Source organism: Microbacterium hominis NBRC 15708 (assembly GCF_001592125.1).
Classification (GTDB): Bacteria; Actinomycetota; Actinomycetes; order Actinomycetales; family Microbacteriaceae; genus Microbacterium; species Microbacterium hominis.
Genome location: NZ_BCWI01000001.1, coordinates 622,391 through 734,352 on the forward strand (window position 1 = coordinate 622,391; position 111,962 = coordinate 734,352).

Consider the following 111,962-nt stretch of genomic DNA (forward strand, 5'->3'; position numbering starts at 1 on the left):
AGCCCTCGTGAGCCGGCTCGCCCGCTTGACCTCAGCGAGCCGCACACGCGGGCTGCTCGGATCGAGTCCGCTGTGTTCCGATCGGCGCCACGAGTAGGCGATCTCAGGTCGCTGCGCCCGCCTCACCGGTCTCACGATCGCGCCCTCCGATCCACGCTTCACCTCGTCGTGCACAGTCGCGGTGCCCCCGACCCTAGACCTCGGTCGCCGATCTCGCGAGGTTGTTCCGCTCTCCGGCACGCATCGAGGTCGACGAGGCTGACGGACGCCGTCGCGGGTGAGTCTCCTAGCCACCTCGACAAGGAATCCCCGACCAGAGCAGCCTCGGATCAACCCGACGAGCCAAGAACCTCACCCCTTCTTAGAACCTCACCCCTTCTTGGGGCGCCAACAGTACCCTCCAATGTGATGCGTCGGCCGGGGCCGTCGCGGGTTCTCGAGAACCATCCGTCCTCCTGTCCCGCAGCGATGCGGCCGGTGGCGCATTGACGCACCGGGTATCCATCTGTGGGCGCGACCTGTTCACCGGGCACTATCGTGTGCTGGGCAGGGCTGACCGGGGTCGACGAGATTGGGAGCGTGACCAGGTTTTCCGGACACCTGAGTTGAGGCGATGATCTTCTCGGAAGGAGTCTGTGAGATGCCTGCTGCTCACCCACCGGAGTTCCGGCGTCGAGCCCCGGATCTGGTCGCCCAGGGAAACCCTGTCGGCCAGACCGCCTGTGATCTGGCAATCAGCGAGTCCTGTCTTCGCAACTGGATGAACCGTGACGCAGTCGACAGTGGCCGCAAGCCCGGTCTGACGACCGATGAGCACAAGGAGCGCTTACGCCGGTGGCCGGTGGCGCAGTAGCTCGGATCGCGGCAGGCGAGCCTTCAGCGCCTTCCTGCCAGGCAGACCGCCACTTCGATGAGCTCTAGCGGAAGCTTCCCAGAGCTATCAGACAATAGACCGCGGTAGATTCCGCTAGACATTCCCAACCCCACGATGATCGGCGGAGGCGACCGTGAGCGAGTATCCGTGGTTCGACTTCGACCAGGTCGACTTCGTGACCGCGGACACCCATTTCAGTCATGCCCGCATCAGCGAACTCGCCGGCCGCCCGTTCACCACCGTCGAGGAGATGAACGAAGAACTGATCCGCCGATGGAACCACACGGTGGCCGCGGAGGACATCGTCCTTCACCTCGGGGACGTCGGGCTCGGCCCGATCGAGGAGTCCCTCGCGCTGACAGCACAGCTAAATGGGCGCCGGTTCCTCGTCCCCGGTAACCACGACCGGGTCTCGTCTGCGACGCAGAGCAAGCGGGCGATCGAACGATTCCGGCCACAGTACGAACAGGCCGGGTGGACCATCCTCCCGGACGTCATCGAGGGCACGCGGCACGGATACCGACTGCTCGCATCCCACTACCCCTACCGTGGCGACACGCAAGACATGGACTGGCAAACAACACATCGGCCGCGGTGGGACGATGGGATCCCCCTGCTACACGGGCACACCCACGCCCGCGACCACGGACCGGACGGGCATCAGTTCCACGTCGGTGTTGACGCGCACGGCTACGCCCCGATCCCATTCACCATCATCGATGCCTGGATCCAAGGGCTGCCGGGCGTCGAGACCTGGCTCGAAACTGCCATCCGCGAGGCGCATCAGCTCGTCACCGACTTCGACAACGCGGAAAGACCGGGCATGGACGCGATGTTCTATGTGCACGGCTACAACGAACTACGCGTCGCGATCGAAGAACTCCTGGGCGCCTTGGGCACACCCAACGATCCAGAGGGAAACGGCTAGGACTCAAGCCGCGGCACCAACGATGTGGCCATCTTGTCGTCGCGACGCGGAGTCGCCTCCCTTCACCAATCTCCGTGACGGATCCACTCCGGAAGGGAACCGGCCCACGCACACCGGGACAGCCGCACGATGAGGTCCCAATGCGCGCGCAGCCAAGTCCGAGGGTCGGCCACGAATGCACTGCAGCAGCGCGGTGGCGCTACGAGCGACCTCCTGAGTCACTGTGGTGTCTCTAGGCACTGTCCAGTCGTACACAAAAGACGACGAGCTGGAATCGGGCCGGGAAGCTCGCCCGGAACCCGGCGCGATGGATCTCGATCGTGCCGGACTCCAAGGGCTGTCGCAGGGCGTCGAGGGCGTGGCCGGCGAACTCGCCCGCCTCGTCGAGGAAGAGCACCCCACCGCTCGCCCGCGCGATCGCGCCGGGGCGCACGGCGCGGCTGCCGCCTCCCACGAGCGCCGCCGCACTGGCGCTGTGATGGGGTGCCTCGAACGGCGGAGTGCGGCAGAGGTCGGTGACCGCCTCCCCCGCGAGCGAGCGCAGGGAGGCGGCGTGGACCGCGTCGTCGTCGTCCAGATCGGGGAGGATGCCGGGAAGGCGGCGCGCCAGCATGGTCTTGCCCGCACCGGGCGGTCCGCTCATCAGCACGTGGTGTGCACCGGCGGCGGCGACGGTGAGTGCGTCCACGGCATCGGCCTGCCCGATCACGTCCGCCAGATCCGGCGGGGGCGAGGCCGAACCGCGCCGCGGAGCCGCCGGATGCGGCACGGGCTCCACCGGGACGTCGTCGACGTCGAGCCCGTGCCAGCGGGCGACGTCGCGCAGGCAGGCCGCGCCCAGCACCTCGACACCGTCCACCAGCGCCGCTTCCTCCCGGTTCGCGTGCGGCACGACCACCCTGCGCACCCCCGCGCGTGCCGCCGCGGCCACGGCGGGCAGCACCCCGGTCACCGGACGCACCCGCCCGTCGAGGCCGAGCTCGCCGATGTGCACCGTGGCGGCGAGGGACGCGGCATCCATCGCGTGCTCGGTCGCGAGCGACGCGATCGCGATGGCGACGTCCAGACCGGACCCCTGCTTCGGGAGGTTCGCCGGTGACAGGTTGACGGTGAGTTTGCGTCGCGGGAGCGGCAGGTCGCTGTTCGCGCAGGCGTTGTGCACGCGCTGATGGGCCTCGCCGATGGCCTTGTCGGCGAGGCCGATGATCGAGAACCCCGGCATCTGATTCGACAGGTCCGCCTCGACCTCGACGAGATCACCCCGCAGGCCCGTCAGCACGACGCCCCAGGTGCGGCCGACCGTCATCGCACGTCCTTCAGGTGCTCCAGCAGGGCGGTGGCCGGATCGTCGCCGGTCACCCCGATCACATCCACACGCGTGCGCCGTCGCCGCGAGAGGTCGGGATGCGCCGACGCCCACGCGTGGGCCAGGCGCCACAGGCGTGCGCGTTTGCGCGCGTCGACGGCGTCGAACGGGTGCCCGAACATCACCGATCGTCGTGTCTTCACCTCCACGACGACGAGGTCGCCGCCGTCGACGGCCACGATGTCGATCTCCCCCACGGCGCACCGCCAGTTGCGATCGAGGACCGTGTATCCGTTCAGCGCGAGGTGTCGCGCGGCGCGATCCTCACCCGCCCGACCGAGCTCGTCCTTGTCTGCCATGGCAGCAGACTGGCGTCATCCGCGGCCGCGCGCGGGCGCGGCGACGGGATCGGTGGACGGTCGATCGGCGTCCGGCGCTGGGGAGGAGCCGACGTCTCGTCCGGGGCGCGGGTGCGCTCAGGAGTCGAGCGAGAGCTCGTCGGGGAGTTGGAAGTCCCGGCGCTGGAGTTCCTCGACGTTGACGTCCTTGAACGTGAGCACGCGGACCGACTTCACGAACCGGTCGGCGCGGTAGATGTCCCACACCCACACGTCGGTCATGGAGATCTCGAAGTAGAAGTCGTGCTCGGTGTCGCGGCGCACGACGTTCACGTCGTTGGCGAGGTAGAACCGGCGCTCCGTCTCGATGACGTAGGCGAACTGGGAGACCACGTCGCGGTACTCCTTGTACAGCGCCAGCTCGAGTTCGCGGTCGTAGTCGTCAAAGCCCTCGTCGTCCATGGTGCTCCCATCCTATGCGGGCGGCGGGGGCGGGCGGATGCCGCCGCATCCGCGTCAGAACAGCGTCGGCGCGTCGGCGATGGCCCACGACGCCCGATGATGCGCGCTCAGCCCGTGCGCGCGGATCGCATCGCGGTGCTCCAGGCTCGCGTATCCCTTGTTGCGCTCCCACCGGTAGACGGGGTGCTCGTCGTGCAGGCGCGTCATGAGGTCGTCGCGGGCGACCTTGGCGAGCACGGAGGCCGCCGCCGCCGACGCGCAGTCGCGGTCCGCCTTCACGATGGGACGCACCCGCAGACCGGACCCTCCCGCCGGGGTGATGTAGTCGTGGTTGCCGTCGAGGATGACGATCGCCTCTTCCGGGACGATGCCCGCGGCCCGGAGATCCGCGATGGCGCGCAGCGCGGCGAGGCCCAGGGCGCGGATGATCCCCACCTCGTCGATCTCCGCGGCGCTCGCCCAGCCCACCGCAGACGCACCGACCCACGCGGCCGCGCGAGCGGCCACGTCCGGGCGGCGGTGCTCGGCGACGAGCTTGGAATCGCGCAGGCCCTCGGGGATACGGCGCCGCGCGCCGGCGGCATCCATCACCGCGGCGCCGACCGCCACCGGGCCGGCCAACGCTCCCCGCCCGACCTCGTCGCACGCGATGACCAGCGCGTGCTCCTTGAGCAGCCGGCGCTCGACGGTCAGACGCGGAGCGACGATGCTCATTCCGCTCCCGGCGCGGGCACCCCCGCGAACACCGCGTGGTGCCCGTCGATCGTGCCGAAGCGGTCGAACGGCCAGGTGATCAGGAACGCGCGTCCGACGACGTTGTCCAGCGGCACGAAGCCCTTGTTGGGCTGATCCATGTTGTAGCGCGAGTCGCGCGAGTGGTCGCGGTTGTCGCCCATGACCCACAGCGAGTTCTCCGGTACGACGACGTCGAACGGGACCGGCTGGGGCGCGCTCTGGCCCGGGGAGAGGTTCAGGTACGGGGTCTCGTCGATCGGGGTGCCGTTGACCGTCACCTGGCCGATCGCGTTGCAGCAGACCACGTGGTCGCCGCCGACGCCGATGATGCGCTTGATCAGGTGCTCGTCACTGTCGGAGGCCGTGATGCCCACGAGGGACAGCAGCCAGTCGGCGGCCTGGGCGAGCGGCGGCTGATCCGGCGTGGCCGGCGCCGCGGGGAGCCAGCCGCCCGGGTCGCGGAAGACCACCACATCACCGCGCTCGTACCCGCCGAAGCGGGGAGTGAGCTCGTCGACGAGGATGCGGTCCTTGATCAGCAGGGTCTGCTCCATCGAGCCCGACGGGATGTAGAACGACCGCACCAGGAACGTCTTGATCACGAACGAGACCACGACGGCGATCAGCACGATCACCAGCACGTCGCGCAGCAGCATCCAGATGCCTCGACGGCGGCGTTGGCGAGGAGGGAGCGCCGTGTCCGGAGCCGTGATGTTGTCCGAAGTCATGCCTGTCTTTCTCGATCTCGGAGCCGCCCGTCGGTACCGCCCCTCAAGGGTCGCACATGCGCGCGCCGTCGGCTCCACACGCCTCGCCGGGACGACGGATGCCCCGGACCGCAGAGGTCCGGGGCATCCGTGAGGAGGAACGCGTCAGCCGCGCTTCTCCTTGATCTTGGCCTTCTTGCCGCGGAGGTTCCGCAGGTAGTAGAGCTTCGCGCGGCGGACGTCACCACGGGTGACGACCTCGATGTGGTCGATCACCGGGCTGTGCACGGGGAACGTGCGCTCCACGCCGACCTGGAAGCTGATCTTGCGGACGGTGAAGGTCTCGCGCACTCCGTCTCCGGAGCGGCCGATGACGACGCCCTGGAAGACCTGGATGCGGGAACGGTTGCCTTCGGTGATGTTCACGTGCACCTTGACGGTGTCACCGGGGGCGAAGGCGGGGATGTCGCTGCGCAGCGATGCCGCGTCGACGGCGTCGAGAATCTGCATGATCGTCACTTCCTGCGACCGCCACAGGTCGATCGCGAGATGGGGATGGTAAGGATTCGTGTGCCCGAGGCGATCGTTGCCGACGCCGTGCTCCCCTGAGGCAGAGCCTGTTCAGGGCACAAACAGCCATTCTGCCATGGATGCCGGGTGCATCCAAACCGCGTCGGTCAGGACGACGGGGGCGTGTTCTCGCGGATGACGATGATCTCCTCCGGCTCGGATGCGCGCGGAGCGTCGTCGCGCGCCGGGGCCACGTACCCCATGCCGGACGGCGTGCGCAGGATCGAGACCCGCGGACCGGCCTCGCGCCACAGCTGCGACAGCGACGACCACATGGCCGCGACGCCCAACGCGACGGTCACCGCGAAGACGGGCCACCACCACCGGCCGTCGAACACGCCGAGAGCGACGACGAGCACGTGCCACGCGCCGATCACCCCGGCATCGCGCCACGAGACGGCACGCTCGGCCCGCACGGTGCCGCGCGCCCGCACGAGCAGCGCGAGGATCAGCTGCCACACGAACACGATCGGCGCCGACAGCAGCACCCACAGCAGCGCCCACGGGCTCGCACCGAACACGATCCAGCCGACGACCAGCCACAAGGGCAGGACGAACGCCGCCGGAACGAGCCACCGGAAGAACGTCTGTCGCAGCCACATACCTTCGATGCTACGCCGGTCGGACAGAATAGATCCTGACGAAAGGATCACGATGATCGAGCTGCGCACCCCCGCCGAGATCGAGGCGATGCGTCCCGCGGGACGATTCGTCGCCGAGACGCTGGCGGCCCTCCGCGAGGACACGAAGGTCGGCACCAACCTGCTGACCATCGATCGGCGGGCGCACGAGCTCATCCGACGCGCCGGCGCGGAGTCGTGCTACATCGACTACCACCCGTCGTTCGGCGCCAGCCCGTTCGGCAAGGTGATCTGCACCTCGGTCAACGACGCCGTCCTGCACGGCCTCCCCCACGACTACGCGCTGCGCGACGGCGACCTCGTGACGCTCGACTTCGCCGTGTCGATCGACGGCTGGGTCGCCGACTCGGCGGTCTCCTTCGTCGTGGGCACGGCGCGCGACGAGGATCTGGCGCTCATCGACACGACGCAGCGCGCCCTCGACGCCGCGATCGGCGCGGCATCCGTCGGGGGGCGGATCGGCGACATCTCGCACGCGATCGCCGAGGTCGCGCGCGCCGACGGTTACGAGATCAACACCGATTTCGGCGGGCACGGAGTCGGACGCACGATGCACGGCGACCCGCACGTGCCCAACGACGGCAAGCCGAATCGCGGCTACCCGCTGCGGGCCGGACTCGTGGTCGCCCTGGAGCCGTGGTTCCTGCAGACGACCGACGAGCTCGTGACCGACCCCGACGGCTGGACCCTCCGCAGCGCCGACGGTTCGCGCGGCGCGCACGCCGAGCACACCGTCGCCATCACCGACGACGGTCCGCTGATCCTCACGGATCGCTCGTTCCTCGGCGTCGACTGAGGGGTGGATCGCGGCGGGTCCGCCCCGCCGCTCAGTCCGCCAGCAGATCCGGCCTGCGCGCGCGGGTCCGTTCGACCTGCTGCGCGCGTCGCCAATCGGCGACGCGGCCGTGGTGGCCGCTGAGCAGCACGTCGGGCACGTCGTAGCCGCGCCAGGCGGCGGGCTTCGTGTACGACGGGTACTCCAGCAGCCCGTCCTCGTGCGACTCCTCCACGAGGCTCTCGGGATTGCCCACGACGCCGGGGACGAGCCGGCCGATGGCTTCGATCATCGCCATGGCGGCGACCTCGCCCCCGTTGAGCACGTAGTCGCCGATGCTCGTCAGGCTGACCTCGCCGAGGGTGGCGGCGTAGGCGAATACGCGTTCGTCGATGCCCTCGTAGCGGCCGCAGCCGAACACCAGATGCGTCTCGGCGGACGCCCAGTCCCGCGCGGTCCGCTGCGTGAACACGGTGCCCGCGGGCGACGGGAACACGAAGCGCAGCGGCCCGTCGGCATCCGCGGCGATCGCGTCGAGCACCTCGCCCCACGGCTCCGGCTTCATGACCATCCCCGCCCCGCCGCCGTAGGGCGTGTCGTCGACGGTGCGGTGACGATCGTGCGCGTAGTCGCGCAGGTCGTGGACCCGCACGTCCAGGATGCCGGCGCCACGGGCTCGGCCGAGGAGCGAGACCTCCAGCACGTCGAAGAACGCCGGGAAGATCGTGACGACGTCGATCCGCACGTCAGTCCTCGTCGGGTGCGGCCTCGGCGTCGGCATCCGCCTCGGGGGTGTCGTCGTCGCCCGGGAGCTCCTCGAAGAGCCCGGCGGGGGGTGTCACGGTGATCGTGCCGGCGGCGATGTCGACGTCGGGGACGATCGCGGCCACGAAGGGCACGAGGATCTCGTCGTCGCCGCTGAGAGGGCGCACGACGAGCAGATCCTGGGCCGGCAGGTGGTCGACGCGGATCACGCGGCCGACGGGCTCGCCGTCCCGCTGAACCGTGAGCCCGACCAGCTGGTGGTCGTACCAGGCGTCGTCCTCGGCCACGGCCGAATCGTCCTGGTCGATCCAGAGGATGGCGCGCACGATGCTCTCGGCGGCCGTCCGGTCCTCGACCTCCTCGAAGAAGGCGACGGGGTGGGAGTTCATCCAGCGGAACTCGCGCACCGTCAGCGTCTTGCCGTGCCACGGGGAGGACTCGGGGACCTGCAGGGTGAAGACGGCGCCCGGGACGAATCGTCCGTCGGGGTCGTCGGTGTACAGCTCGAGCTTGAGGGCGCCCTTCAGGCCATGGGCCTTCACGAGACGCCCGACGCGCAACTGCGTGCGTGCGGGGCCGGCCGTCGCCATGTCAGTCGTCCGCGACGTCGACGCGGACGCGGGCACCGTCGGCGAGAGCGGACACGAGGGTGCGCAGCGCCTTGGCCGTGCGTCCGCCGCGCCCGATCACCCGACCTCGGTCGTCGGGGTGCACGCGCACCTCGAGGACGTCGCCACGCGGCGACGAGGAGGAACGGATGATGACATCCTCAGGGTGATCGACGATCCCCTTGACGATGTGTTCGAGCGCGGCGGAGAGCAACGGTCTTACTCTGCGTCGGTCTGCTCGGCCTCGGCCGGAGCCTCGACCTCGGCGGCGGGCTCTTCGGCCTTCTTCTCCGCCTTCGGCTTGATGACCGACTTCTTGGCGGAGTCGATCTGGAACTCCTCCTTGGCCGCGGCCGTCTTGACGGTCGAGACGGCGTTCGCGTCGCCCTTGAAGCGACCCCAGTCGCCCGTGAGCTTCAGCAGCGCGGCGACCTGCTCGGTCGGCTGCGCGCCGACGGACAGCCAGTACTGCGCACGCTCCGAGTCGACCTCGATGAACGACGGCTCCTCGGTGGGGTGGTACTTGCCGATCTCCTCGATCACACGACCGTCGCGCTTGGTGCGCGAGTCGGCGACGACGATGCGGTAGTAGGGCGCACGGATCTTGCCGAGGCGCTTGAGACGGATCTTGACAGCCACAATTCTCCTGAATGGTGTTGTGAGGTGATGAACGACGCTCGGGCTGTGGGGTGCACACCCGGCGGAAGCTCTAGGGTGGACGCGATCGCCTGATAGAGGGTCGAGCGAGCGGTCCAACGGTCTATTTTGCCAGATCGTGACGGATGCCGCGAACACGCCGTACTCCGCGTGTCAGACTGTGGGCCATGACGGTGCCCTTCGCGACATCCAGCCGGTCCACTGTCGGCATCGAGTGGGAGCTCATGCTCGCCGACGAGCAGACCGGCGACCTCGTCCCCCGGGCGCCGGAGATCCTCGCCGCACTGGGCGATTCCACGTCGTTGGAGCGTCACACGATCACCGGCGAGCTGCTGACGAACACGATCGAGGTCACCAGCGGCGTCGGCGACACGGTCGCGGCGGTCGTCGACGACATCGCCGACGCCATCGCGGCGATCCGCCGGGAGACCGATCCGCGCGGCATCGCGCTCCTGTGCGCCGGAAGCCATCCGTTCGCCCAGTGGTACGAGCAGGAGGTCACCGACAAGACGCGCTACCACAAGCTCATCGAGCGCACCCAGTGGTGGGGCCGCAACATGATGATCTGGGGCATCCACGTGCACGTCGGCGTCGACGACGTCAACAAGGTCTTCCCGATCATCGGTGCCCTCACCGCCTATCTGCCGCATCTGCAGGCGTTGTCGGCATCCAGCCCCTTCTGGGCCGGCGAACGCACGGGATACGCCTCGAACCGCGCCCTCGTCTTCCAGCAGCTGCCCACGGCAGGACTGCCCTGGCCGCTGACCGCGTGGCCGGAGTACGAGTCGTATCTCGACGACATGGTGCGCACGGGGGTCATGGAGGACGCCACCGAGGTCCGTTGGGACATCCGCCCGGCACCGCGCTGGGGGACGATCGAGGTGCGCGCGTGCGACGGGATGTCGACGCTTCCCGAACTGGCCGCCGTCGCGGCGCTGGTCCAGGTGCTGGTGGAGCACTTCTCGCGCGAGCTCGACGCGGGGCGCACCCTGCCCGCACTGCAGCCGTGGTTCGTCCGGGAGAACAAGTGGCGCGCGGCGCGCTACGGCACCGAGGCGCGCGTCATCGTCGATCGCGACGGAACCCAGCGCCCCGTGGCCGAGCACCTGCGCGAGACGCTCGCCGCGCTGGAGGACGTCGCTCGCGACCTGCACTGCGCGCGCGAGTTCGCGGGGGTCGGCCGCATCCTCGACGAGGGCGGCAGCTCCGCTCGTCAGCTGCTCGTCGCGGACGCGGCCGGAGGGGACCTCCGTGCCGTGGTGCACCACCTGATCCGCGAGTTCCGCGCCGGACCCACCCTGCACGAGCACCTCGCCGGCCTGGCCGACTGAGCGGCGTCGGCGCTCTCGGCCCGCGCATCGGATCACCCGGGCGTGTTCACACCGGGCGGAGCCTAGAGTGAAGCGGTGCGCACCCGCAGGCTCGTTCCGGTCGCCGCCGTCTCCGGCGCCGTCATCGCCGTGGCAGCGCTCGCCCTGTCCGGGTGCGCCGCGGCGGTTCCGGACGGCTCCGCCGACGCGCGGCGCCCGGAGGCCGCCCGCGACGCGCCGACCGCCGCCCCGGTGCCCGCCGCACGCGCGGCCGCGCCGAGTGCGACCGGTGGCCTGGTGGTCACCATCGGCGACTCGATCATGGCCGGGCTCGGTCTGGACGAGGACGAGGCCTGGCCCGCGCTGCTGGCGCGCGACACCGGCGCGGACATCGTGAACCTGTCGTGCAGCGGCGCGGGCTTCACGATCGAGGGCGACTGCGGCGATGATCTCGGCGGCCTGGTCGACGAGGCCATCGCGATGGACCCGGCGGTGGTCATCATCCAGTCCTCCGACAACGACCTGGACGCGGCGCAGGACGAGATCGACGACGCCACGCGGGCGGCCGTCGACCGGCTCCGCGCCGGCCTCCCGGATGCGCGACTGATCGGCATCGACACCCTCTGGCACATCGACGACGACGAGCCCGACGCGATCGGCTGGGCCAGCGACGCCCTGCAGAGCGCCCTCGACGCCGACGACGGTGTCTTCGTCTCCATCGGGCAGCCGTTGCGCGGACGACCCGACCTGCTGCAGTGGGACGGCGAACATCCCACCGCCGAGGGACAGGTCGTCCTGGCGGATGCCGTGGAGGCCGCCCTCGACGAGGCCGGCATCACCCTCTGACGGGTCAGCCCTTCCCGAAGAGCTTCTGGATCTCCGCGAGCTCCGCCTCGGTCGGCTGCGGCGCGGAGGCGCCGAGGCCGAAGCCCGACCCGGCGGGACCGCTCGGCGCCGCGGCCGCGAGGCCCGCGTTCTCGGCGGCGCGCTTGGCCGGGTTGCCGGAGCGGGAGCCGCTGCGCGCCTTCTGCTTGCCGCCCCGCTTGCTCGACGCGCCGGGCCTTCCGCCCACCGGCCCCATGCCCGGGATGTTGGGCACTCCGCCCCGTGCGACGGTCTTCATCATCTTGGCAGCCTGCTCGAAGCGCTGCACGAGCTGGTTGACATCGGTGACGGTCATCCCCGAGCCGCGCGCGATCCGCAGGCGACGGGAGCCGTTGAGCACCTTGGGGTTGCGGCGCTCCCCCGGGGTCATGGAGCGGATGATCGCCTCGGTGCGGTCGATCTCGCGGTCGTCGAAGTTCTCCAGCTGCTGCTTCATCTGGCCCATGCCCGGCAGCATGCCGAGCATCTTCTTCATCGACCCCATCTTCTTCATCTGCTGAAGCTGGTCGAGGAAGTCCTCGAGGGTGAACTGCTCGGTCGCGAGCTTCTCGGCGACCTTGCGCGCCTCCTCCTCGTCGAAGGCCTGCTGCGCCTGCTCGATGAGGGTGAGGATGTCGCCGAGGTCGAGGATGCGGCTGGCCATGCGATCGGGGTGGAAGGCCTCGAGGTCCTCGAGGTTCTCGCCCGTCGAGGCGAAGATGATCGGGCGGCCCGTCACGGACGCGACCGAGAGGGCCGCGCCGCCGCGAGAGTCGCCGTCGAGCTTGCTGAGCACCACACCGGTGAAATCGACGCCCTCCTGGAACGCCTTGGCGGTGTTCACGGCATCCTGACCGGTGAGCGCGTCGATCACGAACAGCACTTCGTCGGGATCGGTGGCCGTGCGGATGTCCGCGGCCTGCTTCATGAGCTCGGCATCCACACCCAGGCGACCGGCGGTGTCGATGATGACCACGTCGTGCTGCTGGCGGCGCGCGGTCTCGACGCCGTCGCGGGCGACCCGCACGGGGTCGCCGACGCCGTTGCCCGGCTCCGGCGCGTAGATCGCCGCACCGGCGCGCTCGGCGACGACCTGGAGCTGGTTGACGGCGTTCGGACGCTGGAGGTCGGCGGCCACGAGCAACGGGGTGTGCCCGTCCTTCTCGAGCTGCTTCGCGAGCTTGCCGGCGAAGGTCGTCTTGCCCGATCCCTGGAGACCGGCCAGCATGATGACGGTCGGCGGGTTCTTCGCGAACTGCAGCCGGCGCTGCTGACCGCCGAGGATCGCGACGAGCTCTTCGTTGACGATCTGGACGACCTGCTGCGCGGGGTTGAGTGCCCGGTTCACCTCGTCGCCGAGGGCGCGTTCGCGCACCTTCGCGGTGAACTCCTTGACCACGATCAGCGCGACGTCGGCGTCGAGGAGGGCCCGACGGATCTCGCGGACCGTCCCGTCGACGTCGGCGGGCGTGAGCTTGCCCTTGGTGCGCAGATTGCGGAAGGTCTCTGTCAGCCGATCGCTGAGGGTGCCGAAAGTCGCCATGATGCCCCGATTCTACGGGACCGGCCTCGCCCTCAGCCCTTCGCGAGCGCCAGCGCGTCCTCCCAGAGCGGTGCGAGCGCCGACCGTCCCGGTCCCGCGACCGCCCATGCCCAGACGGCGGCGAGCAGGGCGCCGGCCAGCGCGCCGCCGCGGACGTCCGCGGCGAGACGACCCGCGCCGCGGTCCACGAGCCCGTCGCTGACGGCGCGCGCCAGCCGGGCCGTGCGCAGCGCTCGTTCCGTGGCGAGGTCGGCCTCCATGCCCATCGCGGCCGCGTGCGTGATCGCGAGGGCCAGGCTGTCGGGGGCGAAGCCGTCCACGAGTGCCCGCAGGGCCGACACCGGGTCGGCGCCGGCCGCGAGCGTCGCGCACGCCGTGTCGGCGCGTTCGTCGAATCCGCTCCAGAGGACGTCGGCCTTGGAGGAGAAGTAGTTGAAGAAGGTGGAGCGGCTGACTCCGGCGCGTGTCGTGATGTCGGCGACGGTGGTCTCGGCGTAGCCGCGTTCGAGGAACAGCTCCGAGGCGGCCTCGGCGATCGTCGCCCGAGATGTGGCGCGCGGGCGACCGGAGCTCATCCCCTCACCCTACTGGGGCGTATTGTGGGTTCCCGATCGTGTTTTTAGACGCCGTGCAGAAATGATGCCACCAGCATCCCGTTCTGCCTCCTCACCCACCGACACCGGAGGAGCACACCATGCTCGATGTGCAGACCGTGGGCCTCGCGCCCGATCTCGTCCCCTACACGGACGGCTGGAGCCTGCAGCGGGAGATCCACGCCGGCGTCGTCGCCGGGGAACGCCCCGACACGCTGCTTCTGCTCGAGCACGAGCCCGTCTTCACCGCGGGCGCGCGCACGGCCCGCAACGAGCGTCCCACCGACGGCACGCCCGTCGTCGACGTCGACCGCGGAGGGAACATCACCTGGCACGGCCCGGGGCAGCTCGTCGGCTACCCGATCGTGCGGCTGACCGAGCCGGTCGACGTCGTCGCCCACGTGCGTCGCATCGAGCAGATCCTCATCGAGGTGCTCTCCGGCCTCGGCGTCGAGGGCTACCGCGTCGAGGGGCGCAGCGGCGTGTGGGTGCGTCGCCCCCTTTCTGAGGACAAGATCGCCGCCATCGGGGTGCGCGTGCAGCGCGGTGTCACGATGCACGGGTTCGCCCTCAACTGCGACAACTCCCTCCTGCCCTTCTCCCAGATCGTCCCGTGCGGCATCTCGGATGCCGGAGTCACGACGATCAGCGAGGTGCTCGGGCGCGACGTCTCCCCCGCCGACGTGCAGGATCTCGTGGCCGATGCCTTCCGGGCGTCGTTCGGCGAGGCCGCGGAGGTCGCGGCATGAGCGCGTGCGGCGTGACCCCCAGCGGCGACACCGGTCCGGCCAACGCGCCGGAGGGCCGCAAGCTCCTGCGTCTGGAGGTGCGCAACGCCCAGACGCCGATCGAGCGCAAGCCCGAGTGGATCCGCACGAAGGCGAAGATGGGCCCCGAGTACCAGGCCCTGCAGTCGCTCGTGAAGGACGAGGGACTGCACACCGTCTGCCAAGAAGCGGGCTGCCCCAACATCTACGAGTGCTGGGAGGATCGCGAGGCGACCTTCCTCATCGGCGGATCGCAGTGCACACGGCGCTGCGACTTCTGTCAGATCGACACCGGCAAGCCGGCGGACTACGACACCGATGAGCCCCGGCGCGTCGCGGACAGCGTGCGCAGGATGCAGCTGCGGTATGCCACGGTCACCTGCGTGGCCCGCGACGACCTCCCCGACGGCGGGGCGTGGCTGAACGCCGAGACCATCCGTCAGATCCACGCCGTCAACCCGGGAACCGGTGTGGAGCTGCTCGCAACCGACTTCAACGGCGAGCCACGTCTCCTCGACGAGGTCTTCGCCGCGCGCCCCGAGGTGTTCGCGCACAACGTCGAGACGGTGCCGCGCATCTTCAAGCGCATCCGCCCCGCATTCCGCTACGAGCGCTCGCTCGATGTGCTCACCCAGGCGCGCGCGGCCGGGCTGATCACGAAGTCGAACCTCATCCTCGGCATGGGCGAGGAGCCGGAGGAGGTCGTCCAGGCCCTCCAGGATCTTCACGACGCCGGCACCGACATCATCACGATCACGCAGTACCTCCGCCCGACGCCGCGCCACCTGCCGGTGGCGCGGTGGGTGCGTCCCCAGGAGTTCGTGGAGTTCAAGGAGGAGGCGGAGCGGATCGGGTTCCTGGGCGTCCTCGCCGGTCCGCTCGTGCGCTCGTCCTACCGTGCCGGCCGCCTCTGGGCGCAGTCGATGACGGCGAAGGGCCGTGAGATCCCGGCGCACCTGTCGCACCTCGCCGACGCGCAGCTGGGATTCGCCCAGGCCGTCTGACGCCGCCGCTCTATCCGCGAGCCGCTACTGCGCGTCCGAACCGCCATCGCGCGTGCCGTCCGGGCTGTAGCGGCTCGGCCAGGGCGTAGCGGCTCGCGGGCGGGGGGTCAGTCGGCGCTCGTGACCGACTGGACGTCGCCGTCGCTGGTGAGGTTGACCAGAAGCACCTCGTCGGTGGCGTCCGGGTCGAGCGCGTACTCGAGCACGGCGAAGGGGTCGGAACCGCCGTGCTCGTCGGCGAGGATCGTCATGCTCACCAGCTGCAGCGAGCGGATGATGTCGATGTGCACGTCGCCGGAGATGTCGACGAGCACGTCCTCGAGGTCGTCTCCGAGGGTCTCCTGCTGTTGCAGCAGGTACTCCGTCACCTCGCTCGTGCGGTCGTCCAGCTCCGCCACCATGGCGTTCCGGGCCTGCAGGTCGATCTGCTCGAGCGCGTTGATCATGGCCGCGGCGACGTCGAGCGCGGCCGCGGACACGTCGTCCTGATCGGGCGCCGTGAGGTCCACCGTCACGCGCTGATCCGCGAAGTCGACCACCTCGGACCAGAAGATCGATCCGTCGGGCCCGGACTCCAGCAGTCCGAAGTAGTCGTGCTCGATCGCCATGTCCCTATGCAACCACCCTCGGCGCCCGTGCGCGACCCCGCGGCGTCATCAGTCGACGAGCGCGGCGGCGAAGACGTGCGGCGTGAAGCCGGTGAGGTCTCCGATGCCTTCGCCCTGTCCCAGGAGCTTCACGGGGATGCCGGTGCGCTCCTGCACCGCCAGCACGAACCCGCCCTTCGCGGAGCCGTCGAGCTTGGTGATCACCAGTCCCGTGACGCCGGCGTGCTCGAGGAACGCCTCCGCCTGCATGACGCCGTTCTGTCCCGTCGTGGCGTCGAGGACGAGGAGCACCTCGCTGATGGGGGCCTGCTTCTCGATCACCCGACGGATCTTCGTCAGCTCGTCCATGAGGCCGCCCTTGGTGTGCAGGCGTCCCGCGGTGTCGACGAGCACGATCTCGGTGCCGTGGGCCTTCGCGTAGTCGATCGTCTGGAAGGCCACGGATGCCGGATCCTGCCCCTCCTGCTGCGGGCGGACGATCGTCGCTCCCCCGCGTTCGGCCCACGTCGCCAGCTGGTCGACGGCGGCGGCACGGAAGGTGTCCGCCGCGCCGACGACGACGGAGCGTCCGTAGCGCTGCAGGAACTTCGCGAACTTGCCGATCGTGGTCGTCTTGCCCACGCCGTTGACGCCGACGACGAGCACCACCGCCGGGCGCTCCGTGAGCCGCAGCGTCGTGTCGAACTTCGCGAAGTGCTCTTCGAGGGTCTCCCTCAGCATCCGCTGCAGATCGCGCGGGTCGGTCGTGCGGAAGCGGTCGACCTTCTCGTGCAGTTCGTCGATGATGCGTTCGGTGATGTCAGGGCCGAAGTCCGCGGTCAGCAGTGCCGTCTCCAGGTCGTCCCAGGTGTTCTCGTCGATCGTGGGCTTGACGAACATGCCGCGCAGAGCGCGACCGAGCGACCAGGGATTCTCCGCCATGACTTCAGCCTAGATGCCCGCGCGGCGCACGCCGTCAGGCGCTCTCGCGCTCGCGCACCCGCTGGCCGACGACGGCGGAGACGCCGTCCTGACGCATGGAGACGCCGTAGAGGGCGTCGGCGATCTCCATCGTGCGCTTCTGGTGGGTGATCACGATCAGCTGGCTGGACGCGCGGAGTCGTTCGAACACGCCCAGGAGCCGGCCGAGGTTGGCGTCGTCGAGCGCCGCCTCGACCTCGTCGAGGATGTAGAACGGGCTGGGCCTGGCCATGAAGATCGCCGTCAGGAGCGCCACCGCGGCGAGCGAGCGCTCACCGCCGGAGAGCAGCGACAGGCGTTCGATCTTCTTCCCCACGGGGCGTACGGCGACCTCGATGCCGGTCGTGAGCGGGTTGTCGGGGTCGGTCAGCGAGATGCTCCCGGAGCCTCCGGGGAAGAGGATCGGGAACACCTCGCCGAACGCGACGCGGGTGTCCTCGAACGCCGCGACGAAGATCGTCTGCATCCGCTCGTCGAGCTCGGCGATGATCGTCTGCAGATCGGAGCGCGTCTGCACCAGGTCGGCGAGCTGCTCCGTGAGGAACGCATGGCGCTGCTCGAGCGCCGCATACTCCTCGAGCGCGAGCGGGTTCACCCTGCCCAGCTGCACGAGCTTGCGTTCGGCCTCCTGGAGGCGCTTTCGCTGCGCGGCACGGTCGTACGTCTCCGGCGGTGCGTCATCCCCGGTGGGGATCGGCACGTCGGGACCGTATTCCGCGACGAGAATATTCTCGTCCAGGCTCAGTTCGGAGGCGACCCGCTCGAGCAGGCTCGTCACGTGGAGGCGCTTCTCGTGCATCTGGAGCTCGAGGCCGTGGACGCTCTCGGTGAGACGGCTGAGGCGTTCGCGGACGGTCGCCTCCTCCGCCCGGAGGGTCGTGAGCTCCGCGGTCAACGCGGTGCGCGCCTGCTCGGCGAGCTGCAGCTCCACGCGAGCCTGCGTCACAGACCGGTCGACCGAGTCGAGCACGGGAGGCAGCGCGTCGGCGACGTCGGCGGCGAGCTCCCGCTGCGCACGGCGGATCACGGCGCGACGCGCGGCCTCTGCCGCCGCGGCGCGCTCCCGCTCGCGCTGACGCACCAGCTGATCGACGCGGGCCTCACCCGCCCGTACCCGTTCGCGGAGCGTCTCGACGTCGAGACGGGCACGCATCTCCCGGTCGCGCGCGGCCTCGAGGGCGTCGAGGAGACCGTCGCGCGCGGAGGCGTCGAGCATCGGGCGGGGTGCCTGCTGTGCGCTCTCCAGCGCGTCGTTCGCCGCACGCGCCGCCTTCTCGGCATCCGCGACGGCGGCCGACGCCTGCGCGAGGCCCGCCTCGAGGCGTTCGCACTCCGCGACGGCCGCCTCGTGGCGCACCGTCGCACGATTGACCTGCTCGGTGTGGGCGGCGAGGGCGGCGTCGTGCTCCCTGAGGCTCTGCAGCGCGTCGCGGGTGCGGGTGCGCGCCGCGTTCCACCCGTCCTGCGCCTCGGCCAGGGCTTCGCGCAGCGAGTCGGCGACCACGGTGATCTCCGACAGGCGCTCCGCGGCCGCGTCGCGCTCGGCGGCCAGCTCCAGGCGGGACCGGCCGGCGCCCGACCCGGCCCGCATCGTGTACTCGGTCACCACCTCGCCGAGACGGGTGACGACGGTCACGGGCAGACCGCCGTTCGCCGCCGCCAGAGCGCGTCCGGCGGCGTGCGCGGAGTCGAGGTCCTCGACGATGGCGACCCTCGACAGGATGCCGAGGATGCCGTCGGGGGCGGTGACGACGTCCCGGGCGCTCACCGCCGCGATGCCGGCGACGGCCAGAGCGGATCCGGCGGAGAGATCGGCGACGGCGATGTCGACCCGCCCGAGATCGGCGGCGCCCGCGGCACGCGCGAGCGCGACGGCCGCTTCCACGTCGTCGACGAGCACGCCCTCGGCGAGGGCGCCGAGGGCGGCCGCGATCGCCGCCTCGTAGCCCGGGCGCACCTTCACGTCGTCACCGACGAGGCCGCGGATGCCGGTGCCACCGCGGGCGATGAGCTCGGCCGCGGCGTTGCGCACGTCGAGCGCGCGCCCGAGAGCCGCGGTCTGGGCCGTGAGCGACTCGCGCTCCCGCTCCGACGCGTGCAGGCGCTCGCGCAACGCGGTCACCTCGTTCTCCGCCGTCGTCGCGTCGCGCTGCGCACGCTCGTACGCGGCGGTGTGCTCGGCCGAGGAGCCTTCCGCGGAGAGATCGGGATCCACCCCGGCGAGCACCTCGGCCGCCTCCGATCGCCGCGCGAGCGCCGCATCCAGGGCACGCTGCTGACGCTCGACCGCCGCGCGCACGGCGTCGAGGCGAGACGCGGCGGCATCCGCGGCACCGCGCAGCTTCGTGAGACGCATGTCGTGGGCCGAGACCAGAGCGCTCTGCGCGGCGATGTCGGCGTCCAGCGCGTCGAGCTCGGCGCGGGCGCGCATCACGTCGCGCGCCGCCGCCTCCGCGGCATCCTGAGCACCGCCCAGGCCCGCGGAGATCTCGTCGATCTCGGCGCGCGCCTCATCGATCGCGGACTGGCTGACGGTCGCCACCTCGATGCCGAGTGTGCCGTCGTCCTCCAGGAGCGCCAGCCGCTGGCCGGCCAGGGAGAAGAGTCCGCGCAGGCGCTCCTGCACGCGTTCGAGGCCGAAGGCGACGGCCCGGGCGCCGTCGACGGCCTCGGAACGCTGCTGGGCCTCCAGCGCGTCGATCCGCAGCTTCAGCTGCTCGGACGAGTCCTGGAGCACGAGCCGCTCCGCGCTGCGTTCCTGCTCGTTGCGGGCGTGGTCGGCCAGCTGCGCCCGCAGCCCCACGAGTTCGTCGGCGAACAGGCGCGCCTTCGCGTCACGCACGACCGCGGCGATCGTCGCGGCCTCTCGGGCGATCTCGGCCTGCTTCCCGAGCGGCTTGAGCTGCCGGCGCAGCTCGCCCGCGAGGTCGCTCAACCGCGTCAGGTTCGCTTCCATCGCCTCGAGCTTGCGGAGCGTCTTCTCCTTGCGCCGGCGGTGCTTGAGGATGCCCGCGGCTTCCTCGATGAAGCCGCGCCGGTCCTCCGGACTCGCCTGCAGCACGCTGTCGAGCCGGCCCTGGCCGACGATGACGTGCATCTCGCGTCCGAGCCCCGAGTCGCTGAGCAGCTCCTGCACGTCGAGGAGGCGACAGCCGACCCCGTTGATGGCGTACTCGCTCGTGCCGTTGCGGAAGAGGGTGCGGCTGATGGTCACTTCGCTGTACTCGATCGGCAGCGCGCCGTCGCTGTTGTCGATCGTCAGCTGCACCTCGGCACGGCCGAGGGGTCCGCGGGTGGAGGTCCCGGCGAAGATGACGTCTTCCATCTTGCCGCCGCGGAGGGTCTTCGCCCCCTGCTCGCCCATCACCCAGGCCAGGGCGTCGACGACGTTCGACTTCCCCGACCCGTTGGGGCCGACGATGCAGGTCACACCGGGCTCGAGTGCGAAGGTGGTCGGCTGCGCGAACGACTTGAAGCCCTTGAGCGTCAGGCTCTTCAGGTGCATTCGGGCGTCCTCCAGGGGTGGGTGTGCGAACCACGCTATCGGAACGACACGCGAACGCCGGCTTGACGCGCGACGAGAACAGCCGCTATCGTCACAGATCGCGTCTGAAGTCGAGAAAGGAGGTCCCCGACATGATTCGTTTGAACGCCACCGGCAGCGCCGCATTCGCGATGCGCGCCCTTCCGTTCCGTGAGCCGACGGGGACCGTCTCCTTCGACGCCTTCCGCGGCGTCTGCTGACGCGAACACAGGAGAACTCCGCCCGCCACGCGGGCGAGAGCGACCTCGCGCAGTCCTCCGGCACCGACGTCCACGTTGCGTGTGCCCACCGCCGTAGCCCGGCCAGACACCTGCCCTCGCGCGCATCTGCGCGCACTCACCGAAAGCACCACGATGCATACCTTCATCGCGTCGGTTCTGCACGCCAACGATCCCGAACGCCGCCGCATCCGTCTCGCCGAGCGCGAGCGCGAGCAGCGCGAGCTCGAATGGCAGCGCCGCCGACAGATCCTTCCGTATCTCTGACCCGCGCCCGGGGGCGACGACGACCGTCGCCCCCGGCCCTCACCACCAAGGAGAGAACATGACCACCACCGCCGCGGGGCTCCGCTTCCGCCCCTTGAACGTCCCGACATCGATGAGCGGTGACGACGCTGCCGACTTCCGCGAGTTCACCCGGGTGCGCAACCTCGTCTACCGCGAGATCGCCGGCAACGACGACGACGCGCTGACGCCGGAGGAGCTGCTCCCCCACTACCAGCCGGATCCGGACGAGATCCGCATCGCCTGGATGGCGCTGTCCGACGGCGAGGTCGTCGGCCGTGTCGGCATCGACATCCCGCTCGAGAGCGGGTCGCGCAACGCCTTCTGGCTGGTGGAGCTGCTCGCCGCGCACCACGGGCGCGGCATCGGTTCCGCCGGCTACGCGCTCATCGAAGAGGCGGCGCGCGCACACGGGCGCACCGTCCTGCAGTCGTGGGCACAGCATCCCGACGCCGCGGGCGAGCGCCTGCAGGCGCCGACCGGGTTCGGCTCGATCCCGAAGGACCACGCGGCGCGCTTCTACCTGCGCCACGGCTACGCCCTCGAGCAGATCGAGCGTCAGAGCGAACTCGATCTGCCCGCGAGCGACGCCACGGTGGCCCGGCTCCTCGACGAGGCGGCCTCGGCGTCGGCGGGCTATCGCGTCGTGCAGTGGCAGGCGCCGACACCGGCGGAGTACGCCGAGGGGTTCGCCTGGATGAAGTCGCGCATGTCCACGGACGCCCCCAGCGCCGATCTCGAGTTCGACGAGGAGGTGTGGGATGCCGAGCGTCTCGCGCGTCACGATGCGAAGTACGCCGAGTCGGGTCGCATCAAGCTCGTGACCGCTGCCCAGCACATCGGCACCGGCGCGCTCGTGGCCTTCAACGAGCTCGTGCTCGGCACCGATCCGACCGGGCCCAGCCACCAGGAGGATACCCTCGTGCTCCGTGAGCACCGGGGACACAAGCTCGGTCAGCTGGTCAAGTGCGCCGGTCTGCGGACCTGGCGCAGCGAGATCGCCCCGGCATCCCCGAAGGTCATCACCTACAACGCCGAGGAGAACCGGCCGATGCTGGACATCAACGAGGCCATCGGCTTCGTGCCGGTGGCCTACAACGGGGCGTGGAAGAAGGTGCTCGCGTGAGTCGCCGGGTCGGCGCCGCTCATCGCAGCGGCGCCGACCCGGTGGGGCGCTGGCACCGCGGACAGTAGTGGCTGGACCGGTTCATGAACGAGTCCCGCACGATCGGGCGGCCGCACCGCGGACACGGCAGGCCGTCCCGGCCGTAGGCGTTGAGCGAGTGCGCGAAGTAGCCGGCCTGGCCGTTCACATTGACGTACTGCGCGTCGAAGCTCGTGCCGCCTTCCGCGAGCGCCTTCAGCAGTACCGCGCGCACCTCGGCGAACAGGCGGCGCACCGCGCGGACGCTGAGGGCATCGCCCGGCGTCTCGGGATGGATGCGGGCCGCCCACAGCGCCTCGTCCGCATAGATGTTGCCGATGCCGCTGACCACGGTCTGATCCAGGAGGATCCGCTTGACCGCCGAACGCTTCGCGCGCACCCGGGCGATGACCGCGGCCTCGTCGAAGGCGTCGTCGAGCGGATCGCGGCCGATGTGGACCACCTGCGAGGGGACGAGCGCCTCGTCGCTCCCCCATCCCCCGACGCGCCCGTCGGCCGTGGGCACCAGATCGTCGATCGCCAACGAGCCGAAGGTCCGCTGATCGGCGAACACGACGGCCAGGTCGCCGTGATCCGGGTGATGGACGTCCAGGCGTACCCGCTCGTGCCGTTCCACCAGGGCACCGGATGCCCGGAGAAGCATCTGTCCGCTCATCCCGAGGTGGGCGATGACGGCGCCGCGAGGGGCGTCGTCGGCGGACGCCGGAGCCAGCGGCATCCAGAGGAACTTGCCGCGTCGCGCGACGCCGGTGATCAGGCGGCCGGTCAACGCGCGTTCGAAAGAGCCGGCATCGCCGTCGTGACGCGTCAGCGCGCGGGCATCGCGCGCGTCCACCGCGACGATGCGCGCCCCGACCACCGCCGGTGCGAGACCGGCGCGGACGACCTCGACCTCGGGAAGCTCAGGCACGTTCGCTGAGCGTGCGCCACAGGGTGAGCGCCGCGGCCATCTCGGCCTGCTTCTTGCTCGATCCCGCTCCTCGGCCGGCGGTGTCTCCGACGGACACGGTGGCGGTGAAGACGCGGTTGTGGTCGGGGCCCTCGGCCGCGATCTCGTAGACCGGGGGCGTGAGCCCGAGACGCGCGGCCAGTTCCTGGAGGCTCGTCTTCGGGTCCATCGCCGCGCCGTACCGGTCGGGATCGGCCATCAACGGCTGCACGAGCCGCAGCACGAGCGCGGTGGCCGCGTCCGGACCCGCCGAGAGGTAGGTGGCACCGATGACGGCTTCCATCGTGTCGGCGAGGATGGAGTCCTTGTCGCGTCCGCCGGTCTGGTCCTCGCCGCGGCCCAGGCGGAGATGCCCGCCGAGCCCGATACCGCGCGCGACCTCGGCCAGGGCGACCGTCGAGACGACGCTCGCCCGGCGCTTGGCGAGGGCGCCTTCCTCGAGGTCGGGGTGCGCGACGAACAGATGCACCGTCACGGCCTGACCGAGGATCGAGTCGCCGAGGAATTCGAGCCGCTCGTTGTGCGGCACGCCGCCGTTCTCATACGCGAACGAGCGGTGCGTGAGCGCAACCGACAGAAGCTCGGGGTCGATGTCGACCCCGAGCTTGTCGGTGAGCACACGGTGCTCGATCACGGCATCCGCCATCAGATGGCCGCCGCGATCAGATGTCGGCGACCTTGCGGCCCTTGTACTCGAGGAACAGCTCGGTGCCCTGCGAGTCGGTGACGACCTTCGCCTGGTGCGGGCGGCTGTAGACGACCTTGCCGTTCTCGACGGTCTTGACGAGCGTGGGGGCCTCGGCCTTCCACTGCGCGCGACGCGAACGAGTGTTGGAGCGGGAGACCTTCCGCTTCGGGGGGTTACCTGCCATGGCTAGCTCTTCTCTGTGTCGGTGACGACAGGGCGCGGAGCCTCGTCGTCAGGGTCTGGGGTGAGGGCCTTCAGCGCGGCCCAGCGCTCGTCGATCGGGATCTCCGGCGCGGTTCCTGCGGCCAGCTTCTCGCCCGTGACGGGGTCGAGCCCCGGGCAGTCCGGCTGGCACACCGGCTGGAACGGAAGCGAGAGGACGATCGCATCCCTGACCGGAGTTTCAAGATCCACGTGGTCGTCTTGAACCTCGAAGTCGATCGCTTCCGTGCCAGGATACCCGAAGAGCTCCTGAATCTCGACTTCGACAGGCTGGACGATGTCGGTGAGGCACCGCCCGCAGACGCCGGAGTACGCGGTGTCGATCTCCGCCGTGACGAGGATGCCTTCGTGCACCGACTCCAGACGCACCGCCAGATCGATGGGCTCGCCCTGCGCGATGGAGACGAGTCCTTCGCCCCATTTCGCCGGTGCGGGGACCTCGACGTCGAACTCACGCATCTCTCCCGCGCGATGGGCGATGTCCCGGACGGGGAAGACGAACGGACCGCTCACATGCTTTCTGACCACCACGCAATGCTAGTCGTCCGTGCGCCCGAGAGGGCCGTCAGCGCTCCCCCGCGCCCGTGTCGAGGAAGCGCGCGACCGGCCCGGGCACGAACGGCGACACGTCTCCGCCGAGGGCGGCGACCTGACGCACCAGCGAGCTCGATACCAGCGCGTGCGCGGGATCGGGCAGCAGGAAGACGGTCTCGATGTCCGCGAGGTGACGGTTGACGATGGCCATCGGGGTCTCGTAGGCGACGTCCACCTGCGAGCGGATCCCCTTCACGAGCACGCCGGCGTCCACGTCCTGTGCGTAGTCGACGAGGAGTCCGACACTCCAGGACGCGACGATGACGTCACCCTCTACGCCCTCCTCGGCGATGGACTGCTCGAGCAGGCTCAGCCGCTGCGCGATCGGCAGCATCGCCTCTTTGCCCGGATTGTGCACGACCAGCACGTGCAGCTCGTCGTAGAGGGCCGCGGCGCGGCGGATGACGTCGAGATGACCGAGGGTCGGCGGATCGAAGGAGCCCGGGACCACCGCGATGCGGTTGTTCATGCGGATCAGCCTAGCGGCGGGGCCCGGGGAGCCTCCTGAGGACTCAGCTCTTGGACAGCGCGGCGCGTTCCTGCTGCCCGACCCGGCGTTCGATCGCGGCGACCAGTCCGGGATGCCGGGAGAGCGTCGGATCCTCGGCCAGGACGTCCTCGGCGGCGGAGCGCGCCGAGGCGATGAGATCGGCGTCGGCGACCACCCTCAGCAGCCGCAGCGACGTGCGCGCGCCGGACTGAGCGTCGCCGAGGACATCGCCCTCGCCGCGCAGTTCCACGTCGACCTCGGCGAGCAGGAAGCCGTCGGTCGTGGCGGCCACCGCCTCGACCCGCGAGCGCGCGGGCGTTCCCTCCGGAGCCTCCGTGACCAGCAGACACAGGCCCGGCACCTCGCCGCGGCCCACGCGTCCGCGCAGCTGGTGCAGCTGGGAGACGCCGAACCGATCGGCCTCCAGGATGATCATCGCCGACGCGTTGGGCACGTCCACGCCGACCTCCACGACGGTCGTCGCGATGAGCACGTCGATCTCGCCGCGCGCGAAGGCCTGCATGACGGCATCCTTCTGCTCACCCGGCATCCGTCCGTGGAGGATCTCGACGCGCAGCGCGTCGAACGCGGGGATGCCCGCCAGGAGCGCGGCCACCTGGACGACGCCCCACCGCGTGCGGGGCTGCTCGCCCTCGACAAGCGGCGCGCCGGCGGGAGCCTCGTCCGCGGCATCCCGCGCCTCTTTGCCCGTGGCCTCGGCGTCGATCGCGGCGCACACGACGAACACCTGGTGGCCGGCTGCGACCTCCTCCGCTGCCCGCTCCCACACGCGCCCGAACCAGCCCGGCTTCTCGGCGAGAGGCGCGACGTGGGTCGCGATGCCGGCACGGCCGCTGGGCATCGTGCGGATGGTCGACACGTCGAGGTCGCCGAAGACGGTCATCGCGACGGTACGGGGAATCGGCGTGGCGGTGAGGACGAGCACGTGGGGCGCGGTGCCCTTCGCGCGCAGGGTCTCCCGCTGCTCGACGCCGAAGCGGTGCTGCTCGTCGACGACGACGAGCCCGAGATCGGCGAAGGTCGTCGACGCGCTCAGCAGCGCGTGCGTCCCGACGACGATCCGCGCCTGCCCCGATGCCACGCGCAGGGCCGCCTTGCGCCGCTCCGCGGCGGGCAGCTGACCGGTCAGCAGCGTCGGCATGAGCTCGGGGGCGAGTCGGGGTCCCAGCATCCGTGCGATCGAGCGCACGTGCTGAGCGGCGAGCACCTCTGTGGGCGCGATGAGGGCCGACTGCCCCCCGGACTCCGCGACCTGCAACATCGCCCGAAGCGCCACGAGCGTCTTCCCCGATCCGACCTCGCCCTGCACGAGCCGGTTCATCGGCCAGTCGCCCTCGAGGTCGGCGGCGATGCGGTCGCCGACGGAGAGCTGGTCGGGCGTGCGTGGGAACGGCAGCCGTTCGTCGAACTCGGCGAGCAGCCGCCCGGGGCGCCGTGCCGTCGCCGCCATCCCCCGCACGGCCTCGCGCTGCTGCAGCAGCGCCGTCTGCAGGACGAAGGCCTCGTGCATGCGCAGGGTGCGGCGGGCGTCGTCGATCTGCTCGAAGCTCTCGGGGGCGTGGATGCGGCGCAGCGCCGCATCCGCCTCCAGCAGTCCCTCCCGGCGGCGCAGCGGCTCGGGAAGCGGGTCGGCCACCCCCGCCAGGCTCTGCAGCACGACGCCGACCGCCTTCTGCACCTGCCAGGTGGCCACCGTGCTGGTCGCGGGGTAGATGGGGATGGGCGTGTGCTGCTGTGCCTGGGCGTTCAGACGGGCCGTGTCCACGTCCTCGAAGAGCGTGTAGTCGGGGTGGGCCAGCTGCTGGTGGCCCTGGAACTGTCCGACCTTGCCGGAGAACATCCCCTGGCGACCGACCTGGAGGTCGTTGGCGCGCCACGCCTGGTTGAAGAAGGTGAGCGTCAGCGCTCCCGCCCCGTCGCTGATGACGACTTCCAGGAGCGAGCCGCGGCGCTGACGCATCTGCCGCGACGACACCGAGCGCACCTCCGCGACGATCGTCACCTGCTCCCCCAGCGGCAGCGAGTCGATCGGCGTCAGCTCTCCGCGACGGGCGTACCGGCGCGGGTAGTGGGTGAGCAGATCGGCCACCGTGATCATGCCGAACGCACGCTCGAACAGCTTCGCGGTCGGGGCCCCCAGCGCATCGACCAGAGCGGTGTCGAGCGTGAACGCGGGCATGCACCGAGTCTATTCAGGCCCGCCGACGCCGACCTCGGCCCGCCGCGCTCGGCGGGAGCACAGCCCGCGCCCGTAGAGTCGCGTGGTGCTCCGACGCTTCCTCTCCCGACTCTTCTGGCTGTGCAGCCGGTGGCGCCTGCGATCCACACCCGCCCCCGCGCGGCCGACGGTGCTCATCGGCGCGCCCCACACCTCCAACTGGGACTTCGTCTTCATGCTGGCGATCTCGTGGCGCCTGGGCATGCGCATCCACTGGCTCGGCAAGGACGCGCTGTTCGCCGGCTGGAGGGGGCCGCTCATGCGGGCGCTGGGCGGCATCCCCGTCGATCGCACCGATGCGGGTCGCGTCGTCGAGGAGATCGTCGCCCGCATCCGTGCCGGTGAGGTGTTCGGGCTGGTCGTCACGCCCGACGGGACGCGCGGAGCGAACGCGTATTGGAAGAGCGGCTTCTACCGCATCGCCCGGGAGACGGGCATGCCGCTGACCCTCGGCTACGTCGATCGCACGACGATGACGACCGGGCTCGGTCCGACCGTGGAGCTCACCGGTGACGTCGCGAGCGACATGGACCGCATCCGCGCGTTCTACGCCGACAAGGCGGGATTCCGCCCCGAATGGCGCACCGAACCGCGACTGCGCAGCGAGGACGACGGCGCCGCCGGCGAGCGGGCCGACGCGCCCGCGGCGTGAGGTGCCCGTTAGGGTGAAGCCGTGACGCGCATCATCTCCGGCCGCGCCGGCTCGCTGGCTCTCGCGGTCCCGGATGCCGGGACACGACCCACCAGCGACCGCGTGCGCGAATCGCTGTTCGGCGCGCTCGACGCGGCCGATCTGGTCGCCGGGGCGGCGGTGCTCGACCTGTACGCGGGCTCCGGTGCGCTCGGTCTCGAGGCGATCAGCCGCGGCGCCGCCTCGGCGGATCTCGTCGAGCGCGCGCCCCGCGCCGCCGCGGTCGCCGAGCGCAACGTGCGCGCCGTCGCGAAGGCCGTGCCGGGGGTCTCGGTACGCGTGCACCGTTCGTCGGTCGACGCGTTCCTGCGGGCGAGCACGGCCGCGTTCGATCTCGTCTTCCTCGATCCTCCGTACGATCTTCCCGACGCCGAGCTGAGCGGCGCGCTCGACGCGCTGGCTCCGCGCCTGTCGGCGGATGCCGTGGTGATCGTGGAGCGGGCGACACGGTCGGGAGCGCCGACGCTCCCCGCCTCGCTGGTCCCCGAGCGCGACCGCGCCTACGGCGACACCACGCTCTGGTGGGTGCGACCGGCCTGACCACGGCCCGCTCCCGGGGCCCGATCCCGTGGCACTCGCCCGGGCTATCCCCGTCCGGCGTCCCAGTCGCGGTGGGGATCCCATCCGCCTCTGCCGCCGGGGAGGGCGCCGCCGACCGTGACGACGCCGTCGCCGGCCGTGACGCGGCCGATGCGCCGGAAGCCGTCGGGCAGGTCGGCTCCCGCCCCGAAGCACGCCAGCAGGGCGTGATCCTCACCGCCGCGCAGCGCCATGTCGTCGAGGGTGTCGTCGAGGTCGATGCTCACGCCCGAGGCGTCCGCCATCCGTGACGCGTCCAGCAGCAGACCATCCGACACGTCCATCATGGCGGTGGCGCCGGCACGGGCCGCCACCGGTCCGAGAGCGATCGGCGGCCGCGGACGCCGTTGCGCCTCGACGTCGGCGCGTTCGGCAGGAGTGAGGGCCGCGGCATCCACCGCGATGGGCCGCCCGCGGTCGTCGCGGAAGCGATCGAACAGCAGCGCGAGTCCTCGGCCCGCCGCCCCCAGATCACCCGCGACCGCGACCACGTCGCCGACGCGCGCGCCGGAGCGTCGCACGGGCGCCGCACCGTCCAGCACGCCCAGCACGGTGACCGCGATGCTCAGGGTGTCGGATGCGGCCAGGTCGCCGCCCTCGACGGCGCACCCCGGGGCGAGGTCGTCGCACGCGGCGCGCATTCCGCGCGCGATGTCGGTGACCAGCTCGGCCGTCGTGTCGTCGGGGAGCATGAGCGCGACGAACAGCGCGGTCGGACGGGCGCCCATCGCGGCGATGTCGGAGAGGTTCACGGCGGCCGCCTTCCACCCCAGGTCGAAGCCCGACGACCACGCGAGACGGAAGTCGGGACCGTGGACCAGCGTGTCGGTCGAGACCACGACCCGCCCGTCGTCGACGCGGAGCACCGCGGCGTCGTCTCCGGGGCCCACGACGGCCCGGGACGACCCCTCGAAGACCCCCAGGATGCGTCGCAGGAGCTCGCGTTCGCCGAGGTCGCGCACGGTCTCGGTGGGAGGCGGGGTCATTCCTCCACGGTAGCCTGGAGGGGTGCCTGCTTCGCGTCCGCTCGTCATCTCGGCGACCGCGGTGCTCGCCGTCGCGGTCGCCCTCGGCGTCACCGGGTGCAGCGCCACCGTGTCGATGACCCCGGCCAAGAGCGCCAACGACCCCGCTTGCGCCGCGGTCACGGCGCGCCTTCCCGCGACCGTCGACGGCCAGGAGCGCCGGTGGACCGACGCCCAGGCGACCGGAGCATGGGGCTCCCCCGCGAGCGTCCTGCTCACGTGCGGACTCGCGGCGCCGGGCCCGAGCACCCTGGTCTGCCAGACCGTGGACGGCATCGACTGGCTCGTCGACGACGCGGAGGCGCCGCACTACCGCTTCACCACGTTCGGCCGCACGCCGGCCGCCGAGGTCTATCTCGACTACGACCTCGTGAGCGGCCGCGATGTCCTGAGCGCGCTGTCGTCGGCGGTGCAGCAGCTGCCCACGGACGGCCGATCCTGCACCGACCGCCCGACGTCCTGAGCGTCGATCTCCCGCTGCGGGGCTCGCGCCCGCTCAGTGCACGCGGGCGAGGTCGATCAGCTCGCTGATCAGCTCCGGGTAGCTCATCCCCGACGCGATCCAGCACTTCGGGAACATCGAGATGGGCGTGAAGCCGGGCATCGTGTTCACCTCGTTGACGAAGAACTCCGTCCCGGTGAAGAAGAAGTCCACGCGCGCGAGTCCTTCGCCGCCGACCGCCTCGAACGCGCGCACCGCGATGCGCTGCATCTCGGCGAGCTCGCCCTCTCGAAGGTCGGCGGGGCACACGAGGTCGATGCCGGGGGCATCCAGGTACTTCGCGTCGAAGTCGTAGAACTCACGGCCGCTGATGACGATCTCACCGGCCACGCTGACCCGCGCCGGCTCGCCGTCGCGGCCGGCCAGCACACCGCACTCCACCTCGCGACCCACGACGGCCTGCTCGACCAGGACGGTGTCGTCCTCGGCGAAGGCCGTCGCCAGCGCGGCGTCCAGCTCTGACCAGTCGGAGACCCTCGAGACCCCGACGCTCGAGCCCGCGCGGGCGGGCTTCACGAAGGCGGGCAGGCCGAGCGAGCGGATGCGGCGGTGCCAGAGATCGTGGTCGCGCGCCAAGTCGCGCTCCGTCACCGTGACCCACGGCACGACCGGCACGCCCGCGGCCTTCAGGACGCTCTTGGTCGTGTGCTTGTCCATGCCGATCGCGGACATGAGCAGGCCCGCGCCGACGTACGGCAGATCGAGCAGCTCGAGGAAGCCCTGGATGGTGCCGTCCTCGCCGAAGCGGCCGTGCAGGATCGGGAAGACCACGTCGATCGGACCCAGCGAACGGATGCCGTCGGCATCCTGGACCTTGAGCTCGCGCGAGCGGACGGAATCCGGCCAGACGATGCGCGTGCCGTTGTCGACCACCTCGGGCAGGTGCCCGGGGTCGAGGGCGAACTTGTCGGGGTCGTCGTCTTCGAGGACGAAAGCACCCTCGCGGGTGATGCCGATGGGGATGACCGCGAAGCGGTCACGGTCGATCGCCCGCAGCACTCCCCCCGCCGTGGCGGAACTGATCGAATGCTCGCTGGAACGCCCTCCGAAGAGCACCGCCACTACCGCTTTGTCCATTCTGGGTCCTCTCGCCCGTCGGCTTGTCGTCGTCGGTGGTCAGGTGGGGCGCGATGTCGCGCGGGTTCATCGTGCCGTCCAGGACCATCTTGACCTGCTCCACGATCGGCATGTGCACACCCGACTCCCGCGCGAGCTGCAGCACCGGGGCGACCGACGCGAGTCCCTCGGCGGTCTGGTTCATCTGCTTCACGACGTCCTGGAAGCTGTAGCCCTGGCCCAGCAGCCGGCCCGCGGTGTTGTTGCGGCTCAGCGGCGACTGGCAGGTCGCGATGAGGTCGCCCAGGCCGGCGAGCCCCTGCAGGGTCTCCTGCTGGGCGCCCTGCGCGACCGCGAAGTCGGTCATCTCGACGAGACCCCGCGTGATGATCGAGGCCTTCGTGTTCTCGCCGTAGCCGACGCCGTCGACGATGCCGATCGCGACGGCGATGAGGTTCTTCAGCACGCCGCCGAACTCCGTGCCGATGACATCGGTGTTGACGAAGGTGCGGAAATAGTCGTTGCGGGCGCGTCGGGCCACCGCTTCGGCCGTCTCCCGGCTCGTCGAGGAGATGACGGCCGCGGTCGGCTGCTCGCGCGCGATCTCCAGGGCCAGGTTCGGCCCGGATGCCACGGCGATGCGCGTCGGGTCGCAGTGCAGCTCCTGCTCGATGACCTGGCTCATCCGCAGACCGCTGCGCTTCTCGACGCCCTTCATCAGCGACACGATCGGCGCGTCGGAGTCGGCGACGAGGGGGCGCACCGCTTTGAGGTTCTGGCGGAGGGCCTGGCTGGAGATCGCGAGGTACACCTGCGACGCCCCCTCGAGCGCCTCGGACAGGTGCGTCGTGGCGGACATGGCGCGCGGCAGGTTGATCCCGGGCAGGTACTCGCTGTTGCGGTGGCCTTCCTGGATCTCCTGGGCCAGCTCGGCACGACGAGCCCACATGACGACGTGCGCTCCCCCGTCGGCGAGCACCTTGCCGAACGTCGTGCCCCAGCTGCCCGAGCCGATCACGGCGACCCGGGGCATCGCCGACTCGCCCCTACGACTCAAGGCGACCCGTCTCGTTCTGCCCGTGGGCGGCCGGGTTCCAGCGCTCGGCGGGGGGCTCCTCGCCGCGCAGGGTGCCGAGGAGCGCGGCGACGTCGGCCATCACGGCATCCGTGGCCGCGACGAGGTTCGCCGCACCCATCGCGCCGGCGCCGGTGTAGGCGGAGAGATCGGTGGCGGGACCCAGCGCCAGCCGCACGCGACGCCGCGGTGGCCAGAGGCGGAGCTTGCCGTAGCGCGGGAGGATCTGCTGCACGCCCCAGGTCGCGGCCGGGATCACGGGGATGGGCTCCGCGGCGGCCAGAGCCAGGCGCACGGCCCCGGTCTTGCCGCGCATCGGCCACATGTCCGGGTCGCGGGTGAGCGAGCCTTCCGGGTAGACGATGACGCCGCGGCCGTGGGTCACGAGGTCTTCGGACTGCTGCAGCGTCTGCTTCGCCGCCGCGGACGACGACGACCGGGCGACGGGGACCATGCCGGTCGCCCGCAGGGCGGCGCCCAGGACGGGGACGCGGAACAGGCTCTCCTTCGCCATGAACCGCGGAGCGCGGCCCATGCGCCACGTGCCCACCGCCAGGATCAGCGGGTCGAACTCGCTGTAGTGGTTGGGGGCCAGCACGTACGGCCCCTCGGCGGGCAGGTGCTCGGCACCGGTGATCTCGATCTTCGCGAACCATCCGACGGCCGGCACGATGAGTGCGGCGAGCGGCCAGAAGGCGCTGGGCCGCGTCTTCTCGGCGGAGGCGCGTCGCCGCGCGGGACGGGCCACGCCGGTCATCCGACGACGTCGAAGTCGGCGCCCAGCGCCGTCAGCTTCTCGAGGAACTTCTCGTAGCCGCGGCGGATGATGTCCACCCCCGCGACGCGCGAAGTCCCCTCCGCGGCCAGCGCGGCGATGACGTAGCTGTAGCCGCCGCGCAGGTCGGGAACGACGACGTCGGCGCCGTGCAGCGGCGTCGGGCCGGTGATCACGGCGGCCTGCTCCAGCGCGCGGCGCGGAACGCGGCGGTCGGCGCTGGCGATGCCCTCGGGGTGCACGACGATATCGGCGCCCATCTTGTTGAGGGCCTGCGTGAAGCCGAGACGGTTCTCGTAGACCGTCTCGTGAACGGTCGAGACGCCCTCGGCCTGCGTGAGCGCGACGATGAGGGGCTGCTGCCAGTCGGTCATGAAACCGGGGTGGACATCGGTCTCGACGACGACGGGCTTGAGCGCACCGCCGCGGCGGAAACGGATGCCGTCCTCGTGGATGTCGAAGTCGCCGCCCACCTTGCGGAAGACGTTGAGGAAGGTCAGCATCTCCTGCTGCTTCGCTCCGCCGACGAAGATGTCGCCGTCCGTCGCCAGCGCCGCGCAGGCCCAGGATGCGGCCTCGTTGCGGTCGAAGATGCTCCGGTGGTCGTAGCCGCGCAGCGACTCCACACCCTCGATGAAGATGACGCGGTTGGGCTCGTAGGAGATGATCGCGCCCATCTTCTGCAGGACGGCGATGAGATCCATGATCTCCGGCTCGATGGCCGCGTTGCGAAGCTCGGTGGTGCCCTTTGCGCGCACGGCCGTCAGCAGCACCTGCTCGGTCGCTCCCACGCTCGGGTACGGCAGGGCGATGTTCGCCCCGGAGAGCCCGTTCGGAGCGGAGAGGCGGATGCCGCTGGGCAGCTTGTCCACCGTCGCGCCGAAGGCGCGCAGCGCGTCGAGGTGGAAGTCGATCGGACGGTCGCCGATGCGGCATCCGCCGAGGTCCGGGATGAAGGCCTGGCCGAGCAGGTGCAGCAGCGGTCCGCAGAAGAGGATCGGGATGCGCGACGCGCCCGCGTGGGCGTCGATCTCCTCCATGTGCGCCGAGACCGCTCCGCGCGGATCGAGACGCAGGACGCCGTCGCCGTCGTCGGTCACGGTCACGCCGTGCACCTCCAGGAGCGATCGCACGACCTGGACATCGCTGATGTCGGGTACGTCGCGCAGCACGCTCTCGGTCTCGCCGAGCAGCGCCGCGACCATCGCCTTGGTGGCGAGGTTCTTGGCGCCCTTCACCTCGACGCGTCCGGTCAGCGGCCGCCCGCCCCGGATCTCGAGGACCGAGCCCTCGCCTCCGGCGGGTGTCGACGCCGAAGCGCTCAGGAGGGTGTTCATGGATCGAACCTCACATCGTGTGTCGAGGACGGGAAAGGAGAGGGGCGGGCATGCCCCGATCGGGGGCGGGTCCGTCCTAGCGGACCGGCAGCGTCCGGGGGCGCCACGCCTCGCGGCGCGCCTCGAACTGCGCGATCCTGTCCTCGTTGCGCAGGGTCAGCCCGATGTCGTCGAGGCCTTCGAGGAGTCTCCACCTAGTGTAATCGTCGATCTCGAACGAGACCCGGAGCTCGCCGATCGTCGCGGTGCGCTCGACGAGGTCGACGGTGATCTCGGCGCCCGGACGCGCGTCGATCTCGGCCCAGATCGCCTCGAGGTCGGCCTCGGAGATCACGCCCGTGACCAGGCCCTGCTTGCCTGCGTTGCCCCGGAAGATGTCGGCGAACTTCGGGCTCAGCACCACCTGGAAGCCGTAGTCGCGCAGCGCCCACACGGCGTGTTCGCGGCTCGACCCGGTTCCGAAGTCGGGACCCGCGACGAGCACCGAGGCGTGCGAGAACGTCGGCTGGTTCAGGACGAACTCGGGGTCCTGTCGCCAGTTGGCGAACAGTGCGTCCTCGAAACCGGTCTTGGTCACCCGCTTGAGGTACACCGCGGGGATGATCTGGTCGGTGTCGACCGCCGAACGCTTCAGCGCGGCGGCGACGCCGGTGTGGGTCGTGAACTTCTCCACGTCAGGCTCCAATCCCGGTCGTCGCGCGCTCCGCAGGTGAGTCGATACGGGGCAGATCGGACGGACTCGCGAGGCGGCCCAGCACCGCGGTGGCGGCGGCCACGAGCGGCGACACGAGGTGCGTGCGCCCGCCCTTGCCCTGACGGCCCTCGAAGTTGCGGTTGCTGGTGGAGGCGCAGCGCTCGCCCGGGGCGAGCTGGTCGGGGTTCATGCCCAGACACATCGAGCACCCCGCGAACCGCCACTCGGCGCCGAACGCGGTGAAGACCTTGTCGAGGCCCTCCGCCTCGGCTTCCAGGCGCACGCGCGCCGAGCCGGGGACGACCATCACCCGCACGTGCTCCGCCTTCTGACGCCCCTCGATGACCGACGCGAAGGCGCGCAGGTCCTCGATGCGGCTGTTCGTGCAGGAGCCCATGAACACGGCATCCACCGCGACGTCCTTCAGCGGCGTGCCGGCGGCGAGATCCATGTACTCCAGCGCACGCTCCGCGGCCGCGCGCTCGTTCGCGTCGGCGAAGGATGCCGGGTCGGGAACGACGTCCGACAGCGAGACGCCCTGCCCGGGATTGGTGCCCCAGGTGACGAAGGGCTCGAGCTCGTTCGCGTCGAGGAAGACCTCGGCGTCGTAGACGGCGCCCTCGTCGCTCGGCAGCGTGCGCCAATAGGCGACGGCGTCGTCCCAGTCCTGGCCCTGGGGGGCGTGCGGCTTGTCCTTCACGTACGCGAACGTCGTCTCATCGGGGGCGATCATGCCGGCGCGTGCGCCCGCCTCGATGGACATGTTGCACATCGTCATGCGGCCCTCCATCGACAGCGACCGGATGGCGCTGCCGCGGAACTCGAGCACGTAGCCCTGGCCGCCGTTCGCCCCGATCTTGGCGATGATCGCGAGGATGATGTCCTTCGCGGTGACCCCGGGCTTCAACTCGCCCTCGACGGTGATGGCCATCGTCTTGAACGGCTTCAGCGGCAGGGTCTGCGTGGCCAGGACGTGCTCGACCTCGCTCGTGCCGATACCGAAGGCCATGGCACCGAACGCGCCGTGCGTCGAGGTGTGGCTGTCGCCGCAGACGACGGTGATGCCGGGCATGGTCAGGCCCAGCTGGGGCCCGACGACGTGGACGATGCCCTGTTCCTTGTCGCCGAGCGAGTGCAGGCGTACGCCGAACTCCTCCGCGTTGCGACGCAGGGTCTCGATCTGCGTCCGGCTCGTCAGGTCGGCGATCGGCTTGTCGATCTCGAGCGTCGGGGTGTTGTGGTCCTCGGTCGCGATCGTGAGGTCGAGTCGCCGCACCGGGCGGCCCTCCGCACGCAGGCCGTCGAAGGCCTGCGGGCTCGTGACCTCGTGCACCAGGTGCAGGTCGATGTAGATCAGGTCGGGCTGGCCGTCCTCGCCCTTGACCACGAGGTGGTCGTCCCACACCTTCTCGGCGAGGGTCCGCGGGCGGTCGGGAATCGTCATGCTCATGCTGTCTCGTTCTCCAGATAAGAGGATCAAGCCCGCGACGGACTCCGCGACGAGTGAGGGCTCAGAACGAGGTCTCGTCGCGGCCGCTAAGGAGAAGACGAGCGATCCGCACGGCCTCAGAATACCACCGCGTGGATCGGCGTCGCCCTCAGCGCCCCTCGACGGTCGGCGGCGTGCCCTTCTCGTCGGCGACCGCGTCGGCCGCCGCTGCCGGCGTCCGGGGCGCCGCCGCGGGCTCTGCGCCGCGCTCCCGCGCGGAGGCCACGAGGCTCGCCCCGGTCGCCACGACCATCGAGACGACGATGACTCCGAGCGACATCCAGGTCGAGATGTCGGGCGCCCACGCGATGTGCTCGCCGCCGTTGATGAACGGGAGCTCGTTCTCGTGCATCGCGTGCGCGATCAGCTTCACCCCGATGAAGGCGAGGATGAAGGCGATGCCGTAGTGCAGGTACTTGAGCCGGTCGAGCAGGTCGCCCAACAGGAAGTAGAGCTGGCGCAGCCCCATCAGCGCGAAGATGTTCGCCGTGAACACGATGAACGCGTTCTGGGTGATGCCGAAGATCGCGGGGATCGAGTCGAGCGCGAACAGCAGGTCGGTCATGCCGATGGCCACGAACACGATGATCATGGGCGTGAACATCCGCTTGCCGTCGACGACCGTGCGCACCTTCGGACCGTCGTAGTCGTCGCTGATGTCGATCGTGCGCCGCAGCAGCCGCACGATGAACGACTCCTTCTTGACCTCGTCCTCGTGGTCGCCGCCCGGGAAGGCCTGCTTCCAGGCGGTGTAGATGAGGAAGGCCCCGAAGATGTAGAAGATCCAGCTGAACTGCTCGATGATCGCCGCTCCGGCGAGGATGAACAGGCCCCGGAGCACGAGCGCGATGATGATGCCCACCATCAGCACCTTCTGCTGGTACCGTCGCGGCACCGAGAACTGGCTCATGATCAGCACGAAGACGAAGAGGTTGTCGATGGAGAGGCTGTACTCCGTGAGCCACCCGGCGACGAACTGCCCGGCATACTCGCCGCCGGCGAAGAACCACATGAATCCCGCGAACACGAGCGCGAGGGCGACGTAGAAGACGACCCACAGGCTCGACTCCTTGGGCGACGGGATGTGCGGTCGCTTCGCGATGAGCACGAGGTCGGCGACGAGGATGAGCACCAGCACGACGAGCGAGCCGATCTCGAACCAGACGGGGAGGTCCATGCAGGCCTTTCGAGGGATGACGAAACGTCGAAAGTCTCTCCCCCGCGACCACCCGTCGGGCGGCGGCGGCGCGCGCCCGGGGTCCCGACGACGGGCCCGTGATGACGGACGCGCGAGGACGGGATACTCCCTCTCGCTCAGGACACGATACCGGCTCGCACCCCGGCGGCGCTCCCCGCCGGTCGGCCCGCGACGCCGGCGGCGATCGGATCTGAGACGATTCCTCCACGGCCGACACTTCCTGAGTGAGAGACGATGAGGACACGATGACCCAGGACACCGGCACGCACACCGATGCCGAGCTCGTCGCGGAGGCCGCCGCCGGCAGCGAGCTCGCCTTCCGGACGCTCTACCGCGCCTATGCGCGACCCGTCTATTGGATCGCGCACGGCCTGGTCGGCACGGCGCAGGATGCCGAGGACGTGACCCAGGAGACGTTCCTGGCCGCGTGGCGCAAGCTCCGGGAACTGGAGCTGCACAGCGCGTCGCTGCTCCCCTGGCTCGTCACGGTCTGCCGCTTCCAAGCGGCGAACCGTGTGCGCCGCCAGCACCGCGATCGCGCGCATCTCGGAGCGCCCGTCGACGAATCCGTGCCGGACGGCGTCGACATCGAACGTCAGGTGATCGACGCCGACCTCGCCGATCGGATCGCGGCGGAAGTCGCCACCTTCAGCGAGCTCGACCAGAGCATCTTCCGTCTGTGCGCCGCCGAGGGCTACGGCTACCAGGCGGCGGCCGAGCACCTCGGCGTCACGCACGGCGTCGTCCGCAATCGTCTCTCCCGCATCCGCAGCTCACTGCGCACCACCATCGCATCGGAGGGGTCATGACCACCGCACACACCGCACTGCCCGAGCTCGGCGACGATCGCGTGGAGGCGATCGAGCACGCGCTCTTCGCACGCATCGCGGACGAACGTCGCGCGCAGTGGGAGCGCAGCGAACGCGAACGGATCCGCGCCGTCCGGCGCGGCCGCATCTGGATGGGCGGGGCGGCGGCCGCCGCCGTCGTGGCGGTCGCGGCGATCATGGCACCGTCGATCGCGGGAACGCTGCAGGGCACGTCCGGGGCGTCGTCCGCCGCACTTCCCGCGGTGATCGCACCGGGCGGGAGCACCGCCGAGCTCGGGCTGACCGACGGACGGGCCGGGGATGCCGCGGCCGGCGGCATGAGCGGAGCCGGCGTGGCGGCCGACGCCGCCACCGGGAGCGCGGGACGCGAGATCGCGACGACCGCCTCGGCGACCGTCGAGGTCGCGGACGCCGCTGCCGCGGCCGAGGGCATCGCGGCGGCAGCCGTCGCCGCGGGCGGCTACGTCGAATCCCAGAGCACCGGCGCCGGAGCGCCCGTCGACGTCATGTCGGGAACGGGAGTCGTCATGCCGATGCCGTCGGGCGCGTGGATCACCGTCCGCATCCCCGCCGACCGCCTCTCCGAGACGGTCGCGGGACTGTCCGCCTACGGGACGGTGACCTCGTCGCAGACCGACCGGCGCGACGTGACCACGGAGGCCGTCGACCTGCGCGCCCGGGTCTCCGCCCTCGAGTCCTCCGTCGCACGCCTCACGGAGCTGATGCAGCAGTCGTCGTCGACCGCCGATCTGATCGCGGCGGAATCCGCGCTGTCGGAGCGTCAGTCCGAGCTGGAGTCCCTCCGACAGCAGCTGACCTGGGTGCAGTCCCAGGTCGAGATGTCGACGCTGAGCGTCTCGCTCGTCACGCCCGCCCCCGCCGTCACCGCCGATCCGGCGGGATTCGGCGACGGCGTCGCGGCCGGCTGGAACGGTCTCGTCGCGACTCTCAACGGCCTGGTCATCGCGATCGGGTTCCTGCTCCCCTGGCTCGGCCTGATCGCGTTCGCCGCCCTGATCGTGTGGGGTGCGCGCCGGGTCGTCCGCCGTCGTCGGGCCCGCACCCGCGCGCCCGAGACCGTCGACGAGGCCGGTCCCGCAGCCTGACCCACCTCGGGGTCTGTCGCGTCGCGACAGACCCGCAGACGACAGAAGCCCGGTCCGTGTGGACCGGGCTTCTGCGGTGGTGACCCCAGCGGGATTCGAACCCGCGTTACCGCCGTGAGAGGGCGGCGTACTAGGCCGCTATACGATGGGGCCGTACCTTTTCGCTGCGTAAGCAACCGTTCGATTATGCCATGGCGAACGACCCCTCGCCAAATCGAGGCCCGGATGCGCGTCCGGCTTGCCCGGATCGCGGGACAGGCGTTGACTGAGCGACATGCGCGTCACCAAACACGAACACGCTTGCCTGCGCCTCGAGCGCGAAGGAAGCCAGCTGATCATCGACCCCGGAACCTTCACTCTTCCGCTGCAGGATCTGGCCGGGACGGTGGGCGTCGTGCTCACCCATGAGCACCCCGACCACTGGACGCCCGAGCACCTCCGTCGCATCCGCGAGCACGCGCCCGACGTGCCGATCTACGGGCCGCAGGGTGTCGCGGATGCGGCCGCGGAGTTCGGCGTCACCGTCGTCGCTCCGGGCGACAGCGTGAGCGCCGGCCCGTTCGCGCTGCGCTTCTTCGGCGGGCGGCACGCCGTCATCCACGCGTCGATCCCCGTCATCGACAACGTCGGCGTGCTCGTGGACGACGAGCTCTACTACCCCGGCGACTCCTACGCGGTCCCCGAAGGGGTCGAGGTCCGGCTCCTCGCCGCGCCGGTGGGCGCGCCGTGGCTGAAGATCGGCGAGGCGATCGACTTCGTCCTCGCCGTGCAGCCCGAGCACGCCTTCGCCACGCACGACATGACGCTCTCGCGCATCGGACTCGACATGCACCGCGGGCGTCTGCAGTGGGCGGCCGAACAGGGCGGGGGTCGGTTCAGCCCGCTCGACCCGGGCGACGCCATCGATCTCTGAGGCCCCGAACGCCGGATGCCGCGACCCCCGGAGAACATCCGGGGGTCGCGGCATCCGTGGATCCGTGTCCGATCAGGCCTCGGCGTCGTGGTCCGTCTCGAGGAACGCGACGAGCGTGTCGAGGGCCGCCTCGGCGCCCTCACCCTCCGCCTTGAGCGTGACGACGGTGCCCTGCGTGGCGCCCAGACCCATCAGCGTGAGGATGCTGCCGGCGTTGAGGTCAGGACCGCCCTCGACCGCGATCGTCACGGGGACGCCGGTCTGCTGGACCGCCTGCACGAAGAGCTTCGCGGGGCGCGCGTGCAGACCCGAGCTGCTGGCGACGGTGGCCTGGCGTTCTGCCATGGGATCCTCCTTGGATCGTGTTGGGATATCTCCATCGAGACTAGGCGTTCACGGCCTCGGGAGAAACCGAGGACGCACCGGGAATACCCTCGTTCACGGCCGATCCACGGCGTGCGAAGCGCTTGAGCGCGACGACGGTGAATGCCGAGACGACCGTTCCCGCGGCGATGGCGAGCAGCCAGAGCCAGAAGTTGTCGATCGCGAAGAAGACGAAGATGCCGCCGTGGGGCGCCTTGCTCGTGACGGCGAACGCCATCGAGAGCGCACCGGTCACCGCACCGCCGAGCATCATCGCCGGGATCACCCGGAAGATGTCGGCCGCCGCGAACGGGATCGCACCCTCGGAGATGAACGCAGCGCCGAGCAGCCAGGCCGCCTTGCCGTTCTCGCGCTCCGGCTCGGTGAAGAGCTTGCGGTCGATGACGGTGGATGCCAGGGCCATCGCCAGCGGCGGGACCATGCCCGCAGCCATGACGGCCGCCATGATCTGCAGGTAGCGCTCGTCGCCCGCGATGCCCGCGGCGAGGTTGCCGGTCGCGAAGGCGTAGGCCACCTTGTTGACCGGACCGCCGAGGTCGAAGCACATCATCAGGCCGAGGATGATGCCGAGGATGATCACGCCGGCGCCGGTGAGGCCCGACAGCCAGTCGTTGAGGGCCTTGGTGAGCCAGGCGATCGGACCGCCGAGCACCAGCAGCATGAGACCGGAGGCGAAGATCGAACCCAGCAGCGGGATGATCACGACCGGCATGAGACCGCGCAGCCAGCGCGGCACGTCGAGGCCGTTCAGCCAGCGGGCGGCGACACCGGCGAGCAGACCACCGACGATGCCGCCGAGGAAGCCCGCGCCCATGAAGCCCGCGACGGCACCGGCGACGAAACCGGGGGCGATACCCGGCCGGTCGGCCATGCCGTACGCGATGTAACCGGCGAGGGCCGGCACCAGGAAGCCGAACGACAGCGCGCCGATCTTGAACAGCACGGCGCCGAGGTAGACGATCAGCGAGGTGTCGCCGAGGTTCCACAGCGTCGACGCGCCGAGGATCTTGTCCGCGTTGAACGCGATCTCATAGCCGCCCAGCAGGAAGCCGAGGGCGATGAGCAGACCACCGCCGGCGACGAAGGGGATCATGTAGCTGACGCCGGTCAGCAGCGCGCGCTTGATGCTCGCGCCGTACGACTCCCCCGCGCCCGACGTGGCGGTGGATGCCGCCGCCGCCGATCCGCTGACGCGGGTCGCGTTCGGGTTCTTCGCGGCGGCGATGGCCTCGGCCACCAGCTGACCGGGCGCCTCGATGCCGCGCTTGACGCTGGCGCGGACGACGGGCTTGCCGGCGAAGCGCTGCGGCTCGCGCACGTCCACGTCGACGGCGAAGATGACGGCGTCGGCGGCCTCGATGATCTTCGGGTCGAGCGCCTTGTATCCGCTCGATCCCTGCGGCTCCACGATGAGGTCGACGCCGTCCTTGCCGCCCTGCGCGGTGAGGGCGTCGGCCGCCATGAAAGTGTGGGCGATGCCGGTCGCGCACGCCGTGACCGCCACGATCCGGGCGGGGCGTCCGTCGATCAGGTGCGCGCTGTCCGCGCTCGCCGTCGCGGCGGGCGCCGTCGATGCTGCCGGAGCAGCGGTGCCCGACACGGCCGCGGTCACGAGGGCGACGACGTCCTCCGGCCGTTCGGCCGCGCGCAGTCCCGCGGTGAAGTCCTCGCGCATGAAGCTGCGCGCGAGCTGCGACAGCACGGCGAGGTGCTCCTCGGCCGCCGTGTCCGGGGCGGCGATGAGGAAGACGAGGTCGGCCGGACCGTCCTCCGCGCCGAAGTCGATGCCCGGGTTCAGACGGGCGAAGGCGAGCGTCGCCTCGCGCACCGCGGCGCTCTTGGCGTGCGGGATCGCGATGCCGCCGGGCAGACCGGTCTCGTCGGTCTGCTCGCGCTTCCAGGCGTCGGCGGCGAGGGCTGCGGCATCGCTCGCCCTCCCCGTCGCCGCCACGCGCGCGGCGAGGGCGTCGATGACGGCCCGCTTGTCGGTGCCGAGCGACGCGTCAAGGCTGACGAGCGCCGGCGTGATGATCTCTGACACGGTGACCTCCAGTGGTCGAGTGGGTTCAGGATGGGGTTTTCAGGGGGCGAGAGGGCTTACCGGCACGTCGCCGGGGAGCAGATCGTCGGGCGTCGGGGCCTGCGTTCCGGGCAGCGCGGCCGCCGCGGACCCGTAGCGGATGCCGCTGCGCACCCGCTCGTCGGGAGCGGCTCCCGCGACGTCGGCGAGGAGGAAGCCCGCCAGCGAGCTGTCTCCGGCACCGACGGTGCTGCGTACCCGCGTCGGCGGCGGCGTGCCGAACCAGGCTCCGTCGGCCGTCACGAGGACCGCGCCGTCGCCACCCAGCGTGACGAAGGCGGCGCCCACCCGCTCGGGCACGAGCTGCGAGGCGACGGCGCGGACGGCCTCCGCCAGCGGCAGCGCCGGGTCGAGGGGGACGCCGGCGAGCTCCACGAGTTCCTCGTCGTTGGGCTTGATGAGATCGGGCGCTCCGCGCTCGACGACGGCCCGCAGGGCGGCCCCCGACGTGTCCACGGCGATGCGCGGCGCTTCGGGGCCGGTCGCGCGGACGGCGGTGATCACGTCGACGTAGAAGTCGTCGGGCAGTCCGGGTGGCAGCGACCCCGCCAGCACCAGCCATCGCGCACCCGCCGACGCCTGCACCGTCGCGGCGATGAGCGTCGCGGCATCCGCGTCGCTGCGCGTCACACCGGGCAGGTTCACCTTCGTGGTCACGCCGTCGTGGTCGGTCAGCGTGAGGTTCGCCCGCGCGGTTCCGGGCAGGGGCACGGCGACGACCGGCACGCGCGCCGAGCGGAGCACGGATGCGAACGGGTCGTCGGCGTCGAGCGGGAGGACCGCGGTGCTGGGCACACCCGACCCGGTCAGCACACGGGTGACGTTGATGCCCTTCCCCCCGGCATCCTCGCGGACGGCGACGGCGGACTGCACCTCGCCGACGCGCAGGGCCTCGGCGAGGGTCACCGTCCGGTCGAGCGACGGGTTCGCGGTGAGCGTGACGATCATGCTGTCCACACCTCCACATCGGCGTCGTCGAGGGCGGCGACGAGGTCGGCGGGCGGCGGCGCATCGGTGACGAGGATGTCGAGATCGGCGAGCCGGCCGAAGGAGACGAGCAGCTCCCCGTCGAACTTCTCGGCGTCGGCGAGCACCACGATGCGGCGCGCCGAGGCGATGATGGCGCGCTTGACTGCGGCCTCGTCGGGATCGGGTGTGCTCAGTCCGAAGGTGGCGGACAGGCCGTTGGTGCCGATGAAGGCGAGGTCGGGGCGCAGCCGGGAGATCGCATCGACCGTCTGGGCGCCCACGGCCGCCGCGGTCAGCCCGCGCACGCGGCCGCCGATGGCGGTGAGGTTGAGCCCGGGCGCTCCGGCCAGCAGGTGCGCCACCGTCATCGAGTGGGTGACGACCTCGAGCGGATGCCCGGTGACCGGGCGCTGGGCGAGCAGTCCGGCGACGGCGGCCGTCGTCGTCCCCGCGTCGATGTAAATGGATCCGTCGCCATCGGCGCCGATGGCCTCCAGGGCCCGCTCCGCGATCGCGCGCTTCGCGTCGCTGCGGCGCTGCGTGCGCTCCACGAAGGAGGTCTCGACCGTGCTGACCCGGGTGCGGGCCACGGCCCCGCCGTGCACGCGACGCACGATTCCCGCCGTCTCGAGCTGGTCGAGATCGCGGCGCACGGTCTCGGTGGTCACGCCGAAGCGGCGCGCCAGGTCGACGACGGCGACGCGTCCGTCTGTGCTGACCAGATGCTCGATGAGCTGCTGTCGCTCCGTTGCGTACACGTATCCTCCTTGAATATCCACACGGTACAACACAAACACAGATATAACAACAGTCTGCTCCGTGGAAAACCACACGAGGGCCACGGACGACGAAGGGCCCCGATCCGAAGATCGGGGCCCTTCGTGCGGACGGGACGTCCGCGGTGGATGCCGAGGCTCAGGCCTCGCTCATCACCGTGACCTCCTGCTGGCCGCGGGCGGCCAGGGCGGCGGCACGGGCGGCGATGCGGCGCTCCTGCTCGATCTGCCCGGCATCCAGCGTCTCCTGGTCGACCGGGTAGCTGTCCACCTTGTTCACCCCGTTGTACTTGGCGATGTAGGCGTCGAGCTCGGGACCCGACTCCCACGAGGTGATGAGGCAGTAGCGCGGCTCGTCGCCGTAGTGGGCGGCGGCGTGCCAGAGGCGCTGGGTGTCGACGATGAGCTGCGCGCCCGCGGGCAGGGCGATGCGGGTCTCCTCGCTCGGATCGGTGCGGTTCTCCCGCAGCACGAAGTAGCTCGTCTTGTCGTCGGTGAGGTTGAAGAAGCCGCGCACGACCCAGCCGGTGCCGTCCGGGTTCAGACGGTTGTTGTCGTCCTGGTGCAGGTTGTAGAGGCAGTCGGCATACGTGTTCGGCTGCAGCTCGATGATGCGGCAGCGGCCGACGTTCGCCCCCGGCTCCTGCGCACGCGCGGTGAGCGTCGGTGCGATGGCGGTCTGCGCGTCGATCCAGACGCCGTCCTTGTCGGTGCGCGGCGGCTTGTGGTTCCAGAAGCCGTTGCACTCGATCTCGCCCTTGGCGGAGGCCAACGGGGCGAACCGGGTGTCGCCCGAGGACTTCCAGTCGACGTACTCGACGTCGAGCCACTCCTTCGGGTCGATCTCCTTGTTGTAGCGGTCGAGGACGACGTAACCGGTCTCCTCGAGGGCCGCGCTCTTGATGTAACCCATGACGGATCCAACCTTTCTGCCGGACGAGCGAAGTTTTTACAGGCCCGGCCGAGGCAAGCCTACCGAGCGGTCCCGGGAACGCGATTAGACTCGACGGCGGTCATCGAGAGCGAGCGCGGAGGCGACACGGAGAACATGAGCACCGGCACGAACCTCGCCCCCTCGGTCTCCGCGTCCCACGTCTCCGCGACCGCCGTCGCCACGATCGCGTGGCTCTCGGCATCCGACACCACCATCGTCGTTCCGGTCTACCAGCGGCAGTACCGCTGGGACATCGGCGGCTGCGAGCAGCTCCTCGGCGATGTGCGCGCGGTGGCGGATGCGGGCGCCGGCCACACGCACTTCATCGGCTCGATCCTCTCGACCGCCTCGGTCTCCGACGACGATGACGCCCATCTGGTCCTCATCGACGGACAGCAGCGCATCACGACCCTCATGCTCCTGGTCGCCGCCCTGCACCACACTCTGCGCGACGACGACCCGGAGCTGGCCGCCGAGCTCGAGCGGGTGCTCGTCCGCGACGACGATCCCGCACGGACGAAACTCCGGCCGCATCGCGCCTGGGCGGAGGTCTTCGAGAGCGTCGTGCGCGACCGTCGGACGCCCGACGATGAGACGCGCGTGTCGCGTTTCGACGACAACTACGCGTTCTTCCGCAGCCAGATCCGTCCCGACGAGGCCGCCCACATCTGGCGGGGCCTCCAACGCCTCGAGCACGTCGCGATCACCCTCGGACCCGAGGCGAACGCGCAGCAGACCTTCGAGAGCCTCAACTCGACGGGCGAACCGCTGCGCGACCACGAGCTGATCCACAACTACGTGCTGATGGGCCTCTCCCACGCCCAGCAGAGCGAGATCGAGGACCACTACTGGGTTCCGATCGAGGAGAACACCGGCGAGCAGATCGGCGACTTCTGGCGGCACTACCTCGTCATGCTCACCGGCCGCGAGGTCACCGTGGCCGGCGAGCGGGGCGTCTACGACACCTTCCGCGCCGAGTTCCCGCACCTCGACCTGGCGACGCTGCGCGAGCGCGCCGCGCAGTGGCGCGACTACTCCGCGCTCTACGCCACCCTCCTCGACCCGGCGCGCGTCGCCGACGTCGCGATCGGGCAGCAGCTGGCCCTGCTCAACACCTTCGGCCGTGGCATGTATCCGCTCGCCCTGCGCCTGCTCCACGAGCATCGCTCCGGACAGCTCCCGACCTCGGAGCTGATCACGTCGCTCGAGCAGGTGCAGTCGCTGCTGATGCGCCGCACCGTCGTCGGGGTGACCACCGACCGGCTCGTCGCTCGCCTCTGCCGCGCCGCGGCACTCTCACGCGACGATCTGGTCCGGGCGATCGCGCGGATCACGCCCTCCGACGAGCGCACCCGCGTCGGTCTGAAGTTCAGCGCGCTCCCCCACCCGGCCTACGTGCTGGGGCGGCTCGCGGGCGACATCGACACGGCGCCGCTGGATCTCGAGCACATCGTGCCGCTCGCACCGTCCGACGAGTGGTCGCCCGACGGCTCGCGCCGCTGGGCCGAGCTCTCCGACGACGAGCAGAACAGCTTCCGTGCGCTGGCCCAGACCCTGGGAAACCTGACGCTGCTCGAACGGGAGCTCTTCGACCGCGCGTTCGACGCCTCGTTCCCGCAGAAGCGGAACGCCTACCGCGACAGCGCGCTCGCCGTCACGCAGGCCGTCGCGGACGCCGAGGCGTGGTCGACCGCGGCGATCGCGGCGCGCACGCAAGAGCTGACCGACCTCTTCCTGAGCGTCTGGAAGCGACCCGCCGTCGTCTCCATCGACGACGACAACCTCACACCCATCCTCGACGCCCGCAAGCGCCGCGGATGGCCTCGGGGCTGGCAGCGCGAGTTCGACTACGTCGAGTTCCGCGGCGAGCACTGGGAGGTTCCCGACATCCGCTACCTCTTCAACCGCATCTTCAAACGGTTGTGGGCGGACTCGCGACAGAGCGTGATCGACTTCAGCGCACGCCGCGGCGGCCCCGTCTACCCGGCTAAGGCGTGGAACGGCCAGTGGGATGAGCTGGGCGACGGCCAGTACCTCTACATGGGGTGGGACTCCAAGTACATGCTCACGGCGGTGCAGGGCGTGCTCGACGAGGCCGGCTGGGCCTCCGAGGTGTTCGTCAAGTACTCCTACATCGGCAATGCGATGAACTGATCGGAGCGATCATGTCCCGGCGTCGACCACCGTCCGCTCGCACACGCGCCTCCCGAGACGACGGGGGCGACACGCGGCGATGGCGCTCCGTCCGGCGTCAGGTGGACGCGCTCGACGTGGCCACCTTCACGGCGATCGCCGGCACGCGCAGCCCGATCCTCGACGCAGCGATGCCGCCGCTCACGCGGGCCGCCGACCGCTCCGTGCTCTGGATGGGGGTGGCGGCGCTCCTCGCGGCCACCGGTCGGCCCCGGGCGCGCCGGGCCGCGGTGCGCGGCCTCGCCGCGATCGGGCTCACCAGCCTCCTCGCCAACCAGGTGTCCAAGCGTCTGCACCGCCGCCCGCGGCCGGCCATCACGCAGGTGCCGGTGCAGCGGCTGGCCCACCGCATCCCCGCCTCGACGTCGTTTCCGAGCGGCCACTCGGCCAGCGCGATGGCGTTCGCCGCGGCAGCATCCGCCGAGTCCCCGATCCTGACCGTGCCGCTGCGCATGCTGGCGGGCCTCGTCGGCTTCTCGCGGGTCGCCACCGGAGCGCACTACCCGTCGGACGTCGCGGCGGGTTTCGCGCTCGGCGAGGCGGTCGCCTGGCTGACGACGCGGATCGTGCCGGTGGAGCGCGTGGACCCGCTGCAGGACGCGCTCGCGGTGCACGCGGGCACGCCGCGGCCGGACGGCGCGGGCATCGCGCTCGTCATCAACCCTCGATCGGGCTCGGGGCGCGCGGCGCGGATCCTCCCGGTGGTGCGCCGCACGCTGCCGGCGCTGCGGATCGTCGAGCTGGGTGCGGACGACGACTACGCCGAGGTGATCCGCCGCACGGCGCAGGAGTGCGAGGTCCTCGCGGTCGCCGGCGGCGACGGCACGGTGCAGCAGGCCGCGGCCGCCGCCCACGAGAACGGCATCCCGCTGGCGGTTCTGCCGGCGGGCACCTTCAACCACTTCGCGAAGGACCTCGGGATGTACCCGCTGTCGGCTGCCATCGACGCCGTCCGGGCCGGCACCGTCGCGAAGGTCGATCTCGGCGAGGTGAACGGCAGGATCTTCGTCAACACCGCCAGCGTCGGCGCGTACACCGATTTCGTCGCGATCCGCGAGCGGTACGAGCACCGCATCGGCAAGCCTCTCGCCGCCCTCGTCGCGGCGGTGCGGACGCTGGGACGGGCCCGCGCCGTGCGCGTGCGCGTCCGCGACCTCGACGGTCGCGCCGTCGACGCGCGGTTCAGCCTGCTCTTCCTCGGCAACGGCCGGTACGAGCCGCGCGGGTTCGCCCCCGTTCACCGCGCGACGCTCGACGACGCGCGGCTGGATCTGCGCGTGCTCGGTGTGTCGCGTCGCGGCTCCCGCGCGCGCGTGGTCCTCGACCTGTTCACGGGACGGATCTCGCGCAACCGCCGCTACCAGGAGTTCTCGGATGCCGAGTTCGATCTCGAACTGCTCGACGGGCCCTACCGGATCGCCCGCGACGGGGAGCTCGGCGAAGAGGTCGATCACCTCTCCGCGCGCGTCCTCCCGCGCGCCCTCACCGTGATCGCGCCCGCCTCGGCGTCGCGCTGATCGGCGCAGCGGCGCTGGCCGACGCTGGACCGCACGGTCGCGGTCGCCCTATCCTCGACACGAGCGGACGTCGGCGTGCCGCATGAGGGGGCACGAGGATGGCTTCGACCATGGCTGATGCGCGGCGCCGACCGAGACTGCTGACGACGATGGTGACGGCGACGGCCCTGGGGCTGGCCCTCTCCGGCTGCGCGTGGAGCTCCCCGCCCGAGCCGGCGCCCACGGTCGCCGTGACCACGGGGACCTTCCCGAATCAGGACGTCGTCGCGCTGTACACCGATCGTGAGAGCGCCGTCGCCGCCGCCCTCACGGCTCTGCCCGGCCAGATCGACGACGCACTGCGTCGATCGAAGGTTCCGGGGCTCGCCGTCGCGGTCGTCTCGCACGATGCCGTGCTGTACGAGGGCGGGTTCGGCGTGCGCGACGTGTCCACCGGCGTCAAGGTCGACACCGACACCGTGTTCGAGCTGGCATCGCTGTCGAAGCCGCTGTCGGCCACGATCGTCGCCAAGGCCATGACCGAGAACCCCGAGCTCTCGTGGTCCACGCAGGTGCGCACCTTCATGCCCGACTTCGCGCTCGATGACACGTACGTCACCCAGAACGCCACGATCGGCGACTTCTTCGCCCACCGCACCGGCATCCCCACCGGCGGCGGAGACGACCTCGAGGACCTCGGATTCGACCGCGACTACATCCTCGACCACCTCCGTGAGATCCCCCTGCAGCCGTTCCGTTCGACCTATCAGTACTCGAACTTCGGTCTGACGGCCGGCGCGCAGGCCGTCGCGGCCTCCCGCAGTCAGACGTGGGAACAGACGGCGCAGGAGCTGCTGTTCACGCCCTTGGGCATGACGTCGACGAGTATGAGCCACGCCGACTACCTCGCCGCCGACGACCGCGCCGTGCTGCACGCACGGATCGGCGACGACGATTTCCAGCCGCTGTTCGACCGCGACGCGGATGCCGAGGCGCCCGCGGGCGGCGCATCCTCGACCGTCGGCGACCTGGCGACGTGGATGCAGCTGCTGCTGTCCGACGGGCAGCGAGGCGGTTCCGCCTTCATCGCCACGGGGCCGCTGAACGAGGCGCTGTCGGCGCAGATCGTCAGCTCCCACCCGGGCGATCTGGATCAACGGCCCGGTCACTACGGCTTCGGCATCAACGTGGGTTCCGGCGCCGGCGGCCGCGTCACGCTCAGCCACTCGGGGGCCTTCGGCCTCGGCGCCGCGACCGCCGCGACCCTCGTCCCCGATCTCGACCTCGGCATCGTCGTCCTCACCAACGGCGCCCCCGTCGGCCTTCCCGAAGCGGTCGTGCAGACGTTCCTCGACGAGGTCATGTACGGGCACTCCACCCGCGACTGGGTGGACACGATGCACGGCTTCTTCGCGTCCTACAACGCACCGTCCGGCGACCTGGCCGGCATGCAGGCACCGGCGGATGCCGCGGCATCCGGGCCCGTCGCCGACTACACCGGAACGTACGTCAGTCCGTATTTCGGCACCCTGACGGTGACCTCGGCGGGCACCGGCCTCCGCGGCTCGCTCGGACCGAAGGGCGAGACCGCGTTCGACATCACGCCGTGGGACGGCGACACGATGGCGTACGTCCCCACGGGCGAGAACGCGTTGCCGGGCTCCCTCTCGTCGGTCGTCTTCACCCGCGCGGACGGACGGGTGACCTCCGTGACCCTCACCTTCCTCAACCGCTATGCGCAGATCCCGACGCCGTCGGGGTTGGGGGTCTTCACGAGGTCGGGCTGAGATCGGACATCGGCGCGAGTGGAATTGACCCGGCACGCGACGCGGCGACGGCAGTGCCCGGCGCGATAGCGTCGCACGCATGACGAGCGTGCCGGCGTGGATCGCCCAGCTGTCAGGGATGGACCCGCTCAGCTGGGCCGCGTTCCTCGATGCCCATTCCGGGTTGCCCGGTCCGCGCGCGGATCTCGCACTCGTCGACGCGGCGGCGCGCACCGCCGACGCAGCCGTCATCGACGCGCTCCTTCGAGATGGACGCGAATACCCCGTCATGTGCGCCGCCGCAGCTCTCGGCCGACGGGCGGGCGAACCGCGTGACGCCCGCCATGCGCGCGCTCTCGCCGCCGACGACCGGTGGCGTGTACGCGAGGGCGTGGCGATCGGACTGCAGCTGCTCGGCGACGACTCCCCCGCGATCCTCAGGGCGCTGGTCGCGGACTGGGTCGACGACCCCGACCCGCTCGTGCAGCGCGCCGCCGTCGCCGCGATCTGCGAGCCGCGACTGCTGCGGACACCGGACGCCGCCCGCGCCGGGCTGGCGGCGTGCGCGCGTGCGACCGCCCACCTCGCCGCGGCGGACACCTCCCACCGCAGGCAGGACGGGGCGCGCACCCTGCGGCAGGCGCTCGGCTACTGCTGGAGCGTCGCCATCGCCGCCGACCCCGTCCGAGGGCTCCCCGTCTTCGCAGCCCTCGACGAGAGCGATCCCGATGTCGCGTGGATCATCCGCGAGAACCGCAAGAAGAAGCGTCTCGCGACGCTCCTGTCTGCCCCGGCGGCACGGACGGCGACCGACGGCGCGGGCTGACACGTCACCCGCGAGAACGCGTCATCCGGGCGTCGCCGCCTCGGAGAGCCGCCCGACGATGCGTTCGCGACTTCCGACGCCGAGCTTGCGCATGATGTTGAGGACGTGGCTCTCAACGGTCCGCACGCTGAGCACGAGGCGCGCGGCGATCTCCCGGTTGCTCATCCCGGCCACCACCAGCTCGGCCACCTCGCGCTCCCGGGCCGTCAGCAGCGCGAGCCAGATGCCGAAGCGCGACACGTTCAGGGTCTTCCCGGACAGCTGGGTCGACAACGCCGACACCGCCTCTTCGGCCTCCTCGACGAGGGCGGTCGCGTCGTCGGCGGCCGCCCAGTCGATCGCCCGGCGGTAGGCCGCCATGGCGATGCCGTAGCGGCCGGATGCTTCGAGCCCGCGACCCGCGTCCACCACCGCCCGCGCATCGTGGCGCGACAGCGCCCACAGGTAGTCGCGCTGCTGGGCGAGCACGCTCGTCTCCGGTGAGGCGCGAAGGAGACGATCGACCTCGGCCAGACGGTCGGCGTCGAACGAGATCTCCAGCGAGGAGAGCATCTGCAGCTGGGCGGCGAAGTGCGCACCGCGTGCTTCGAGGGCGCGGGCATCGTGCCACAGGATCTCGGCGGCATCCTCCTGCCTCCCGTGTGCGAGGGCCGACATCGCGTCGAGCCAGGCGAGCGATCCGCCGGGCAGCGCACCGCTCGGGGTGGCGTACATGCGCGCTACCGCGACGTACTTCTCGGTGAGATCGACCTGGCCCTGCGAGACGGCCCGCACGGCCGCGGCCATGAGGATCGAGTTGCGCGCTCCCGGCGGAAGAGGGGCGACGGTGCCGATCGACAGGGCCATGTCGACCATGTCGGCGAGCTCGTCCATGTCGCCCATATGGAGGAAGCTGTACGACAGCCCGATCGAGAACGTGTGCAGTGCGTCGACGTCCAGGGCGCCGCGCGCCTCCTCCCAGCCGTTGACGAGCTCGCGATGTCCCTCGACCAGCGCGCCGCGCGCGAGCAGCGCCATCGCCGCGAGCATGCGGGCGAACGCGCGTTCGCCGCGGGGATCCAGCGACCGCAGCTCGTCGTAGGCGCGATCGAGGTCCGCGAGTCGCCCCGTGATCAGGAAGACGTGCATCTGCGCCTCGAGGAGGGCGATGTGGACGGACGCCGGCAGGCCGTCCGCGACATCGAGGGCTTCCTCCACGTCCGTCGGGACGGAGCGCAGATCGGCGAGCACGGAGAGTCTCGCCGCGTCGAGGATCCGGCCGTAGACGGCGAGCTCTGCGCTCTCCCTCTCGAGGAAGGCGACGGCCTCCTCCACCTCGCCCAGGCCGTACGCCATCCACAGCCCACGCAGGCGGTAGTACTCCGCGCGGGACGCGATGTCGCCCGTGTGCGGATCGGTCTCGTCGAACACGCGACGGATGAGCTCCGGCGCATCCTCGATCGTCGACTGCGTGAGCGACTCGACGTAGGCCGTCGCGGTGCGCACGCTCGGAGTGTGCTCCCACTCGAACGCGGTGAGCAGCCTCTTGGTGTTCGCGCTCTCGCGCAGCATCCCCGCGAACAGGGCGTGGCGGGTCTCCGCCTCCGGCTCTCCCATCCACGTCGTCGCCGGGTCGGGTACGACGCGGCCGTCGCCGAGTGCCGCGACGATCCTCTCGGTGAGTCGGATGCGTCGCGATGTCAGGGTTCCGTGACGGAAGTAGCTCACGAACAGCGGCGGGATGACGGAGACGAGGTTGTTGGGCACGGCGCGCACGAAGGCGATCATGCCGCGCTCTTCGAGCAGTTCCAGCGCCTCCCACTCGACGAGCCGCCGGACCGCGTCGGCATCGGCGGGGCCGATCATGGCGATGATCTCCAACGCGTCGCGGGCGGTCGCGTCCAGCTCCTCCAGGTGCATCTCGACGACGGACCGAAGCCCGGGACTCCACAGCTCTCCCACTGCCGTCCAGACGCCGTCGGCCAGCGGAACCAGAGTCCCCTCCTGCCGGCCGGCCTCGACGAGGGCGAGCGACAGGCCCACGTTGCCGCCGCACTTCGCGTAGATGCGTCGCGACGTCGCGGCATCCACGGGGCCTCCGAGCGTCGTCGCGATGACGTCCTCGAGGTCCTCGAACCGCAACGGCAGCATGTCGATCACGGATGTCGGGGCGAGCGTGGACGCCTGAAGGCCCGACGGCGTGTGCCGAGCCGCGAGGCCCTGCAGGCGCGACATGACGACGGGCACGCCCGTCTCGCTGCGGACGTAGTCCAGCACCCCCCACGACGACTCGTCGAGGTCGTTCCAGTCGTCGACGAGGAACACCGTGCGCTCGCCCCGCACGCGCGAGCGCACCTGGCGGGCGAGCTCGTCGATCATGGCCCCGCGTCCGCGGGGCGGCAGCGGGTCGACGAGCCCGGACAGCGCGAGCGCCGAGAACGGATGGGGCTGCAGAGACGCGACGCCGCGAATCGAGTGAACGGCCCATTCGGAGGACTCCAGCCGCGCCCCGAGCGCACCGAGGAATGCCGTGCGACCGCTGCCACGACTTCCGACGACATCGACGCTGACTCCCGCATCGATGAGGCTCTGCGCCTTGGCGAGACTTCGCTCGCGCCCTCTCAAGTTGTGCGTCTCACCCCTTCGTCGCTGTAGCCACCCCGGTGTCACGCTAGCACCCCGGTTCCTTCCGCCCGACGGTCGGCATCGACATCGCTCCGCACGCTCCTGCCCTAGGTTCCGAGCGTCGTGGCGGCGCAGTCCAGACACAGCACGGTGCGCGCACGGCCGCTCTCGCGGATCTCGACCCGCGGCTGCCAGCGCGGGATCGACTCGTCGCAGTCGCGGCAGACCCGTCGGCGTCGCCAGACCGCGAACAGCAGCAGCGACCCGAGCAGAAGCAGGAGTGCGCCGGCGATGAGCGGGATCCACGACAGCACGCCGCCGGTCACCGGAAGCTGCGTGGCTCCGTCGCCGCGCATGTCGACTCTCACGTCGATGAGCTCCAGCGTCGTCGACTGCACGCCGAGAGCGCGGGAGGTCTCGACGTCACGGTCCATCTCGAAGCCGAGCATGATCTGTGCCGACTGCCCGCGGGCGAGCGCGGACTGTCCGAGCTGGATCTCACCTTCGCGCGCGAGCTCGGCGAACCGGCCGCTGCCGGTCACGCCGTTGACCTCCCAGAAGAGAGTCACATCGGAGCCGAAGTCGGCGTTGAGCGCCTCGGCGGGGATGTCCTGACGCAGCCGGAGAGTCACCGTCATCGCTGCCGCGCCCGGCCCGGCGTTGGTCACGTCGAGTGTGCGGTGCACGCGGTCGCCGGGCACCGCGATGCGATCGCCGATGAAGCCCAGCTCGGCGCGGGCGTACTCGCGTCCCTGCCAGTCGAGGTTGACGGCTGGGCCCTCCCACTGCGCGGGAATCGTGCCGTCGTGTCCGACGGCGCCCTGCGACGTCGCCGTGCGCGACTCCCCCGCGCTCTGCGCGCTGCCCGCGCTGTCGTCACGGGATGCCGGGACGTCTTCGGCCGTCGCGGGGCGCTGACCGGTGAAGGGAAGCGCGCCCGCCGCGGCGAGACCGCCGACGAGGGTGAGCAGCAGCACGACGGTCAGCACGGCGGCGATACGCCAGCCTCGAGCCGACAGGGCGCCGTCGCCACCGGTCACGACGGTGACCCGCTGAGAGGGAGAAGAGGGAATCATGCTCACGGTGGGTGCTCGCTTCAGGAGGAAGAGGACGGGGTCGCGCCCTGGGGCACGCGGGAGGCCGGCTGCGGCGGCGTGGGCGGTTCGCCCTGCGCGTGCGGGACCGGATCGGATGAGGGGTCGAGCGACCAGGTCGCGCGCTGCAGCGCATAGTCGAGCTCGCGCTCCCGCAGCGTCAGCTCGCGCTCGCGCAGCGCGAGTTCGCGCTCGCGGAGGTCGAGCGCGGGATCGGCCTCGACGGGGACGGGCGGCACGGGCGGCGCGACGGGCGCGTCGGGGCGCGGCACGCTCACGACGGTCGAGCGCGGGCGCCGGAAGCTGCTCCACAGCCCCCAGCCGATCAGGGCGGCCGCCGCTGCGATCGCGACGACCGTGATGTTCTGGCCGATCCACTGACGCGCCCATCCGAGTCCCGGAACGCCGTACAGGAAGACGCCGCGCACCTGACGCGGAGAGACCGGCTCGTCGACGGCGCTGTTCGCGTCGCCCTGGGTGATGAGGCGGCATTGGGTGCCGTCGTCGAAGGTGCCGATCGTCTTGCCGACGACGCGGTGCGTGATCAGCGTCGGGTCGTTCGGCGTCGGGAAGTAGGTGACGATCGTTCCGATCGAGACGTCGCGGCACACCGCGGACTCGTCGGTGCCGCGCACCACGACGATGTCGCCGGGAGAGAACGTGGGCTCCATCGATCCGGAGAGGACCGTGAGCGCGTCGCCGCCCAGCACGCGGGGGACGACCGCGAGACCCAGGACCAGGGCCACCACCACGGTCATCAGCGCCCACGACACGGCGCGACCGGCGATACGCCACGGCGAGTCGAACCACGACGACCCGGCCACGCGCACGGCGTCACGACGTGCGCGACGCGCGCCCGCTCTACCGATACGTGTGCTGGTCATCTTCACGTGGTCCCTTCCGACGGTGGTGTGGTCGTGGCGGATCCGCCGCCGCGCCGGCGCCCCACAGGGAGCACCGGCACGGCGACGGCATCCGATCAGTTGAACTGAGCCCCGGCGTCGCGCACCTGCGAGAGCTTCAGGGTCAGCGACCCCAGCGTGTCGACGAGGTTCACGTCGACGCGGTCGGTGACCGTCGTGTCCGTGGCGGAGTAGCGGAAGTCGCCGTCGAGGTCCTCGTAGAACGACGCGTAGATGACGACGTTGAAGGTCTCCGACGTCGTCGGCATCCCGAAGACCGCCGTCTGAGCCGCGACGCCGTCGACGGCGGTCGCGGTGGAGCCGAGGATGCCGTTGGTGGCGTCGTCGAGACCGGCCGCCTGACCGTTGGTGGTCGCCGCCAGGTACATGAGCGGCGCGTCCGCGGTCGTCGGGAGGGCCGTCTCCTTCACGAGCAGCTTCTCGCCGTAGTAGACCTCGTAGCTGTAGTTCATGCCGGTGATGTTGGACTGCAGGTCCTGCAGACCGTCCAGACCGACACGGGCGACGAGGTTGTCGCCGTCCAGCGTGACCGTCGTCTCGAAGGAGGCCGCCATCTTGTCGCCCGGGGCGATGCGCCACGAGTCGATGTCGGTGATCGAGTGGCCCGGCTGCGAGCCGTCCGTCGCGCCGACGATCTCGGTCGCGTCGAGACGGTCGTTGGAGACGTCCCAGAAGGACGTGTCGTGCAGCTGTGCGATGTTCAGGTCACCGGCGGTGATCGTGCCGCCCGAGAAGGTGTCGGACGCGGACCACAGCGCGAAAGTGGAGCCCCCGGCGAGGAGTGCGGCAGCACCGGCGGCAACCCAGATCAGGCCGCGGCGACGCTTCTTCTCCTCGGTCACGATGATGATCTGATCGTTGTTCGTCATGTTGTTGTTTCTCCTTGGTGATCGAGCGCTCGGGTAGGCGGCGGTGTCGGCGCTCGTCGACGCCGCCGAGGTCGGTGTCAGGTCCCTGAGGCGACGGCGCTTCGGGAGCTGGTGACGGTCGGGGTGAGGGTGATGACGACGTCCGGCTCGCCAGACGGGTCGGGATAGATCTCGGCGCCCCAGCGGTTGATACCGCGGGCACGCGTGCCATCCATGGCGAGGGCCTCGGCCGCAGCCTCGCTCGTGTACGTGCCGAGCAGAGCCAGCGCGGGCGGAAACCCGATGAGCGCGTGCCACGAGTCGATCGCGCCGTTGACGCCGCCGTCCACCGCGATCGCGGTGACCGTGGCATCGTTGCGGTAGCGCTCGTCGGGCGGGGAGTTCCACGTCGCGGCGACGCACCACTCCTGCTCGCTCTGCTGACCCTCGACGGCCGTGCCGGGCTCCTGGAGCACGACGTCGTCGCCGCCGAACACGTACACGTTGCGTGGCGTCTCGCCCTCAGCGCTCTGCGGAGTCTCCGGAACCGCCGAGCAGTCGCCGCCGAGGGCGGCCCGGTAGACCTTGAGCGTCGAGCCTTCGAGCAGGGTTCCCGGCTTGGCGATGCCTGAGGAGAGATCGTGGGTCTCGGAGGCGCCCTGCTGGGCGGTCACCGCGACGCTGTAGTCCATTCCGGCGATCCCGAGCGCGCCGCCTCGGGCGACGAATCTCCAGATCATCGGGCCGGGCTCGTCGATGGTGCGCTCGGTCAGTTCCACCAGCTGCGCTCCGGGAAAGCTCACGCTCACGGCTTCGCCGTTCGCTGAGACCTGGGCCTCCTCCGCCGCGGCACCGAAGGGCGAGGCGCTGAAGGCGACCGATCCGACGGACACGGTGGGGACCTCGACGGTCATCGAGGAACTCCACAGCGCCTGGGCTGTCAGCGTGCCGGCCAGCACGAGCGCGAGCGCGCCGGCGCCGATGAGCGTGTAGGTCGCGGGCCGCTTCATGAGGTCCTACCCGCATCGTCGATCGCGGGGGCCGGACGGACCTGCACGAGACCGATGACGAAGTCATCGAGGCTCCACGCGGCCGGTCCTGCCTGCGGAACGGCCTGCCAGATGTACGGGCCGCCGATCTCGACGGTCACCACGACGTTCCAGTCGGCGATCGCGCCGCCGTCCGCGCCGTCGAGACCGACGACATCCGCGGCGGTGCCGAGCGGCGTCTCTGCGGAGGCGGCGACGCTCCCCTCCGCCGTCTCCTTCTCCACGCGATACGTGGCGGTGACGGTGCCGGCCTGGAGCTCCGGCGAGAGGACGACCCCGGCATCCACCGTGAGGCGTGCGCGCAGGTTCTCGCCGATGACGGTGGTCTGGATCGGGACGACGACCTCCACGATGTCGCCCGGCATGCTGGCGAACGAGCCCGTGCCGGCGGCGAGGGTGCCCGAGGCGGGAGCCTCGACGCCCGGCGTGACCTGGCGCCACACCCCGTCACCACGCGTGAGGTGCAGATCGCCGGTCTTCAGGGGCCCGCCGCTGAAGACCGTGTCGGACGACCAGAGGGCGAGGGTGGCGCCGCCGGCGCCGACAAGCAGCGCGGCTGCGGCGGCCACCGTCATCACGACGACGCGGCGACGGGTGCGTGTGCGGCGGCGGGTGCGCCGTCCCTGGCGTGACCCGGCGGTCGCTGAGAGGGCCGTCATCCGACACCGCCGACCGTCGTGTCGACCGGGATGAGGGTGCCGCACGCGGCCACCTGTGCGCTGGCACCGATCTCGAGACGCGGGATCACTCCGATGACGCCGTCGTCTCCGAGGCGGCGGTCGCTGTCGCGGACCGTGACGTCCGTGAGGACGGTGGCCCAGTCATCCGACGAGGTGTTCGTGACGGTGTAGACGAAGCAGACGCCCTGACCGTCGGTCGCACGCGCTCCGCTGAGCAGCTCGGTGCCGGTGGCCATGATCCGCTCGGGCGACGAGGTGTCGGTCGCGCCGATGTACGCGCGCTTCACGATGCGCACCGACGGATCGGTCGAGAACAAGCGTGCGGTGAGCGGGGCGACGACGAGTCCGTCGTAGTTGGTGTCGGCCGAGACCAGCTTGCTCGAGATGATCACGGGCGTGTTGGACTCCACCTCACCGGCGGCGGCAGTCACGCGGATGCGGTCGCTGCCGGTGGCGCCCGCGGCGATCACCGTCTGCGATGTCGACAGGCTGACCCCGTGCTCGACGCCGACCGCGTCGACCGTGGAGGAGAACTCCAGCGGCGAGGTCACCGCGGGAGCACCGGCGAGGAGCTGGAACGCGTACTGCTGTCCGGCGGTGTCGCCCGTCACGAGCGTGAAGCCGGCCGGCCGCACCGCGACGGGGTTCTGGAACTCGATGGACTGGTCCGCGCCCGTGGCGGGCAGTCGGTTGGTGAGGCCGCCGACGCTGCGGACGGTCTCCGCGGGGATCGACGCCGTGACGCGTGCCGAGTCGTCCACGTGGGCGATGACATCGAACTCACGGTTCTGGGCGCCCTCGACGGGCGTCACCGAGACGGTGCGGGGGTTCATGCGTCCCGCGTCGATCGTCGTGTCCACGGCATCCGCCGTCATCTGCACGGCGCTCGCGCCGACCGACGCCGGGTCGAGCGGGAGAGTCGAGGTGACGCGGAAGTGCAGGTCGCGGGCGAGCGTCGGGTCGTTCTGACCCTCCGCCTGGGTCACCGTCAGCTCGGGACGGCAGTTTCCGCTGAACCCGACGATGCGGGAGTACTGCGAGGACGCACCCTCGGACTGGGTCTGGAGGCGGATGTAGCCGCCCGCCACTCCCGTGGTCTCGTCGACGATCGTCAGCTGCTGGGTGCCGCCGACCACGGTCGTGGGGAACTCCTGCGGACCCACGGGGAGGGAGATCTGAACGGTGGCGCTCTCGCCGCTCACGGCGCTCGCGCGGCCCAGGTAGACCTCCGCGGTGCGGTCAGCGGTCCAGTACACGTCCAGATCCACGGTGGATGCCGGAAGAGGTGTGGCGGTGGGCGCGCTCACCGCGACCGTGGCCAGGCACATGCCCGTGCCCTCCGGCAGCGGCGACACGGCGTTGACGGTTCCGGTGGGCGCGTCGCCCGTCAGAACCTGGGCGTCGGCGGTCGGGAACCAGGTGTTGATGCGCCCGTTGGCGTTCGTTCCGTTGTTGAGGAGCGTCGAGGTGCCGTTGCGGGTCTCCTCGGCCGTGGCCGGACGTGCCTGGCTGGCGCTGCGGGATCCGAAGGTGTTCTGCTCCACGGTGACCGTGCCGGTGTTGGTCAGCCCGATCGAGGAGGCGGTGTATCCGTCGAAGTAGTTCCCCGCGATCGTCAGGTTGCCGGCGTTGCCGGTCGTCGTCCCGCCGTTCCAGACGACCGCGTACGTCTGCCCGCTCGTGGCCCGCACGAACTCGTTCCCGGTGATGCGGTTGACGCCCTCGAGCGATCCGAACGGCATCGTGATGAAGGCGTTGTTGACGCCCGTCCCCCGGCCCTGCACGTTCAGGAAGCTGTTGTTCGAGATGTCGATGTTCGAGGCGCGGACGCTGGAGCCCAACGTGGTGCTGGTCGCGAAGGGGAAGCCGGCGCGATCGGTCAGGTTGTGGACCGCGGAGTCGACGAAGGAGAACCCGTCGAGGACGACGTTCTGATTGCGCGGAAGGAACTGCACGATGTCGGTGCGGCATCCCGTGCCGTCGGACGAGTTGCATCGCCCGCTGCCGTCGGCGTAGCTGATGGCGACGTTCTCGATCCTGATGTTGCGGATCGGCGTAGAGTTCTGCGCGTTGAAGTAGAAGATCGCCGTGACGTTGGTGGCGTGGTAGTAGCCCTGGATCCGGTAGTTGCGGACCGTGATGTTCTGCGACCCCTCACGGAAGACCATGAAGCGCTCAGGGAAGTAGTTCTGGTCGGTCACGACCGAACCCCCGTCGAGCACGAAGCCGTCGGCGTTCGGGCCCATCACGAACGTCGACTCTCCGGAGAGGATCTGGTTCATGTTCAGGAAGGTGACGCCCGACGTGTTGATGTGGAACAGCGCATAGCTGGTGTCACGGGAGGTCTGTGCCGTCACCGTGCCGCGCAGATCGATGGTCACCGGTGCCGTCACTTCGAAGTGAGCGCCCGCATCCTGATTCGAGATGCGTGTCGTGCGCATCGCGGATGCGGCGAGAGCGTCGATGTTGCCGTTCAGGCCATCGGCGACCGTGATCGTCACGGCACCCGCCGGGGCGTTCAGCGCGTTGGACTCCTCGATGGCCGCGAGCAGCGTGCACGTGCCGGCGGCGGTCTGACACACGCCGTCTCCGGGATTGGTGTCACGCGCGGCGGCCGTGCCGTCCAGCGAGTCGATGACGAAGGTGTACGACACCGCCTGAGCGCTCGCGGCGACCACGAAGGAACCCACCACGATCGCCGTCACCGTCGCGAGCGCGGTCGCGACGGCACGCCAGCGACGTCGCAGCTTCACCCCCGCCGTGTCGGCGCTCCGTCTACTGCTGGGTCGGTTCATCGCCGGCCTCCGTCTCGATGCATGGGTCTTCTTGATGCGTACGCGTCAGATCCAATCCTGACCGGTTGGTAACAACGCGGAGATCGATTCCGCCGGCCTTGGGTAGATGCCGGGTGCGATCGCCGTAGTCACGGTGAGAGCCTCCGTAGCCTCCGCGACGGTGTGCGTAGCCGGCGCCGCGTGGCCTTGCGGCGGCGGCGAGAGCGCGAGGAGGACCCCCGTTGCGGCGCAGCCGGATCGGCGCGCGAACGCAAAGAAGGAGGGCACCGGCCGGCCGGTGCCCTCCTTCGGTCACATCCTCGCCCCGAGGACATGACCTTCCGGCAGTGGGATCGGAACCTGCCCTTGGGGAGTCAGGTCCGGTGCCGGAGCTGGGAACGTTCTGCTGCTGTCGCCGTGTGAACGGAACGACCACATCGGGACGCCTTTCACGTTACGGACCGCCGCCGGCGCGCGCGGGGACTCAGTACCGTCGCACCGACATGATGAGTAGTCGGTCCGACCGATTGCGTAGGACGAGCAGTCCCCCTGCGGGTCGCTCGGGAGAGCCCGGATGCCGCGAGCATCGCTCGGCGCGGAGTACCGACTCCGCGATGGAGCGCACCCCGCGGGCCGGAGACGCGCGAACGCGCCAGAGAAGAAGTCGCGGGGAAGGATGAGCTGCCCTCCCCCGCACGGCTCGCGCTAGACGATCCCGCCGATCATGGCGTCGCGACGCAGCTGCGCGTGCGTCGCATGGAACCGACCATCGGCCGTCCACCACGCCTCGTGACCTGCGGCATCCGGATGCTGCTCGACGACGGCCGGCCAGTGAGCCTTGATGTCCTTGAGGTAGTAGCGGATCTCACCGCCGACCGTGCGCTTGACCACCTTGTCCGACGACTCGAGCTGCTCCTGCGTGGGTTCGGTCATGCGGTCAGCATAGGCTCGGCGATCGCCGTTGGCGAGGGTGTATGACCCGCCGCGGGGCCTGGAATGCCCGGGTGAGCCGATCAGCTCAGTGAGGATGCCCGCCGGACACGGCAAGAGGCACACGCCTCTGAAACAAAGAACCTCCCCCGACAGAGGTGTCGAAGGAGGTGATCACACGTGCAAACAGCTTGCTGTTTCGAGAGTGATGTGCTTGCTGGGGTACCTGGACTCGAACCAAGAACAACTGAACCAGAATCAGCCGTGTTGCCAATTACACCATACCCCAGGGGGTGACGACCGAAGTCGTACCGAGGGTCAAGCTTAGCCCACACACAGGCCGTGTCCAAACCAGCCGGATCCCGCATTGCCGTCGGGCGACGCCCCGGCGACACTAAGCGCAGGACCACCATCCGCGCCACCATCGTGGGCGCCATCACCCTCCTGCTCCTGCTGACCGGGTGCACGGCATCCGGGTCGCTCGGCGGATCCCGCCTGCTCCGTGGTGGACGACTTCGGAGGGACCTCACGCAAGGGCGCTGTCTTCGTCGGCGACACGGGCCCGCAGCAGATCGACGGGGAGGACGTGATCTGGGCCACCTGGCCGTCGGACTGATTCCGCGCGTCGCGGCGTATTCATAGCTCGCGCTTGCGAGACATCGGGCGCAGCGGTCCTAGCGTGACCGTCGTGACCGTTCTCTCCGCGTCGGCGCCGTCGACGCCGTTCTCCTCCACGCGCGCCCGAACCGGTGTGCGCCGGCGCCTCGGCACGCCCTGGCACTGGTCTCTGCTCGGCATCGGCCTGGTCGCGCTGGTGCTCACCGCGTGGGGTGTCGGCGGGTCGATGTCGGACTACTACGCCTCCATCGCGCTGTCGATGAGCCGAAGCTGGCCCGACTTCTTCTTCGGGTCGTTCGATCCCGCCGGCACGGTCACCCTCGACAAGATCCCGGGCTCGTTCTGGATCCCGGCCCTCGTCGTGCGCGTGTTCGGGTTCTCCCCCGCCGCCGTGATTCTGCCCAATGCGCTGGCGGCCGCCGCGGCGGCGGTCATCACGGCGATCACGGCGCGGCGGTGGGCGGGACGGACCGCGGGCGTCATTGCAGGCGCCGTCGTCGCGACGACTCCCATCCTCGTCGCCGTCGCTCGCTCGAACCAGCCCGAGACCTTCTTCGTCCTGGCGTTGGCACTGACCGCGTGGGCCGCGACCCACGCCCTCCGACGAGCCCACCTCGGCTGGCTCCTGCTCTCCGGCCTGTTCATCGCTGCCGCCTTCCAGACCTACATGCTCGAGGCGTGGGCGGTGTGGCCCGGACTTGCGGCGGCCTACCTCTGCACCCGCCAGCCGTGGTGGCGCCGGGTCTGGCACGTCGCCGTCGCCGGCGTGGTCAGCCTGGCGGCCTCCCTCGTCTGGATCGTGGCGGTCGCGCTGGTCCCCGCATCCGACCGCCCCTATATCGGCAGCACCCTGTCGAACAACCCGTGGGAGATGGTGTTCGGATACAACGGCCTGGGCCGGTTCGGCGCGAGCACCGCCGACACGGAGGCGTACCGCTCGTTCACTCCCCCGTTCTCCGGCGAGCCGTCGGTCGTGCGGCTGCTCAACGGGGCGCTCGCCGACCAGATCGGGTGGATGATCCCGACCGCGATCCTCGCCGTCGTGGTGCTCGCCGTGCTGCGCTTCCGCACGCCGCTGCTCGTCTTCGGGGCGGTCTGGTTCGGCACTTTCGCCGTGATGTTCTCCGTGGTGGCGGGGATGCACCAGTTCTACACGGCGTCGCTGGCCATCCCGATGGCTCTGCTCATCGGTGCGGGCTTCGCCTGGGCGCGTCGACGCCGTGCGCTGTGGGCGCAGATCGCTCTGCCCGCCGTCGCGGCCGTCACCGCGGTACTGATCGGCGTGGCCGTCGCGGCCGATCGCGGCGCCGCGTTCTCGCTGCCGGTCGCGATCGTGCAGGTGGTCGTGCTGGGACTCGCCGTCGTGCTCCTCGTGATCGAGCACCGGCGGGCTCGGCCCCTGCCTCTGACGGCGGCGTTCGCCGTCATCGCGATGCTGCTGACCCCGGCGGCCTGGTCCGTCGTGACCATGTGGTCGCCCAACTCGACCAACCCCACGGCAGCCGGCGTCGCCGCGACGTCCGGGATCGGCGGCATGGGCGGCTTCGCGCGCGGTGGGATGGGGGCGCCCGGACAGGCGGCGGGCGCGTCCAGCTCCGGGCCTTTCGGCTCCGCCCGGTCCGGAACGTCTCGCAGCGACGGCTCGACGCGCACCGACGCGGGCGGATCCACGGTCCGCCGCGGCGCGGGCAGCGGTGTCGCCGGCGGCGGGGGTCCGACGGGCGGCGGGGGGACGAGCCAGGCCACCGCGGCGACGGTGGCCTGGCTCACCGAGCATCAGCAGGGCACCACCTACCTCGCGGCCGCGTTCGGCGCCCAGAGCGCCGCCGGCTTCATCCTCGCGTCGGACGGCGGACCGTTCCTTCCGATCGGCGGCTTCAACGAGCGCGATCCGGCCCCGACCCTCGCCACGTTCCAGCGCCTCGTGGCCGACGGTGAGCTGCGCTACGTGATCGCAGGATCCAGCGGCGGCTTCGGCGGCGCGGGATTCGGCGGCACGGATGCCGCATCCACCGCCGCCGGGCAGATCCGCACGTGGGTGCTCGACAACTGCACCGAGGTCACCGACGCGCCGGTCTCCGGGCTATACTCGTGCGGCGCGTGAGCGCGTCGGCGATCAGCCGACCCGCTGCACGAGCGCGTCGAGGCGGCGGATCGACTCGGCCTTGCCGAGCAGTTCCAGCGACTCGAACAGGGGCGGCGACACGCGCCTGCCGCTCGCGGCGACGCGCAGCGGACCGTACGCGACGCGCGGCTTGAGTCCCAGACCCTCGATCAGCGCCTGCGACAGCGCGTCCTGCACCGCCGCGGCCGTGAACCCGTGCTCCGGCACCAGCTCGAGCGCGCCGACGGATGCCACGAGCACCTCCCCCGCATTGGCGGGAAGGCCCTTCAGCGCGTCGTCGTCGTACTCCACCTCGTCGCGGAACAGGAATCCCAGCAGGCCCGGCGCTTCACCCAGCAGCTGCATCCGCTCCTGCACGAGCGGGGCCGCGGCATCCAGCGTCGCCTGCTGCGCCGGCGTCGGCGGGGTCTCGACCAGACCTGCGGCGTGCAGATAGGGCACCAGGCGGCCTGCGAAGTCCTGGGCATCCAGCATGCGGATGTGGTCGCCGTTGATCGACTCGGCCTTCTTCTGGTCGAAGCGTGCCGGGTTGGGGTTGACGTCGACGATGTCGAAGGCGGCCACGAACTCCTCGAGGGAGAACACGTCACGGTCGGCGGCGATCGACCAGCCGAGAAGAGCGAGGTAGTTCAGCAGTCCCTCGTGGATGAAGCCGCGCTCGCGGTGCAGGAACAGGTCGGCCTGCGGGTCGCGCTTGGAGAGCTTCTTGTTGCCGGTCTCGCCGAGGACCAGCGGCATGTGACCGAATCGCGGCATGAAATCGGTGACGCCGGCCTCGATGAGAGCGCCGTAGAGCGCGAGCTGGCGGGCGGTCGAGGGCATGAGGTCCTCACCGCGGATGACATGGGTGATGCCCATCAGCGCATCGTCCACCGGGTTGGTGAACGTGTACAGGGCCTGACCGCCCGCGCGCACGACGACGAAGTCGGGGAACGATCCGGCGGGGAAGGTGACCTCGCCGCGGATCAGATCGACATAGGTGAGGTCCTCGTCCGGCACGCGCAGACGCCACGCGGGCTCGCGCCCCTCCGCGCGGAACGCGGCCTTCTGCTCGTCGGTGAGGTCACGGTCGAAGTTGTCGTACCCGAGCTGCTTCGCGCGACCCGCGGCCTCGTTGCGGGCGTCGATCTCCTCTGCCGACGAGTAGGACTCGTACACCGCACCGGACGCGATGAGCGTCTGCAGCACGCCCGCGTAGATGTCGCGCCGCTGAGACTGGCGGTACGGCTCGTGCGGGCCGCCCTTCTCCACACCCTCGTCCCAGTCGATCTTGAGCCAGGTGAGCGCGTCGACGAGCTGACGGTAGCTCTCCTCGCTGTCGCGCGCGGCATCGGTGTCTTCGACGCGGAAGATCAGCTTGCCGCCGGTGTGGCGCGCGTACGCCCAGTTGTAGAGCGCGGTGCGGACCATGCCGACGTGCGGAAGACCCGTCGGCGAGGGGCAGAACCGCACGCGGACGTCGGTTCCGGAGGCGGTGGTGGTACGGGGATGGATCGCGGCAGACATCCGTCTCAGTCTAGTTGCCGCCCTCCCCCGCCCTGCGGCTCGCGGCTCGGCGATCGGCCGGACGCCGGGTCGGTCATGCCCTCTCGGCGCCGTCGGAGACCCGGCGGTGCAGCGCGCTCACCTGCTCCGTCAAGACATCGAGCACGGCCCGCACCGAGGGCACGCGCTCGGCATCGCGTGCGGTCACGACGTGCAGGCCCCGTGCCTCGGATGCCGGCAGGGGCGCGGTGACGACGCCGGGCAGTACCGGGAACGACGCGACGGCCATCCGCGGAAGGGTCGCGACCCCGATGCCCTGGGCGACCAGTCCCTCCACCGCCACGGCGTTGTCGGTCTCGAAGCCGATGCGCGGCTCGAATCCCGCGCGGCCGCAGAGCTCTAGCAGGTGACCGCGGCATCGCGGGCATCCGGCGATCCACGTCGCCGCGGCGAGTTCGGCCAGGTCGGACACGGCGCCGTGCCCCTCCGGCAGCACCAGCAGCAGCTCGTCGCGACCCGCGCTGCGCACCGAGAGGCCGCGGGCGCTCGTCCCGTGCGGATCGTCGCGGTCGCCGGGATAGCTGAAGGTCAGTGCGATGTCGGCACGGTCCTCGCGGATCGCCTCGACCGCTTCGGGCGGCTCCGCCTCGACATACGTCAGTGACAGGCCCGGATGCGCGACCGCGAGCGCCGCGATCAGGCGCGGCACGAGCACCGGCGACGCCGACGGGAAGGCGACCAACCGGACGACGCCGGTGCGCAGGCCCCGCAGTTGGGCGAGCTCTTCCGCCGCGGCATCGAACGCATGCGTGACGGCGGGCGCATGGCGGGCGAGCACCCGGCCCGCCTCCGTCAGCCGCACGCCCCGCCCGACCCGTTCGACCACCGCGACGCCCAGGCGCGCCTCGAGCCGGCGCAGCTGCTGGCTGATCGCCGGCTGGCTGTACCCGAGGGCGGCGGCCGCGGCGGTGATCGAACCGGTGTCGGCGATCGCCCGCACGGTGCGGAGCGCCTGGACGTCGAGGTCGGGCGCGTCTGGCGTCATGAACACATAATGTCACGGCATGCTTTTCATGCATCACTTGCCGTAGACGCATGCGTGGTGCGGCGTCACGCTGGAACCATGAGCATCGTCGACCTCGAGCCTCTCGCGGACCTGCGCGCACAGTTCCCCTCGGCCGCCGGCTACCTCGCCGCGTGCACGGTCGGGCTGCCTATGAACGCCACCCGTCGCGCGGTCACCGCCGACCTCTGCGGCACGCCCGACATCGCCGCCTACAGCCGTGCCGTCGAGGCCTCTCGAGCGCATCTGGCCGACCTGGTGGGCGTCACCGCCGACCGCGTCGCGATCGGTTCGCAGACCTCGGTCCAGGTCGCGCTCCTCGCCGCCGCACTTCCCGACGGCGCGGACGTGCTCGTCCCCGAGGACGAGTTCTCGTCTCTCGTGCTCCCCTTCGTGCACGCGGGCCGCGGCATCCGCGTGCGCACCGCGCCGCTGTCACGACTCGCTGACGCGATCACCGCCGACACCGACCTCGTCGCCTTCTCGCTCGTGCAGTCCGCCTGTGGGCACGTCGCCGACCTCGACGCGATCTGCGACGCGGCCGCAGCGGCCGGTGCGAGGACGGTGTGCGACGCGACGCAGGCCGTCGGCTGGATGCCGGTGGATGCCGGGCGCGTCGACGCCCTGCTCTGCCACGCGTACAAGTGGCTCTGCTGCCCGCGGGGCGTCGCCTTCCTGGTGCTGAGCGAGGACTACGCGCGGACGCTGAGGCCCGTCCAGGCGGGCTGGTATGCGGGAGACGACCCGTGGGCCTCCTGCTACGGCGGCGGCGCCGACCTCGCCGCCTGCGCGCGACGCTTCGACGTGTCGCCCGCGTGGCAGGCCTTCGTCGGAGCCGAACCCGCCCTGCGCGCCTTCGCCGCGGCGGACATGCCGGCGGTGCATGCCCATACGACGGGCCTGGCCGCCCGTTTCCGCGCCGCGGTGGGAATCGAGGAGCCCGAAACAGCGACGGCGATCGTCACCTGGCTCGATCCCGACGGCGCAGACCTGGCGCGCCTCCAGTCCGCCGGCATCACGGCATCCGGCCGCAACGGTCGCGCGCGCGTCGCGTTCCACGTCTTCAACGACGCCGACGACGTCGAGCGCGCCGTCGCCGCCCTCGGCCGCTGACCCGCGCGCGGGTGCATTCTCGCCCCGGCGCGCGGCGTGGGCGTGCCGTACTCAGTCTGCGCGCGCGGACAGAACGCCTGCACCCGCGGAATCACGCGGGCGCCGGGGCTCCGCGGCGCCGGCGAGGCTGAGTACGGCACGCCAGCTGGACGACCTGGCACGGGAATCGGAGTCGGCGTCGGCGGACCGGTGCGCGTCGCGCGCGCTGCGCTGGGCGTGCGCACGACGCCGATTCCGCGGAGATGTCGGGATCAGAGGACCGATCCGTGTCAGATCGTCCTCGGTATCCGCCATCTCCTCGGCATCCGCCCCGTGCACCCCGGCACCCCGGCACCCCGGCGGCTCAGGTGCGCCGCGCGTAGGGCGAGAGCACCGTGACGGCGGCGACGACGACGAGGGCGACCAGCGCGAGACCGCCGTAGCCGACCTGACTCAGCACCACACCCGCGAGAACCGCACCCACGGCAGCGCTGAAGGTCATGATCGTGTCGCTGAGCCCCTGCCGTCGCGGCCGGAGAGCCGTCAGCGAGCTCTCGGTCAGCAGCGCCGCTCCCGACACGGTCGCCGCGCTCCACCCGGCGCCGAGCAGGAACAGCGCGACCAGCACGGCCCACTGCGAGTCGGGGGCCACGGCGGCGAGCACGAGGGCGGCGGCGAGCAGCGCCTGTCCGAGAAGGATCGTCGCGATGCGGCCCCATCGGTCGGCGAGCACGCCGAACAGCGGCGACAGTCCGTACATCCCGAACACGTGCAGCGCGATGGTGGTGCCCACGACGACGGTGACGTGATCCGGCGCGAGGTGAGCGAGGTGGATCGGCGTCATCGCCATGACGGATGCCATCACGACGTGCGAGCCGGCGACCGCGAACACGGCGTAACGCGCCGCGACCGGACGATCGACCTCGACGATGCGCTCCCGGCGGGCCTCGCCGCTGCGGGCCAGACGTTGCGCGAGCACGAGCGGGTCGGGCCGCAGGGCCACGACGTACAGCACGAACGCGGCGAGCTGAGCGACGATCGAGAACGCGTACGAACCGGTCAGCGGCGGCATCCCGAGCGCGGAGCCCACCGCCTCCCCGGGCGTCAGCAGCAGCGGCCCGAGAACGCCTCCCACCGTGGTGGCCCACACGACCGTGCCCAGGTCCCGTCCGCGTCGTTCGGCGGGCGCGAGGTCGGTCGCGGCGAATCGCGACTGCAGGTTGCCCGCGTTGCCGGCACCGATCAGGATGACGCCCACGATCAGCAGCGGGAAGCTCCGCACCGCGGCGGCCGTGATGACCACCGCGATGCCGACGAGCGCGAAGAGGTTGCCGAGGGTGAGGGCGACCCGGCGTCCGCGTCGCGCGGCGAGACGCGCGAGCGGGATGGCGCAGAAGGAGGCACCGAGCGTGACGGATGCCGTGGCGAGCCCCGACAGCGCCTCCTGCCCGGACAGATCCGCCGCCAGCAGGGCGCCGAGCGACACCGTGGCACCGAAGGCGATGCCGCCCAGCACCTGGCCCGCCGCGAGCACGCCGACCGTTCGCCGCTGCACACGGCCGACGGTCGCGGCATCCAGCTCCGGCTCGACGGTCACGCGTTTCGCGCGGTGTTGCGGAGTGTCCCCAGTCCGGTGATCTCGACCTCGACGCTCTGACCGGCCTCGAACGGCCCGATGCCCGCGGGCGTGCCCGTGAGGATCACGTCGCCGGGAAGGAGCGTGAACGCCGCCGACGCGTAGGCGATGATGTCCGGCACGGAATGCACCATGTCGGAGATCGGACCGTCCTGGCGGACCTCCCCGTCGACCCGGGTGACGATGCGGGCACCGCCGTCCAGGTCGAACTCTGTCTCGATCGCGGGCCCCAGCGGGCAGAACGTGTCGAAGCCCTTGGCGCGCGCCCACTGGCCGTCGGACTTCTGCAGGTCACGGGCCGTGACATCGTTGCCGATCGTGTAGCCGAACACGTAGTCGAGCGCAGCGGATGCCGGGACGTTCTTCGCCACCCGGCCGATCACGACGGCCAGCTCGCCCTCGAAGTCGGTGCGCTGCGACTGCGGCGGGCGCACGATGGCATCTCCGGGACCGATGACCGCCGTGTTGGGCTTGAGGAACAGCAGCGGCGCCTCGGGGGCCTCGCCGCCCATCTCCGCGGCGTGGTCGCGATAGTTCTTGCCCACGCACACGATCTTCGACCGCGGGATCACCGGCGCGAGCAGCGCCGCCTCGCCGAGCGGCACACGCTCACCGGTGGTGTCGAAGCCGGCGAACAGCGGATCGCCCGCGAGGACGACGAGCTCGGCGCCGTCGACGATGCCGAACCGGATCGCGTCGTGATGGCTGAAGCGGACGATCCTCACTCCGCCGGCTCCGCAGCGGTCGTGGGCTCATCCAGCCGGAGCAGCCAGCCGTGGGTGTCTTCGCGCCGCCCGTACTGGATGTCGGTGAGTTCCTCGCGCAGCGACAGCGCGAGCGGTCCGAGGGGCTGCTCGTCGACGAAGTCGCGTCCCTTCAGCACGCCGATCGGCGCGACGACCGCGGCGGTTCCGCACGCGAACACCTCGACGATGTCGCCCGAGGCCACACCGGAGCGCCACTCCTCGATCGACACGGCGCGTCCCTCGATCTTGTGGCCGCGGTCGGCCGCGAGCTGCAGGATCGAGTCGCGCGTGATCCCCTCGAGGATCGAGTCGGACTGGGGAGTGACGATCGTGCCGTCCTTGTAGACGAACACGACGTTCATGCCGCCCAGCTCCTCGACGTTGCGATCCTGGTCGAGGAAGACGACCTGGTCGCAGCCCTGCTCGTACGCCTCGGCCTGCGGGAGCAGGCTTGCGGCGTAGTTGCCGCCGGTCTTGGCGGCGCCGGTGCCGCCCTTGCCGGCGCGGGCGTAGTCCTCGCTGAGCCAGATCGACACCGGCTTCGCGCCACCCTTGAAGTAGGCGCCCACCGGGGAGGCGATCACGTAGTAGCCGACCTTGTTGGCCGGGCGCACGCCCAGGAACGCCTCCTTCGCGAACATGAACGGGCGCAGGTACAGGCTCTGGTCCGCGCCTGAGGGCACCCAGGCGCCGTCGACCGCGATGAGCGCCTTCAGCGACTCGACAAAGTACTCGACCGGCAGCTCGGGCAGCGCGAGGCGGCGGGCGCTGCGCTGCAGACGACGACCGTTCTGGTCGGGGCGGAAGGTCCACACCGAACCGTCGGCGTGGCGGTAGGCCTTGATGCCCTCGAAGATCTCCTGGCCGTAGTGCAGCACGGCGGCGGCGGGGTCGAGCGACAGCGGCCCGTAGGGCTGCACGCGGGGGCGGTGCCAGCCGCCGCGCACCGACCAGCAGATGTCGACCATGTGGTCGGTGAAGGTGGTGCCGAAGGCCGGGTCGGCGAGCAGCTGCTCGCGCTCGGCGGCGGATTTCGCCGCCAAGTTGCGGGTGACCGCGAACTCCAGGGGGGCGAGTCCGGCATCGGGTTCGTAGGTGAGGCTCATGTCTAGTCCTGAGGGTGTGAGCGGTCGGCGTACGTGCGGCGGTTCCAGGCTACGCCTGGACAGCGGCGGCGATGGCGTCGCCGACCTGGGCGGTGGTGCGGGGCTGCGATCCTCGGGCGGCGATGTCCGCTTCGACGGCGCGGGTGACGCGCGCGGCTTCGTCGGCCAGCCCGAGGTGATCGAGCATGAGAGCGACGGAGAGGATCGCGGCCGTGGGGTCGGCCTTCTGCTGTCCCGCGATGTCCGGCGCCGAGCCGTGCACGGGCTCGAACATCGAGGGGAACGCGCCGTCGGGGTTGATGTTCCCCGAAGCGGCGAGGCCGATGCCTCCGGTGACGGCGCCGGCCAAGTCGGTGAGGATGTCGCCGAAGAGGTTGTCGGTGACGATCACGTCGAAGCGGCCCGGGTTCGTGACCAGATAGATGGTGGCCGCGTCGATGTGCACATAGTCTACGGTCACGTCGGGGTGCTCGGAGGCCACGGCATCCACGATCCGCTTCCACATCCCGCCCGCGTGCACCAGGACGTTGGTCTTGTGCACGAGCGTGACCTTCTTGCGGCGACGCTCGGCCTGCGCGAACGCGTAGCGCACGACGCGCTCGATGCCGAAGGCCGTGTTGACCGACGTCTCGTTGGCGACTTCGTGCGGGGTGCCCGTGCGGATCGATCCGCCGTTGCCGACATAGGGCCCCTCGGTGCCTTCGCGGACGACCACGAAGTCGATCGCGCCGGGGTCGGCCAGCGGGCCGGGCGCTCCCGGGTAGAGCTTCGAGGGGCGGAGGTTCACGTAGTGATCGAGCGAGAAGCGGAGCTTCAGCAGCAGCCCGCGCTCGATGTTCGCGTCTTTCAGCCGCGGGTCTCCCGGCACGCCGCCGACGGCACCCAACAGGATGGCGTCGTGCGCGGCGATCGCGGCCAGGTCGTCGTCGGTGAGCGTGTCGCCGGTCTCGAGGTAACGCGCCGCGCCGAGCGAGAACCGTGTCTTGTCGAAGGTCACGTCGGATGCCGCGGTCACGGCATCCAGCACCTTCTCCGCCTCGCCGACGACCTCGGGACCGATGCCGTCACCCGGGATGACGGCGAGCTTGATGACACGCGACATGGAACTCCTCGAAACTGCTCGAAACTGCCCGAACCGTCGACGCGCGGCATTGTCGGCGTCGTCGTCCAGGAGGACGGCTCAGTGCTCGACGTGCGCGCTGCGGGACCCCTTCAGCGTAGTGGCCGCGATGACCGCCGCGATGGCGACGAGCACCGCGCCGATGACGGCGGTGATGCCGACGCCGGCATCGAAGGCGTGCGCCGCGGCGCTGCGCAGGGCCTCGGCGGTCGGGGTGTCGAGCGTGCCCGCGACCGTCATCGCGCCGGCGAGCGTCTCGCGCGCGGCATCCGCGGCCGCCCCCTCGACTCCCGCGGGCAGGACGATCCCGCTGCGGTAGGCCGCGGTCAGGATGCCGCCGAGCACCGCCGTGCCGAGCACGGCGCCCAGCTCGTAGGCCGTCTCGGAGACGGCGCTGGCGGCACCCGCCTTCGCCGGGGGCGCGCTCGCGAGGATCAGCTCGTTGGAGACCGTCTCGGCCGCTCCGATGCCGATGCCGAGCAGCACGAACGCGGCCACGAGCAGCGGCAGCGCGCCGTCGCCCACGGCGCCCGGGACGAGCAGGTACGCCACCACCGAGAACGTCAGCGCGATCGGCACGACCACGCGCGCCGAGACGCGACGCGCGATCGGGACGACCAGGAGACCGGCGACGATCATGGCCGCCATTCCGGGGACGAGCGCGAAGCCGGCCTCCATCGGCGACAGCCCGACGATCAGCTGCAGGTGCTGTGCGACGAAGTACAGGAAGCCCACCAGCGACACCACGCTCAGGAGGTTGACCAGCAGCGCACCGCTGAACGTGCCGCGCGAGAACAGGCGCATGTCGAGCATGGGCTGCGTCGAGCCGAGCTGGCGACGCACGAACAGTACGCCGAACGCCACGCCGGCGACGGTCAGCACCACCGGCAGCACGCCGAACCCGTGGACGGCGACCTCCTTGATGGCGTAGACGATCGGCACCATCGTCAGCATCGACAGGGCGATGCTCACGGGGTCGATGCGTCCCGGGTGCGGGTCGCGGCTCTCGGGCACCAGCAGCGGTGCGAACACCAGCAGCGGCACGAGCACCGGCACCGACATGAGGAAGACCGAGCCCCACGCGAAGTGCTCCAGCAGGATGCCGCCGACGATCGGACCGAGCGCCGCGCCGGCGGAGAACATCGACGCCCACACCGCGATGGCCATGCGGCGCTGGTCGCGGTCGGTGAAGATGCTGCGCAGCAGCGACAGGGTCGACGGCATCAGCATCGCGCCGAAGACACCCATGCCCGCGCGTGCGGCGATGAGCCAGGCGGCGCTGGGGGCGAACGCGGCGAGCACCGAGACGGCCGCGAATCCGGTCGCGCCGATGAGCAGCATCCGCCGTCGGCCGAACCTGTCGCCGAGGGTTCCCATCGTCACGAGCAGGCCCGCGAGCACGAGGGGGTAGGCGTCGATGATCCAGAGCTGCTGCGCACTGGAGGGGTTGAGGCTCAGGGCGATGTCGGGCAGCGCGAAGCTCAGCACCGTGTTGTCCACGGACACGAGCAGCACGGGCAGCATCAGCACGACGAGTGCGAGCCAGCCGCGCCATCCGACGCGCTTGCCGTTCGCCTCGGCCAAGGTGATCTCTTCTGTCAAAGTCATGATTTCTTTACCGTCCAGCCGGTATAGTAACAGAGATGGAGATCACGCGCTGGATAGCATCGAGACCATGAGTCGCCCTCCCCTGGCCCGCGAGAAGGTGCTGGACGCCTTCGAGGCGATCCTCGTGGACGACGGTGAACGCGCGGCGACGATGGATGCCACGGCCCGCTCAGCGGGCGTCTCGAAGGGCGGCCTGCTCTACCACTTCGCCTCGAAGGAACTGCTCGAGGCCGGCCTGATCGAACGCCTCCGCGCGCTCGTGGAGGACGACGTGGCGGCGATGTCGAGCTACCCGGGCGGCCCCATCGCCCACTACCTGCGGTCGTCGGTGATGTCCAACGACCCGATCGACCGCGCCATCCTCGCCGCCTCGCGCCTGGCGCAGGGCGGGAACACGCAGGCCGCGGAAGCGCTGCGCGAGGTGCGGGAGAAGTGGGCGGACGCCCTGCGCCCGTACGCCCCCGACGGCGCCGCGCTGGATCTGGTCATGCTCGTCGGCGACGGCCTGTACTTCAACAACGCCCTGTCGGGCGGCTCGATCCCCGGGCCGGTCCCCCGCGGCGACGCGCTCGACGCGCTCGTCGCCCTGGTCGAGCGCGCGGTCCGCTGACCCGGGGCCACCGCGTCTCGACTCGTCGCTGCGCTCCGCGCTCGACGACCGGGAAGAGGCGGCTCCCCCGGTCGTCGAGCGAGCGCCGCGAGTCGAAACGCCCTGCGGGCCTCAGGCCTCGCTGATCTCCAGCTGGCGGAACAGGTCGGCGCCGACCGCTGCACGCGTGTCGTCCAGGATCGCGTCGGGCACGGGCTGGTCGACGGTCAGCACCGAGAGGGCGCGACCCGAGGCATCCGGCTGCGCGACGAACAGGCCCGCGATGTTGATGCCGGCCTCCCCGAGCTTCTGTCCGTAGATCGCGACGATGCCGGGACGGTCGGCGTAGCGCATCACGAGGTGGTGCTTCTCGATCGGCACCTCGATCTCGTAGCCGTTGATGCCGACGATCTTCGGCACCATGCGCGTGCCGGCCAGGGTGCCGGCGACCGTCAGCACGGATCCGTCGGACAGCGTGCCGCGCAGGATCGTGATGTTGCGGTACAGGGGGCTGTCGGCCTCGACGATCAGGCGGGTCTCGATGCCGCGCTGCTCGGCGAACAGCGGCGCGTTGACGTACGACACGTTCTCGCTGACGATCTTGGTGAAGATGCCCTTGAGCGCCGCCAGGCGGTAGACGCTCACGTCGTAGGCGGCGAGCTCGCCGCGCACCTCAATGTCGAGGCTCGTGAGCGCGCTCGTCGCGAGGCCCGAGAAGACCTGCCCGAGCTGCTCGACGAGCGCGATGCCGGGGCGCACGAACGGGTCGATCACGCCACCGGCGACGTTGACGGCGTCGGGCACGAGGTCGCCCTCGAGGGCGAGCTTGACGGAGCGGGCGACCGAGATGCCGGCCTTCTCCTGCGCCTCGTCCGTCGAGGCCCCCAGGTGCGGGGTGACGACCACGTTCGGCAGCGACAGCAGCGGGAACGCGGTGCCCTCGGGCGTAGGGGGCTCGCTCGTGAAGACGTCGAGACCGGCCCCGGCGATCTCACCGGTGGTGAGGGCCGTGTACAGCGCCTCCTCGTCGATCAGTCCGCCGCGGGCGACGTTGACCACGTAGGCGGTCGGCTTCATCCGCGCGAACTGCTCGGCGCCGATCATGCCGGTCGTCTCCGGCGTCTTGGGCATGTGGATCGTGATGAAGTCGCTCTGCTCGAGCAGGTCGTCGAGGCTCAGCAGGCTCACTCCGAGCTGCTGGGCGCGCGTGGGGGTGACATACGGGTCGTACGCGACGACCGTCACACCGAACGCCTGCAGCCGGGCCGCGATGAGCGCCCCGATGCGGCCGAGGCCGATGATGCCCACCGTCTTCTCGAAGAGCTCGGTGCCGGTGAACGAGCTGCGCTTCCATGCGCCCGCCGCGAGCGACGCGTGCGCGGCCGGGATGTGGCGCGCCAGGCTCAGGATGTGCCCGACGGTCAGCTCCGCCGCGGAGATGATGTTCGAGGTCGGCGCGTTGACGACCATGACGCCGGCGGCCGTCGCCGCCTTGATGTCGACGTTGTCGAGGCCCACGCCCGCACGCGCCACGACCTTGAGCACGGGGGCGGCGGCGATGGCCTCGGCATCCACCTTCGTCGCCGAGCGGATCAGGATCGCGTGCGCCTCGGCGATCGCCGACAGCAGCGCCGGGCGGTCGGTGCCGTCGACCTGACGGACGTCGAAGTCCGGCCCGAGGGCGTCGATCGTGGCGGGTGAGAGTTCTTCGGCGATGAGGACGACGGGCTTGGACACAGCGGCAGGACCTTTGCGAAGGATGGGATCGGTGGAAGGATGCCAGCCTACCGGTCGTGCCGCCCTGCCCCCGACCGTGTGACGGCCGGGAAAACCCGGCTCTCAGCCGATCATCGATGTGCCGGAGGGCCCGACGCTGTAGGTCAGGATGTTCAACCAGAACACCGCGACGACGCACAGCCCGGTGACGAGCACGAGCGAGAACTGCCACCACGAACGCCGCCAGCCCACGGCGAAGGCGACGCCGAACGCGACGAGCGGGAAGACCACCGACAGCAGCAGGACGAACCAGCCGTAGCCGTTGAGGGGCTGTGCGCCGGATGCCGCCTGGACGAGGAAGTCCACGGCGTTCCAGACGAAGTACGCGTAGAAGAGCCCGAAGAGCACCGAGATCGTCACGATCAGCCAGGTCGGCAGCGCGCGCCGCTTCCCTGCGGCCACGGGAGTCGTCGCGGAGGACGTGTCCGGGGTCATCGTCCCACCGCCCCGACCAGGATGAAGGGCCACGGCACGAGGAGCGCGAGCCCGCCGAGCAGGAGCAGCACGCGGATCCAGGCCTTGGCGAGCCGGGTGAGCACGAACACCGTCAGGAACCACAGCGCCGGCGCCGCGACGGCGAGCCAGAACGCGACCGTGTACCCGACGGGGCTGACCAGGAACTGGGCGGTGCCCTGCAGCCGCAGTCCGCCGATGATCCAGCCGATCGTGAAGAGGAGGTAGGCGCCGGCGAGGATGCCGAACGTCACCAGCATCGCGTTCGACAGCTGTGCGGGCTCGTCGGGCATGGTGACCGTGCCGTCGGCCTCGATGCGGCCGACCTCCGCGCTCCCCTTCCCCACCGCCGTGTAGCCGTCGGGGAGGGCGAGGGGCTCCGCCGCGGGCTCATCGTCCTCGATCGGCGCGCCGTCCGCGACCGCCGTGTCGGCGCCGGGCCGGTGGCCGACATCGAGCGTGGGGTCGTCGTCGCCGTCCCAGCTGAGGGCGTCGTCGTCGCGTGGTGTGCTCACGCTTCGAGCGTAGCGCCGACCGCGGCCACCGCCGCCGCCACGACCGCCGCGTCGGTGACGTCGTGGCCGCTCGTGCCGCCGCCGGGCCCGGCGGGAGTGTCGCGGCCGGCGACGGCTCGCGCCGACAGATGCACGGCGTCGACGCCGGTCGCCACGATGGCCGGGATGTCGGGCACGCGGATGCCGCCGCCGGCCATGATCTCCACGCCCGCCCCGAGTGCGACGAAGCGGCGCAGCGCGCCGACCCCGTCGATGGAGCGGTCGGCCCCGCCCGAGGTGAGAACCCGGTCGACGCCCAGCTCGGCGAGGCGCTCGAGCACCGCGAGCGGATCCGCGGACGCGTCGATCGCCCGGTGGAAGACGAGCGTGAGGTCGCCCGCGGCCTCACGCCAGCGGCGCAGCGCCTCCGCGTCGACCGCGCCGGCTGCCGTCAGCGCACCGACGACGACGCCCCCGGCGCCGGCACGCGCGACCGCGGCGATGTCGGCGGCGACCAGGGCGACCTCCTCGGCGTCGTAGACGAACCCGCCGCCCCGAGGGCGCACCAGCACATTGACCGGCTCTCCCCCGACGCCGGCCACCGCGGCCTCGACGAGTCCGATCGAGGGTGTCAGGCCGCCGACGCCCAGCGCCTGGCACAGTTCGAGACGGGAGGCTCCGGCATCCATCGCGGCGCGGGAGCCCGCGGCATCCTGCACGGCGATCTCGACGGCGACGGTCATGACCGCCACGCTAGCAAAGGCGAAGGCCCGACCCCCTTGTGAGGGGGCCGGGCCCGTGTGGCTTTCGCAAGCCTGCTCGGCGGGTGTGCCGAGGGTCTGGACGGGATCAGCGCGCGGCGGATCCCTCGGTGTAGTCGGCGTCCTGCTGCTTCCACGCGAACAGGGCACGCAGGTCCTTGCCGACGGCCTCGATCGGGTGGGCGGCGGCCTTCGCGCGCAGCTCCTGGAACTCGGGCGCACCGGCGTCCTGGTCGCCGATGAAGCGCTCCGCGAACGCCCCGGACTGGATGTCGGCGAGCACGCCCTGCATGTTCTCCTTGACGCGCGGGTCGATGACGCGCGGGCCGGAGACGTAGTCGCCGTATTCGGCCGTGTCGGAGACCGACCAGCGCTGCTTGGCGATGCCGCCCTCCCACATGAGGTCGACGATGAGCTTCAGCTCGTGCAGCACCTCGAAGTAGGCGATCTGCGGCTGGTAGCCGGCCTCGGTCAGCGTCTCGAAGCCGTACTGGACGAGCTGCGAGACACCGCCGCACAGCACCGCCTGCTCGCCGAAGAGGTCGGTCTCGGTCTCCTCGGTGAAGGTCGTCTTGATGACGCCGGCACGGGTGCCGCCGATGGCCTTCGCGTACGAGAGCGCGGTCTCCCAGGCGTGACCCGACGCGTCGCGCTCGACGGCGATGATGTCGGGGATGCCGCGACCGGCGACGAACTCGCGACGCACCGTGTGTCCCGGCGCCTTCGGGGCGACGAGGATGACGTCGACGCCCTCGGGCGCGTCGATGTAGCCGAAGCGGATGTTGAAGCCGTGGGCGAAGGCGAGCGTCTTGCCGGCCGCGAGGTTCGGCTGGATGCTGTCGCGGTAGATGCCGCGCTGGTGCTGGTCGGGCGCGAGGATCATGATCAGGTCGGCCCAGGCCGCCGCGTCGGCGACGCTCTTGACCTCGAAGCCGTCCTCCTGCGCCTTCGCGATGGACTTCGAGCCGTCCTTGAGCGCGATGACGACCTCGACGCCCGAGTCGCGGAGGTTCTGCGCGTGCGCGTGACCCTGCGAGCCGTAGCCGACGATCGCGACCTTCTTGCTCTGGATGATGGACAGGTCGGCGTCGGAGTCGTAGAAGATCTCAGCCATGGTGTGTGTTTCTCCTTGGTTTCTTTCCGGTCGTTGAGCGGGCGCAGCGCGTCGAGACGCCCGCGAGAAGTTCAGCCGCGCAGGACGCGTTCGGTGATGGACTTGCCGCCGCGGCCGATCGCGAGCAGACCCGACTGGGCGAGCTCCTTGATGCCGAACGGCTCGAGCGCGCGCAGGATCGCGTCGATCTTGCCGCGATCGCCGGTCACCTCGACGACCAGCGCATCGGTCGCGTAGTCGACGACCGAGGCGCGGAAGAGGTTCACGACCTCGATCACGTTGGAGCGCGTCTGATTGTCGGCGCGCACCTTGATGAGCATGTGCTCGCGCTGCACGGATGCCGCGGGCTCCAGCTCGACGATCTTGATGACGTTGATCAGCTTGTTGAGCTGCTTGGTCACCTGCTCCAGCGGCAGCTCCTCGACGTCGACGACGACCGTGATGCGGGACAGGCCCGGCACCTCGGTGACGCCCACCGCGAGGGACTCGATGTTGAACCCGCGACGGGCGAACAGCCCCGCGACGCGGGTCAGCAGGCCCGGCTTGTTCTCCACCAGAAGGCTCAGGACATGACGGCTCATCTCAGTCCTCCTGATCGAAGCTCGGGGCGTGGTCGCGCGCGTACTGGATGTAGCTGTTGCTGACGCCCTGCGGCACCATCGGCCACACCATCGCGTCGGCGGAGACGACGAAGTCGATCACGACCGGGCGGTCGTTGGTCTCCAGCGCCGTCTGGATGGCGGCATCCACGTCTTCCTCCTTCTCCACGCGGATCGCGAGGCACCCGTAGGCCTCCGCGAGCTTCACGAAGTCGGGGATGCGGATGCTGCCGTGGCCCGTGTTGAGGTTGGTGTTGGAGTAGCGGCCGTCGTAGAACAGCGTCTGCCACTGGCGCACCATGCCGAGGCTCGAGTTGTTGATGATCGCGACCTTGATCGGGATGTTGTTGATCGCGCAGGTGGCGAGCTCCTGATTGGTCATCTGGAAGCAGCCGTCGCCGTCGATCGCCCACACGACGCGGTCGGGTTCGGCGACCTTGGCCCCCATGGCGGCGGGGACGGAGTACCCCATCGTGCCGGCGCCACCGGAGTTGAGCCACGCGTTGGGCCGCTCGTACGTGATGAACTGCGCGGCCCACATCTGGTGCTGGCCCACGCCCGCCGCGTAGACGCCCTCGGGGCCGGTGAGCGCGCCGATGCGGGAGATCACGTACTGCGGCGACATCAGTCCGTCGCTCGGCTGCGTGTAGCCGAGGGGGAACTCGTCGCGCAGGCCGTCGAGGTACGACCACCACTCGGCGATGTCGGGCTTCTGCCCCTCCGCCGCGCCGCGGAACGCCGCGTCGAGGTCGACGAGCACGTCGCGCACGTCGCCGACGATCGGCACGTCGGCCGTGCGGATCTTCGAGATCTCGGCGGGATCGATGTCGACGTGCACGACCTGCGCGTTCGGGGCGAACAGCGCCGCCTTGCCGGTGACGCGGTCGTCGAAGCGGGCGCCGAGCGCCACGATGAGGTCGGACTCCTGCAGGGCCAGCACCGCCGGCACCGTGCCGTGCATGCCCGGCATCCCCAGGTGCTGCGGGTGCGAGTCGGGGAACGCGCCGCGCGCCATGAGCGTCGTCACGACCGGGGCGCCGGTCGTCTCGGCGAGGGTGCGCAGCTCGGCGGCCGCCCCGGCGCGGACCACGCCGCCGCCGACGTACAGCACCGGCTTGCGCGCGGTGACGAGGAGCTGGGCCGCGGCCTGGATCTGCTTGCCGTGGGCCTTCGTGACGGGGCGGTATCCGGGCAGCTCGATCTTCGGCGGCCACACGAACGGCGCCTCGGCCTGCTGCGCGTCCTTGGTGATGTCCACCAGCACGGGGCCCGGACGGCCCGTCGAGGCGATCTCGAAGGCGGCCGCGATGGCGCCGGGGATCTCCGACGCCTCCTTCACGAGGAAGGAGTGCTTCGTGATCGGCATCGTGATGCCGACGATGTCGGCCTCCTGGAACGCGTCGGTGCCCATCAGGGTCGAGAACACCTGGCCGGTGATCGCGACGATCGGCATCGAGTCCATGTAGGCGTCGGCGATCGCGGTCACCAGGTTGGTGGCGCCCGGACCGCTCGTCGCGATGGCGACGCCGACCTTGCCGGATGCCGCGGCGTAGCCCTCGGCGGCGTGGCCGGCGCCCTGCTCGTGGCGCACGAGGATGTGGCGCAGCGCCGTCGAGTCCATCAGGGGGTCGTAGACGGGGAGGATCGCGCCGCCGGGCAGGCCGAAGACGTCGGTCACTCCGAGGAGCTCGAGCGAGCGGACGACGGCCTGGGCGCCGGTCAGCACCGGTGCGGAGGATCCTCGGGCGGGTGGTCGCGGCACGGCCGCGGTGTCGAGAGACATAGTGGTACCTCGGGTGTCGGATGCGTGTGAGGGCGGCTTCCCGCCCTGGAGTCTCGGCCTCAGCCGGTCGTCGCGCCCTCCGCTGCGGAGCGCACGAGTTTCGAGTACTTGGCCAGAACGCCACGGGTGTAGCGCGGGGGAAGCGGCTCCCAGCCGTCACGGCGGGAGTTCAGCTCTGCGTCGTCGACGAGTAGGTCGAGAGTGCGAGCCGCGATATCGACCCGTATCAGATCACCATCGCGCACGAAGGCGATAGGACCTGCGTCCACCGCTTCGGGTGCTATGTGGCCGATGCACAGGCCGGTTGTGCCGCCTGAGAATCTGCCGTCCGTCAAGAGTAGTACATCTTTTCCGAGCCCCGCGCCCTTGATGGCCGCGGTGATCGCGAGCATCTCCCGCATGCCGGGGCCGCCCTTGGGACCCTCGTAGCGGATGACGATGACGCTGCCGGCCTCGATCTCGCCGGCTTCCAGGGCATCCATCGCGCCGCGCTCGCGCTCGAACACGCGCGCCGGGCCCTCGAACACCGACGCGTCGAAGCCGGCGGTCTTCACGACGGCGCCCTCGGGGGCGAGGGTGCCGTGCAGGATCGTCAGGCCGCCGGTCGCGTGGATCGGGTCGTCGAACGTGTGGATGACGGTGCCGTCGATGGGGTCGGGGTCGAGCTCGCGGAGGTTCTCGGCGAGCGTCTTGCCGGTGACCGTGAGGGCGTCGCCGTGCAGCAGGCCCTCGTCGAGCATGGCCTTCATGATGACGGGGATGCCGCCGTGGCGGTCGACGTCATTCATGACGTACTTCCCGAACGGCTTCATGTCGGCCACGTGCGGCACCCGGTCACCGATGCGGTTGAAGTCGTGCAGGCTGAGCTCCACCTCGGCCTCGCGCGCGATGGCCAGCAGGTGCAGCACGACGTTGGTCGAGCCGCCGAGCGCCATCGCGAGGGCGATCGCGTTCTCGAACGCCTCCTTCGTGAGGATGTCGCGGGTCGTGATGCCCTGGCGCAGGAGGTTGACGACGGCCTCGCCCGAGCGGTGCGCGTAGTAGTCGCGGCGACGGTCGGCGGACGGCGGGGCCGCCGAGCCCGGAAGGCTGAGACCGAGCGCTTCCGCCACCGAGGCCATCGTGTTGGCGGTGTACATGCCGCCGCAGGCGCCCTCGCCCGGGGCGATGGCGCACTCGATGCGCTTGAGGTCCGCTTCGCTCATCTTGCCCGCGAGGCAGGCGCCGACGGCCTCGAAGGAGTCGATGATCGTGACGTCCTTCTCCGTGCCGTCCGACAGCTTCACCCAGCCGGGGGCGATCGAGCCGGCGTAGAGGAAGACGCTCGACAGGTCGAGGCGAGCGGACGCCATGAGCATGCCCGGGATCGACTTGTCGCAGCCGGCGAGCAACACGGTGCCGTCCAGACGCTCGGCCATGACGACGGTCTCGACCGAGTCGGCGATGACCTCGCGCGAGACGAGCGAGAAGTGCATGCCCTCGTGACCCATCGAGATGCCGTCCGAGACGGAGATGGTCCCGAACTGCAGGGGGTAGCCGCCGCCGGCGTGCACGCCCTCCTTGGCTCCCTGAGCGAGCCGGTCGAGGCTCAGGTTGCAGGGGGTGATCTCGTTCCAGCTGGAGGCGATTCCGATCTGGGGCTTGTCCCAGTCCTCGTCGCCCATGCCGACCGCACGGAGCATGCCGCGGGAGGTGGTCGCCTCGATGCCGTCCGTGACGACACGACTGCGGGGCTTGATGTCGATGGTGGGATCGCTGTCCGGCATCCTCGAAGTCTATTCCCGCGGGGTGTCGCGTTCGCGCGCGAGACCCGACAGCAGCGCCGCCAGTTCGGGGATGCCGTCGACACGCACCGTGGCGGCCGTCGCTCCCCCACCGACGCGCACGCCCACGTCGCCGGGCTCGAGGCTGCGCAGGGCGTCCTCGTCGGTGACGTCGTCGCCGGCGAACAGCACGGCGGTCGCGCCGGTGCGCTCTCGCAACCGCGCCACAGCGCCGTCCTTGCCCTCGGTGCGAAACGCGTACTCGAGGATGTCGTGACCGTCGCGGCGGCGCCAGTCGGGCGCCTCGACGGCCATGAGCCCGGCGATCGCGTCGTGCGCCCGCGCCGCGTGGGCCGGATCGGCGACCAGCCGGGTGTGCAGCGCGAACCCGAACTGCTTCGGCTCGATCCACGCGCCCTCGGCCTGCGCGGCCAGCGCCTCGGCGCGGCGGCGCAGGTCGTCGCGGAGGGCGAGGAGCGCGGCATCCGCACCGTCGGCGTCGCGATCGTCGTCAGAGGCGGGCCAGTGCTCGGCGCCGTGGGATCCGGCGAGCAGCACCGGCGAGGCGTCGTCGTGCTCCGCGATGATGCGGAGGTCGTGCAGAGTGCGCCCCGAGACGAGGGCGACCGTCGTCGCGGGCGCGCGCACGAGAGCGTCGACCGCGGCGCGGGCGTCCGCGGTCATCCGCGCCGCCATCGGCTCGTCGATCAGCGGCGCGAGGGTGCCGTCGAAGTCGAGCGCCACCAGCAGACGCTGGGTCCGCGCGAGCGCGGCGACAGCCGGAGCGAGGCTCACGACCGTGCCTTCACGGCGTCGAGGTCGGTGAGGAAACGACGTGACCAGTCCGCGACGTCGTGATCCCGCACGCGGCGGCGGAGTCCTCGCATCCGCCGCGCCTGTTCGGCGGGCTGCATGTCGATCGCGGTCATGATCGCGTCCTTGAGGCCGTCGATGTCGTGGGGGTTGACCTTCACCGCCTGGGCGAGTTCGTCCGCCGCGCCGGTGAACTCGCTCAGCACGAGCACGCCGCGACTGTCGACCCGGCTGGCGACGTACTCCTTCGCGACGAGGTTCATCCCGTCGCGCAGCGCCGTGACGAGCATGACGTCGGCGGCCAGGTAGAGCGCGACCATCTCCTCGCGCGGATACGAGTGGTGCAGGTATCTGATCGCGGTGTGCCCCACCGTGTCGTAGTCGCCGTTGATGCGCCCGACGGTGAGCTCGATCTCGTCGCGCAGCTGCATGTAGGCAGCCACGCGCTCCCGGCTGGGGCTCGCCACCTGCACGAGCGTGACGTCCTCGACCTCCAGGCGGCCCTCCTCGAGAAGCTCGCCGTAGGCCTTCAGCCGGTGGCCGATGCCCTTGGTGTAGTCGAGGCGGTCGACGCCGAAGAGCACCGTCTGCGGATTGCCGAGGCTCTCCCGGATCTCCTTCGCGCGCGCCTGCACCTCGGGCCGGCGCGCGATCTCGTCGTACAGCTGCGCGTCGATGGAGATCGGGTACGCCTTCGCGACCGCGGTGCGCACCGAGCCGTCGTCGGCCACGATGCGGATGGTGCCGGACTTGGTCTCGAAGCCGAGCTGGCGACGGACCGCGTTCGTGAAGTTGCCGGCATCCTGCACCCGCTGGAAGCCGATGACGTCGGCGCCCAGCAGTCCCGACAGCACGTGTCTGCGCCACGGAAGCTGGGCGAACAGGCCGTATGCCGGGAACGGAATGTGGTGGAAGTAGCCGATCACGACGTCGGGGCGCAGCGCGCGCAGCAGGCGCGGGACCAGCTGGAGCTGGTAGTCCTGCACCCACACGATGGCGCCCGGGGCGGCGACGGATGCCGCGGCCTCGGCGAACCGCTCGTTGACGCGGACGTAGGCCTCCCACCACTCGCGATGGTAGGCCGGCGGCGAGATGACGTCGTGGTACAGCGGCCAGATGGTGTCGTTGGAGAAGCCCTCGTAGTAGAGCTCGACGTCCTCATCGGTGAGGGTCACCGGGACCAGCTCCATGCCGTCGAGCTCGAACGGCTCGAGCTCCAGCCCCGCGGTCCCGGGCCACCCGACCCACGCACCCCCGGTCTGCTGCAGCACCGGCTCGAGCGCGGCGACGAGGCCTCCGGGCGAGCGCCGCCACCCGCCCTCGACGCTCGGGTCGTGGTCTACGGGCAAACGGTTCGACACGACGATCACGTCGGCCTTGGACTTCCGGTCGCTCACGCGGCTCCTCTCGGCAGGCGTGGGTCCAGGCTAACGTGGTCCCATGCGCAAGTACCTGTTCGGGACCGGGATCATCTCCGCCGTCACCAGCGGCCTCGCCCTGCTGCGCGGCCTCCGTGGCGACGTGCCCTTCACGTGGCGGCAGGCTCTCGCGTGGCTGAGTTGGGGCATCACGCTCGCGCTGTCGATCGGCACGATCGTCGACACGTACCGCGCCTCGCGCGGAAAGCTCGTGGCGACTGACTCGCCGCTGCGGGGCAGCGAGGAGAAGCTCCTCGCCAAGCGCCTCTCCCGCTGACGGCGGGCCCCCTCCGCGCGTCCGCGGCCGACGGATGCCGGGTCAGAGCGCGATCTGGTAGTGCACGAAGCCGGTGTCCTCGGCGACGCGGTCGTACAGGGTGCGCGCCGTCGCGTTGCCGCTCTGGGTGAGCCAGTAGACCTTCGCCGCCCCCTCGATCTGCGCGCGGTCGCGTACGTGGGCGATGAGCGCACGCCCGACGCCGCCGCCACGGACATCCGGCGAGACGAACAGGTCCTCGAGGTAGCAGTACGCACCGATGCTCCAGGTGGACGGGTGGAAGAGCCAGTGCACGAGGCCGACGGCACGTCCGTCGTCGTCGCGCGCGATCGCCCCGCGCAGCGCCCCGCCCTCCACGAGCCGGCGGAAGACGTCCGCGGTGACCTCGTCGGTCAGCTCACTCTCGTAGAACGTGAGGTAGCCGGCCCAGAGGGCGGCCCACTCGTCATGGTCGGCGGCGGTCAGCGCTGCGATGGTCACCATCCGGTGAGACTATCGCGACGACGCGCGCCGCCCGGCGTCGCGAGGCGACGTCCGGACGGCGCGCGACGGCCGCCTCAGTGGGCGAGCACCGGCTCGGATGCCGCGTCGGGCGCCGGGGCGCCGGCATCCCCCGCCGCAGCGGCGCCCTTGCGTCGGAAGGCCACCGCGGAGATGAGCGCACCGAGGCCGAATGCCCCCGCACCCCACCAGTACGCCGTCGCGTAGCTGTGGATGGCCGCGTCCGCGAGCACGTCCGGCGTCACGGGCGTGTGCGCGGCGACGAAGTCCGCCGCGGCGGTGGCCGCGAGGGTGTTCAGCAGTGCCGTGCCGATCGAGCCGCCCACCTGCTGCGAGGTGTTGACCATCGCGGAGGCGACGCCGGCGAACTCGCGGTCGACGCCGAGGGTGGCCGTCTGGATCGACGGCGGCATGATCGATCCCATGCCGAGCCCCAGCAGCATCAGGGCCGGCAGCACGTTCGCGGCGTACACGCTGGAGCGATCGAGGAACGTGAGCAGCACCATGCCCGACATGGCCAGCAGCATGCCGATCGGAACCATCGTCTTCGGACCGAACCGCGGCAGGAAGATGTTCGTCGACAGCTGCGCGCTGAGCACCAGCATCGCGATCATCGGGAGGAACGACAGCCCGGTCTGGATCGGGGAGTAGCCGAGCGTGGTCTGGAGGTAGTAGGTCACGAACAGGAAGATCCCGAACATCCCCGCACCGGCGATGAGGATCGAGCTGTACGCGGCCGCCCGGTTGCGGTCGAGGACGATACGCAGAGGCAGCAGCGGATGCGCGGCCCGGCGCTGCCACAGGACGAAGGCGACGAGCAGCACGCCCGACGCGGTGAGCATGCCCCACGTCAGCGGCGCGTCCCAGCCGTCGGTCTCCGCGTGGGCGAATCCGTAGACCAGGGCGAAGAGGGCACCGGACACCAGCACCGTCCCCGGCACGTCGAGCTTCGGACGCGGGCCCGTCCGCGGGATCGTGTGCACGAAGAAGATCGCGCCGATCACGGCGATCACCGCGATGACGTCGTTGATGTAGAGGTTCCAGCGCCAGCTCAGGTCCTCCGTGAGGATGCCGCCGAGCAGGAGCCCGATGGCGCCACCGGCACCGGCGATCGCGCCGAAGACGCCGAAGGCGCGACCGCGCTCCTTGGGATCGGTGAAGGTCGTGGTGAGCACCGCGAGCGCCGTCGGCGCCAACAGTGCGCCGAAGGCGCCCTGCAGCGCCCGGGCGAAGACGAGGAGTCCGAAGGTGTCGGCCATGCCGCCGAGGGCGGAGGCGAGCGCGAAGCCGAGCAGTCCGATGATGAAGGCGCGTTTGCGTCCGATGAGATCCGACAGGCGGCCGCCGAGCAGGAGCAGGGAGCCGAAGGCCAGGGAGTAGGCCGTGATGATCCACTGCCGGTCGCCGTCGGAGAACTGCAGGTCGGCCTGCGCGGCGGGCAGGGCGATGTTCACGACGGTCGCGTCGAGCACGACCATCAGCTGGGCCAGCGCGACGACGGCGAGCGTCAGCCAGCGCCGGCTGGAGTGCGCCGCCGCAGCGGCTTCGGGTGAGGGTGAGGTCATGCGGGAGACTCTATACGACACTCGCCAGTTCCGAAACCAAATAGTTCCTGAACACGACGGTTCCTGAACTACACTGTTCTCATGACTGACACCACCCTCAGCGCCGAGGACGTCGACCCCGCCCCCAAACTCGGGCGCAAGCGCGATCACTCGCGGGATCCGGAGATCCTCGCCGCAGCGCTCGACATCCTCGCCGAGAAGGGCTATGAGCGCATGACGGTCGACATGGTCGCCGCGCGTGCGCGCGCCGGCAAGGCGACCCTCTATCGACGCTGGCCGTCGAAGGCCGAGCTCGTGATCGATGCGGTGGCCTGCATGAAGAGCGCCTCCCCCGCCGATCTCCCCGACACGGGCTCGCTGCGCGGCGACCTCGTCGCCAACATCAAGGCTCCCGTGATGAAGGACGGTGAGCGCAAGCTCCGGATCATGGCCGGGATGGTCTCCCTCATGTCGGAGTCTCCCGAGTTCGCCGACGCCGCGCGCGCGGTCATCGTCGAGCCCCGTTCCGCCGCGCTGCGCGTGCTCATCCAGCGCGCGATCGAACGCGGTGAGGTCGCGCCCGACGTCGATGTCGCCCTCGTGGCGCAGGTGATCCCGGCCATGACGGCGTACAAGACCCTCATGCTCGGCACCGCCGTCGACCGCGACTACATCATCGCCCTGGTCGACGACATCCTCCTGCCTGCACTCGGGCTGCGCCCCGCCTGACCCGTCGCGCGCGGGTGTCGCCCCGCGCACGCCGCCGTGCTCAGCGCGTGAGGATCAGCGCCTCCCCTTGACCACCCCCGCCGCAGAGGCCGACGGCTGCCGTGCCTGAACCGCGGCGGACGAGCTCGTGCACGGCGTGCACGACGAGCCGCGCGCCGGAGGCGCCGATCGGGTGACCGAGCGCGATGCCGCCGCCGTGGACGTTCACGACGTCCTCCCCCACCCCGAGCTCGCGCTGCGAACGGGCGACGACGGCGCCGAACGCCTCGTTGATCTCGATGAGATCCAGATCGGATGCCGCGAGGTGCTGGCGCTGCAGGGCCTGGGCGATCGCGCGCGCGGGCTGCGCGTGCAACGAGTTGTCGGGGCCGGCGACCTGACCGGCCGCGCCCACCACGGCAAGAACGGGCCAGCCGCTCGCGTCGGCGTGCGCACGCGTGGTCAGCACCACGGCGGCCGCGCCGTCGGAGATCTGCGATGCGTTGCCGGCAGTGATCGACCCGTCGGCCGAGAACGCGGGGCGAAGACCGGCGAGCGTCTCCTCGGTGGTCTCGTCGCGGATGCCCTCATCGGTGGTGATGGTCACCGCGGGACCGCGGCGCTGCGCCACCTCGACCGCGACGATCTCGGCGTCGAAGACCCCGGCATCCCGCGCCGCCGCGGCGCGCTGGTGCGACAGGGCGGCGACGCGATCCTGCTGTTCGCGCGTCACCTCGAACCGTGGGTTCAGCCGCTCGGTCGAGGCGCCCATGCTCTCGCGGTCGTACGCGTCGGTCAGACCGTCGTAGGCCATGTGGTCGAGAACCTCGACGGATCCGTAGCTCCAGCCCTCGCGCGAGCCCATCAGCAGGTGCGGCGCGCGTGTCATCGACTCCATGCCGCCCGCGACGACGACCCTCGCGTCGCCGGAGGCGATCATCCGCTTGGCGTCGATGATCGCGGTCAGCCCCGACAGGCACACCTTGTTGACGGCGGATGCAGGGACGTCCCAGCCGAGTCCGCCGGCGAGGGCCGCCTGGCGCGCCGGGTTCTGTCCGGAACCGGCCGGCAGCACCTGGCCCATGATCACGGCATCCACGGCGTCGGCGGGGATGGCACCCTGTGCGAGCGCGCCGGCGATGGCGAACCCGCCGAGCTGCGTGGCGGTGAAGGAGGCGAGCTGCCCCTTGAGCCGGCCCTGCGGCGTGCGGGCGGCGGCCACGATGACGATGTCGTCGGTGCTCATGCGATCTCCTCGAGTGCGTCGGCGATGATCAGGTGGGGTTCGGTGGCGGCGACGACCTCGGCGACGCTGACACCCGGAGCGGTCTCCACGAGCACGAGCCCGTCGGCCGTGACGTCGATGACGGCGAGGTCGGTGATGATCCGGTCGACGACTCCGCGTCCCGTGAGCGGCAGCGAACACGCGTCGACGATCTTGGCCGAGCCGTCGCGCGCGACGTGCTCCATCAGCACGATCACGCGTTCCGCGCCGTGGACGAGGTCCATGGCGCCCCCCGGACCCTTGACCATCTTCCCGGGGATCATCCAGTTCGCCAGGTCGCCGGCGGCCGACACCTGCATGGCGCCGAGGATGGCCGCGTCGATCTTCCCGCCGCGGATCATGCCGAAGCTCAGCGCCGAGTCGAAGAACGCGGCGCCCGGGAGGACCGTGACGGTCTCCTTGCCGGCGTTGATGAGGTCGGGGTCGACGTGGGCCTCGGTCGGGTACGGACCGACGCCGAGGATGCCGTTCTCCGACTGCAGCACGACGGTGACGTCGTCGGGCACGAAGTTCGGCACGAGCGTCGGCAGACCGATGCCGAGGTTCACATACGACCCGTCGGCCAGCTCCGCGGCCGCACGTGCGGCCATCTCGTTGCGGGTGCGCGCCATCTCAGGCTCCTTCCGGGATGTCGCGGTCGGCGCTGTCGTCGACCGTGACGGTGCGGCGCTCGATGCGCTTCTCGATGTCGGTGCCGACCTCCACGATGCGGTGCACGTAGATGCCGGGCAGATGGATGCCGTCGGGATCGAGTTCGCCGGGGGCGACGAGCTCCTCGACCTGCGCGATGCAGACCCTCCCGGCCATGGCGGCGAGCGGATTGAAGTTGCGGGCGGCCTTGTGGAAGACGAGGTTGCCGTGGGTGTCGCCCCTCGCGGCGTGCACGAGCGCGAAGTCGGTGACGATCGCCTCTTCGAGCACGTAGTCGCGCTCCTCGCCGGTGACGGCGAAGGTGCGGACATCCTTCGGCGGCGACGCCACCGCGATGCCCCCGGCGCCGTCGTACTTGCGCGGCAGTCCGCCCTCCGCGACCTGGGTCCCGACGCCGGTCTGGGTGAAGAAGGCCGCGATGCCAGCGCCGCCGGCGCGGAGCTTCTCGGCGAGCGTGCCCTGCGGTGTCAGCTCCAGCTCGAGCTCACCGGAGAGGAACTGCCGCTCGAACTCCTTGTTCTCGCCGACGTAGGAAGAGGTCATCTTGCGGATGCGTTTCGCGTTCAGCAGCACGCCGAGGCCCCAGTCGTCGACGCCGCAGTTGTTCGAGACGATCGACAGGTCGCGCGTGCCCTGGGCCAGCAGCGCCTCGATGAGCGCGATGGGATTGCCCGAGAGGCCGAATCCGCCGACGGCCAGCGATGCGCCGTCCGGGATGTCGGCCACCGCACCGGCGGCCGACGGGTAGGTCTTGTCGATCACGAATCACTCCTTTGTCACCGCGTGTCCGCCTCCATCCTCCGCCGTCGCACCCGGCCGCGCACGTCGGCGCTTGCCATGTGGATGCCGCGGCGCGTACTGTCCACATCATGGACACCGCGCGACGAACGATTCCCGGCGCGCAGTCGGTGGCGCGGGCGGCGGCGCTGCTGCGGCTCGTGACGTCGGCGGGCGAGGAGGGCCTCTCGGTCGCCGAGATCGCCCGCCGCGCCGAGCTGACCCGCCCGACCACGCACCGTCTGCTCACCGCGCTGCGTCACGAAGGCCTCGTCGACCAGGACGAGCGCACCGGCGCGTGGATGCCGGGACCCGAGCTCTACCTCATGGGGACGGTCGCGGCATCCCGCTACGACATCACCGCCATCGCGCGCGACATCGTCCGGTCGCTCGCGGTGCGCACCGAGGAGAGCGCGTTCCTGTCGGTGCGCCGCGGCGACGAGACGGTGTGCCTCATCCGCGAGGACGGCGCGTTCCCGATCCGGTCGTTCGTCTTGTCGGAGGGCGTGCGCTTCCCCCTGGGCGTTGCGTCAGCGGGGCTCGCCATCCTCGCGTTCCTGCCACCCCACGATGTGGACGCGTACTTCGAGCGGCATCCCGAGCTCGCCGAGCGCCACGGCGCGGCGCACGCCGAGCCGCGTCTGCGCGCGCGTCTGCGCGAGACGCAGGCCCGCGGCTACGCCCTCAACCCGGGACTCATCGTCCAGGGCAGCTACGGCATCGGAGCGGCCGTGTTCACGCGCGCGGGGCACCCGCAGTGGGCGCTGAGCCTCACGGGGGTCGACTTCCGGTTCTCCCCCGAGCGCATTCCCGATCTCGGACGCACGCTCCTCGCCCACGCGCACCAGCTGACCACGCGCGTCGCTGCCGGCGCACATTAGGCGCCGCCTCTGCCGCGGCCCCGGCATCCCCCGCCGAGAAACCACCGCCACCCCGAGAAACCACCGCAGCGGTGATGTGTCGAGACGCCGGTGGTTTCTCGGGATGCCGCGGGCGGCGGAGTTACGGTGTCTGCGGGACGGCGGCGGCGAGCTGCTCCTCCACCAGCGCGGCCAGGCGGTCGGCACCGGCGTGGGAGAGCACCACCGTGTAGTGGTTGAACTCCGGCCACGCCACGTGCGCCACCGACGGATACGTCCGCAGGAGTGCGGCGAGGTGCGGGGGCGGATACAGCCCCGGCACCTCGTCCTGCAGCCCCCGCGGCACGGTGACGAGGGTGGTCGGCGCCGTGAGCGCCTCGAGGGCGTCGCGCACCGTCGAGCGGGTGTTCATGTCGACGGTGTCCTCGACGGTGGTGGCATAGCTCGTCGCCGGTCGGTACGACCCGTCGGCCTCGCGGTCGAGGTCGTACGCGAGGTAGTGCTCGAGGGCGGGGGACCAGTCGGCCGCGAACGCGGGGTGCCCGCGCCAGAACGCCAGGTAGTCGTCCACGTCGGCGAAGCGGCGCGAGAGCCGCGCGGCCGTCGGCCCGAGGATGGCCGCGACCAGCTCGTCCGGCGTCAGGTCGGCCGGGGCGACCAGCGGAAGTCCCCCGTCGACGAGGAGGAGACGCGCAACGAGGTCGGGATGCCGATGCGCGAACACCACCGACACGAACGCCCCCATGGAGTGCGCGACCACGAGGTCGGGAACGAGCTGCAGCGCCGCGCAGACGGCGGCCAGATCGTCGGCGTGCGCCGCCATGCCCGCCGGTCCCTGCACGCCGTTGCTGCGACCGCGACCGCGCAGGTCCGGCGCGACGATCCTCACGTGCGGCAGCGCCTCGGCGAGCAGCTCCCACGCGAGGTGCGACGAGGTGACCCCGTGGACGGCGAGGATCGTCGGGGCGCCCGGCTCGGCCTCCCACACACCGACCCGCAGCGAACCGCCGGGGACGGCGACATCGACGGCGCGCGCCGCGCGGGTGCTCATCGTGCCGTCCATCCGCCATCCATCGTGTAGCTGGCGCCGGTGACCATCCTGGCGTGATCGCTCGCCAGCCAGCCCGCCAGTGAGGCGACCTCGGCCGGCTCGATCAGGCGTTTGACGACCGATTCGGTGAGCATGATCTTCTCCACGACCTCCTCTTCGGGGATGCCGTGCACGCTCGCCTGGTCGGCGATCTGCTTCTCGACCAAGGGCGTGCGCACATACGCGGGGTTGATGCAGTTGCTGGTCACCCCGTGGGGGCCGCCCTCGAGCGCCGTCACCTTCGACAGCCCCTCCAGGGCGTGCTTGGCGGTCACGTAGGCCGACTTGTACGCGCTCGCGCGCAGGCCGTGCGCGCTGGAGATGTTGATGATGCGTCCCCATCCCCGCTCGTACATCCCGGGCAGCACGGCGCGGATCAGCAGGAAGGGCGATTCGACCATGAGCCGCTGCATGAACCGGAAGCGCTCGGGCGCGAACTCGGTGATCGGCGCGACGGTCTGCACACCCGCGTTGTTCACGAGGATGTCGGCATCCAGCGAGAGGTCGTCCAGCGCCGCCGTCGCGGAGAGGTCGACAACCCACGCCTCTCCGCCGAGGCGCTCCGCCACCTGCTGCGCGGCGTCGCCGTTGAAGTCGGCGATCACCACGTGCGCGCCGCGGCGCGCGAACTCCTCGGCGCAGGCGAGGCCGATGCCGCTCGCGCCGCCGGTCACGACGGCGCGGCGCCCGGCGAGGTCCTGCTCAGTCATGGGCCTGTCCCCTCTCGCCGCGTGCCGCGAGCGCGTTGCGGATGAAGCGCATCATGCCGTCGATGACGGCGTCGGGGATCGCCGCCGGAGGCTGCCCCTCCTCATCGCGCTCCCAGAGCAGGAAGCGCATGCCGATCAGCTCACCGGCGCCCATGAGAGCCCAGGCGGTCACCTCCGGGTCGAGCCCGGTGTCGACGTCACCGGATGCCTGCGCGGCCCGCAGACCGGCCTCGTAGCCTTCCACGATGCGCGTGTAGTGCAGCCGCAGCATCTCGGGCGAGACGAACTCCGCCTCGCGCACCACCCGGTACAGCGCCGGGTGGGCGGCGGTGAAGCGGAAGAACCCCTCGAAGCCCGCGCGCTCCGCGTCGATGCGGTTGTCGGTGTCGGCCATCGCCTCGGCCATCGCGTGGCGTACGCGGCGGTTGAGATCGACGACCAGCTCCTCGAAGACCTGCTGCTTGCTGTCGAAGTAGAGATAGAAGGTGCCGAGCCCGATCCCCGCGCGCTCCGTGATCTTCACGATCGACGCCTCGTGGTAGCCGAGGTGGGCGAAGACCTCCTCGGCGGCTTCCAGGAGCTTGCGGCGGGTGGCCTCGCCGCGCTTGGTCAGCGGTTTCCCGGCCGCGGAGAAGGCCGCTTCGGGCTCGAACTGCTCAACTGTGCTCACGAGCACTTCCTCTCACCAGGTCGGCGGCCCGAGCGCGCAGTCGAGAACGGGCCAGCTTCTCGATCGTGGACCGTGGCAGGTCGTCGACGAACGCGACGCGCACGGGGACTTTGAAACCCGCCAGTTCCGCGCGGGCGTGGGCGAGCACCTCGTCGGCGCCGAGCGCCGCGCCCTCCGCCCGTACGACGAACGCGACGCCGCGCTCGCCCCACACGTCGTCGGGCACTCCCACGACCGCGGCATCCGCGATCGCCGGATGCAGGAGGAGTGCGCGCTCCACCTCGGCGGGGGCGACGTTCTCGCCACCGGAGATGAAGATGTCCTTCCTGCGGTCGACGATGCGGAAGACGCCGTCCGCGCCGCGGTGCACCACGTCCCCCGTGCGCAGCCAGTCCCCCGTCATCGCCCGCGCGGTCGCCGCGGGGTCGTGGAGGTAGCCCGCGAACACGCTCGGCCCCCGCACCCACAGCTCGCCGGTCGCCTCCCCGCTCAGCTCGAGGCCCGCGTCGGGATCGACGACCCGCACGTCGACGTGGGGGTAGGGCCGCCCGACCGCTCCGGGATGGACACCGCTCTCGGATGCCGGCAGGCACAGCACGTTGGGAGCCGCCTCGGTCAGGCCGTACCCCTGGGTGAGCGGCACACCGGCATCCGCCCACCGCGCCGCGAGCGCCGGTGGGATCGTCGCGCCGCCGACGAGCGCCTGACGCAGCCGCCCGCGGGCGAGGGCGCCGAAGCCGGGGTCGTCGATCAGCAGCCGGTACTGGGTGGGCACGCCCATCATGGCCGTCACACCCCGCTCGGCGAGCAGCTGCAGCACACGCCGCGGCTGGAACGAGCGTTCCAGCACGACCGTCGCGCCGACCCACCAGGCCAGCAGCGGCTGACAGTTCCAGGCGGCCACGTGGAACTGCGGCAGCACCGCCAGCACGACGTCGTCGGCGGTCAGCTGCGCCACGCCCGCGAGCGCGAGGTTGTTCCAGAAGCAGTTGGCGTGGGTCAGGACGACACCCTTCGGCGCCGCCTCGCTGCCGGAGGTGTAGATGACCAGAAGCGGATCGTCGTCGCGCACGGCGCGGGCGGGCGCGGCCGCGCTCGCATCGCCGCGCGGCGGGACGGCCGCCTCGATGCCGGTCGTGCCGAGCAGTGCCGTCGGTGGCGGCGCGGCCACGCGCGACAGCGCGTCGGTCGCCACGCCGAGGTACTCGTCCTCGATCGCCACGAGCGACGGGGCCGCATGCAGCAGAGCCTCGCTCAGCTCCCGCGACGACAGCCGCCACGACAGCGGCACCATCGCGATGCCCGCCTTCGCGCAGGCGAAGAACACCACGACGTGGTCGATCGAGTTGCCGGTGATCGTCGCGAGCCGATCGCCCGGGCCGTAGCCCGCACGACGGAGGGATGCCGCGAGCTCGCGGGCCCGCGCTTCGAGGTCGCCGTAGCCGATCCGCACGCCGCGATCGTCGATGGCGGTGCGGTCGGGCGTGCCGCCGGCGCGATCGGTGAGCCAGCGGCCGATCGTGTGCGCACCGTCGAGGTCACCGGTCATCACTCTCGCCCCCTCCCGGCGCTCACGCGCGCACCTGCGCGGGCTCGGCGACGGCGTCGTCTGCGTCGTCGACCTGGCGCAGCTGCGAGCGGGTGCGCTCGCCGCGACGACGGCGCACCGCCGCATCGATCGTGCCGGCGATGCCGCCGGGCAGGAACATCACCACGAGGATGAACAGTACGCCCAGCAGGAACAACGGCTCCGACAACGGGATGCGCAGCACGTCGGGAAGGTCGCGGATCCACTCCGCGCGCGCCAGCACCGTGAGCCGCTGGTCGAGGATCGTGTAGAGCACGCCGCCCACGATGGCACCCCAGCGGAACCCGACGCCACCGAGCACGACCATCACGAGCACGGTGATCGTCAGATCGGCGCCGACGGCGCTGGGCTGCGTGCCCGACTGCAGCAGCATGTAGGCGATACCGGCGAGGGAGGCGCACAGCGCCGCCGCGACGAACACGAGCAGCTTCGCGGCGTAGGGGCGCAGGCCGAGCACCTGCACGCGCAGCTCGTTCTCGCGCGTCGCCTGCGCCAGGTGGCCGAGCCGCGACCGATCGACCCACAGCACCACCAGGTACACGATCACCAGCACGACGAGGGTCACCCAGTAGAGGTTGCGGGTGTTCGACACGCCGACGAGCCAGGCGGGGATCTGGTCGACGGGCAGACGCAGCCCCTCCTCACCGCCCGTGACGTCCTGATTGCGGCGGACGAGCACCGATCCCGCCTGGGCGAACGCGAGCGTCACCATCGCGAACGGGATGCCGGACACCCGCATCGAGATCGCGCCGGTGAACGCGGCGATGGCGAGACCGCCCACGAGCGCGATGAGCACCCCGGGCCACAGCGGCACGCCGACGAGCTTCAGCGCGAGGCCCAGCCCGTAGGCGCCGGCACCGAAGTACAGCGCATGACCGAACGACAGCATCCCGGAGGTCCCCAGCAGCAGGTTGTACGACAGCGCGAGCGCGGCGAACACCATGCACAGCGACAGCAGTGCGAGCGTGCCGGGTGTGTAGGTGGCGCCGGGGAGGATGCCGGGGATCGAGATGTTCAGCAGCGGCAGCACGGCCATGACCACGACGAGGGCGGCGCCGACGACGAAGGGCAGGGCGGCGCCGCGGCGGCCCGGGATGAGGGTGGGGACCCCGGTGGTGACGGTCATGCTTTCCTCCCCATGAGGCCGGTGGGTCGCACGAGGAGCACGACGGCCAGCAGCACGACGACGATGAAGTCGCCCGTGCCGCTGAGGTACACGTTGGCGAACTGCTGGAGCACGGCCACCAGCACCGAGGCGATCGCCGCCCCCGTCAGCGAGCCGAGCCCGCCGATGACCGTGACGATGAAGGCGAAGATCAGGAGCGTCGCGCCGAGGTGGGCCGAGACGAACGTCGTGTAGTGCATCGCGAGCACGCCGCCGATGCCGGCCGCCGCGCCTCCGATCGCGAACACGAGCGTGAAGCTCCGCCGCACGTCGATGCCGAGCGCGGTGACCATCGATCGGTTCTCGACGCCCGCGCGGATGATCATGCCGTACCGCGTCTTCTTCAGGAACAGCACCAGGGCGATCAATACGACGGCGGCGGCGAGCATGAGCACCCAATAGGTGTTCGGGATGCGGGCGCCGAGGATCTCGGTGGTCTCCTTGAGCCAGGCGGGACCGGCGATGTTCACGGCATCCGTCCCCCAGATGCCCTCGAACAGCGCCACCGCGGCGAAGGAGAGGCCGACGGTGACGAGCACCTGTTCGATGTGGCGTTCGTACAGCGGCCGGATGAGCACCAGCTCGGTCAGCGTGGCGAACACCGCTCCCACCAGCGCGCCGACGAGGATCGAGACGACGAACGAGCCCCACGAGGCGGTGCCGAGCGCCTGCGCGACCTGCCAGCCGATGAAGGCGCTGAGCGTGAGGAACGCGCCGTGGGCGAAGTTGAGCACGTGCATGAGCCCGTAGATGAGGCTGAGCCCCGACGCGACGAGGAAGTAGAGGGCGCCGAGTCCGATACCGGTCAGCAGGATGAGGACGATGCTGCTCATGCGTGGGCCTCCGCGCTGACGCCGAGGAGGCGGGTGGTGAGGGCGTCGTCGTCGAGGATCTCGCGGGCCTTTCCGGTGTGGACGACACGGCCGCCCGCGATGACGATCGCGTCGTCGGCGAGGCGGCGGACGACGTCGAGGTTCTGCTCGACGAGCAGGATCGGGACGATCTTGGCGGCCTCCTGGAGCGCCTGGGCGACCTCGCCGACGATCTTCGGGGCGAGACCCTTGGTCGGCTCATCGACGAGCAGGATCCGGTTCTCGTTGAGCAGCGCGCGGGCCACCGACACCATCTGCTGCTGCCCTCCGGACAGGGTGCCGGCGAGCTGGCCGCGGCGGGCGACGAGGTCGGGGAAGAGCTCCGCGACGAACTCGCGTCGTGGGTTCTTGTCGCGTTCGGCGAGGGCGAGGTTATCCGCGACCGTGAGAGCGGCGAACACCTCCCGGTCTTCGGGCACGTAGCCGACGCCGCGCTGGACGATGCGATACGTCGGAAGGGTGTCGATGCGCTCGCCCGCGAGCGTCACCTCGCCGCGACGCGAGATGAGACCCAGGATGCCGCGGATCGTCGAGGTCTTGCCGACGCCGTTGCGGCCCAGAACGGCGGTGATGCCGGTCGCCGGGACCTGGAAGGACACGTCCTCGACGACCTGCTGCCCGGCGATGGATGCCGACAGGTGCGAGACGGTGAGGATCGGTGCGCTCATGCGGCCGACTCCTGCGTCGGCTCTCCGGTGCGGCCGAGGTAGGCGCTCTGCACCACGGGGTTCTCCATGATCTGCTGGGGCGCGTCGAACGCGATGATCGACCCGGAATACATGACGGCGACCTTCTGCACGAAACCCATGAGCACGTCGATGTGGTGTTCCACCATCAGCACCGTGCAGCCCGTGGCATCCTGCATCTCGCGGATCGTGTCCACGAGTCCCGCGACATCACCCGACGCGACGCCCGCCATCGGCTCGTCGAGCAGCACGATCTTCGCCTCGGTGGCCAGCAGCACCGCGATCTCGAGCTTGCGCTTGTCGCCGTGCGAGATGTCGCCGGCGGCGGTGTCGAGCTTGTGGGTGAGACCCACCTTGACGAGCTGCTCGAGGGCCAGGGCGATCGCGGCATCCGTCCGGCGGGGAAACCGCAGCAGCGAGTAGTTGCCGCCGAGACCGACCTGCGCGGCCAGGCGTACGTTCTCCAGCACGCTCAGGCGTGGGAACAGGCTCGAGGTCTGGAACGTGCGCCCCAGTCCCGCCCGCGCGCGCTGCGGAACCGACGCGCGGGTGATGTCGACGCCATCCATCAAGATGCGACCGGAGGTGGGCCGGATGACGCCGGAGATCACGTTGAACAGCGTGGTCTTGCCGGCGCCGTTCGGACCGATCACGCCGACGGTGCTGCCGGGCGTGATGTCGAGGTCGACGTCTTTCAGGATGGTGGCTCCGCCGATCTGCAGGCCGAGGCCTTCGATCGACAGCGCGGACGGGACGGGGGTGCTCATGCGGGTGCGCCTCGCTTCGTTCCGGTCACTTCTCGGCCGGTGCGACCTCGTCCGCGGGGACGGTGTCGACCAGTTCGGGAGCGAAGCTCCCGCCGGACGCGACGAGCTTGACCTGGTACATGTCCTGGATCAGCGCGTGATCGCCGGCACGCACGGTCAGCGAGCCCTTGGGGCCCTGGAAGGTGAACCCCTCGAGGCTCTTGACCATCGCCTCGACGTCACCCTTGCCCTCCTTGACCGCCTGCACGACCATCAGGGCCGCGTTGAAGCCGTCGGGGGTGAACAGGTCGGGAGTGCCCCCGGCCGTGGTCACCGCGTCGACCATGGCGGTGTTGACCTCGTTGTCGGGCGCACCCGGGAAGTAGTAGTTGAGGAACTTGATCTTCTCGGATGCCGCGCCGTACGCCCCGAAGGTGGCGGAGTCGCCGAGGCCCGTGACGACGGGGACGGCGTCGAGCACGCCCTGCTGGCTCATCGCCTGCCACATCGCCCCCGAGGTGGCGCCGGCCCACGCGACGAAGACCAGGTCGGGCTTCGCGGCGAGCACCTGCTGTGCGAACGGCGTGAACTCGGTGACGTCCTCGGCGACGAGCACGCTGTTCACGGTCGCGCCCTTCGCCCCGAGGATCGCCTGGACCGCCGCCTCGTTGCCCTTGCCGAACGCGGTGTTCTGCGCGAACACGGTGACGGTCTTGCCGTTGAGGTCGCCGAGGAACGTGCCGGCCGTGGCGACGTCCTGCGCCGACTGCCGACCGCTGCGGAACGTGTAGGCGTTGACGCCGGTGAGCGCATCGGCGGCGGCGGGGCCCGAGATGAAGAGCACCTTGTTCTGACCGGCCTGCTCCGCGACGGCGGCGGCGACACCCGACGAGGCGCTGCCGGCGAGGAGGGTGACACCCTGGCCGATGAGCTCCTTGACCGCGCCGACGGCGGTGTCGGGGTCGCCCGCGTCGTCGCGGTAGTCGATGGTGATCTTCGTGCCGTCGACCTCGTTCGAGCCGTCGGTCGCATAGTCGAGCCCGGCCTTGAAGCCATCGAGGTACTGCTTGCCGTAGCTGGCGAGGGGGCCCGTCTCGCTGGTGACGACGCCCACCGTGATCTCGGCCGGGCCGGAGCCCTCGGTCGAGCCGCCGCCTGCAGCCCCGTCCTGCGGCGCGCAGGCCGACAGAGCGATGGCCGTCGTCGCGACGACGGCCACAAAACTCGCGTGGAGCAACTTCTTCGTAACCCGCATGTGCGTGCCTTTCACCATTGGAAGGAGGACCTGAGAACTGATTCAGGTACTGCCATCATGTTCAGGTCGCTCCCCGATGTCAAACACCGCGGGCGAGCCGGCGGTCACGATCCGGTAACCCGCCCCTTTCTATACCGCCGGTATATACTGTGGGTATGCAACACACCGACGACATCCTGCGGCTGCTCGTCGGCGCGCACGCGCTCACGCGCGTCGCGTCGCTCGAGACCCGCACCGAAGCCCCCGCCGCCCAGTGGCGGACCCTCGTCCTGCTCCGCGACAACGGCCCCCTCCGCATCGGCGATCTCGCGACACTCAGTCGCGTCACCCAGCCCGGCATGACGCGGCTGGTCACGCAGATGGCCGAGGCCGGGCTCGTCGAGCGCACCACCGACCCGGGCGACTCGCGCGCCACTCTCGTGTCGGCGACGGATGCCGGGATGAGCGCCCTCGACGAGTGGCTGCAGGTGCTGAGCGCCGCCCTCGCGCCGCGTTTCGCCGACCTCGACGAGCAGGAGTGGGCGACGATCCGTCGCGCCGCCGACATCGTCGATGCACGCACGCGGGTCGCGGAGGTCGCCCGATGAGCGCCTCCCCCGCATCCTCCCGCGTCAACATCTGGCGTCAGCCCGCGCAGGTGTGGGCAGTCGCGTTCGCGTGCGTGATCGCCTTCATGGGCATCGGTCTGGTCGACCCGATCCTTCCCGCCATCGCCGAGTCGCTGCAGGCGAGCCCCGTCGAGACCGAGCTGCTGTTCACGAGCTACCTGGTGGTCACCGGCCTGGCGATGCTCGTCACGAGCTGGATCTCGTCGCGCATCGGCACGAAGGCGACCCTGCTGATCGGCCTCGGCCTCATCGTCGTGTTCGCCCTGCTGTGCGCCCTGGCCGGCAGCGTCGACGCCGTCATCGGTTTCCGCGCCGGATGGGGTCTGGGCAACGCCCTGTTCATCTCGACCGCTCTCGCCACGATCGTCGGCGCAGCCTCGGGCGGCAGTGCCGCGGCGATCATCCTGTACGAGGCGGCGCTCGGTCTGGGCATCGCGATCGGACCGCTGCTCGGCGGCATCCTGGGTGAGATCAGCTGGCGCGGCCCGTTCTTCGGTGTCGTCGCGCTGATGGCGATCGCCTTCATCGCCGTGCTCGTGCTGCTGCGCGGCGGCGAGGAGAAGCGCACACCCGTGAAGCTGTCGGCGCCGTTCCAGGCGCTGCGCCAGCCCGCGCTCGCAGTGCTCGCGATCGCGGCGCTGTTCTACAACATCGGGTTCTTCGTGCTGCTGGCCTTCTCGCCGTTCCCGCTCGGATTCGGCGCGATGGGCATCGGTCTGACCTTCTTCGGCTGGGGCGTGGCCCTCGCCGTGACCAGCGTGTGGGTGGCTCCGATCCTGCTGCGTCGCCTGTCCCGCAGCACGGCCATGCTCGTGGTGCTGCCGCTGCTGGCGATCGATCTGCTCGTCGCCGCCGTCGTCGTCACCTCCCCAGCGGGGCTGGTGACCTGCATCATCGTCGGCGGTCTGCTGCTGGGTCTGATGAACACGATCCTCACCGAGTCGGTGATGGAGGCGACCGACCTGCCGCGCTCGGTGGCGTCGTCGGCGTACTCCGCCGTGCGCTTCCTCGGCGGGGCCGCCGCTCCGCCGATCGCCGCCGCCCTGTGGCACGCGTTCAACGCCTCGGTGCCGTTCGTGTTCGCCGCCGTCTCGGTGCTGATCTCCGCGGCGACCATCCTGATCGGCCGGCGGGCGCTGGCCCGCATCGACGCCCACGACGCGGATGCCGCGGAGGAGGCCGCCGCGGTGCTCGTCGGCGACGCCGCGTAAGCGGGTGGCGGATGCGTCGGCGCTGATCGCCCTCATCGGGCCGACGCATCCGCCTCACAGCGACCGCGCCGTGAACAGCGAGCTCGGGAGGTGCCCCGCCGCGAGCACGACGGCGGTGACCGCCACCCACGGATTGGCGAGCCACACGGAACCGGCGAGGAACGCGGCGACGGGAAGCAGGGCCATCGGCACGGGAACTCCCCACACGGGGCCGAAGAGGAGATCCAGTCGGCACCCGCCGGCGACGAAGCGGATCCACAGCGCCCAGTAGGCGACGACCAGCAGCGACACCGGCAGGGCCCACCACCAGCGCACGTTTCCGCCGACGGTGATGACCGGCACCGTCACGCACAGCACCTGCCCCACACGCTCCAGCGCGACCAGGCTGCGCGGGACCCCGACGCTCGTCGGCGCGGGGCGCGGGGGAAACCGCACGAGCATGAGGCTGGGCGCGAACAGAGCGATGCTGAGCACGAGGCCGAGAGGCGAGAAGCCCATGCGTTCGAGCGTATCGACGCGGTTCGCAGCGCCGTGATGCGCGACGCCGTCAGTAACTCGCGACCGTCGATCGGACGCAGATGCAGACAGTCCCCCGACCTTGCGATCGAGGGACTGTCTCGGTGGTGCACCCCCTGGGACTCGAACCCAGAACCCACTGATTAAGAGTCAGTTGCTCTGCCGATTGAGCTAGAGGTGCGTTCCGTTCGGCCGCCGGATCCTCGAGAAGATCACTGGCGAACCGAGGGACAACGTTACCATCCCGAAAGGCTCACCGCGAATCGAGACGACCGCGGCGCGTATCCTTGAGTGTGTGACCTCCCCCGCCACCGCGTCTCCCTGGAGCACGCCCTTCGACGGTGACCTCACCGACGACCTGCAGCTCGCGCTGCGACTCGCCGACGCGGCGGATGCCGTGACGATGGAGCGCTTCGACGCCGCCGACCTCGACGTCCAGCTCAAGGCCGACGCGTCGCACGTGACCGAGGCGGATCTCGCCACCGAACGGGCCCTGCGCGACCTGCTGTCGACGCAGCGGCCGGATGACGGCATCCTGGGCGAGGAGTACGGCGCATCGGGCGACGAGACGCGGCAGTGGATCATCGACCCGATCGACGGCACGGCCAACTATCTCAAGGGCATCCCGATGTGGACGACCCTCATTGCGCTCGCGATCGACGGCGTGCCGCGCGTCGGCGTCGCGAGCCAGCCGGCACTCGGCCGGCGCTGGTGGGCGGCATCCGGTCACGGCGCGTGGACGAACACCCCCGACGGCGGTAGCCGCCGCCTCGGGGTCTCGAGCGTGGCGAGCGTCGCGGATGCGAGCGTGAGCTTCCAGTCCATCGCCCAGTGGGACGAGGTCGGCCGAACCGACGACCTGCTGCGACTCAGCCGTGCCGTCTGGCGCGACCGCGGCTACGGCGACACGTGGCCCTACATGCTGCTCGCCGAGGGTCGCCTCGAGTTCGTCGCCGAGTTCGGCGTGAAGGAGTACGACATCGCCGCGCTCGTGCCGATCGTGCACGAGGCCGGCGGGCGCTTCACCGACATCGACGGCGCCGACTCGATCGCGTCGCGCTCGTCCCTGGCGACCAACGGGCGCCTGCACGACGACTTCCTCACCCTCCTCGGCGCCTCCCCCGCCGCCCGCTGACCCGATCGGACCCCCCACCGATGACACGTTCTCGCTTCGCGCCCCTCGCCCTTCCGGCTCTGGCCCTCGCCACGGCGCTGGTGCTCACGGGGTGCGCCTCCGCCGCGCCGTCCGCCGCCGATCCCACGACGACGGGCAACGCGGTCTCGCCCACGCCCACTGGGGCCCTTCCGGAGCCGACGCCGGACGCCTCGGCGTCCTCCGGGTCGACCGACAGCTGCGAGGGCATGATCGATCCCGACACGCTCGCCGAGTTCAAGAGCAAGGGATGGACGTTCAAGCAGACCCCGTTCACGTTCGAGACCCAGCCGCCCAGCTCGGCGCTGGACGGCGGTCTCATCTGCACCTGGGCGAACTACTCGGTGGCGTCGGGGAACCTGATCGAGTTCGGCTGGTCGGCGATCACTGCGGACGAAGCGGAGACGACCGCGCAGCAGCTCGTGCAGGAGGGGTGGCGCCGCGAGCCCTCCGACGACGGCTTCTACATCACGCAGGACTCCGCTCGTGCGCTCACGACGGATGCCGACGGCTACGGCATGACGTATCAGTTCGGCGACGGCTGGGTCGCCGTCTCCGACACGAAGCAGAACCTGCTGCTCATCCCCGCCACCGCCGGCTGACGAAGCGGCCACCCGGCCCTTCCACGACGAAGGCCCCGGCATCCATCGAAACGGATGCCGGGGCCTTCGGCGGTGACAGTGACGTCGTGGAGCTGGGGGGAATCGAACCCCCGTCCAACGCTGAGATACTGCGTCTTCTCCGGGCGCAGTCTGTGCAGACGTTCTGCTCGGCTCCGACCTTTGTCACAGACACCTAAGTCGACGAGCCCAGCCTGGGAAGAGTCCCGCGTAACGTCCAGGCGCCGTCACACAGCAAGACCCCTAGATGACGCCAGGGTCCGTGGCGGGGTCACACACGGTCTGACGGACTATCGGGCTCGCTTAGGCAGCGAGGGCGAAGTCAGTGCGCTTGGATTCGGCACTTGTAGTTTTGCAGAGATCGTTTACGAGATAACCCTGCATCCTCGGCCCGCTTCTCGCAGATTCACAGACGCTGTCGAAACCGATCAGCCCCGTGTGCCTTGCGGCGAATGAGCCACTGTCACGCTGTGGAGTTGTCACCGGATGCCGAAGGCACCCGAGCATTACAGTTTACCCCATGACCGATGTCACGATCACCGTCCGCGGCGAGAGCCATGCCCGTGTGCTTCCGGAGCGGGCGGTCGCGCACGTGACCGCGACCGCCGACGGCCCGGAACGCACCGCCGTCATCGAGCGCGTCTCGGCACTCGCCGAGCCGCTTCGAGGCGAACTGGCGGCACGTGCCGCGACGGGGGCGGTCGCGGAGTGGTCGAGCCAGCGCCTGTCGGTGTGGGCCGATCGTCCGTGGAACAACGAGGGACGCCAGCTCGATCTCGTGCACCACGCCGCCGTCGAGTTCACAGCGACCTTCGTCGACCCCACCGATCTGTCGGACTGGCTGAACGACATCGCCCTGACCGATGGCCTGCAGGTGGGCGCGATCGAGTGGCAGCTGACCCCGGCGACGCGGGCCCGCCTGGAGCGCGAGGTCGCGACGGATGCCGTGGCCGTCGCCGTCGACCGCGCCGCCGCCTACGCAGCGGCCATCGGGCGCCACGAGGTCGCCCCGGTCGAGATCGCCGACCTCGGACTGCTCGGATCGGCGACCGCGCCCGCGGCCCCGCGGATGATGGCGAAGGCCGCCGCGTTCGACTCCGCCGGTGCGGCCGTCGTGCTCCGCCCCGAGGAGATCGTCGTCTCCGCCGGGGTGGAGGCCCGCTTCACCGCCCGGTAACGGGCGCGCCCTCGGTCGTCGAGCAAGGCGCCGAGCGCCGATTCGAAACGCCCGGCCGTCCGCGACTATTCGCCGCGGAGGTTGCGGCTGCGCATCGCCCGCTCGGCTTCGCGCTTGTCCTCACGCTCGCGGATGGTCTGGCGCTTCTCGTACTCGCGCTTGCCCTTCGCCACCGCGATCTCGACCTTCGCACGGCCGTCGGAGAAGTACAGCTTCAGGGGGACGAGCGTGTACCCGCCCGCGCTGACGGCGTGTGACAGCTTGACGATCTCCTCCTTGTGCAGGAGGAGCTTCCGCGTGCGCTTCGAAGCGTGGTTGGTCCAGTGACCCTGCGAATACTCGGGGATGTGGACCGCGTCGAGGAACGCCTGCCCGCCGTCGATGTACGCGTATCCGTCGGTCAGATTGGCCCGCCCCTGACGCAGCGACTTCACCTCGGTCCCGGTCAGCACGAGGCCTGCCTCGTACGTCTTCTCGATGGTGTAGTCGTGGTGCGCGCGACGGTTGGTCGCGATGACCTTCTCCCCGCGTTCCCTGGGCATGGCTGATCCTTCGTCGTGTGGTCCGCCGCATGCGACGGGATGCCGCGGACACGGCAGCCCGTCAGTCTATCTCACGCCCGCAGCCACCGGCGGATCGCGAAGCCCGCGGACAGTGCCGCGAGGACCAGGCCGATGACGATGATCAGAGGGATGACGATCGCGGCATCCCCCATGTTCACCCAATTGGTGATGAAGGTCACGCGTCCCTTGAGGTACTCCCCCACACCGAAGTGCACGCCGACGACGATCGCCGCCCCCGCCATCACCGACCCGATGAAGGCCGCGAAGACGCCCTCGAGGATGAACGGCGTCTGGATGAATCTGTTCGAGGCGCCGACGAGTCTCATGATCCCCACCTCCCGCCGTCGCGCATAGGCGGACAGGCGGATCGTGGTGGCGATGAGCAGGACCGCGGCGATCAGCATGAGCACGGCGATGCCGACCGCGATGTAGGTCGCGATCGTCAGCGCCGAGAAGAGCGGTTCGAGGTACTGCATCTGGTTCTTGACGCCCTCGACGCCGTCCATGCCCTGGAAGGCCTCGGTGATGACATCCGCCTTCCCGGGATCGACCAGCCCGACCCAGTAGGTCTCGCCGAGCTGCGCGGGGGTGACGTAGTCCTTGTACTCGTCGCCGTAGAGGTCGATGAGGTTCTGGTAGGCCTCGTCGGCGGACTCGTAGCGCACGTCGCGGACCACGCCGCCGAGAGCCGAGCTCGACAGCCGTTCGGAGACCTGATCGATCTGCTCCTGGGTCGCCGCGCCGTCCGCGCAGGTCGTCGCGGTGGAGTCGTCGCGGCACATCAGGATCGACACCTGCGCTCGATCGACCCAGTAGTCGCGCATCTTGCCGATCTGCATCTGCATCAGCATCGCCGCACCCACGAACGTCAGCGAGACGAACGTGACGAGCACGACGGAGATGACCATCGACGCGTTGCGGCGCAGCCCCGTGAGCGCCTCCGCGAGAATCAGCTGCATCCTCATGAGGTCGGTCCCACTTCGTCGTTCTCGTCGGTCTCGCGGCGGAGGCGATCGGCCACGCCGAGCCTGCCGAGGTCGATGTCACCGAGGCCGAGCTGGCCGAGGTCGACGTCCGGGGCGTTGATCGCGATCGGTCTCGTCGTAGGGGCCGGCTCGGCGGCGTCGGCCGCGGGCCGCTGCACGGGCGGGGTGCGCTCGGCGGGGACGGATGCCGCGGCATCCACCGTCGGCGGGGCGGGAACGGGCTCGACGGGCGCCTGCGCGATCTCGCGCTGCAGCTCGAGCACGGCGCTGAACGCCGCGGTCGCGGCGGCACCCTTCTCCGCCTGCGGGGTGAGCGACGGCAGCGACGACGTGTCGCCGTAGCCGCCGTGACGGTCGTCGCGCATCATCACGCCGCCGCGCAGCTCGATGACGCGCCGCTTCATCTGATCGACGAAGCCCGCTTCGTGGGTCGCCATCACCACCGTGGTGCCGCCGGCGTTGATGCGTGCGAGCAACTGCATGATCCCGATGGAGGTCGCGGGATCCAGGTTGCCGGTGGGCTCGTCGGCCAGGAGGATCTGCGGGCGGTTCACGATCGCCCGCGCGATCGCGACGCGCTGCTGCTCACCGCCGGAGAGCTCGTGCGGCAGTCGCTTCTCCTTGCCGTCGAGGCCCACGAGGGCGAGCGCCTCGGGCACCGCCTGCTGGATGAACCCTCGCGACGATCCGATGACCTGCAGCGTGAAGGCGACGTTCTGGAAGACGGTCTTGTTGGGCAGCAGCCGGAAGTCCTGGAAGACCGAGCCGATGTGTCGGCGGAAATAGGGGACCTTGCGCGTGGACAGCGTCTTCAGGTCGCGACCGAGCACGACGACGCGGCCCTCGCTCGGGCCGTCTTCCCGCAGGATCAGACGCAGACAGGACGACTTCCCCGAGCCGGACGCGCCCACGAGGAAGACGAACTCCCCGCGCTGCACCTCGAAGTCGACGTCGCTCAGCGCCGGCTTGCTGGTCCCTCGGTATTTCTTGGTGACGTGCTCGAACCGGATCATGACTCGACGAGCCTACGTCGACCCCCGTCGGATGCCGGGTGCGACACTCGCCGCGTGTCGACTGCACGCCGCGGGTGATCGCGAAGCTGATCAGTCGTCGGCGTCCTTGCGCTTGCGCCACCGGATGCCGGCGGCGATGAGACCGTCGAGGTCGCCGTCGAAGACGACGGCGGGGTTTCCGACCTCGTAGCCGGTGCGGAGGTCCTTGACGAGCTGCTGACCGTAGAGGAAGTAGGAGCGCATCTGGTCGCCCCAGCTCGCCGTGATCGTGCCGGCGAGCTCCTTCTTCTTGGCCGCCTCCTCCTCGCGCTTGAGGAGGAGCAGACGGGTCTGGAGCACCCGCATGGCGGCCGCACGGTTCTGGATCTGGCTCTTCTCGTTCTGCATCGAGACGACGAGGCCGGTCGGAAGGTGGGTGATGCGCACGGCCGAGTCGGTGGTGTTGACGGACTGTCCGCCGGGGCCGGACGAGCGGAACACGTCGACGCGGATGTCGTTCTCGGGCACCTCGACCTCGACGGCCTCTTCGAGCGCGGGGATGACCTCGACCGCGGCGAAGGACGTCTGGCGCTTGTCGGCGCCGCCGAACGGGCTGATACGGGCGAGACGGTGCGTTCCGGCCTCGACCGAGAGGGTGCCGTACGCGTAGGGCGCGTCGACCTCGAAGGTCGCCGACTTGATGCCCGCGCCCTCGGCGTAGGAGGTGTCCATCACCTTCACGGAGTACTTGTGCCGCTCGGCCCAGCGCAGATACATGCGCAGCAGCATCTCGGCGAAGTCCGTGGCGTCGTCGCCGCCCGCGCCCGAGCGGATCGTCACGACGGCGGGACGGTCGTCGTACTCGCCGTCCAGGAGCGTCTGCACCTCGAGCTGGCCGATGACGTCCTGGAGCGCGGCGATCTCGCGGCGTGCCTCTTCGGCGGTGTCCTCGTCGTCCATCTCGTGGGCGAGCTCGACCAGCACGTCGAGGTCGTCGAGGCGCTGCTCGACATCGGCGACGCGCTTGAGGTCGGCCTGGCGGTGGCTGAGCGCACTGGTGACCTTCTGCGCCTTCTCGACGTCGTCCCAGAGGTCGGGGGCGCCGGCTTCCTCCGACAGTCGCGCGATCTCCGCGCGCAGCCCCTCGACGTCGACCACCGCCTGGATGTCGGAGAAGGTGGAACGCAGCGCCTGGATGTCGGCGGAAGGATCGAAATCAAGCATGACACTCCAGACTAACGTGGATCGGGTGAGCTCCCGCATGCCCGACCCCGCGTCCGCGCCCGGCATGGGGCCGATGCTCTGGCGTCTCGCCCCGATGATCTACGGTCCGACCGTGCTCTTCGCGCTCGGCGAGGGCGCGGTGGTGCCGCTGTTCCCGGTGATCGCGGCGCAGCTCGGCGCCGACGTGCCGACGGCCGCACTCGTGGCATCCGCTCTCGTCGTCGGCCAGCTGTGCGGCAACATCCCGGCCGGCTGGGCGGTGGGCCGCATCGGCGAGCGGCTGACGATGATCATCGGCGGCGTGCTCGCGATCGGCGGCGTGACGGGGATGCTGTTCGCCCCGAGCCTGCCGGTGCTGGC

Annotated in this window: 109 protein-coding genes, 3 tRNA genes, 1 other RNA gene and 1 pseudogene (2 of these 114 running past the window's edge); 30 read left to right on the forward strand and 84 right to left on the reverse strand. The window is 70.6% G+C overall.

Going from position 1 to position 111,962, the window contains the following annotated elements:
• Positions 1-294, reverse strand: the 5' end (the start) of a protein-coding gene (locus MHO01S_RS03015) for a sigma-54-dependent Fis family transcriptional regulator (protein ID WP_503826000.1). It extends 1,476 nt beyond the left edge of the window; 294 of the gene's 1,770 nt are visible here — the first part of the coding sequence; it begins with the start codon at positions 292-294; its stop codon lies off the left edge, out of view.
• Between the two features lie 713 nt (positions 295-1,007).
• Here MHO01S_RS03015 and MHO01S_RS03020 point away from each other — a divergent pair.
• Positions 1,008-1,802, forward strand: coding sequence for a metallophosphoesterase (locus MHO01S_RS03020; protein ID WP_056206920.1), 795 nt, complete (start codon positions 1,008-1,010; stop codon positions 1,800-1,802).
• Between the two features lie 259 nt (positions 1,803-2,061).
• On the opposite strand, the pseudogene MHO01S_RS03025 reads toward MHO01S_RS03020, so the two are convergent.
• The 7 genes and pseudogenes from MHO01S_RS03025 to MHO01S_RS03055 all read right to left on the reverse strand — a co-directional run.
• Positions 2,062-3,108 (reverse strand): annotated as a pseudogene (locus tag MHO01S_RS03025) (ATP-binding protein); the annotation flags it as partial.
• Complete coding sequence (locus MHO01S_RS03030) at positions 3,105-3,467, reverse strand: YraN family protein (protein WP_060958486.1); 363 nt, start codon at positions 3,465-3,467, stop codon at positions 3,105-3,107. The pseudogene MHO01S_RS03025 and the gene MHO01S_RS03030, both read right to left, overlap by 4 nt.
• 117 nt (positions 3,468-3,584) lie before the next feature.
• Entirely contained in the window at positions 3,585-3,908 is a 324-nt protein-coding gene (locus MHO01S_RS03035) for a DUF2469 domain-containing protein (RefSeq protein ID WP_060958485.1), read from the reverse strand.
• 54 nt (positions 3,909-3,962) lie between these two features.
• Entirely contained in the window at positions 3,963-4,622 is a 660-nt protein-coding gene (rnhB, locus tag MHO01S_RS03040) for a ribonuclease HII (protein WP_061781800.1), read from the reverse strand.
• Positions 4,619-5,371: a signal peptidase I gene (gene lepB, locus MHO01S_RS03045; protein WP_060958483.1), complete on the reverse strand. Its 753-nt coding sequence runs from the start codon at positions 5,369-5,371 to the stop codon at positions 4,619-4,621. The genes rnhB and lepB overlap by 4 nt, the downstream gene beginning before the upstream one ends.
• 144 nt (positions 5,372-5,515) lie before the next feature.
• A complete protein-coding gene (gene rplS / locus MHO01S_RS03050) occupies positions 5,516-5,860 on the reverse strand; it encodes a 50S ribosomal protein L19 (RefSeq protein WP_060958579.1) in 345 nt (114 codons plus the stop codon).
• A gap of 167 nt (positions 5,861-6,027) precedes the next feature.
• A complete protein-coding gene (locus MHO01S_RS03055; protein WP_060958482.1) occupies positions 6,028-6,522 on the reverse strand; it encodes a hypothetical protein in 495 nt (164 codons plus the stop codon).
• 52 nt (positions 6,523-6,574) lie between these two features.
• Here MHO01S_RS03055 and map point away from each other — a divergent pair, with 52 nt between their 5' ends.
• Complete coding sequence (map, locus tag MHO01S_RS03060; protein WP_061781801.1) at positions 6,575-7,357, forward strand: type I methionyl aminopeptidase; 783 nt, start codon at positions 6,575-6,577, stop codon at positions 7,355-7,357.
• 31 nt (positions 7,358-7,388) lie between these two features.
• Here map and trmD read toward each other — a convergent pair whose 3' ends face one another.
• Genes trmD through rpsP form a run of 4 tightly spaced genes read right to left on the reverse strand, consistent with a single transcriptional unit; the run spans position 7,389 to position 9,348 of the window.
• On the reverse strand, positions 7,389-8,081 hold the full coding sequence (gene trmD, locus MHO01S_RS03065; protein ID WP_060958480.1) for a tRNA (guanosine(37)-N1)-methyltransferase TrmD: 693 nt from the start codon (positions 8,079-8,081) through the stop codon (positions 7,389-7,391).
• A gap of 1 nt (position 8,082) precedes the next feature.
• Positions 8,083-8,691: a ribosome maturation factor RimM gene (gene rimM / locus MHO01S_RS03070; protein WP_060958479.1), complete on the reverse strand. Its 609-nt coding sequence runs from the start codon at positions 8,689-8,691 to the stop codon at positions 8,083-8,085.
• Position 8,692: 1 nt separating this feature from the next.
• Positions 8,693-8,923 carry an RNA-binding protein gene (locus MHO01S_RS03075; protein ID WP_060958478.1) on the reverse strand — a complete coding sequence of 77 codons (231 nt, stop codon included), beginning with the start codon at positions 8,921-8,923 and terminating at the stop codon, positions 8,693-8,695.
• Between the two features lie 5 nt (positions 8,924-8,928).
• The gene (gene rpsP, locus MHO01S_RS03080; protein WP_060958477.1) at positions 8,929-9,348 is read right to left on the reverse strand and encodes a 30S ribosomal protein S16; all 420 of its coding nucleotides are present in this window, start codon (positions 9,346-9,348) and stop codon (positions 8,929-8,931) included.
• A 185-nt stretch (positions 9,349-9,533) separates the two neighbouring features.
• On the opposite strand from rpsP, the gene MHO01S_RS03085 reads away from it, so the two are divergent.
• Positions 9,534-10,697 (forward strand): glutamate--cysteine ligase, encoded by a 1,164-nt coding sequence (locus MHO01S_RS03085; protein ID WP_060958476.1) that lies wholly within the window; start codon positions 9,534-9,536, stop codon positions 10,695-10,697.
• 75 nt (positions 10,698-10,772) lie between these two features.
• On the forward strand, positions 10,773-11,522 hold the full coding sequence (locus tag MHO01S_RS03090; protein WP_060958475.1) for an SGNH/GDSL hydrolase family protein: 750 nt from the start codon (positions 10,773-10,775) through the stop codon (positions 11,520-11,522).
• Positions 11,523-11,526: 4 nt separating this feature from the next.
• Here the strand turns inward: MHO01S_RS03090 and ffh are convergent, their stop codons facing one another.
• Positions 11,527-13,083, reverse strand: coding sequence for a signal recognition particle protein (ffh, locus tag MHO01S_RS03095; protein WP_061781802.1), 1,557 nt, complete (start codon positions 13,081-13,083; stop codon positions 11,527-11,529).
• Positions 13,084-13,115: 32 nt separating this feature from the next.
• Positions 13,116-13,658, reverse strand: a complete 543-nt coding sequence (locus MHO01S_RS03100; RefSeq protein ID WP_082808016.1) for a TetR/AcrR family transcriptional regulator — start codon at positions 13,656-13,658, stop codon at positions 13,116-13,118.
• 119 nt (positions 13,659-13,777) lie between these two features.
• Here MHO01S_RS03100 and lipB point away from each other — a divergent pair, with 119 nt between their 5' ends.
• Positions 13,778-14,425 carry a lipoyl(octanoyl) transferase LipB gene (gene lipB, locus MHO01S_RS03105; protein ID WP_060958473.1) on the forward strand — a complete coding sequence of 216 codons (648 nt, stop codon included), beginning with the start codon at positions 13,778-13,780 and terminating at the stop codon, positions 14,423-14,425.
• Positions 14,422-15,447, forward strand: coding sequence for a lipoyl synthase (gene lipA, locus MHO01S_RS03110; protein WP_060958472.1), 1,026 nt, complete (start codon positions 14,422-14,424; stop codon positions 15,445-15,447). Before lipB ends, lipA begins: the two co-directional genes overlap by 4 nt.
• A gap of 107 nt (positions 15,448-15,554) precedes the next feature.
• Here the strand turns inward: lipA and MHO01S_RS03115 are convergent, their stop codons facing one another.
• Genes MHO01S_RS03115 through smc form a run of 3 tightly spaced genes read right to left on the reverse strand, consistent with a single transcriptional unit; the run spans position 15,555 to position 20,520 of the window.
• Complete coding sequence (locus MHO01S_RS03115) at positions 15,555-16,055, reverse strand: DUF2004 domain-containing protein (RefSeq protein WP_060958471.1); 501 nt, start codon at positions 16,053-16,055, stop codon at positions 15,555-15,557.
• Between the two features lie 48 nt (positions 16,056-16,103).
• On the reverse strand, positions 16,104-16,976 hold the full coding sequence (ftsY, locus tag MHO01S_RS03120) for a signal recognition particle-docking protein FtsY (protein WP_060958470.1): 873 nt from the start codon (positions 16,974-16,976) through the stop codon (positions 16,104-16,106).
• A gap of 34 nt (positions 16,977-17,010) precedes the next feature.
• On the reverse strand, positions 17,011-20,520 hold the full coding sequence (smc, locus tag MHO01S_RS03125) for a chromosome segregation protein SMC (protein ID WP_061781803.1): 3,510 nt from the start codon (positions 20,518-20,520) through the stop codon (positions 17,011-17,013).
• A gap of 392 nt (positions 20,521-20,912) precedes the next feature.
• On the opposite strand from smc, the gene MHO01S_RS16850 reads away from it, so the two are divergent.
• Both MHO01S_RS16850 and MHO01S_RS03130 read left to right on the forward strand, forming a co-directional pair.
• Complete coding sequence (locus MHO01S_RS16850; RefSeq protein ID WP_255266054.1) at positions 20,913-21,044, forward strand: hypothetical protein; 132 nt, start codon at positions 20,913-20,915, stop codon at positions 21,042-21,044.
• Positions 21,045-21,102: 58 nt separating this feature from the next.
• Positions 21,103-22,188 carry a GNAT family N-acetyltransferase gene (locus tag MHO01S_RS03130; RefSeq protein WP_060958468.1) on the forward strand — a complete coding sequence of 362 codons (1,086 nt, stop codon included), beginning with the start codon at positions 21,103-21,105 and terminating at the stop codon, positions 22,186-22,188.
• 19 nt (positions 22,189-22,207) lie between these two features.
• Here the strand turns inward: MHO01S_RS03130 and mutM are convergent, their stop codons facing one another.
• Genes mutM through MHO01S_RS03160 form a run of 6 tightly spaced genes read right to left on the reverse strand, consistent with a single transcriptional unit; the run spans position 22,208 to position 27,370 of the window.
• Positions 22,208-23,137 carry a bifunctional DNA-formamidopyrimidine glycosylase/DNA-(apurinic or apyrimidinic site) lyase gene (mutM, locus tag MHO01S_RS03135; RefSeq protein ID WP_060958467.1) on the reverse strand — a complete coding sequence of 310 codons (930 nt, stop codon included), beginning with the start codon at positions 23,135-23,137 and terminating at the stop codon, positions 22,208-22,210.
• Complete coding sequence (rnc, locus tag MHO01S_RS03140) at positions 23,130-23,822, reverse strand: ribonuclease III (RefSeq protein WP_060958466.1); 693 nt, start codon at positions 23,820-23,822, stop codon at positions 23,130-23,132. Before rnc ends, mutM begins: the two co-directional genes overlap by 8 nt.
• A 16-nt stretch (positions 23,823-23,838) precedes the next feature.
• On the reverse strand, positions 23,839-24,048 hold the full coding sequence (gene rpmF, locus MHO01S_RS03145) for a 50S ribosomal protein L32 (protein WP_005050211.1): 210 nt from the start codon (positions 24,046-24,048) through the stop codon (positions 23,839-23,841).
• Between the two features lie 2 nt (positions 24,049-24,050).
• Positions 24,051-24,599: a YceD family protein gene (locus tag MHO01S_RS03150; RefSeq protein ID WP_060958465.1), complete on the reverse strand. Its 549-nt coding sequence runs from the start codon at positions 24,597-24,599 to the stop codon at positions 24,051-24,053.
• A 52-nt stretch (positions 24,600-24,651) separates the two neighbouring features.
• Positions 24,652-25,149, reverse strand: a complete 498-nt coding sequence (gene coaD / locus MHO01S_RS03155) for a pantetheine-phosphate adenylyltransferase (protein ID WP_060958464.1) — start codon at positions 25,147-25,149, stop codon at positions 24,652-24,654.
• Between the two features lie 43 nt (positions 25,150-25,192).
• A complete protein-coding gene (locus tag MHO01S_RS03160) occupies positions 25,193-27,370 on the reverse strand; it encodes an ATP-dependent DNA helicase RecG (RefSeq protein WP_061781804.1) in 2,178 nt (725 codons plus the stop codon).
• Positions 27,371-27,455: 85 nt separating this feature from the next.
• Here MHO01S_RS03160 and MHO01S_RS03165 point away from each other — a divergent pair, with 85 nt between their 5' ends.
• The gene (locus MHO01S_RS03165) at positions 27,456-28,061 is read left to right on the forward strand and encodes a 1-acyl-sn-glycerol-3-phosphate acyltransferase (RefSeq protein ID WP_060958578.1); all 606 of its coding nucleotides are present in this window, start codon (positions 27,456-27,458) and stop codon (positions 28,059-28,061) included.
• 21 nt (positions 28,062-28,082) lie between these two features.
• Entirely contained in the window at positions 28,083-28,640 is a 558-nt protein-coding gene (gene rsmD / locus MHO01S_RS03170) for a 16S rRNA (guanine(966)-N(2))-methyltransferase RsmD (RefSeq protein ID WP_060958462.1), read from the forward strand.
• 44 nt (positions 28,641-28,684) lie between these two features.
• On the opposite strand, the gene thiL is transcribed toward rsmD, so the two are convergent.
• The gene (thiL, locus tag MHO01S_RS03175) at positions 28,685-29,665 is read right to left on the reverse strand and encodes a thiamine-phosphate kinase (RefSeq protein WP_061781805.1); all 981 of its coding nucleotides are present in this window, start codon (positions 29,663-29,665) and stop codon (positions 28,685-28,687) included.
• 22 nt (positions 29,666-29,687) lie between these two features.
• Here thiL and MHO01S_RS03180 point away from each other — a divergent pair, with 22 nt between their 5' ends.
• Positions 29,688-30,167: a DUF3515 family protein gene (locus tag MHO01S_RS03180; RefSeq protein ID WP_060958460.1), complete on the forward strand. Its 480-nt coding sequence runs from the start codon at positions 29,688-29,690 to the stop codon at positions 30,165-30,167.
• A 33-nt stretch (positions 30,168-30,200) separates the two neighbouring features.
• Here MHO01S_RS03180 and MHO01S_RS03185 read toward each other — a convergent pair whose 3' ends face one another.
• The 7 genes from MHO01S_RS03185 to MHO01S_RS03215 form a co-directional block, all read right to left on the reverse strand.
• The gene (locus tag MHO01S_RS03185; RefSeq protein WP_082734051.1) at positions 30,201-31,283 is read right to left on the reverse strand and encodes a D-alanine--D-alanine ligase family protein; all 1,083 of its coding nucleotides are present in this window, start codon (positions 31,281-31,283) and stop codon (positions 30,201-30,203) included.
• On the reverse strand, positions 31,183-32,295 hold the full coding sequence (locus tag MHO01S_RS03190) for an NAD(P)H-dependent glycerol-3-phosphate dehydrogenase (protein WP_060958458.1): 1,113 nt from the start codon (positions 32,293-32,295) through the stop codon (positions 31,183-31,185). Before MHO01S_RS03190 ends, MHO01S_RS03185 begins: the two co-directional genes overlap by 101 nt.
• A 13-nt stretch (positions 32,296-32,308) precedes the next feature.
• On the reverse strand, positions 32,309-33,094 hold the full coding sequence (locus MHO01S_RS03195) for a lysophospholipid acyltransferase family protein (RefSeq protein ID WP_060958457.1): 786 nt from the start codon (positions 33,092-33,094) through the stop codon (positions 32,309-32,311).
• Positions 33,091-34,449: a UDP-N-acetylglucosamine 1-carboxyvinyltransferase gene (gene murA / locus MHO01S_RS03200; protein ID WP_060958456.1), complete on the reverse strand. Its 1,359-nt coding sequence runs from the start codon at positions 34,447-34,449 to the stop codon at positions 33,091-33,093. The genes MHO01S_RS03195 and murA overlap by 4 nt, the downstream gene beginning before the upstream one ends.
• 76 nt (positions 34,450-34,525) lie before the next feature.
• Positions 34,526-35,122, reverse strand: coding sequence for a 3-isopropylmalate dehydratase small subunit (leuD, locus tag MHO01S_RS03205; RefSeq protein WP_060958455.1), 597 nt, complete (start codon positions 35,120-35,122; stop codon positions 34,526-34,528).
• 1 nt (position 35,123) lies between these two features.
• Complete coding sequence (gene leuC / locus MHO01S_RS03210) at positions 35,124-36,593, reverse strand: 3-isopropylmalate dehydratase large subunit (RefSeq protein ID WP_082734050.1); 1,470 nt, start codon at positions 36,591-36,593, stop codon at positions 35,124-35,126.
• 148 nt (positions 36,594-36,741) lie between these two features.
• Positions 36,742-37,809, reverse strand: coding sequence for a TerC family protein (locus tag MHO01S_RS03215; protein ID WP_061781806.1), 1,068 nt, complete (start codon positions 37,807-37,809; stop codon positions 36,742-36,744).
• A 266-nt stretch (positions 37,810-38,075) separates the two neighbouring features.
• Here MHO01S_RS03215 and MHO01S_RS03220 point away from each other — a divergent pair, with 266 nt between their 5' ends.
• Together MHO01S_RS03220 and MHO01S_RS03225 are read left to right on the forward strand one after the other, a co-directional pair.
• Positions 38,076-38,639, forward strand: a complete 564-nt coding sequence (locus MHO01S_RS03220) for an RNA polymerase sigma factor (RefSeq protein ID WP_060958453.1) — start codon at positions 38,076-38,078, stop codon at positions 38,637-38,639.
• Positions 38,636-39,766 carry a DUF4349 domain-containing protein gene (locus MHO01S_RS03225; protein WP_061781807.1) on the forward strand — a complete coding sequence of 377 codons (1,131 nt, stop codon included), beginning with the start codon at positions 38,636-38,638 and terminating at the stop codon, positions 39,764-39,766. The genes MHO01S_RS03220 and MHO01S_RS03225 overlap by 4 nt, the downstream gene beginning before the upstream one ends.
• 77 nt (positions 39,767-39,843) lie before the next feature.
• Here the strand turns inward: MHO01S_RS03225 and MHO01S_RS03230 are convergent.
• Positions 39,844-39,919: transfer RNA gene (locus tag MHO01S_RS03230), tRNA-Glu, on the reverse strand.
• 121 nt (positions 39,920-40,040) lie between these two features.
• On the opposite strand from MHO01S_RS03230, the gene MHO01S_RS03235 reads away from it, so the two are divergent.
• The gene (locus MHO01S_RS03235; RefSeq protein WP_060958451.1) at positions 40,041-40,679 is read left to right on the forward strand and encodes an MBL fold metallo-hydrolase; all 639 of its coding nucleotides are present in this window, start codon (positions 40,041-40,043) and stop codon (positions 40,677-40,679) included.
• A 72-nt stretch (positions 40,680-40,751) separates the two neighbouring features.
• Here the strand turns inward: MHO01S_RS03235 and MHO01S_RS03240 are convergent, their stop codons facing one another.
• The 5 genes from MHO01S_RS03240 to MHO01S_RS03260 all read right to left on the reverse strand — a co-directional run bounded on the left by MHO01S_RS03240 (position 40,752) and on the right by MHO01S_RS03260 (position 45,801).
• Positions 40,752-41,024: an HPr family phosphocarrier protein gene (locus MHO01S_RS03240; protein WP_060958450.1), complete on the reverse strand. Its 273-nt coding sequence runs from the start codon at positions 41,022-41,024 to the stop codon at positions 40,752-40,754.
• 40 nt (positions 41,025-41,064) lie between these two features.
• Positions 41,065-43,104, reverse strand: coding sequence for a PTS fructose transporter subunit IIABC (locus MHO01S_RS03245; protein ID WP_061781808.1), 2,040 nt, complete (start codon positions 43,102-43,104; stop codon positions 41,065-41,067).
• A gap of 39 nt (positions 43,105-43,143) precedes the next feature.
• Positions 43,144-44,091: a 1-phosphofructokinase family hexose kinase gene (locus tag MHO01S_RS03250; RefSeq protein ID WP_061781809.1), complete on the reverse strand. Its 948-nt coding sequence runs from the start codon at positions 44,089-44,091 to the stop codon at positions 43,144-43,146.
• Entirely contained in the window at positions 44,088-44,870 is a 783-nt protein-coding gene (locus MHO01S_RS03255) for a DeoR/GlpR family DNA-binding transcription regulator (RefSeq protein WP_061781810.1), read from the reverse strand. Before MHO01S_RS03255 ends, MHO01S_RS03250 begins: the two co-directional genes overlap by 4 nt.
• A 157-nt stretch (positions 44,871-45,027) precedes the next feature.
• Positions 45,028-45,801 (reverse strand): hypothetical protein, encoded by a 774-nt coding sequence (locus MHO01S_RS03260; RefSeq protein WP_060958446.1) that lies wholly within the window; start codon positions 45,799-45,801, stop codon positions 45,028-45,030.
• 135 nt (positions 45,802-45,936) lie between these two features.
• On the opposite strand from MHO01S_RS03260, the gene MHO01S_RS03265 reads away from it, so the two are divergent.
• The 4 genes from MHO01S_RS03265 (at position 45,937) to MHO01S_RS03280 (ending at position 52,103) form a co-directional block, all read left to right on the forward strand.
• Positions 45,937-47,976, forward strand: coding sequence for a DUF262 domain-containing protein (locus MHO01S_RS03265; RefSeq protein WP_060958445.1), 2,040 nt, complete (start codon positions 45,937-45,939; stop codon positions 47,974-47,976).
• A gap of 116 nt (positions 47,977-48,092) precedes the next feature.
• On the forward strand, positions 48,093-49,532 hold the full coding sequence (locus MHO01S_RS03270) for a bifunctional phosphatase PAP2/diacylglycerol kinase family protein (RefSeq protein WP_255266055.1): 1,440 nt from the start codon (positions 48,093-48,095) through the stop codon (positions 49,530-49,532).
• 110 nt (positions 49,533-49,642) lie between these two features.
• Entirely contained in the window at positions 49,643-51,298 is a 1,656-nt protein-coding gene (locus tag MHO01S_RS03275; protein ID WP_231734833.1) for a serine hydrolase, read from the forward strand.
• Positions 51,299-51,377: 79 nt separating this feature from the next.
• Positions 51,378-52,103, forward strand: a complete 726-nt coding sequence (locus tag MHO01S_RS03280; protein ID WP_060958442.1) for a hypothetical protein — start codon at positions 51,378-51,380, stop codon at positions 52,101-52,103.
• 21 nt (positions 52,104-52,124) lie between these two features.
• On the opposite strand, the gene MHO01S_RS03285 is transcribed toward MHO01S_RS03280, so the two are convergent.
• The 9 genes from MHO01S_RS03285 to MHO01S_RS03330 form a co-directional block, all read right to left on the reverse strand.
• On the reverse strand, positions 52,125-54,707 hold the full coding sequence (locus MHO01S_RS03285; RefSeq protein WP_060958441.1) for a helix-turn-helix transcriptional regulator: 2,583 nt from the start codon (positions 54,705-54,707) through the stop codon (positions 52,125-52,127).
• Positions 54,708-54,814: 107 nt separating this feature from the next.
• Positions 54,815-55,789 (reverse strand): LPXTG cell wall anchor domain-containing protein, encoded by a 975-nt coding sequence (locus tag MHO01S_RS03290; RefSeq protein WP_157553720.1) that lies wholly within the window; start codon positions 55,787-55,789, stop codon positions 54,815-54,817.
• Positions 55,790-55,803: 14 nt separating this feature from the next.
• Positions 55,804-56,685 carry a signal peptidase I gene (locus MHO01S_RS03295; RefSeq protein WP_157553721.1) on the reverse strand — a complete coding sequence of 294 codons (882 nt, stop codon included), beginning with the start codon at positions 56,683-56,685 and terminating at the stop codon, positions 55,804-55,806.
• Between the two features lie 95 nt (positions 56,686-56,780).
• Complete coding sequence (locus tag MHO01S_RS03300) at positions 56,781-57,593, reverse strand: alternate-type signal peptide domain-containing protein (protein ID WP_060958438.1); 813 nt, start codon at positions 57,591-57,593, stop codon at positions 56,781-56,783.
• Between the two features lie 77 nt (positions 57,594-57,670).
• On the reverse strand, positions 57,671-58,582 hold the full coding sequence (locus MHO01S_RS03305) for a hypothetical protein (RefSeq protein ID WP_060958437.1): 912 nt from the start codon (positions 58,580-58,582) through the stop codon (positions 57,671-57,673).
• The gene (locus MHO01S_RS03310) at positions 58,579-59,280 is read right to left on the reverse strand and encodes an alternate-type signal peptide domain-containing protein (RefSeq protein ID WP_060958436.1); all 702 of its coding nucleotides are present in this window, start codon (positions 59,278-59,280) and stop codon (positions 58,579-58,581) included. Before MHO01S_RS03310 ends, MHO01S_RS03305 begins: the two co-directional genes overlap by 4 nt.
• On the reverse strand, positions 59,277-62,054 hold the full coding sequence (locus MHO01S_RS03315; RefSeq protein WP_060958435.1) for a hypothetical protein: 2,778 nt from the start codon (positions 62,052-62,054) through the stop codon (positions 59,277-59,279). Before MHO01S_RS03315 ends, MHO01S_RS03310 begins: the two co-directional genes overlap by 4 nt.
• 726 nt (positions 62,055-62,780) lie before the next feature.
• The gene (locus MHO01S_RS03325; protein WP_060958434.1) at positions 62,781-63,008 is read right to left on the reverse strand and encodes a hypothetical protein; all 228 of its coding nucleotides are present in this window, start codon (positions 63,006-63,008) and stop codon (positions 62,781-62,783) included.
• A gap of 214 nt (positions 63,009-63,222) precedes the next feature.
• Positions 63,223-63,294 (reverse strand) — tRNA-Gln (locus MHO01S_RS03330).
• 399 nt (positions 63,295-63,693) lie between these two features.
• On the opposite strand from MHO01S_RS03330, the gene MHO01S_RS03335 reads away from it, so the two are divergent.
• On the forward strand, positions 63,694-65,727 hold the full coding sequence (locus MHO01S_RS03335) for an ArnT family glycosyltransferase (RefSeq protein WP_255266056.1): 2,034 nt from the start codon (positions 63,694-63,696) through the stop codon (positions 65,725-65,727).
• A 12-nt stretch (positions 65,728-65,739) separates the two neighbouring features.
• Here MHO01S_RS03335 and gltX read toward each other — a convergent pair whose 3' ends face one another.
• The gene (gltX, locus tag MHO01S_RS03340; RefSeq protein WP_060958432.1) at positions 65,740-67,254 is read right to left on the reverse strand and encodes a glutamate--tRNA ligase; all 1,515 of its coding nucleotides are present in this window, start codon (positions 67,252-67,254) and stop codon (positions 65,740-65,742) included.
• A 73-nt stretch (positions 67,255-67,327) separates the two neighbouring features.
• On the reverse strand, positions 67,328-68,278 hold the full coding sequence (locus MHO01S_RS03345) for a LysR family transcriptional regulator (protein ID WP_060958576.1): 951 nt from the start codon (positions 68,276-68,278) through the stop codon (positions 67,328-67,330).
• A gap of 78 nt (positions 68,279-68,356) precedes the next feature.
• Here MHO01S_RS03345 and MHO01S_RS03350 point away from each other — a divergent pair, with 78 nt between their 5' ends.
• Positions 68,357-69,409, forward strand: a complete 1,053-nt coding sequence (locus MHO01S_RS03350; protein WP_060958431.1) for an aminotransferase class V-fold PLP-dependent enzyme — start codon at positions 68,357-68,359, stop codon at positions 69,407-69,409.
• Positions 69,410-69,752: 343 nt separating this feature from the next.
• On the opposite strand, the gene MHO01S_RS03355 is transcribed toward MHO01S_RS03350, so the two are convergent.
• The 5 genes from MHO01S_RS03355 to MHO01S_RS03375 form a co-directional block, all read right to left on the reverse strand.
• A complete protein-coding gene (locus tag MHO01S_RS03355; RefSeq protein ID WP_060958575.1) occupies positions 69,753-70,967 on the reverse strand; it encodes an MFS transporter in 1,215 nt (404 codons plus the stop codon).
• A 14-nt stretch (positions 70,968-70,981) separates the two neighbouring features.
• Positions 70,982-71,749, reverse strand: a complete 768-nt coding sequence (locus tag MHO01S_RS03360) for a fumarylacetoacetate hydrolase family protein (protein WP_060958430.1) — start codon at positions 71,747-71,749, stop codon at positions 70,982-70,984.
• A complete protein-coding gene (locus tag MHO01S_RS03365; protein ID WP_060958429.1) occupies positions 71,746-72,876 on the reverse strand; it encodes a branched-chain amino acid aminotransferase in 1,131 nt (376 codons plus the stop codon). Before MHO01S_RS03365 ends, MHO01S_RS03360 begins: the two co-directional genes overlap by 4 nt.
• A 49-nt stretch (positions 72,877-72,925) precedes the next feature.
• Positions 72,926-73,978: a 3-isopropylmalate dehydrogenase gene (locus MHO01S_RS03370; RefSeq protein WP_060958428.1), complete on the reverse strand. Its 1,053-nt coding sequence runs from the start codon at positions 73,976-73,978 to the stop codon at positions 72,926-72,928.
• A gap of 78 nt (positions 73,979-74,056) precedes the next feature.
• Positions 74,057-75,604, reverse strand: a complete 1,548-nt coding sequence (locus tag MHO01S_RS03375; protein WP_061781816.1) for an MFS transporter — start codon at positions 75,602-75,604, stop codon at positions 74,057-74,059.
• Between the two features lie 67 nt (positions 75,605-75,671).
• Here MHO01S_RS03375 and MHO01S_RS03380 point away from each other — a divergent pair, with 67 nt between their 5' ends.
• Positions 75,672-76,214: a TetR/AcrR family transcriptional regulator gene (locus MHO01S_RS03380; RefSeq protein WP_060958426.1), complete on the forward strand. Its 543-nt coding sequence runs from the start codon at positions 75,672-75,674 to the stop codon at positions 76,212-76,214.
• Between the two features lie 111 nt (positions 76,215-76,325).
• Here MHO01S_RS03380 and serA read toward each other — a convergent pair whose 3' ends face one another.
• From serA to MHO01S_RS03430, 10 genes are all read right to left on the reverse strand, one after another.
• Positions 76,326-77,930, reverse strand: a complete 1,605-nt coding sequence (gene serA / locus MHO01S_RS03385) for a phosphoglycerate dehydrogenase (protein ID WP_060958425.1) — start codon at positions 77,928-77,930, stop codon at positions 76,326-76,328.
• A gap of 102 nt (positions 77,931-78,032) precedes the next feature.
• Entirely contained in the window at positions 78,033-78,404 is a 372-nt protein-coding gene (locus MHO01S_RS03390; protein ID WP_060958424.1) for a hypothetical protein, read from the reverse strand.
• Entirely contained in the window at positions 78,401-78,937 is a 537-nt protein-coding gene (locus MHO01S_RS03395; RefSeq protein WP_060958423.1) for a hypothetical protein, read from the reverse strand. The genes MHO01S_RS03390 and MHO01S_RS03395 overlap by 4 nt, the downstream gene beginning before the upstream one ends.
• The gene (locus tag MHO01S_RS03400) at positions 78,934-79,659 is read right to left on the reverse strand and encodes a copper homeostasis protein CutC (RefSeq protein ID WP_061781832.1); all 726 of its coding nucleotides are present in this window, start codon (positions 79,657-79,659) and stop codon (positions 78,934-78,936) included. The genes MHO01S_RS03395 and MHO01S_RS03400 overlap by 4 nt, the downstream gene beginning before the upstream one ends.
• Positions 79,660-79,765: 106 nt before the next feature.
• The gene (ilvC, locus tag MHO01S_RS03405; protein ID WP_060958421.1) at positions 79,766-80,791 is read right to left on the reverse strand and encodes a ketol-acid reductoisomerase; all 1,026 of its coding nucleotides are present in this window, start codon (positions 80,789-80,791) and stop codon (positions 79,766-79,768) included.
• 71 nt (positions 80,792-80,862) lie between these two features.
• Positions 80,863-81,372 carry an acetolactate synthase small subunit gene (gene ilvN / locus MHO01S_RS03410; RefSeq protein WP_036290481.1) on the reverse strand — a complete coding sequence of 170 codons (510 nt, stop codon included), beginning with the start codon at positions 81,370-81,372 and terminating at the stop codon, positions 80,863-80,865.
• A 1-nt stretch (position 81,373) separates the two neighbouring features.
• A complete protein-coding gene (locus tag MHO01S_RS03415; protein WP_060958420.1) occupies positions 81,374-83,173 on the reverse strand; it encodes an acetolactate synthase large subunit in 1,800 nt (599 codons plus the stop codon).
• Between the two features lie 59 nt (positions 83,174-83,232).
• Positions 83,233-84,939 carry a dihydroxy-acid dehydratase gene (gene ilvD, locus MHO01S_RS03420; protein ID WP_060958419.1) on the reverse strand — a complete coding sequence of 569 codons (1,707 nt, stop codon included), beginning with the start codon at positions 84,937-84,939 and terminating at the stop codon, positions 83,233-83,235.
• A gap of 9 nt (positions 84,940-84,948) precedes the next feature.
• Positions 84,949-85,731, reverse strand: coding sequence for a trehalose-phosphatase (gene otsB, locus MHO01S_RS03425; protein WP_061781817.1), 783 nt, complete (start codon positions 85,729-85,731; stop codon positions 84,949-84,951).
• Entirely contained in the window at positions 85,728-87,146 is a 1,419-nt protein-coding gene (locus tag MHO01S_RS03430) for an alpha,alpha-trehalose-phosphate synthase (UDP-forming) (protein WP_060958417.1), read from the reverse strand. The genes otsB and MHO01S_RS03430 overlap by 4 nt, the downstream gene beginning before the upstream one ends.
• 43 nt (positions 87,147-87,189) lie before the next feature.
• Here MHO01S_RS03430 and MHO01S_RS03435 point away from each other — a divergent pair, with 43 nt between their 5' ends.
• On the forward strand, positions 87,190-87,444 hold the full coding sequence (locus tag MHO01S_RS03435) for a hypothetical protein (RefSeq protein ID WP_060958416.1): 255 nt from the start codon (positions 87,190-87,192) through the stop codon (positions 87,442-87,444).
• A 42-nt stretch (positions 87,445-87,486) separates the two neighbouring features.
• On the opposite strand, the gene MHO01S_RS03440 is transcribed toward MHO01S_RS03435, so the two are convergent.
• Both MHO01S_RS03440 and MHO01S_RS03445 read right to left on the reverse strand, forming a co-directional pair.
• Positions 87,487-87,927: a GNAT family N-acetyltransferase gene (locus MHO01S_RS03440; RefSeq protein WP_060958415.1), complete on the reverse strand. Its 441-nt coding sequence runs from the start codon at positions 87,925-87,927 to the stop codon at positions 87,487-87,489.
• 74 nt (positions 87,928-88,001) lie between these two features.
• On the reverse strand, positions 88,002-89,510 hold the full coding sequence (locus tag MHO01S_RS03445; RefSeq protein WP_231734828.1) for an MFS transporter: 1,509 nt from the start codon (positions 89,508-89,510) through the stop codon (positions 88,002-88,004).
• 81 nt (positions 89,511-89,591) lie between these two features.
• Between MHO01S_RS03445 and MHO01S_RS03450 the strand changes: the two genes are divergently transcribed.
• Positions 89,592-90,218 carry a TetR/AcrR family transcriptional regulator gene (locus MHO01S_RS03450; RefSeq protein WP_060958413.1) on the forward strand — a complete coding sequence of 209 codons (627 nt, stop codon included), beginning with the start codon at positions 89,592-89,594 and terminating at the stop codon, positions 90,216-90,218.
• Between the two features lie 40 nt (positions 90,219-90,258).
• Here the strand turns inward: MHO01S_RS03450 and MHO01S_RS03455 are convergent, their stop codons facing one another.
• From MHO01S_RS03455 to MHO01S_RS03465, 3 genes are read right to left on the reverse strand one after another with little or no spacing between them, the layout of a single operon-like run.
• On the reverse strand, positions 90,259-91,443 hold the full coding sequence (locus tag MHO01S_RS03455; RefSeq protein WP_060958412.1) for an acetyl-CoA C-acetyltransferase: 1,185 nt from the start codon (positions 91,441-91,443) through the stop codon (positions 90,259-90,261).
• Complete coding sequence (locus MHO01S_RS03460) at positions 91,440-92,093, reverse strand: 3-oxoacid CoA-transferase subunit B (protein WP_174524650.1); 654 nt, start codon at positions 92,091-92,093, stop codon at positions 91,440-91,442. Before MHO01S_RS03460 ends, MHO01S_RS03455 begins: the two co-directional genes overlap by 4 nt.
• Position 92,094: 1 nt before the next feature.
• Positions 92,095-92,895, reverse strand: coding sequence for a CoA transferase subunit A (locus tag MHO01S_RS03465; RefSeq protein ID WP_060958411.1), 801 nt, complete (start codon positions 92,893-92,895; stop codon positions 92,095-92,097).
• Between the two features lie 107 nt (positions 92,896-93,002).
• Here MHO01S_RS03465 and MHO01S_RS03470 point away from each other — a divergent pair, with 107 nt between their 5' ends.
• A complete protein-coding gene (locus MHO01S_RS03470) occupies positions 93,003-93,791 on the forward strand; it encodes an IclR family transcriptional regulator (protein WP_061781818.1) in 789 nt (262 codons plus the stop codon).
• Between the two features lie 121 nt (positions 93,792-93,912).
• Here MHO01S_RS03470 and MHO01S_RS03475 read toward each other — a convergent pair whose 3' ends face one another.
• The 9 genes from MHO01S_RS03475 to MHO01S_RS03515 are packed head-to-tail and all read right to left on the reverse strand — an operon-like array spanning position 93,913 to position 102,552.
• Positions 93,913-94,833: an alpha/beta fold hydrolase gene (locus tag MHO01S_RS03475; RefSeq protein WP_231734826.1), complete on the reverse strand. Its 921-nt coding sequence runs from the start codon at positions 94,831-94,833 to the stop codon at positions 93,913-93,915.
• Positions 94,818-95,570 (reverse strand): 3-hydroxybutyrate dehydrogenase, encoded by a 753-nt coding sequence (locus MHO01S_RS03480; RefSeq protein ID WP_061781819.1) that lies wholly within the window; start codon positions 95,568-95,570, stop codon positions 94,818-94,820. Before MHO01S_RS03480 ends, MHO01S_RS03475 begins: the two co-directional genes overlap by 16 nt.
• Positions 95,563-96,240 carry a TetR/AcrR family transcriptional regulator gene (locus MHO01S_RS03485; protein ID WP_060958408.1) on the reverse strand — a complete coding sequence of 226 codons (678 nt, stop codon included), beginning with the start codon at positions 96,238-96,240 and terminating at the stop codon, positions 95,563-95,565. Before MHO01S_RS03485 ends, MHO01S_RS03480 begins: the two co-directional genes overlap by 8 nt.
• A complete protein-coding gene (locus MHO01S_RS03490; RefSeq protein ID WP_061781820.1) occupies positions 96,227-97,789 on the reverse strand; it encodes a class I adenylate-forming enzyme family protein in 1,563 nt (520 codons plus the stop codon). The genes MHO01S_RS03485 and MHO01S_RS03490 overlap by 14 nt, the downstream gene beginning before the upstream one ends.
• A gap of 22 nt (positions 97,790-97,811) precedes the next feature.
• Complete coding sequence (locus MHO01S_RS03495) at positions 97,812-98,954, reverse strand: branched-chain amino acid ABC transporter permease (RefSeq protein ID WP_061781821.1); 1,143 nt, start codon at positions 98,952-98,954, stop codon at positions 97,812-97,814.
• A complete protein-coding gene (locus MHO01S_RS03500; protein ID WP_061781822.1) occupies positions 98,951-99,826 on the reverse strand; it encodes a branched-chain amino acid ABC transporter permease in 876 nt (291 codons plus the stop codon). The genes MHO01S_RS03495 and MHO01S_RS03500 overlap by 4 nt, the downstream gene beginning before the upstream one ends.
• Positions 99,823-100,533 carry an ABC transporter ATP-binding protein gene (locus tag MHO01S_RS03505; protein WP_060959365.1) on the reverse strand — a complete coding sequence of 237 codons (711 nt, stop codon included), beginning with the start codon at positions 100,531-100,533 and terminating at the stop codon, positions 99,823-99,825. The genes MHO01S_RS03500 and MHO01S_RS03505 overlap by 4 nt, the downstream gene beginning before the upstream one ends.
• Positions 100,530-101,318 carry an ABC transporter ATP-binding protein gene (locus MHO01S_RS03510; protein ID WP_060959364.1) on the reverse strand — a complete coding sequence of 263 codons (789 nt, stop codon included), beginning with the start codon at positions 101,316-101,318 and terminating at the stop codon, positions 100,530-100,532. Before MHO01S_RS03510 ends, MHO01S_RS03505 begins: the two co-directional genes overlap by 4 nt.
• 25 nt (positions 101,319-101,343) lie before the next feature.
• The gene (locus MHO01S_RS03515) at positions 101,344-102,552 is read right to left on the reverse strand and encodes a substrate-binding domain-containing protein (RefSeq protein ID WP_060959369.1); all 1,209 of its coding nucleotides are present in this window, start codon (positions 102,550-102,552) and stop codon (positions 101,344-101,346) included.
• Positions 102,553-102,707: 155 nt separating this feature from the next.
• Between MHO01S_RS03515 and MHO01S_RS03520 the strand changes: the two genes are divergently transcribed.
• Both MHO01S_RS03520 and MHO01S_RS03525 read left to right on the forward strand, forming a co-directional pair.
• Complete coding sequence (locus MHO01S_RS03520; RefSeq protein WP_060959363.1) at positions 102,708-103,139, forward strand: MarR family winged helix-turn-helix transcriptional regulator; 432 nt, start codon at positions 102,708-102,710, stop codon at positions 103,137-103,139.
• Positions 103,136-104,371, forward strand: coding sequence for an MFS transporter (locus MHO01S_RS03525; protein ID WP_060959362.1), 1,236 nt, complete (start codon positions 103,136-103,138; stop codon positions 104,369-104,371). Before MHO01S_RS03520 ends, MHO01S_RS03525 begins: the two co-directional genes overlap by 4 nt.
• A gap of 54 nt (positions 104,372-104,425) precedes the next feature.
• On the opposite strand, the gene MHO01S_RS03530 is transcribed toward MHO01S_RS03525, so the two are convergent.
• Both MHO01S_RS03530 and MHO01S_RS03535 read right to left on the reverse strand, forming a co-directional pair.
• Positions 104,426-104,869: a hypothetical protein gene (locus MHO01S_RS03530; protein ID WP_060959361.1), complete on the reverse strand. Its 444-nt coding sequence runs from the start codon at positions 104,867-104,869 to the stop codon at positions 104,426-104,428.
• A gap of 123 nt (positions 104,870-104,992) precedes the next feature.
• A tRNA-Lys gene (locus tag MHO01S_RS03535) sits at positions 104,993-105,068 on the reverse strand.
• Positions 105,069-105,182: 114 nt separating this feature from the next.
• Between MHO01S_RS03535 and MHO01S_RS03540 the strand changes: the two genes are divergently transcribed.
• Together MHO01S_RS03540 and MHO01S_RS03545 are read left to right on the forward strand one after the other, a co-directional pair.
• On the forward strand, positions 105,183-106,022 hold the full coding sequence (locus MHO01S_RS03540; protein WP_060959360.1) for an inositol monophosphatase family protein: 840 nt from the start codon (positions 105,183-105,185) through the stop codon (positions 106,020-106,022).
• Between the two features lie 20 nt (positions 106,023-106,042).
• Positions 106,043-106,642 carry a hypothetical protein gene (locus MHO01S_RS03545; RefSeq protein WP_060959359.1) on the forward strand — a complete coding sequence of 200 codons (600 nt, stop codon included), beginning with the start codon at positions 106,043-106,045 and terminating at the stop codon, positions 106,640-106,642.
• Positions 106,643-106,726: 84 nt separating this feature from the next.
• Here MHO01S_RS03545 and ssrA read toward each other — a convergent pair.
• Positions 106,727-107,096, reverse strand: a transfer-messenger RNA (tmRNA) gene (gene ssrA / locus MHO01S_RS03550).
• A gap of 84 nt (positions 107,097-107,180) precedes the next feature.
• Here ssrA and MHO01S_RS03555 point away from each other — a divergent pair.
• The gene (locus MHO01S_RS03555) at positions 107,181-107,837 is read left to right on the forward strand and encodes an SIMPL domain-containing protein (protein ID WP_060959358.1); all 657 of its coding nucleotides are present in this window, start codon (positions 107,181-107,183) and stop codon (positions 107,835-107,837) included.
• 65 nt (positions 107,838-107,902) lie between these two features.
• On the opposite strand, the gene smpB is transcribed toward MHO01S_RS03555, so the two are convergent.
• The 4 genes from smpB to prfB form a co-directional block, all read right to left on the reverse strand.
• Positions 107,903-108,379: an SsrA-binding protein SmpB gene (gene smpB, locus MHO01S_RS03560; protein WP_060959357.1), complete on the reverse strand. Its 477-nt coding sequence runs from the start codon at positions 108,377-108,379 to the stop codon at positions 107,903-107,905.
• 71 nt (positions 108,380-108,450) lie between these two features.
• Positions 108,451-109,365 (reverse strand): permease-like cell division protein FtsX, encoded by a 915-nt coding sequence (ftsX, locus tag MHO01S_RS03565; RefSeq protein ID WP_060959356.1) that lies wholly within the window; start codon positions 109,363-109,365, stop codon positions 108,451-108,453.
• A complete protein-coding gene (gene ftsE / locus MHO01S_RS03570) occupies positions 109,362-110,399 on the reverse strand; it encodes a cell division ATP-binding protein FtsE (protein ID WP_061781823.1) in 1,038 nt (345 codons plus the stop codon). Before ftsE ends, ftsX begins: the two co-directional genes overlap by 4 nt.
• A 90-nt stretch (positions 110,400-110,489) precedes the next feature.
• On the reverse strand, positions 110,490-111,602 hold the full coding sequence (gene prfB / locus MHO01S_RS03575) for a peptide chain release factor 2 (RefSeq protein ID WP_060959354.1): 1,113 nt from the start codon (positions 111,600-111,602) through the stop codon (positions 110,490-110,492).
• A 73-nt stretch (positions 111,603-111,675) separates the two neighbouring features.
• Here prfB and MHO01S_RS03580 point away from each other — a divergent pair, with 73 nt between their 5' ends.
• Positions 111,676-111,962 carry the beginning of an MFS transporter gene (locus tag MHO01S_RS03580; protein ID WP_082734130.1) on the forward strand. 961 nt of this gene lie beyond the right edge of the window, so the window shows 287 of its 1,248 coding nt (coding positions 1-287); its start codon is at positions 111,676-111,678; the stop codon falls past the right edge of the window.

Coding starts and splice junctions, on each gene's coding strand:
- MHO01S_RS03300 (WP_060958438.1), bottom strand. CDS start 57,593: ATGACGAACAACGATCAGATCATCATCGTGACCGAGGAGAAGAAGCGT.
- MHO01S_RS03495 (WP_061781821.1), bottom strand. CDS start 98,954: ATGACCGTCACCACCGGGGTCCCCACCCTCATCCCGGGCCGCCGCGGC.
- ftsE (WP_061781823.1), bottom strand. CDS start 110,399: ATGATCCGGTTCGAGCACGTCACCAAGAAATACCGAGGGACCAGCAAG.
- thiL (WP_061781805.1), bottom strand. CDS start 29,665: ATGACCCCGCCTCCCACCGAGACCGTGCGCGACCTCGGCGAACGCGAG.
- rnc (WP_060958466.1), bottom strand. CDS start 23,822: ATGGCGGATGCCGTGATCGAGCACCGTGTGCTCACCGACAAGCTCGGG.
- ftsY (WP_060958470.1), bottom strand. CDS start 16,976: ATGGCGGAGAATCCCTGGTCGCTCGGTCGCGCTCTGCGCGGCATGTTC.
- MHO01S_RS03545 (WP_060959359.1), top strand. CDS start 106,043: ATGACACGTTCTCGCTTCGCGCCCCTCGCCCTTCCGGCTCTGGCCCTC.
- MHO01S_RS03365 (WP_060958429.1), bottom strand. CDS start 72,876: ATGAGCCTCACCTACGAACCCGATGCCGGACTCGCCCCCCTGGAGTTC.
- MHO01S_RS03220 (WP_060958453.1), top strand. CDS start 38,076: ATGACCCAGGACACCGGCACGCACACCGATGCCGAGCTCGTCGCGGAG.
- MHO01S_RS03130 (WP_060958468.1), top strand. CDS start 21,103: ATGACCACCACCGCCGCGGGGCTCCGCTTCCGCCCCTTGAACGTCCCG.
- MHO01S_RS03085 (WP_060958476.1), top strand. CDS start 9,534: ATGACGGTGCCCTTCGCGACATCCAGCCGGTCCACTGTCGGCATCGAG.
- ffh (WP_061781802.1), bottom strand. CDS start 13,083: ATGGCGACTTTCGGCACCCTCAGCGATCGGCTGACAGAGACCTTCCGC.
- MHO01S_RS03265 (WP_060958445.1), top strand. CDS start 45,937: ATGAGCACCGGCACGAACCTCGCCCCCTCGGTCTCCGCGTCCCACGTC.
- MHO01S_RS03235 (WP_060958451.1), top strand. CDS start 40,041: ATGCGCGTCACCAAACACGAACACGCTTGCCTGCGCCTCGAGCGCGAA.
- MHO01S_RS03470 (WP_061781818.1), top strand. CDS start 93,003: ATGGACACCGCGCGACGAACGATTCCCGGCGCGCAGTCGGTGGCGCGG.
- MHO01S_RS03100 (WP_082808016.1), bottom strand. CDS start 13,658: ATGAGCTCCGGTCGCCCGCGCGCCACATCTCGGGCGACGATCGCCGAG.
- MHO01S_RS03310 (WP_060958436.1), bottom strand. CDS start 59,280: ATGACGGCCCTCTCAGCGACCGCCGGGTCACGCCAGGGACGGCGCACC.
- MHO01S_RS03455 (WP_060958412.1), bottom strand. CDS start 91,443: ATGAGCACCGACGACATCGTCATCGTGGCCGCCGCCCGCACGCCGCAG.
- ftsX (WP_060959356.1), bottom strand. CDS start 109,365: ATGAGGATGCAGCTGATTCTCGCGGAGGCGCTCACGGGGCTGCGCCGC.
- murA (WP_060958456.1), bottom strand. CDS start 34,449: ATGAACACCCTCCTGAGCGCTTCGGCGTCGACACCCGCCGGAGGCGAG.
- ilvN (WP_036290481.1), bottom strand. CDS start 81,372: ATGAGCCGTCATGTCCTGAGCCTTCTGGTGGAGAACAAGCCGGGCCTG.
- MHO01S_RS03225 (WP_061781807.1), top strand. CDS start 38,636: ATGACCACCGCACACACCGCACTGCCCGAGCTCGGCGACGATCGCGTG.
- gltX (WP_060958432.1), bottom strand. CDS start 67,254: ATGTCTGCCGCGATCCATCCCCGTACCACCACCGCCTCCGGAACCGAC.
- MHO01S_RS03160 (WP_061781804.1), bottom strand. CDS start 27,370: ATGCCCGCGTTCACGCTCGACACCGCTCTGGTCGATGCGCTGGGGGCC.
- MHO01S_RS03510 (WP_060959364.1), bottom strand. CDS start 101,318: ATGAGCACCCCCGTCCCGTCCGCGCTGTCGATCGAAGGCCTCGGCCTG.
- MHO01S_RS03555 (WP_060959358.1), top strand. CDS start 107,181: ATGACCGATGTCACGATCACCGTCCGCGGCGAGAGCCATGCCCGTGTG.
- MHO01S_RS03190 (WP_060958458.1), bottom strand. CDS start 32,295: ATGCCCCGGGTCGCCGTGATCGGCTCGGGCAGCTGGGGCACGACGTTC.
- MHO01S_RS03520 (WP_060959363.1), top strand. CDS start 102,708: ATGCAACACACCGACGACATCCTGCGGCTGCTCGTCGGCGCGCACGCG.
- MHO01S_RS03250 (WP_061781809.1), bottom strand. CDS start 44,091: ATGATCGTCACGCTCACCGCGAACCCGTCGCTCGACCGGACGGTGACC.
- MHO01S_RS03475 (WP_231734826.1), bottom strand. CDS start 94,833: ATGGACGGCACGATGAGCACCCGCGCGGCGCGCGCCGTCGATGTCGCC.
- MHO01S_RS03305 (WP_060958437.1), bottom strand. CDS start 58,582: ATGAAGCGGCCCGCGACCTACACGCTCATCGGCGCCGGCGCGCTCGCG.
- MHO01S_RS03500 (WP_061781822.1), bottom strand. CDS start 99,826: ATGAGCAGCATCGTCCTCATCCTGCTGACCGGTATCGGACTCGGCGCC.
- MHO01S_RS03450 (WP_060958413.1), top strand. CDS start 89,592: ATGACTGACACCACCCTCAGCGCCGAGGACGTCGACCCCGCCCCCAAA.
- ilvC (WP_060958421.1), bottom strand. CDS start 80,791: ATGGCTGAGATCTTCTACGACTCCGACGCCGACCTGTCCATCATCCAG.
- MHO01S_RS03480 (WP_061781819.1), bottom strand. CDS start 95,570: ATGACTGAGCAGGACCTCGCCGGGCGCCGCGCCGTCGTGACCGGCGGC.
- rnhB (WP_061781800.1), bottom strand. CDS start 4,622: ATGAGCATCGTCGCTCCGCGTCTGACCGTCGAGCGCCGGCTGCTCAAG.
- prfB (WP_060959354.1), bottom strand. CDS start 111,602: ATGCTTGATTTCGATCCTTCCGCCGACATCCAGGCGCTGCGTTCCACC.
- MHO01S_RS03505 (WP_060959365.1), bottom strand. CDS start 100,533: ATGAGCGCACCGATCCTCACCGTCTCGCACCTGTCGGCATCCATCGCC.
- MHO01S_RS03325 (WP_060958434.1), bottom strand. CDS start 63,008: ATGACCGAACCCACGCAGGAGCAGCTCGAGTCGTCGGACAAGGTGGTC.
- MHO01S_RS03195 (WP_060958457.1), bottom strand. CDS start 33,094: ATGACCGGCGTGGCCCGTCCCGCGCGGCGACGCGCCTCCGCCGAGAAG.
- MHO01S_RS03445 (WP_231734828.1), bottom strand. CDS start 89,510: ATGACCTCACCCTCACCCGAAGCCGCTGCGGCGGCGCACTCCAGCCGG.
- MHO01S_RS03350 (WP_060958431.1), top strand. CDS start 68,357: ATGAGCATCGTCGACCTCGAGCCTCTCGCGGACCTGCGCGCACAGTTC.
- coaD (WP_060958464.1), bottom strand. CDS start 25,149: ATGAACAACCGCATCGCGGTGGTCCCGGGCTCCTTCGATCCGCCGACC.
- MHO01S_RS03215 (WP_061781806.1), bottom strand. CDS start 37,809: ATGGACCTCCCCGTCTGGTTCGAGATCGGCTCGCTCGTCGTGCTGGTG.
- rplS (WP_060958579.1), bottom strand. CDS start 5,860: ATGCAGATTCTCGACGCCGTCGACGCGGCATCGCTGCGCAGCGACATC.
- MHO01S_RS03295 (WP_157553721.1), bottom strand. CDS start 56,685: ATGACCAGCACACGTATCGGTAGAGCGGGCGCGCGTCGCGCACGTCGT.
- MHO01S_RS03280 (WP_060958442.1), top strand. CDS start 51,378: ATGACGAGCGTGCCGGCGTGGATCGCCCAGCTGTCAGGGATGGACCCG.
- MHO01S_RS03415 (WP_060958420.1), bottom strand. CDS start 83,173: ATGTCTCTCGACACCGCGGCCGTGCCGCGACCACCCGCCCGAGGATCC.
- smc (WP_061781803.1), bottom strand. CDS start 20,520: ATGCACCTGAAGAGCCTGACGCTCAAGGGCTTCAAGTCGTTCGCGCAG.
- MHO01S_RS03380 (WP_060958426.1), top strand. CDS start 75,672: ATGAGTCGCCCTCCCCTGGCCCGCGAGAAGGTGCTGGACGCCTTCGAG.
- MHO01S_RS03530 (WP_060959361.1), bottom strand. CDS start 104,869: ATGGGCTTCTCGCCTCTCGGCCTCGTGCTCAGCATCGCTCTGTTCGCG.
- MHO01S_RS03115 (WP_060958471.1), bottom strand. CDS start 16,055: ATGGCGATCGAGCACGACTACTTCGGACTGCTGGAGTCCGGGCCCGAC.
- lipB (WP_060958473.1), top strand. CDS start 13,778: ATGCTCGATGTGCAGACCGTGGGCCTCGCGCCCGATCTCGTCCCCTAC.
- smpB (WP_060959357.1), bottom strand. CDS start 108,379: ATGCCCAGGGAACGCGGGGAGAAGGTCATCGCGACCAACCGTCGCGCG.
- MHO01S_RS03035 (WP_060958485.1), bottom strand. CDS start 3,908: ATGGACGACGAGGGCTTTGACGACTACGACCGCGAACTCGAGCTGGCG.
- MHO01S_RS03370 (WP_060958428.1), bottom strand. CDS start 73,978: ATGTCGCGTGTCATCAAGCTCGCCGTCATCCCGGGTGACGGCATCGGT.
- MHO01S_RS03260 (WP_060958446.1), bottom strand. CDS start 45,801: ATGGGTTACATCAAGAGCGCGGCCCTCGAGGAGACCGGTTACGTCGTC.
- lepB (WP_060958483.1), bottom strand. CDS start 5,371: ATGACTTCGGACAACATCACGGCTCCGGACACGGCGCTCCCTCCTCGC.
- ilvD (WP_060958419.1), bottom strand. CDS start 84,939: ATGCCGGACAGCGATCCCACCATCGACATCAAGCCCCGCAGTCGTGTC.
- MHO01S_RS03275 (WP_231734833.1), top strand. CDS start 49,643: ATGGCTGATGCGCGGCGCCGACCGAGACTGCTGACGACGATGGTGACG.
- rpmF (WP_005050211.1), bottom strand. CDS start 24,048: ATGGCAGGTAACCCCCCGAAGCGGAAGGTCTCCCGCTCCAACACTCGT.
- rimM (WP_060958479.1), bottom strand. CDS start 8,691: ATGGCGACGGCCGGCCCCGCACGCACGCAGTTGCGCGTCGGGCGTCTC.
- MHO01S_RS03240 (WP_060958450.1), bottom strand. CDS start 41,024: ATGGCAGAACGCCAGGCCACCGTCGCCAGCAGCTCGGGTCTGCACGCG.
- MHO01S_RS03460 (WP_174524650.1), bottom strand. CDS start 92,093: ATGGCGCGCACCCGCAACGAGATGGCCGCACGTGCGGCCGCGGAGCTG.
- MHO01S_RS03345 (WP_060958576.1), bottom strand. CDS start 68,278: ATGACGCCAGACGCGCCCGACCTCGACGTCCAGGCGCTCCGCACCGTG.
- MHO01S_RS03375 (WP_061781816.1), bottom strand. CDS start 75,604: ATGACTTTGACAGAAGAGATCACCTTGGCCGAGGCGAACGGCAAGCGC.
- MHO01S_RS03400 (WP_061781832.1), bottom strand. CDS start 79,659: ATGACCGTCGCCGTCGAGATCGCCGTGCAGGATGCCGCGGGCTCCCGC.
- MHO01S_RS03435 (WP_060958416.1), top strand. CDS start 87,190: ATGCGCAAGTACCTGTTCGGGACCGGGATCATCTCCGCCGTCACCAGC.
- MHO01S_RS03030 (WP_060958486.1), bottom strand. CDS start 3,467: ATGGCAGACAAGGACGAGCTCGGTCGGGCGGGTGAGGATCGCGCCGCG.
- MHO01S_RS03490 (WP_061781820.1), bottom strand. CDS start 97,789: ATGACCGGTGACCTCGACGGTGCGCACACGATCGGCCGCTGGCTCACC.
- MHO01S_RS03515 (WP_060959369.1), bottom strand. CDS start 102,552: ATGCGGGTTACGAAGAAGTTGCTCCACGCGAGTTTTGTGGCCGTCGTC.
- map (WP_061781801.1), top strand. CDS start 6,575: ATGATCGAGCTGCGCACCCCCGCCGAGATCGAGGCGATGCGTCCCGCG.
- MHO01S_RS03055 (WP_060958482.1), bottom strand. CDS start 6,522: ATGTGGCTGCGACAGACGTTCTTCCGGTGGCTCGTTCCGGCGGCGTTC.
- MHO01S_RS03525 (WP_060959362.1), top strand. CDS start 103,136: ATGAGCGCCTCCCCCGCATCCTCCCGCGTCAACATCTGGCGTCAGCCC.
- MHO01S_RS16850 (WP_255266054.1), top strand. CDS start 20,913: ATGCATACCTTCATCGCGTCGGTTCTGCACGCCAACGATCCCGAACGC.
- MHO01S_RS03390 (WP_060958424.1), bottom strand. CDS start 78,404: ATGACCCCGGACACGTCCTCCGCGACGACTCCCGTGGCCGCAGGGAAG.
- MHO01S_RS03440 (WP_060958415.1), bottom strand. CDS start 87,927: ATGGTGACCATCGCAGCGCTGACCGCCGCCGACCATGACGAGTGGGCC.
- MHO01S_RS03185 (WP_082734051.1), bottom strand. CDS start 31,283: ATGGACAAAGCGGTAGTGGCGGTGCTCTTCGGAGGGCGTTCCAGCGAG.
- leuC (WP_082734050.1), bottom strand. CDS start 36,593: ATGAGCATGACGATTCCCGACCGCCCGCGGACCCTCGCCGAGAAGGTG.
- lipA (WP_060958472.1), top strand. CDS start 14,422: ATGAGCGCGTGCGGCGTGACCCCCAGCGGCGACACCGGTCCGGCCAAC.